Here is an 80,956-nt window from a genome sequence, read left to right as displayed (position 1 = left end):
GTGGGCTTATAATCCCACACCTTTCCTCCAGTCAACACCATCTCTGTAAAAATTCTGACATTTTTATAAGTGACTGATTTTACTAGTGGATTTGTTCACAGCCTCAACTTGTCGGGAAAATCGCCCTCATCGGAGGCCTTTTGCGGATTCATTTTACGAGTCTTCGGAGAATTTGGCCCATGAACGAGATGGTGGGCGAAAGATCGGATTTCAAAACCGGCTGCAGCGCTAAGCCCGCGCCACCAATTGCCAGTTTATAGCCCAGGACCTAATAGAAAGCTGAGCAATGAAGGAGCGGACAATGTTGGTCCTCGACGAAGAGCAGACACGTGCAGCGCTTGCCTGGCCGACGCTAATCGAGGCGATCGCCAAGATGTTTGCCGGCGGCTGCGTCATGCCTGTACGGCATCACCACGATATGGAGGTGCCCGGCGAAAGCAATGCGACGCTGTTGCTGATGCCCGCCTGGCTGCCGGGGCAATATATGGGCGTGAAGATGGTTTCGGTTTTCCCGGGCAATGCCGGGCGCGCGATGCCTGCAATCTTTGGAACCTATCTGCTTTGCTCTGGTAAGACGGGCGAGATGCTGGCGGTGATCGACGGCGGCGAGCTGACGGCGCGGCGCACGGCCGCCACCTCGGCGCTCGCAGCGCGATATCTCGCACCTTCGGACGCGAAGGAACTGCTTGTCTGCGGCACGGGGCGGCTGTCGCTCAACCTGATCCAGGCGCATGCCGAGGGTCGGGCCCTGACGCGGCTCGGCGTATGGGGCCGCGATCGCGACAAGACGAAACGGGTGGCAGACGAAGCGCGGGCGCTTGGTTTAAACGTGCAGGCTATTGACGATCTGGAAACAGCTGCCCGCCGCGCCGACATCATCTCCTGCGGAACGCTGTCGAGCACGCCGCTCATCCAGGGGGAATGGCTGAAGCCCGGGGCGCATCTCGATCTTGTCGGCGGTTTCAAGCCGGATATGCGCGAGACCGATGACGTCTCGATCCGGCGAGCGCAGGTCTTCGTCGATACGCGCGCCGGCGCAATGAAGGAGGCGGGCGATATTGTACAGCCGCTGAAAAGCGGCGTGCTGGCGGAGGACGCCATTCACGCCGAGCTCAGGGAACTGGTGTGCGGGACGCGCCCGGGGCGCGTGAATGACGACGATATAACCCTGTTCAAATCGGTGGGTGCGGCACTCGAGGATCTCGCCGGCGCCATCCTTGCCTATGAACATGCGCAGGGCAAACAGGCGTGACGCTCATGACACCTTCGCTGCCTGAACTGCCGGTCTCGCACGTGCTCGCCGATATCGGCGCAGCACTCGCGGAAGAGCGGCGCGCGGTTCTGTCGGCTCCTCCCGGCGCCGGCAAGACGACGCTGGTGCCGCTCTATCTGCTGGGTCAGAGCTGGCGCGGCGACGGCAAGATCATCCTGCTGGAACCGCGGCGGCTGGCGGCAAGGGCTGCGGCGTCCCGCATGGCCTCGCTGCTCGGCGAGCAGGTCGGCGACACCGTCGGCTACCGCATGCGGCTCGACGTCAGAATCTCTGCAAAGACTCGGATCGAGGTGGTGACCGAAGGCGTGTTTGCGCGGATGATTCTCGACGATCCCGAACTATCGGGCGTTTCCACGGTCATTTTCGACGAATTCCATGAGCGCTCGCTGGATGCGGATTTCGGCCTGGCGCTGGCGCTCGACGTGCAATCGGCACTCCGCGAAGATTTGCGCATCCTCGTGATGTCGGCGACCCTCGATATCGAACGCGTCGCCGCCCTGCTCGAACATCCGCCGGTCATCGAAAGCATGGGCCGGAGCTTTCCGATCGACATCCGCCATCAGGACCGGCCGGCCGGCGAACGGATCGAGGACACGGTGACGCGGGCGATCCTTGACGCCCATGCGACGGAACAGGGCTCGATCCTCGCTTTTCTGCCTGGGCAGGCGGAAATCACCCGCACTGCGGAAAGACTTGCGGGCCGATTGGCGCCGGAAACGGTGATCGCGCCGCTTTACGGCAATCTCGGCCAGAGGGAACAGGACGCCGCGATCCGCCCGGCGCCTAGAGGCACGCGCAAGATCGTGCTGGCGACCTCAATTGCCGAAACGTCGATCACCATCGACGGCGTACGCATCGTCATCGACAGCGGCCTGCAGCGGCTGCCCGTCTTCGAGGCGTCTACCGGCATCACCCGGCTGGAGACGGTTCGGGTATCGCGGGCTTCCGCCGACCAGCGCGCCGGCCGTGCGGGACGAACGGAACCTGGCATCGCAATTCGGCTGTGGCATCCAGGCCAGACCGCGGCGCTGCCTGCCTTCACACCGCCACAGATCCTTTCCAGCGATCTTTCCGGCCTGGCGCTCGATCTCGCCCATTGGGGCGTGCAGGATCCGACAGCCCTTGCTTTCGTCGATCAACCACCGGCGACGACACTTGCCGAGGCGCGGGCGCTGTTGCGGCAGCTGGGGGCGCTGGACGCCGAACACGGGTTGACGGCACGCGGGCGGTTGATGCGCGATCTAGCCTTGCCGCCGCGGCTTTCGGCCATGGTGATCTCGGCGGCAGACTTCGGACAGGCGCGCGAGGCGGCGATGCTCGCCGTGCTGCTGACGGAACAGGGGCTGGGTGGGCAGAGCGTCGATCTGGAAGAGCGCCTCCGGCGGTTCAAGACGGAAAAAGGTGAGAGGGCGGAGGCATCACGCCGGCTGGCCGGGAGGCTGGCGACAGCCGCGGGCGAAAGCAGGACTGCGGCCGCGCCGGTGCTGACCGGCTCGTTGCTACTGCATGCTTTCCCCGACCGCATAGCGTTGCAGCGCGGTGGGCGCGGACGCTTCGTCATGGCAAACGGGCGCGGCGCAGAATTGCCGGAGACGGAGCGCTTGGCCAGCTCGCAGATGCTGGTAATTGCCGATCTGACCGGCCGGGCGGCCCAAGCCCGCATCCTCGCGGCGGCGGAAATTTCCCGGGCGGATGTCGAGGAGCATCTGCCGGGCGAAATTCGCACGGAAGACCAGAGCCTCTTCGACAGGGCCAGCCGGCAGGTGCGGGCGCGGCGCATCACCCGGCTCGGCGCAATCGTCTTCGAAGAAACACCCTTGCCCCGACCATCCGGCGAACAGGCGACGAAAGCGCTGGCTGAAGGCATTCGCGAGCTTGGGATCGGGGTGCTGCCCTTTTCGAAAGAGGCGACGCAATTGCGCGAACGGATCGGCTTCCTGTACCGGACGATCGGAGAGCCATGGCCCGACATGAGCGATAACGCCCTGCTTTCGCGGCTCGAGGAATGGTTCACGCCGTTCCAGAGCGACGCACGCGGCCTTTCCGACATCTCGGCCGGCGGGCTCTCCAATGGGCTGATGTCGTTGGTGCCGCATGAACTGCAGCGCGACCTCAGCCGGATGGCGCCGACGCATTTCGAAGCGCCGACCGGCCAGCGCCATCCGATCCAATATGAGGGCGAGGAACCGCTGCTGACGATTCGCGTTCAGGAACTTTTCGGACTGAAGCAGCATCCGGCCATCGGCGGCGGCCGGTTGCCGCTGGTGCTGGAGCTGACATCGCCGGCGCACCGGCCGATTCAGACGACGCGCGATCTGCCCGGCTTCTGGGCGGGATCGTGGAAAGACGTGCGTGCCGATATGCGCGGACGCTATCCCAGGCATCCCTGGCCGGAGGACCCGGCGGATGCTTTGCCGACGACAAGAACCAAGCCGCGTGGTACCTGAGGATGGCCAGCTTCTTCAGGGGATTGGACAAGATGGCGGATGCGGACGCCAAGCAGCAGGACGATCACCACACCAGCCGGCGGCTCAGGCTGCAGACACTGGTGCGCCTGCGCTGGCTTGCGGTCGGCGGCCAGACGGTGACGGTGATGATCGTCGCCTTCTGGCTGAAATTTCCCATGCCACTTCTGGCCTGTTGCGTGCTGATCGCCTGCCTTGCCTGGATCAATTTCTTCCTGACGCTGCGTTATCCGCCGACGCACCGTCTCGAACCGCCGGCCGCCTTTGCGCTGCTCGGCCTCGATCTTCTGCAGCTCTGCGGGCTGCTTCTGATCACCGGCGGGCTGGCCAATCCTTTTTCGGCGCTGGTCTGCGTGCCGGTCATCATCTCCTTCGCCTCGCAGCCGATCCGTTACAGCATGACGCTGATCGTGCTGGCGATGATCTGCATCACCGGTCTCGCCTTTTCGCCCTTTCCACTACCCTGGTACGGCGGCGTCGAGGTCAACGTCCATAGCGTCATGCAGCTCGGCGTCTGGTGTTCGATCGCCTCCACTATGGCCTTTGCGGCCTTCTATGCCTATCGCGTCTCGATGGAGGCGACGCAGCTCGCCGATGCGTTGTCGGCAACGGAACTGGTGCTGCAGCGGGAAAAGCATCTGTCGCAGCTCGATGGGCTGGCGGCGGCGGCCGCTCACGAACTCGGCACGCCACTGGCGACCATCAGCGTCGTCGCCAAGGAGATGGAGCGTGAACTCAGCCATGACGATCGCTTCCGCGAGGACGTGGCGCTGCTGCGCAGCCAGAGCGAACGTTGCCGCGATATCCTGCGGCGGCTGACGACGCTCTCCTCCGAGGATGAGGCGCATATGCGCCGGCTGACGCTGTCGTCGATGATGGAGGAGATCATCGCCCCGCATCGGGAATTCGGCATCAAGCTGGAGCTGATCGAAAAGAGCCCACGGGCCGGCGAACCGGTGCTGAGCCGCAATGCCGGCATCATGTACGGGCTCGGCAATCTCATCGAAAACGCCGTCGACTATGCGCGCAAGAAGGTAACCGTCACGGTGGAATACGATCCCGATACGCTCACCATCGTGATCGAGGACGACGGTAATGGTTATTCTCCCGAAATCTTGACGCGGATCGGCGAGCCCTATGTCACGACACGACAGCGTGACGACACAGCCGGCGGCCTCGGGCTCGGCCTGTTCATCGCCAAGACCCTGCTGGAGCGATCGGGTGCGGTGCTTTCCTTCGGCAATCGCGATCCGGAAACGCCGGGCGCGCGCGTCCGCATCGAATGGCCGCGCACGTTGATCGATAGTAATTCGACAAAGTGAATTTCACGGCTTAAAACACCGGTCGTTAGAGCAATGATCTTATCCGAAAACTGCGTCACGGTTTTCGGATAAGATCACCATGCTGAGGTCAATAGGACTATGCAGGCGGTCTGCCGCCGGGATTGAACATGATGACGGATAAAGAGCTCACCGACCCTCATGCGGGGGCCAAAGACGTGGCGGACCATATCGGCCCCGATGCGACATTGCTGATCGTCGATGACGACGGACCCTTTCTGCGCCGGCTGGCGCGCGCTATGGAGACGCGCGGCTTTGCCGTCGAGACGGCGGAATCGGTGGCGGAAGGCGTCGCCAAATCCAAGGCTAGTCCACCGAAATATGCGGTTGTCGACCTCCGTTTGGGTGACGGCAACGGTCTCGACGTTATCGAGGCGATCCGGCAACGGCGCGACGATACGCATATCGTCGTGCTGACCGGTTACGGCAATATCGCAACGGCGGTCACAGCCGTGAAGCTCGGCGCCCTCGATTACCTTGCCAAGCCTGCGGATGCCGACGACGTCTACGCGGCGCTGACGCAGCGGCCGGGCGAAAAGGCCGAGGTGCCGGAAAATCCAATGTCGGCGGATCGGGTGCGCTGGGAGCATATCCAGCGCGTCTACGAAATGTGCGAGCGCAACGTTTCCGAGACGGCCCGCCGTCTCAACATGCATCGCCGCACGCTGCAACGCATCCTTGCCAAGCGCGCGCCGAAATAACCATCATTCAGGCGAGAAAGACTTACCCGTCGCCCATTCGGCCAGCAGCAGCCGTTGGGCGGCAGCGCGGGAGAAGTTCAGCGTCACCGACTTACGCGTTGCCGGCGGCAAGCGATGCTCCGGAGCCTCGCGGATCATATGCGCGCCGTAGCCGTCCGAAAGGAAAAGCCCGCACTCTTCCGGGAAAATATCGAGCGGAACATCCTTGTGCGTCGCGAAGAACAGGCGATCGCAATGCAGGCGGTAATCCGGCCATTTGCGGTCGACGCGAAAATCCTCGATCGAGGTTTTGATCTCGATGATCCAGATCTCGCCCTTTTCGGTCAGCGTGATGAGGTCGGCGCGGCGACCGCTTGCGAGCGGCAACTCCGGCAAGACGGCATGGCGCATCTCGTGTAGTAATAGTTGCACGCCCTTGCGTACAAGCATCGCCCGTTCCGACTGCCGGCCGTCTATTAACGGATTGTTATTGTAAACACTCAAAATCGTCATGAATTGCCTCGGGGATGGGGCAAGCGTTGTTGCAAAAAAACCATGTCCCTTTAATTTGCGCAGTGGAGCTATTTTTGTCGCACCGCACCAGCTTGCAAAGCTAAATTTAATAGAAAATAAACCATAGTCAAAGATGGTCGCTACCATCCCATTCCCTGCCACAACTCACCAAGAGACTTCCATGCGCATCCGCAATGCTATGACTGCACTCGGCCTTGTCGCAACGCTTGCCACGGCTGGTTATGCCACCACTGCCGCAGCCACGCCGACCGCTTCCGCCAACTCCGCCGCTGACACCATCAAGACGTTCGATAACGACTATGGCGTCACGAGCGACAACGGCTTCCAACTGCCGGCGATCCCGATCCAGAAGGTGAAGCCGCAGTTCCGCCGCCAGATCGTCGCTTACAAGTCTGACGAGGCTGCGGGAACGATCATCGTCAACACCCGCGAGCGCCATCTCTACTATATTCTGGGCAACAACGAAGCCATGCGCTACGGCATCGGCGTCGGCAAGCAGGGCTTTGCCTGGTCGGGCACAGCCTATGTCGCCTGGAAGCAGGAATGGCCGAACTGGCATCCGCCGAAAGAAATGGCTGTCCGTCGCCCCGAGATTGCCAAGTATGTCGAGAACGGCATGAACCCGGGCCTCGAAAATCCGCTCGGTGCACGCGCCATGTATCTCTACAACGACAAGGGCCAGGACACGCTGTTCCGCCTGCACGGCACGCCGGAATGGGCTTCGATCGGCACGGCCGCTTCCTCGGGCTGCATCCGCCTGATGAACCAGGACGTCATCGACCTCTATAACCGCGTTCTGCCGGGTCACAGCACCAAGGTCGTCGTGATCCAGTAATTGCTGGCATTATTTGGAATCCAAAAGGCCGCCGGATCGATGTCCGGCGGCCTTTTTTTGTTTCCGTGTCATGTAAAAGCAGGCTTATGCGGCCTGCTTCGCCTTGAGCTCAATGCGGCGGCGGTGCAGTACCGGTTCGGTATAGCCGTTCGGCTGCTCTCGGCCCTTAAGCACGAGATCAAGGGCGGCCTGGAAGGCGACGGAGCCTTCGAAATTGCCGGCCATGGCGATATAAAGCGGGTCGCCGGCATTCTGCTGGTCGACCACCGCGGCCATGCGCTTCATGGTTTCGACGATCTGCGCCTCGCTAATGACCTTGTGGTGCAGCCAGTTGGCCATGTGCTGCGCCGAGATGCGGAGCGTCGCGCGATCCTCCATCAGGCCGATATTGTTGATGTCGGGCACCTTGGAGCAACCGACGCCCTGATCGACCCAGCGAACGACATAGCCGAGGATGCCCTGGGAGTTATTGTCGATCTCGCGCTGGATTTCTTCCGGCGTCCAATTTGGACGCGGGACAACCGGTACGGAGAGGATATCGGAGAGCTTGGCGCGGGAGCGGCTCTTCAAGGTTTGCTGGACGCTGGCGACATTGACACGGTGATAGTGGGTCGCATGCAGCGTCGCAGCCGTCGGCGACGGCACCCAGGCGGTATTGGCGCCGGCCTTGGGATGGGCGATCTTCTGCTCCAGCATCGCCGCCATCAGGTCCGGCATAGCCCACATGCCCTTGCCGATCTGCGCATGGCCGGAGAGGCCGCATTCGAGGCCGATATCGACGTTCCAGTTTTCATAAGCCGCGATCCAGGCGGCCTGCTTCATGTCTCCCTTGCGAATCATCGGGCCAGCTTCCATCGAGGTATGGATCTCGTCGCCGGTGCGGTCGAGGAAACCGGTATTGATGAAGACGACGCGCTCACTGGCTGCGCGGATCGCCTCCTTGAGGTTGACCGTTGTGCGGCGCTCCTCGTCCATGATGCCCATCTTGATGGTGTTGCGCGGCATGCCGAGCACGTTTTCGACGCGCGAGAAGATCTCCACGGCAAAAGCCACTTCCTCCGGCCCATGCATCTTCGGCTTGACGACATACATGGAGCCGGCGCGGGAATTCTTGCGGCGGCCGTTCGGCCCGATATCATAGAGCGCGACGAGGCCCGTGATCATGGCATCCATGATGCCCTCCGGCACTTCATGGCCCTCGCGGTCGAGGATCGCAGGATTGGTCATGAGGTGGCCGACATTGCGCACCAGCATCAGCGAGCGGCAATGCAGCTCGAAGCTCGAGCCATCGGGTGCCGTATAGGTCACGTCCGGATTGAGACGTCGGATGAAGGTCTTGCCACCCTTGGAAACTTCCTCCGTCAGATCGCCCTTCATCAGGCCGAGCCAATTGCGATAGACTTCGGCCTTATCCTCAGCATCGACGGCAGCGATCGAATCTTCGCAGTCCATGATGGTGGTGATCGCCGATTCCAGGCGCACGTCCGAGATGTCAGCCGGATCGACCTTGCCGATATCGGTGCCGGCGTCGATGACGATCTCAATGTGAATACCGTTGTTCTTCAGCAGGATATGCGAGGGCGCGCTGGCATCACCGAGATAGCCGGCAAAGTGCTTGCCATCGGCAAGAGCGACCGCGCCCTTCTTCGTTGCAATTGTCAATGCGCCGCCCTTGACGGCGAAGCCGGTGACGTCCTTCCAGCTTGCACCGGCAAACGGCGCGGCGGTATCGAGGAAGTCGCGTACCCAGCCAATGACCTTTTCGCCGCGCTTCGGATTGTAGCCCCTACCCTTCTCGGCGCCATCGGTCTCGGGGATGGCGTCGGTGCCGTAGAGCGCATCGTAGAGCGAGCCCCAGCGGGCATTGGCGGCGTTCAGCGCGTAGCGGGCGTTCATGACGGGGACGACGAGCTGCGGGCCGGCAATAGAGGCGATTTCGGCGTCGACATTGGCGGTCGAGACAGTGAAGGCCGGACCTTCGGGAATGATGTAGCCGATTTGGCGCAGGAAGGCTTCGTAGGCGGCCATGTCCACCGGCGCGCCGTTCTTGCGGTACCAATCGTCCAGAGCAACCTGCATACGATCGCGCTTGGCGAGCAGATCACGGTTCTTCGGAGCCAGGTCGTGCACGATTGCTGAGAAACCGGAAAAGAAGGTGTCCGGGTCGACGCCGGAGCCCGGCAGGGCCTCCTTGACGAGGAAATCATAAAGCACCGGTTCGATCTGAAGCCCGTTCTTGTCAATTCGGCTCATACCCATCACTCCTCACGGCCGTCCTACGGCTCAGTTTTTACATGCTGCCAGTTTGCGGGCGGTTTCGCTTTCCGTCAATTTGGCAATAGTTCTAAAGATTTGTGCATTCTGAGAAATAATCAGCCTGCAGCTATACGCGGACGGCCGCTGGCGGTGGCGATGAAGCGCGCCTCGACCAGCTTGCGATTGCCCTCGATTTCCGGCGCATCGACCTGTTCGTCCAAGGCGATGACGGGATCCGTGGCACCGTTCAATCGCGCCTGTGCCGTCGCCACCTCGATCGCCCGTTCACGCGCTAAGGAAAAGCTCCTCTGCTCGTCGGTAAAACGCAAAGTCTCGCCTGCCCCGTTCAGCACATAAATGCCATCCTCGGGCATGGTGACGAACACCGTGGCACTTGTGCGGACCTGGCCGACGACGGCGCCGATCGCGTTTGCCACATCCGAATCACGGGGAATCGCACTTTCGCTCGCCAGCATCGCGGCGATGGCGGGGTAGTAGACAGGGGCGGAAGCCCCGAGACCGACCAAGGGACGATCGAGCGAAACGGCAAAACGGGCGATGCCCGGCGCACGACGCAAAGCGCGGTCGATCGAAATCGACTTGGCCGGATGGAGATCGGCGACCCCGTCCTCCGCGAGGCAGGCGGCGAGAATGACATCGGCGGATTGGCGGGTCAGGCGATCGACGATCTTTTGCGCCAACTCCTCCACAGACCCGGCAATCGCACGGCCGGAACCGTCCTTCATCCGCATTGCCAGCGCGAGACCCAGCCGAGCGGCTTCCGCATTCCACTGGTCTTGCCGGCCAAGCACATGCATGGCGTCCGATGGTGTCAGGCCGCAAAGGTGCACGAGGCCACGGGCGACCAGGCGGTCCAGAGTCGCTTTCTGCGATGTCGACGTCAGAAGCTGTTCGAGCGGTAGAGGTACCGAGCCGATTTTGTCGAACAGCGCCTGTTCCAACGGCAGCAAGCCGCTTGCCAGATGATCCGGCACGCCGGTACGCACGGCAAAGCGGCCGACGTTGCGGCCGAGATGCGGCGCGCGGAGCTGCTGCTCCAGCACGCCGGTGACGGCCTGACTATGCATATGGGCAACGAGGCTGAGCGGCAGCAGACGTCGCGGCCCGAGCTCGAAGGCGGCGACAAGGCCGCGGTCGTTGATCTTCACCTCGGAATCGCCGCCGAGGCCATAGGTGCGCATGGCGACCGCTTCGACCATGGTGCGATAGCCGCCGACCACGGCGCCGTCCGCGTCGAGCCGTGGCCGGCCGGCCTCCATGACGGCGACATCGGTGGTGGTGCCACCAATATCCGAAACCACGGCCTCATCGAGACCCGTCAGGTAACGCGCACCGACAAGGCTCGCCGCCGGGCCGGACAGAATGGTTTCGATCGGACGGAGCTTGGCTTCGGCGGCCGAGATCAGCGCACCATCCCCGCGCACCACCATCATCGGCGCCGCAATGCCGCGCGCGGCGAGAAATCCTTCGCAGGCGCCGACCAGTCGGTCGATCATCGACACCAGCCGGGCATTCAGAAGGGTCGTCAGCGCCCGGCGCGGACCACCGAGCTTGGAGGAGAGTTCGTGGCTGCAGGTGACCGGCAGATGGGACAGCTCGCGGATGCGGTCACGCACGCGAATTTCATGAGCCGGGTTGCGCACGGCGAAATAACCGGCAATTGCGAAGGACGAAACATTCTTCGAAAGCTCCGGCAGCGCCTCTTCTAGAGCCGTGAGATCGAGCGGGCTCTCGTTGCCGTGAACGTTGTGGCCACCGGGCAGGAACAGCAGGGGATCGGACCCCAGCGCCTCGGCCAGACCATCGCGCTTCAAATCGTCAGGTCCAAAGCCGATCATCACCAACCCGGCGCGGCCACCCTGCCCTTCGACCAGCGCGTTGGTGGCGAGCGTTGTCGACAGCGATACGAGACCGATCGCGGATACCGGAACGGCGGCCCTGGCGATGACCGCATCGACAGCGCCGGCGATACCGACAGCCAAATCATGTCGCGTGGTCAGTGATTTCGCCTTGGCGACAACGCCATCGGTTTCATGGAAGAGAACGGCATCGGTATAGGTTCCACCGGTGTCGATGCCGAGCAGGAAATGAGATGTCACGGAGATGTCTAATCCTTTGAACGAAGGGTGATGCTGTTATCGCACCCTTCCCGCCTGATCCGCTAGCTACAAAGCGGCAAAAACAATCCTATCGCCTGGTCACGCGCATCGGCAGCCCGCCTTGTGGCTGCGTCGTCAGCTTCTGCACCGGCCAGGGATTGGTCTTGTCAGTCAAATCGAAACGGAAGCGGTGCATCATGACGGCAAGGGCGATGACGGCTTCTTGAAGGGCGAAGGTGGCACCGATGCAGACACGGGGGCCGGCGCCGAAGGGCAGGTATTGGAAGCGGTTGATCTTACCGCGATTCTCCGGGAGGAAGCGTTCGGGCATGAAGGCACGCGGTTTGTCCCAATAAAGCGCGTGACGATGCAGTGTCCACGGCATGATCAGCACGGTGATCCCAGCCGGAATCTCGACACGCTCACCGCCAGGGCTTGTCCATACGTCTTCGGCAATCGAGGCGCGGTTGATGGAAGGCGCCGGCGGATAGAGGCGCATCGCCTCCTCAAAAGCGGCACGGACATGCGGCATCAGGTCGAGCCAGGCCACAGGCTGGGCGCCGCTGGCAAGCACCTGGTCGATTTCCGCTTCCATGGCCTCGCGGATGTGCGGGGTATTCGCGACGCAGTAGAGCGTCCAGGCCAGCGCACGGGCCGTCGTCTCATGGCCGGCGCCGATGAAGGTGAGGATATTGTCCTCGATCTCCTCCATGGTCAGGCCGTCGGGGCCGGCCTTTTCCAATAGCAGCGTCAGGAAATCATCGGGAGCGCTCGCGCGATCCCTGCGCATCTTGTCGAGACGAAGGTTCATCGTGTTGCGGACGATGCCACGAAACTTGTCGAGCACCTTCTGGCCACCGATGCGGGTAACGCGCGGCACCCAGGAGGGGGCACGCAGAAGGTCCATCGGATCGACCCGACCCATGCGGTGCAGAAGCTGGTTGACGTCGTCGGCGAAATGGCCGCTTTCGGTAACGATCTCACCGGAAAACAACGTTTCGGCGAGGACGGCAAAAGTCAACTCGGTCATATCGATGGCGATGTCGAAAACCTTGCCGTCGCTGCCGGCGTCCTCGTATTTGCGAACATAGGCTTCGCTCTGGCTCAGCATCTGGCCGGCAAAGCCCTGGGCGTGGCGTGGCGTGAAGACCGGGGCTACCGCCTTGCGCGATCGCTTCCAGACCGGACCTTCCGCCGTCAGCAGGCCGTCGCGCAGGATCGGCCTGAGCACCAGCTGGCGAATATCGGACATGCGGTAATTCGAAGCATTGTCGACCAGCACATGCTTGATCAGGCCGGGATCGTTGACGATCAGCGTGCGCTCACGAAAGAAGCGCGTCATGATCCACGGCAGCGTATAGGAGGGCTCGCCCCAGAGCTCGAGCGGATTGCGCAGGATGGTACGAATGATCGTCAGCCGCGACGGCGGGACGGTACGAGGGGTCGGGGCCGGCGGAGAGAAGACTTCCGAAATCATATCCATGAGATCGAATCTCCTCGAAAACCTTATTTTCCCGACAGTCCCCGAAGTCTAGAGCAGCGACTTCAGATCGTCCAGCTTGTCATTGATCAGCCAGCCATAGTAATTTTCTTCCGGCCAGACCGGCTGCGCGGCCCCCCGATTCTTGGCGGCGAGCGCTGCGGCGCGCTGGCGTGAATTGCCGACATTGTAGAGCGTCGCCGTGATGCCCGGATTGCCGGAGATGTCCATGCCGGCGATCGAACGATAGTCGTCGATCGACTTGCGGATCGAGGCGGCAACGAAGGCCAGCGACAGATCCGGATCCATGATGGCCTTGTAAACGCCGCCGGCATCCTTTTCATCCAGCTTCGCTATGCCCGACGTGCTGCTGACGAGATCGGAAAGCTCCAGCGCCGTCAGCGGGTTGACCTGGCCGAGGCCAAAGGTCTGGCCGGCATAGAAGGGCTGGAAAAACACGGCGCTGAAACGATTGTCCGGGAAGGATTTGCCGCCGACCTTCTTGCCCCGGAAATCGCTCTCCCAGATATCTTCGCGGCAGGTCCAAAGGCTGTACGAATCCCCCTTGCCTTTGCAGGCATCGAATTGCGGCCGGGCGACAAAATCATCAACGCTTTCGCCGTCATAGGCGAAGCGGAAACTCTGGCCGGCATAGGAGGCGGCTTTGACGTAATAGGACTGCAGGCCGTCATAGGCGTCGACATTATAGGTATGTTCGCCGACCAGCGCGCCGATGATATGGATCGGATCGATGCCGTAGGCGCGCGCGGTCGACTTGATCTTCGACATCAGCCTGGTGTCGGTCGCCAGCAGTTCGTGGACTTTCTGGTATTTGCGCTCGAAGGTCGAATTCGTGCCCTTGGTGCGGCGCACGGAGGCGCCGGGGATCGCCGGCTGCTCGGCGTTGCGATTGCCCGGCGGCACCATGGCCGCCGCATCCGCATAGGCCGGTATCCAGGAGAGGCTGACAACCGCCAGAAGAAGGGTGATCAGTATGCGTCGCACGATGGCTGCCCTGTCGAAGTTTCATCCGATGTTTCAATGCGGCTGCCTGACGGACAATCTTGGCCGAATAAAGCCATCCCACGCAAAGAAACGGGCCCCTAACTAAAAAGTTAACGGCCCGCTGTCGAGTGATTAATATTTCAAGATGCCGTCACTAGAGCGCCGTGCGTTCATTCGAACGCACAAAGGCCGCTCTAGCTTTTTGAATCTAGAGCATCTTATCCGCTTTCCGGTGATTCCACCCGAAAGCGGGATGCTCTAGCCGAACTTCTGTTAGAGGATGAAGCGCGACAGGTCGGTGTTGGTTGCGAGATCGCCAACATGTTCACGCACATAGTCGGCATCTATGGTCACCGACACGCCGGCGCGATCCGAGGCATTGTAGGAGATCTCGTCCAACACCCGCTCCATCACCGTCTGCAGGCGGCGAGCGCCGATGTTCTCGACGGTGGAGTTCAGGTGCACGGCGACATCGGCCAAAGCGTCGATGGCGTCATCGGTGAAATCGAGCTTCAGGTCTTCCGTTTCCATCAGCGCCTTGTACTGGCGGATGAGGCTGGCTTCCGGCTCGGTCAGGATGCGGCGGAAATCCTCTTTGCTCAGCGGCCTTAGTTCGACACGGATCGGCAGACGGCCCTGCAATTCCGGCAGGAGATCCGAGGGCTTCGACACATGGAACGCGCCGGAGGCGATGAAGAGAATATGGTCGGTCTTCACCGGACCGTATTTGGTCGAAACCGTCGTGCCTTCGACCAGCGGCAGCAGGTCGCGCTGCACGCCTTCGCGCGAGACGCCGGCACCCATGCCGCCGTCGCGGGCGGCGATCTTGTCGATCTCGTCGAGGAAGACGATGCCGTCATTTTCGGCCGATTGCACCGCTTCGCGCTGGATCGCCTCGTTGTCGATCAGCTTATCGGATTCGTCGCGGATCAGCTCCTTATAGGACTCCTTCACCGTAGTGCGCACCTTCTTGGTGCGGCCGCCCATGGCCTTTCCGAACATTTCGGACAGGTTGAGCACACCGATGTTGGCGCCGGGCATGCCGGGAATTTCGAAGCCGGGCATGCCGGAACCGCTATCGGCAACTTCGATGTCGATTTCCTTGTCGTCCAACTGGCCGTCGCGCAGCTTCTTGCGGAAGCTGTCGCGCGTCGCCGGCGAGGCGGTCGAGCCGACCAGGGCATCGAGCACACGCTCCTCGGCACTCATATGCGCCTTGGCCTGGACTTCGGCGCGCTTCTTTTCGCGCACCAGGCCGATACCGACTTCGACGAGATCGCGGACGATCTGTTCGACGTCGCGGCCGACATAGCCGACTTCGGTGAACTTCGTGGCTTCCACCTTGATGAAGGGGGCGCCGGCGAGTTTGGCGAGACGGCGAGAGATTTCCGTCTTGCCAACACCGGTCGGGCCGATCATCAGGATGTTCTTGGGCATGACTTCGTCGCGCAGGTCGGGCTCCAGCTGTTGCCGTCGCCAGCGGTTGCGCAGTGCAATCGCCACGGCGCGTTTGGCCTCATGCTGGCCGACAATATAACGGTCGAGTTCGGAAACGATCTCGCGGGGGGAAAAAGTGGTCATTCGTGCGTTTCCCGTCAGGGCTAGAAACAATCAAGAGAGGAATTAGGCTTCGGAGTCGAGCGTCTCGACCACCACATTATGGTTGGTGTAGACGCAAATGTCGGCGGCGATGTCGAGCGCGCGGCGGGCGACGTCCTCTGCCGATTTGTCGGTATCCATCAGAGCGCGAGCGGCGGCGAGTGCAAAATTACCGCCGGAGCCGATCGCCATGGCGCCGTGTTCCGGCTCGAGCACATCGCCGTTGCCGGTGACGGCGAGCGTCACGGTCTTATCGGCGACCAGCATCATCGCTTCGAGATTGCGCAGATATTTGTCCGTGCGCCAGTCCTTGGCGAGCTCGACGGCCGCGCGCATCAGCTGACCCGGATATTGTTCGAGCTTCTTTTCAAGCCGCTCAAGCAGCGTAAAGGCATCGGCGGTCGCACCGGCGAAACCGGCGATCACGTCACCCTTGCCGATGCGGCGAACCTTGCGGGCATTGCCCTTCATTACGGTCTGGCCGAGGCTGACCTGGCCATCGCCAGCCATCACAACCTTGCCACCCTTGCGAATAGTCACAATTGTCGTCATGTAAACACCTGTTTGCCCCCATTTTGGCGGGCTTTCTGCCGGGCCGCGTTTCGGCCCCGTCAAGCCCTATGTAAGAGGGCTTTTTGCGATTGCAAATGGCCGCTATTTCGGAATGATGCATGTAAGCCGGCTAGATAAGTCGATACTGACTTAACTTCTGGATATTTGCCGATGTGCCTGATAAGGAACGGCCGTCATCCTGATGGAGCAGCCCATGGCAGAGACCGCAGCGAGCCGCACGGCAAGCGTTTCCCGCAAGACCAACGAGACCTCGGTCTCCGTGTCCGTCAACATCGACGGCAGCGGCAAGTCGACGATTTCGACGGGCGTAGGCTTCTTCGACCATATGCTGGAGCAGCTTTCGCGGCATTCGCTGATCGACATGGAGATCGACACCAAGGGCGACCTGCATGTTGACGATCACCACGCGGTCGAGGACACCGGCATCGCCATCGGCCAGGCCATTGCCAAAGCACTGGGCGATCGGCGCGGCATCACGCGCTATGCCTCGATCGATCTCGCCATGGACGAGACGATGACGAAGGCGGCGGTCGATCTGTCCGGCCGGCCCTTCCTCGTCTGGAACGTCGCCTTCAGTGCCCCGAAGATCGGCACTTTCGATACCGAGCTGGTGCGCGAATTCTTCCAGGCGCTCGCGCAGAATGCCGGCATCACGCTGCATATCCTCAACCATTATGGCGCCAACAATCACCATATAGCCGAGACATGCTTCAAGGCCGTTGCCCGCGCGCTGCGCACGGCAACCGAGATCGATCCGCGGCAGGCAGGCCGCGTGCCCTCGACCAAGGGCACACTCGCCTGAGCCCCATCATGGGGAAAGTGAAGAGATGGCAAGCTATTTGATTTTGACGCCACCCGGAGGGCCGGACAGAAGCCAGATCAAGACGCGCTTCATCCGCGACGGCTTTTCCTGGACAGCCTTTTTGTTTCCGACACTGTGGATGCTTTTTCACCGGCTGTGGCTGCAGGCCATCGCCGCCCTTCTGCTGCAGGGCATCGCCTTGGAATTGATGCGCCAACCGGGTTTTTTCGCCGCCGGTATCACGATCCTGCTCGGTGTGCGCGTCCTCGCGGCGCTCGAAGGCCCCAACGCTTTCTGCCGAAACCTCGTTGCGGGCGGATGGAAGGCGGAAGGTCTGGTTTCAGCGCCTAATCTGGCGACGGCCGAAGAGATCCATTTCTCCGGCATCGAGCCGAAGATGGAAGAGCATATCCGTGCGAATAATTGGGATATTCCTTCCTCTCCAAACAATAGCCCAAGCCGCAGCGGACCGAGTTTCGGCCTTCCCGGCTATGATGGAGGACGCTGAATATGCGCGTCGCAATAATCGACTACGGCTCAGGCAACCTGCGCTCGGCCACCAAGGCCTTCGAACGCGCCGCCCGCGAAGCCGGCATCGATGCCGAAATCGATCTGACTGACGATGCCGAACGCGTCGCCACCGCCGACCGCATCGTGCTTCCGGGCGTCGGCGCCTATGCCGACTGCCGCCGCGGACTCGACGCCGTTTCCGGCATGACGGAAGCGGTGATCGATTTGGTGGAGCATAAGGCTCGCCCATTCCTCGGTATCTGCGTCGGCATGCAGCTCATGTCGTCGCGTGGGCTGGAAAAGACGATTACGCAGGGGTTCGGCTGGATCAAGGGCGACGTCAAGGAGATGACGCCCGACGATCCCGCGCTGAAAATCCCACAGATCGGCTGGAACACACTGGACCTCAGGCACCCGCATGCGCTCTTCGACGGGATTCCGACCGGGCCGGACGGGCTGCATGCCTATTTCGTGCATTCCTACCATCTGGCCGCCGATCACGCGGACGATGTCATCGCCACGACCGGCTATGGCGGCCCGATGACCGCCTTTGTCGGCCGCGACAACATGGCCGGCTCGCAATTCCATCCGGAAAAGAGCCAGAAGCTCGGCCTCGCCCTGATCGCCAATTTCCTGCGCTGGAAGCCTTAGAGTGGGCGTGATCTTTTCCGAAAACCGCTTCACACTTTTCGGGATCATGCCTAAGGCTCGCGCGAACAGAACGGAAAACACACAATGATCCTTTTCCCCGCCATCGACCTCAAGGACGGCGAATGCGTGCGCCTGAAGCTCGGCGATATGCAACAGGCAACAGTCTACAATCCCGATCCGGCCGCCCAGGCCAAAGCCTTCGAAGACCAGGGCTTTGAATGGCTGCACGTGGTCGATCTCAATGGCGCCTTTGCCGGCGAGACCGTCAACAGAGCGGCTGTCGACGCCATCCTCAAGGCGACGAAGAACCCGGTGCAGCTCGGCGGCGGCATCCGAACGCTCGACCATATCGAAAACTGGCTGACGCGCGGGCTTGCCCGCGTCATTCTCGGCACGGTCGCGGTGCGCGATCCGGCCCTTGTCGTCGAAGCCTGCAGAAGATTTCCGGGCCATATTGCCGTCGGCATCGACGCCAAGGGCGGCAAGGTGGCGGTCGAAGGCTGGGCGGAAGCCTCCGAACTCGGTGTCGTCGAGCTGGCCAAGAAATTCGAAGGCGCCGGCGTCGCCGCGATCATCTATACCGACATCGATCGCGACGGCATTCTGACCGGCATCAACTGGGCCTCGACGCTGGAACTTGCCGACGCCGTCTCTATTCCGGTTATCGCCTCCGGCGGGCTCGCTTCGCTTGACGACATCAAACGCATGCTCGAACTGGACGCGCGCAAACTGGAAGGTGCGATTTCCGGCCGCGCGCTTTATGATGGCCGTATCGATCCGAAGGAGGCCCTGGCACTGATCAAGGCAGCGCGGACGAAGGAGATTGCACAATGACCCTGAAAGCCCGCGTCATCCCCTGCCTCGACGTCAAGGACGGCCGCGTCGTCAAGGGCGTCAACTTTCTCAACCTCGTCGATGCCGGCGATCCCGTCGAAGCCGCCAAGGCCTATGATGCCGCGGGTGCGGACGAGCTTTGTTTCCTCGACATCACTGCCTCTTCCGACAACAGGGAGACGATCTTCGATGTCGTGGCCCGCACGGCGGAGCAATGCTTCATGCCGGTGACGGTCGGCGGCGGCATCCGCACCATCGCCGATATCCGCAAGCTGCTGCTCTGCGGCGCCGACAAGGTTTCGATCAACTCGGCCGCCGTCAACAATCCGGATTTCGTCGCCGAAGCGGCCGATAAATTCGGCAATCAATGCATCGTCGTCTCGATCGACGCCAAGCGGCGGCGTACCGAATCCCTCGGCGGCGACAATATGAGCGCCTGGGAGATCTATACCCATGGCGGCCGCAACTCGACCGGCATCGACGCCGTCGATTTTGCCCGCAAAATGGTCGAGCGCGGCGCTGGCGAACTTCTCGTCACCTCGATGGATCGCGACGGCACCAAGGTCGGCTATGATCTGGAGCTGACACGGGCGATCGCGGATGCTGTGCGCGTTCCAGTCATCGCTTCGGGCGGCGTCGGCGATCTCGACGATCTCGTCGCCGGCGTCAAGGAAGGCCACGCGACGGCCGTGCTTGCAGCCTCGATTTTCCACTTCGGCACCTATTCGGTCGGCGAAGCGAAGCACTATATGTCACAGCATGGCATCGCCATGCGGCTCGATTAGGAAGGGATAAGGCGGAATGAGCGGATTTACCCTTTCCGACCTCGAAAAGATCGTCGACGAGCGCTCCAAGGCCTCGCCGGAGGAATCCTGGACGGCGAAGCTTTTTGCCGCCGGCCAACCGAAGGCGGCAAAGAAGCTGGGCGAGGAAGCGATCGAGGCCGTCATGGCGGCGGTGACCGGCGACCGCGACAATCTCACCTATGAGGCGGCCGACGTGCTTTATCACCTTATGGTCGTATTGAAGATAGCGGGCATTCCGTTGCAGAATGTCATGGGTGAGCTCGAACGGCGCACCGCCCAATCGGGCCTTCAGGAGAAGGCCAGCCGGTAGAATGTGATGACAATAGCGACCCAAACCCTGCCTGCGCCCGAGACGCTCGATATCTTTGAGGCGAAAGCCTATTCGCCTTACTATTTCTTTTCTTCGGAAGAATGGTCGAAATTCAGAGCCGATACGCCGCTGACGTTGACCGCCGATGAAGTGACGCGGCTGCGCTCCATGGGCGACCCGATCGATCTCGATGAAGTCCGGCGCATCTACCTCTCGCTATCGCGCCTCTTGTCCTCGCATGTCGAATCCTCGCAGATCCTGTTCGAGCAGCGCAATCGGTTCCTTAGTCTCTCCGATGTGGCCAAGACGCCCTTCGTCATCGGCATCGCCGGTTCCGTCGCCGTCGGCAAATCCACCACGGCCCGTATCCTGAAGGAACTGCTGCGCCGCTGGCCGTCGAGCCCGAAAGTTGATCTGATCACCACGGACGGCTTTCTTTTTCCGAATGCCGAATTGCAGCGCCGCAACCTGATGCAGCGCAAGGGTTTTCCCGAAAGTTACGATACCGCAGCACTCCTGCGCTTCCTCTCGGCGATCAAAGCCGGGCAGCCGGATGTCAAGGCGCCCTGCTATTCGCACCTCGTCTATGACGTACTGCCGAACGAATACAAGACTGTCGACCGGCCGGATATCCTGATCTTCGAGGGCATCAACGTGCTGCAATCGCGGCACTTGCCGGCTGACGGCAAGATCGTGCCGATGGTGTCTGACTTCTTCGATTTCTCCATCTATATCGATGCCGACGAGCATCTGATCCACAATTGGTATGTCGCACGCTTCATGAAGCTGCGTGAAACCGCCTTCCGCGATCCTAACTCCTTCTTCCACCGCTACGCCTCGATCACCGAGGAAGAGGCAATCGCGACCGCCGAAGGATTGTGGAAGAATATCAACCTGAAGAACCTGCGGCAGAACATCCTACCGACCCGCCCTCGCGCCGATCTCATCCTGCAGAAGGGCAGGAATCATCTGATCGAACAGGTGGCATTGAGGAAACTCTAATCCCTGTAATGAGCAGAATTTACGGATTCACCCGCCTGAGCGTCAGGTTTATCCGCCCGCCATTCTTCAACAGCGTCGACGTCGCCGGATAGATGCGGTCGACACCATGAAAACAAAGTCTGCCCTCTCCACCGAGAACGACGATGTCACCGCTGGAAAGCTTGAAAGATAGCGTACGATCTTTACGGTTGAGGCCGCCGACGCGGAAGAGGCAGATATTGCCGAGCGAGATCGACACCACAGGCGCCGCCAGATTCTGTTCGTCGCGATCCTGATGCAGACCCATGCGGGCATCGTCATCGTAGAAATTGACCAGGCAAGCTTCCGGCGGCTTTTCATAGCCTGCTATATTGCTCCAGAGATCGAGCAATTGCGACGGCATCGCTGGCCAAGGCCTGCCGGTGGCCGGATGCGTCTGTTGATAGCGATAGCCGCGCTGCTTGTCCGTCACCCAGCCAAGCGGACCACAATTGGTCATGCGCACGGACATCTCCTTGCCGGTGCCGGGCATGGCCGGCGTATAAAGCGGCGCTTCGGCCACGACGGCGCGGATGGTCTCGACCAGAGCTTCCTGTTTGGGACGGTCGAGATAGCCAGGGAGATGGCGAATTCCGTTGGGAAGTAGCATCGATGTTTTCCATGATTGGTGGTGCCAGCCAGGTGAATGCGCCATTGCCGCACTTTGTGCCTGGCGTGAAGCCGCGGCGACGCCGGACTTGCCTTCAGGCCCATATATAACCCTTGCCAAGCCGCATGGCAGCCCGAAAACCTAGTCGCCGCCCGGCTTGCCGCGCATCTTCTTGACCTCGGAGCGACCGGATTTTTCCTTCAGGCGCCGCTCGATCGAGCCTTTGGTCGGCTTGGTCTTCTTGCGCGGCGGCGGCGGCGGCGCGGCGGCCTCGAGGATCAGCTCCTTCAACCGCTCACGCGCATCTTCGCGATTGCGGTCCTGGCTACGGAAGCGGCTGGCCTCGATCATCAATACGCCGTCCTTGGAGACGCGCCGGCCGGCCAGCCTGACGGTGTTGGCCTTGACGCGATCGTTCAGCGACGGCGAATTCGGAACGTTGAAGAACAGCTGGACAGCGGTCGCGACCTTGTTGACGTTTTGCCCGCCGGGGCCGCCCGCCAGAACGAATTGTTCCGTCAGTTCCCAGCCGGCAATGGTGATCCGGTCGTTGATATAGAGTGCGTCGCTGGCCATGGTTTTCTCCGCGCCCGTCTATCCCACATTGGCGTACGGTTGAAAACAGGCCGACGACAAAATGAACCCGGCGGAAAAATCGCCGGGTTTCACGTGAGTCATCAGCTCAATGTGGCTGTTTATTCGGCCGCAACCCGCATCCCGGGCGCCGCGTCGCGGACATTGCCGTCGACATGATCCTCGAACTTGGCGAAGTTGGAGACGAACATCTGAACCAGTTTGGCCGCCTGTGCGTCATAAGCCTGGCCATCGGCCCAGGTGGAACGCGGATCGAGGATGGCGCTGTCGACGCCCTCGACGGCAACCGGGACAGCGAACCCGAAATTCGGGTCGACGCGGAATTCGGCGTTGTCGAGGTCGCCCTTGAGAGCTGCGGCAAGCAAAGCGCGCGTCGCCTTGATCGGCATGCGCCGGCCCGTCCCGTAGGCGCCGCCGGTCCAACCGGTGTTGACCAGCCAGCAGCCGGCGCCGTGGCGGGCGATCAGCTCCTTCAGCAGGTTGCCGTATTCGGCCGGATGACGCGGCATGAAGGGAGCGCCGAAGCAGGTCGAGAACGTGGCTTCCGGCTCGACGACGCCCTTCTCGGTGCCGGCGACCTTCGCGGTGTAGCCGGAGAGGAAGTGGTACATCGCCTGTTCCGGCGTCAGCTTGGCAATCGGCGGCATGACGCCGAAGGCATCCGCCGTCAGCATGATAATCGTCTCGGGATGGCCGGTCATGCCGGATTCCGAGGCATTCGGGATGAAATGCATGGGATAGGCGCTGCGGGTGTTCTCCGTCAGCGAACCGTCGTCGAGATCCGGCATGCCGTGTTCGTCAAGCACGACATTTTCCAGCACGGTGCCGAAGCGGCGGGTCGTGGCGTAGATTTCCGGCTCGGCCTCGGCCGACAGGCGGATGGTCTTGGCGTAGCAGCCGCCTTCGAAATTGAAGATGCCGTTTTCGCCCCAGCCATGCTCGTCGTCGCCGATCAACGTGCGTGTCGGATCGGCAGACAGTGTCGTCTTGCCGGTGCCCGACAGGCCGAAAAAGATCGCTGCGTCGCCATCGGGTCCTACATTGGCCGAGCAATGCATCGGCATGACGCCACGTTCCGGCAAGAGGTAGTTCAGGAGAGTGAAGACCGATTTCTTCATTTCGCCGGCATAGGACGTGCCGCCGATCAGGACGATGCCGTTGACGAGATCGCAGGCGATCACCGTTTCCGTGCGGCAGCCATGGCGTTCTGGATCGGCCCGGAAGCTCGGCAGGTCGATGATCGTCAACTTCGGTATGAAGCTTTCCAGCGCCGACCGCTCGGGACGAATGAGAAGATTGCGGATGAACAGCGAATGCCAGGCGAATTCGGTGATGACACGAGTCGGAAGGGCGTAATCATGATCGGCGCCGCCGATCAGATCCTGAACGAACAGGTCTTTGCCGTGCACATGCGCCAGCATATCCTTGTGCAGCAGTGCAAAATGCTCCGGCGACATCGGCTTGTTGTTGTCCCACCAGATCTGATCTTCGGTGATGTCGTTGCGGACGACGAACTTGTCCTTCGGCGAACGGCCGGTGTGTTGTCCAGTCAATGCTCTCAGCGCACCGTGAGCGGTCAAATCGGCTTCCCGCCGACGAATCGCTTCCTCGTAGAGGTGAGCCTCCATGAGGTTATAACGCACGCTGGCGGCGGCTCCCAGGCCGATCGATTCGAGTTCGATTGCGGGATTACGGACCCCGAATTGCTCCATCGCTTTATTCCTCTACGTGGCCTCAGCCGTTAAAACTAAATAAAGCGTAGAGGCGTCTTTTTAAAAGCACAAGGGAGTTGAGCTAAAAATATTTAATGATATCATATATTTAATCGATTTAAATAAATTTCGATAATTTTAAATCGTTTGAATGAGCTGCGTCGAGACGTTTCGTCGCACAACCCTTGGTTAACTTTTTCCAAGTCCAGCAATCCACCCCTTTATCTTTGCCACAATTTGTTCCACCTTTATCCCCATAAGCGCGCCGGGTTACCGCCAACCGAGCTGGCAAGCCACCTGGGCTGGATTCCAAATCCGGGAGATGCGCACTGATGACGGAGACGAACACCATGTTGACAATCGCGCTCGTTGACGACGACCGCAATATCCTGACTTCCGTATCGATTGCTCTGGAGGCCGAGGGATATAAGGTGGAAACCTACACCGACGGCGCTTCGGCGCTTGACGGGCTGCTTGCCCGGCCACCGCAGTTGGCGATCTTCGATATCAAGATGCCGCGCATGGACGGCATGGAGCTTTTGCGCCGCCTGCGGCAAAAGTCCGATCTGCCGGTGATCTTCCTGACCTCCAAGGATGAGGAAATCGACGAGCTCTTCGGGCTCAAGATGGGCGCCGACGACTTCATCACCAAACCTTTCTCGCAGCGCCTGCTGGTCGAACGCGTCAAGGCCGTGCTCCGCCGCGCCTCCGCTCGCGAAGCTGCGAACGCGGCCAGTAGCGGCGGCACGGCCGCGAAGCCCGGCGCCGCGCAGCAAGCCCGCTCGCTGGAGCGCGGTCAGCTTGTCATGGACCAGGAACGCCATACCTGCACCTGGAAAGGCGAGCCAGTGACGCTGACCGTCACCGAGTTCCTGATCCTGCATTCGCTGGCGCAACGCCCCGGTGTGGTAAAAAGCCGCGATGCCTTGATGGATGCCGCCTATGACGAGCAAGTCTATGTTGACGACCGCACCATCGACAGCCACATCAAGCGGCTTCGCAAGAAATTCAAGATGGTCGATCTCGATTTTGATATGATTGAAACGCTGTATGGAGTCGGCTACCGCTTCCGCGAAGCGGCGTAACAGTTAACTGGACCATGCGGCGGTCAATGGAATAAGAGCATGCGGACAGGATCGTCGATCCTGTTCTTCGAAAGGGCCGTTGGCTTGGCACAGCTAGTGCAAGATAGAAATATCGACGACACGGAAAGCCCGAGCGACGTTAGAATCGCCCGCCGTCGTTGGACTCACCCTTTCACGTTGATCCGCCGCATCTTCGGTAACGCCGTCTTCTCGAGCCTGACGCGGCGCATCCTGTTCTTCAACCTGGCTGCCCTCGTCGTTCTCGTCGGCGGCATTCTTTATCTCAATCAGTTCCGCGAGGGCCTGATCGACGCCCGCGTCGAGAGCCTGCTGACGCAGGGCGAAATCATCGCCGGTGCCGTCTCGGCATCGGCATCGGTCGATACCAACTCCATCACCATCGACCCGCAGAAGCTCTTGGAACTCCAGGCCGGCCAGAGCATCACGCCCGTTCCGAACGATGAGGACCTGGAGTTCCCGATCGATCCGGAGAAGGTGGCCCCGGTGCTGACGCGGTTGATTTCCCCGACACGCACCCGCGCCCGCATCTTCGACGCCGACGCCAATCTGCTGCTCGACAGCCGCCATCTCTATTCGCGCGGCCAGGTGTTGCGCTACGACCTGCCGCCGGTTGACGACGAGAAGCAGAGCTGGTCGGACTGGTTCAGCGGGTTGCTCAACAAGATGCTGCAGCCGGGCAACCTGCCGGTTTACAAGGAGGCTCCCGGGGGCGATGGCTCGATCTATCCGGAGGTCATGAATGCGCTGACCGGTGTGCGCGGCGCCGTGGTGCGCACCACGGAAAAAGGCGAGCTGATCGTCTCGGTCGCCGTGCCCATCCAGCGTTTCCGCGCCGTGCTCGGCGTGTTGCTGCTGTCGACGCAGGCCGGTGATATCGACAAGATCGTCCATGCCGAGCGCCTGGCGATCATGCGCGTCTTTGGCGTCGCGACGCTGGTCAACGTCGTTCTGTCGCTGCTGTTGTCGTCCACCATCGCCAATCCGCTGCGCCGGCTTTCGGCGGCCGCCATCCGCGTGCGCCGTGGCGGTGCGAAGGAGCGTGAGGAAATTCCTGATTTCTCCGCCCGCCAGGATGAAATCGGCAACCTGTCGATCGCGCTGCGCGAAATGACGACGGCGCTTTACGACCGCATCGATGCGATCGAAAGTTTTGCCGCCGATGTCAGCCACGAATTGAAGAACCCGCTGACATCGCTGCGCAGCGCCGTCGAGACGCTGCCACTCGCCAAAAGCGACGATTCCAAGAAACGGCTGATGGACGTCATTCAGCATGACGTGCGCCGCCTCGACCGGTTGATCAGCGATATTTCCGACGCGTCCCGCCTCGATGCCGAACTTGCCCGCTCCGATGCGAAATCACTCGATCTCGAGGTGCTGCTGCGGGACATGATCGACATTTCCCGGCAGGTCGGGCACACGAAGAAGGCGGTCGAAATAGACTATATCGTCGACCGCAAGCCGGGTGCGAAAACCAAATTCACGATCGACGGCCATGACCTGCGTATCGGCCAGATCGTCACCAACCTCATTGAAAACGCCCGCTCCTTCGTTGCGAAGGACACCGGAAAGATCACGGTAAAGCTGATGCGTACGAGAACGCGTTGCGTGATCTATGTCGAGGATAACGGGCCGGGCATTCAGGCGGAAAATATCGACCGCATCTTCGAGCGCTTCTATACCGACCGGCCGGAGGCGGAAGGTTTCGGTCAGAATTCCGGTTTGGGCCTGTCGATCAGCCGGCAGATCGCCGAGGCGCATGGCGGATCGCTGCGCGCGGAAAACATCGTCGACGGTGACGGCACGGCGCTGCTTGGCGCCCGCTTCATCCTGTCGTTGCCTGCCGAAACACCGGCATGAGCGGCAAAGCGACCAATATCCACGGGACGGCAATCGTCATCGGCAAGACCGGTCTGCTGTTTCTGGGACCATCGGGCAGCGGCAAATCTTCGATTGCCTTCGCCTGCCTCGCCGCCGCCAAGCCGCTCGGCCTTTCCGCAGCATTGGTCGCAGACGATCAGGTTTTCATCACGCAACGCGACGGCGCCATCATCGCCGAATGCCCGCCTTCGATCGCCGGCCTGATGGAGATCCGCTATACCGGCATCGTCCGGCTTCCCCATGTTTTTGAGGCCGAAATGCATTTCGCCATACGTCCGGTCGATCCGGCAACGGCCGAGCGGCTCCCTCCCGAAGACGAACAGATCGATCTCACTGAATCCATTCGCCTACCGTTGATCCGCCTGTCCGCAGCATCGGCGAATCCGCTCGCCATAATTATGGCGAAAATCGTTATCAGTTTGGATTAATCGACCATTCAGGCCCCTGCAGGCGCTCAATTCCCATATTTTAAGCTTGCACTTCGTCTTTTCATGGCCAAGATGTCCCCCCACTGGTGGACGAGATTGCTGCGTTGCGATATGGGCCACCTGTTTGCGTATGCGATGGGAGCAGTAATATCATGATCGGACTTGTGCTTGTCACTCATGGCAAGCTGGCTGAAGAGTTTCGGCATGCGGTCGAGCATGTCGTTGGTCCGCAGAAGTTCATAGAGACGGTATCGATTGGTCCCGAAGACGATATGGATAAGCGGCGGCAGGACATTCTGCACGCGGTTTCCGGCGCCGACGATGGGCACGGGGTCATCATCCTCACCGATATGTTCGGTGGCACTCCCTCCAATCTCGCGATCTCCGTCATGAATAGCGGCCACACGGAGGTTATTGCCGGCGTCAATCTGCCGATGCTCATAAAGCTCGCGGGTGTGCGCGGCGACAACAACATGGAGAAGGCTCTGGTGGAAGCTTCCGAGGCCGGGCGCAAATACATCAACGTGGCCAGCCGTGTGCTTAGCGGCAAATGACGAGATAAGCGTCCCGCCTATGACAGAGCTTTCCCGGGAACTTCTGATCATCAACAAACGTGGCCTGCATGCACGCGCCTCCGCCAAATTCGTACAAACCGTCGAATCCTACGACGCCACCATTACCGTCTCGAGGGATGGAACAACGGTGGGCGGCAATTCGATCATGGGCCTGATGATGCTCGCGGCCAGCCCCGGCTGCAGCGTGCTCGTCACCGCCAGCGGCAACCAGGCCGCCGAGGCATTGGATGCGCTGGACCGTCTGGTCGCCGACAAGTTCGGCGAAGAGATGTGAGCCCTCCTCATCCGGGCGCCAGATAGGATATAAAGACATAAAGACTTCTTTATATCATTATTGATTTCCAGCTTGAAGCCTGCTACACGGCATCATCCCACACGCTGTCAGCGTGCAATTTTGTTGCATTCGGCCGAGGCGTTTGCCTATGGCGCGATATGCATCGTTCAGGCTGGAGACCTTCATGAGCACTGAAAAGGACTACATCGTCGCGGATATCGGCCTTGCAGACTACGGTCGCAAGGAAATCGCTATCGCCGAAACCGAAATGCCGGGCCTGATGGCTTGCCGCGCCGAATTCGGCGAAGCACAGCCGCTGAAGGGCGCGCGCATCACCGGTTCGCTGCACATGACGATCCAGACTGCCGTCCTGATCGAGACGCTGGTCGCTCTCGGCGCTCAGGTGCGCTGGGCATCCTGCAACATCTTCTCGACCCAGGACCATGCCGCTGCCGCGATCGCCGCTTCCGGCGTTCCGGTCTATGCCGTCAAGGGCGAAAGCCTCGAAGACTACTGGATCTACACCGACAAGATCTTCCAGTGGACCGATGGCGGCCTCTCCAACATGATCCTGGACGACGGCGGCGATGCCACCATGTACATCCTGCTCGGCGCTCGCGCTGAAGCCGGCGAAGACGTTCTTTCCAATCCGCACTCGGAAGAAGAGGAAATCCTCTTCGCGCAGATCAAGAAGCGCCTCAAGGCATCGCCGGGCTGGTTCACCAAGCAGCGCGAAGCCATCAAGGGCGTCACCGAAGAAACCACCACGGGCGTCAACCGCCTGTACCAGCTCAGCCAGAAGGGCCTGCTGCCCTTCCCAGCGATCAACGTCAACGACAGCGTCACCAAGTCGAAGTTCGACAACAAGTACGGCTGCAAGGAATCGCTGGTCGACGGTATCCGCCGCGCCACCGACGTGATGATGGCCGGCAAAGTTGCCGTCGTCTGCGGCTACGGCGACGTCGGCAAGGGTTCTGCTGCCTCGCTTTCCGGCGCCGGCGCCCGCGTCAAGGTCACGGAAGTCGATCCGATCTGCGCCCTGCAGGCTGCCATGGACGGTTATGAAGTAGTCCAGCTCGAAGACGTCGTCTCTACTGCCGACATTTTCATCACGACCACCGGCAACAAGGACGTCATCCGCATCGACCATATGCGCGCGATGAAGGACATGGCGATCGTCGGCAACATCGGCCACTTCGACAACGAGATCCAGGTCGCAGCTCTGCGTAACCTCAAGTGGACGAACATCAAGCCGCAGGTCGACATGATCGAGTTCGCCAAGGGCAACCGCATCATCCTGCTGTCGGAAGGCCGCCTCCTGAACCTCGGCAACGCTACCGGCCATCCGTCCTTCGTCATGTCGGCTTCCTTCACCAACCAGACGCTGGCGCAGATCGAGCTCTTCACCAAGCCCGGCCAGTACCAAAACCAGGTCTACGTGCTGCCGAAGCACCTCGACGAGAAGGTTGCTCGCCTGCATCTCAGCAAGCTTGGCGTGAAACTGACGGAGCTTTCCGGAGAACAGGCTGCCTATATCGGCGTCACTCCGCAGGGTCCGTTCAAGTCTGACCACTACAGATACTGATCTTACGATCGATATCCACAATATCTTGTGGCCCTGGCATTGACAAATGCCGGGGCTTATTTTTTGGCCCGCTCCCTTCCCGCCGATTCCCTTAGGCAGTATTGTTTTTAGACTTGATTCGTGACGAACCGGGCATGCCCGGAGCCATGAAAATGGGATGTCTTGTCGAGATGCGGCACATTATAGGACGGAGACAGACCGCTTATGTCTGAAGGGAAAGACAGCCTGCCTGAGCCAGCGATGCCTCCAGCGGGGTTCGCGCGGCAACGGCAGGGCGGCGCATATATGCTTTTACCGCGGGCGAAGCGGCGGACGAATGCGGGCCTATTGGCCTCATTGGCCCGCTTGCTGCGTTTCAGCGTTTTCGGAGGCATTGTTACCGGCTTGGCGGGCCCCGTTCTGGCGCAGACCAGCGTTGGCACGCCGGCAGCAGTCCGTCTCTTCACTTCCTCCGAAATGGCCGTCTTCTCCGTCATCATCGGCGTGATTTCAGCCGCGCTCCTGTCGACCGTGTGGATGATCCGCCAGCGCGGCAATATGGAAAGCGAAAGCCGCGAGATCCGCACGGCGCTATCAGACGCCAACCAGCGCATTTCGCAATATCAGGCGCTGATCGCCGACAAGAACCGCCGGATCATCATCTGGGACGGACAGAACGCGCGGCCGGAGCTGCTTGGCCAACTTCCTGTCGAGACCGGTGCGCCGCAGGACAACGAATTCCTCGCTTTCGGCCGCTGGCTGAAATCCTGGTCGGCCGGCGAGCTGGAAAAAGCGATCGACAAGCTGCGCGGCAGCGGCCAAAGCTTCGACATGGTGGTCGAAACGAACCGCGACGAAATATTGGAAGCGCAGGGCCGTATTTCCGGCGGCCGCGCCTTCGTCCGCTTTATCGCGCTCAACAATCTGCGCGCAGAGCTGGCCGAACTGAAGATCGAGCGCGAGAGGCTCATGACCTCGATCTCCGCCTTTCAGAACTTGCTCGATGCCATAGACCTGCCTGTCTGGCGGCGCGATGCCGAGGGCAAGCTGACCTGGGTCAACCAGGCCTATGGCGAAGCGGTCGAGGCCGTATCGCCGGATGAGGCCATCCGCGAGGGCCGCGAATTCCTGACCACTGTCGCTCGCGAGCGCATCCGTGCCTCCACGACACCGGAATCGCCCTTCCACGACAAGATTTCTACCGTCGTTCACGGCAACCGCACCTTCTTCGATGTCATCGACGTCAAATCGCCGGATGGTTCGGCAGGCATCGCCATCGACGTTTCCGAAGCGGAAGCGGTCCGAGCCGAATTGGCGCGCACGCTGAAGAGCCACGCCGAGACGCTCGATCACTTGGCAACACCGGTCGCGATTTTCGACGGCGACCGGCGGCTGCAATTCTACAATCAGGCCTTCGTCCAGCTTTGGGAACTCGACATCGCCTTCCTCGAGAAGAAGCCTGACAATAGCGAGCTATTGGATCGGCTGCGCGGCGCCAAGAAGCTGCCGGAACAACTGAACTGGAAAACCTGGAAAGACGGCGTTTTGTCCGTCTACCGTGCGCTCGATACGCAGACCGACCTCTGGCACTTGCCTAACGGCCAGATCCTTAGGGTTTTCGCCACTGCTCACCCGCAGGGCGGCGCCACCTGGGTATTCGAGAACCTGACCGAGCAGGTCGATCTCGAAACGCGCTACAACACGCTGGTCAAGGTGCAGGGCGAGACCATCGACCATCTCTCCGAAGGCGTCGCCGTCTTCGGTCCCGACGGCCGCATTCGCCTCTCCAATCCGGCATTCCGCATATTGTGGAACATCACCGAAACCCAGGCCAAACCGGGCACGCATATCCAGGCGCTGGCCGAAGCCTGCTCGCCGTCCTACGATCGGCCGGATGGCTGGAAGCGGTTTGCGGAACAGATCACTAGTTTCGACGACGAACGGCCCTCGTCGCAAGGTACACTGGAACTCTATTCCAACCTCGTCCTCGACTATGCCGTCATTCCGTTGCCGAACGCGCAGACCATGCTGACCTTCGTCAACATGACCGACAGCGTTCGCGCCGAACGCGCCCTTACCGAAAAGAACGAAGCACTGTTGAAGGCCGACGAGCTGAAGAACGATTTCGTCCAACACGTCTCCTACGAGCTGCGTTCACCACTGACCAACATCATCGGCTTCACCGATCTTCTGAAGACGCCGGGCATCGGACCGCTGAACGACCGGCAGGCGGAATATATCGATCATATCTCCACCTCTTCCTCGGTGCTGCTGACACTGGTCAACGACATCCTCGATCTTGCGACTGTCGATGCCGGCATCATGCGGCTGAACTATTCCGAAATCGCGCTCGACGACCTTCTCGACGAAGTCTCGATGTTGATCGCCGACCGTCTGCAGGAAAGCGGCGTGACGCTCGAAATCACTGTGCCCGCCCATCTCGGCACCGTCGTCGCCGACCAGCAGCGGCTGAAGCAGATATTGCTGAAGCTTCTGAACAATGCCGCCAATTTTGCGCCTGAAGGCTCGACCATCGCGCTGAAATGCGCGCGCGACGGCTCGGATTTCGTCTTCACCGTCGCCGACAAGGGACCGGGCATTCCGGAAGAGATCATCCGCACGGTCTTCAACCGCTTCGCCTCCAGCGGCAAGGGCGGCAAGCGCAGCGGCGCCGGCCTCGGTCTCTCCATTGTTGAAAGCTTCGTCAGCCTGCATGACGGCCAGGTGTCGATCGAAAGCCAGCCGGGCAAGGGAACCACGGTCACCTGCCGGATTCCATCCGCCGAATTGCCGCACTCCGTCGCCGCAGAATGACAGCAGCGAACACCAGCATCACCCTTTTCCTGGCAGACGACGCGGCAACCACTCGCCTGGGCGAGGATCTGGCGCTTGTGCTGAAGGTGGGCGATTGCCTGGCGCTATCGGGCGATCTCGGCGCCGGAAAATCCTCGCTTGCCCGTGCCCTCCTGCGCGCCATGGCCGACGATGCCGAACTGGACGTGCCGAGCCCGACCTTCACGCTCGTCCAATCCTACGAGCTTCGCATCCCCGTTTCGCATTTCGATCTCTATCGTTTGGGCGATGCCAGCGAACTGGCCGAGCTCGGGTTCGACGAAGCGCTGCAGACTGGCATCTGCCTGGTGGAATGGCCTGAGATGGCCGAGGGCGAACTGCCGAAAGAGCGCATCGATCTCAAGCTGGAGCACGAAGGTGAAGGCCGTCGTGCGACGATCACAGCGCCTCCCAAGCAATTCGCCCGCATCCAACGCGTTCTGGCGATTCGCGCTTTCCTCGATGCTCATGGTTATGCAGGTGCCGAGCGCCGTTTCCTGACGGGCGATGCGTCGCTACGCGCCTATGAATCCATCCATCCGCATGGCGGCGGAAAGCGCGTGATCCTGATGGATTGGCCGCGACTCCCCGAGGGGCCGGCTGTGCTTGACGGAAAGCCCTATCCCAAGGTCGCGCATCTCGCTTGGGACGCCTATCCCTTCGTGGCACTGGCCAATGTGCTGGGAGAAAATGGCTTTGCAGCGCCGGAAATCTTTGCGGTCGACTATGATCAGGGCATCTTGCTGATCGAGGATCTCGGCACCGACGGCGTGCTCGACGAAGCAGGCAAGCCGATTGCCGAGCGCTATCGGGCCAGCGTTGCCTGCCTGGCGCATCTGCATAGCCTCCGCATCCCGCAGGATATTCCGGTTACGCCGGACCATATCCATCATGTTCCGGATTTCGACCGGACGGCCATGACGATGGAAGCGCGGTTGCTCATCGACTGGCATCTACCGTGGAAGCACGGCGCGCCGGCGAGCGATAAGGAACGGGCGGAATATCTGGCGATCTGGGACGGCCTAATCGATGAGTTAGACGATTCGGAAAAGAATCTGCTGCTGCGTGATTTTCATTCGCCGAACATCATCTGGCGGGCCAAGGAAAAGGGCATCCAGCGGATCGGCCTCATCGATTTCCAAGATGCGATGATCGGGCCGACGGCCTATGACCTCGCCTCCATCGTCCAAGATGCGCGCGTCACTATCGAACGCGATCTGCACGATCAAATGATAGCGGACTATCTATCACTCCGAAGCGCCCAGGGCGGTTTCGACGAAGCAAAGTTCCTGAAAAGCTGGGCGATCATGTCGGCACAGCGCAACTGCAAGCTCGCCGGCCTCTGGGTGCGGCTGCTGCAGCGCGACGGTAAGCCCGGCTATATGAAACATATGCCGCGCACGCTCGCCTATCTCGCCATCGCTTTCGAGCACGAAACACTCGCTCCCCTGCGCGAATGGTGTGCAAGGACTGGAATAGGCGGGGTATAGTTGCCCGAGACCGGGCGACGGTTTTCCTGCGATATGCTAAAGGAAGACAGCCGAGCGAATCACAAGTTCGAGACGAGATGACCATCAAACAAGCCATGGTATTGGCCGCGGGCCTCGGAACCCGCATGCGACCAATCACCGACACCATCCCAAAGCCGCTGGTAAAGATCGCCGGCAAGCCCATGATCGATTATGCGCTGGATGCGCTGGCGGAAGCCGGGGTCGAACGGGCTGTCGTGAACGTCCATCATCATGCCGACCAGATGGAAGCGCATCTGCGCGGTTATCGCGGCCTTGAAATCCTGATCTCCGACGAGCGGGACGCGCTGATGAACAATGGCGGCGGCCTCGTCAAAGGCCTTAGGCTGCTGAGCCGCGATCCAGTTTTCATCATGAATGCCGACTTGTTCTGGATCGGCGAGCAGCCCGGCCATCGGACGAACCTCGACCGATTGACCGGATTCTACGACGAGCAAAGCATGGACATGGCCATGCTCTGCGTCGAGCTGGAAAAGACCACGGGTCACAACGGCAAGAATGACTTCAGCATGGCTGATGACGGCCGGCTTACACGCTATCGCGACGCCCAATACAACGGCGTCGTCTATGCCGGTGCGTTCGTGATGAGCCCGTCCCTTCTTGACGATGCACCGAACGATGCGTTCAACATCAACATCTATTTCGACAAGGCGATCGCCAAAGGCCGGCTTTACGGCACGATGCTCGACGGTCACTGGCTGACCGTCGGCACGCCGGAGGCGATCGGCGAGGCGGAGGAGACGATCCGGACCTTCCGGGCGTTTGCGTGACCGGATGACGGGCGGGCACCGGCAACGCATCCTGACGATCCCGGCGGGCCTGCCTTTCCTGAAGACCCTTGCCAGCGCCCTCTGCGACGGCCGGCTGACTGAGCATTTTCGGCACGATCCCAGTGATCCGCTATCACTCGCCAAGGTTACCATCTTTCTGCCGACCCGGCGCGCCGCACGCGTGCTGCGCTCGGAGTTCGTCGACCTGCTCGGTGGCCGCTCCGCCATCCTGCCGGTGATCCGCCCGCTCGGCGAGACCGATGACGACAACGGTTATTTCGACGAGGCCCTGCCAGCGACCGCGGACCTGGCGCAGCCGCTTGCCAATACGGCGCGACTGCTGGAATTGGCGCGGCTGATCCTCGCCTGGCGCAACAAGCTGCCGCAAATCGTTCGCGACATCCATTCAGATTCGCCGCTCGTTGCTCCGGCGAGCCCCGCGGATGCCATCTGGCTGGCGCGCAATCTTGCGGAACTCATCGATTCCATCGAGACCGAGGATCGCGACTGGGCCGAGCTTAGCAATCTCAGTGCCGAGGACCATGCGCTCTGGTGGCAACTGACGGCTGAATTCCTTCAGATCGCCAGCGCCTTCTGGCCGGCACGGCTGGAGGAACTCGGCAAATCCTCGCCTGCCCGGAACCGCAACGCCATTCTGCGCGCCGAAGCGCAGCGGCTTGCCACCATGCAGCATGCCGGGCCGATTATCATCGCCGGCTCCACCGGTTCCGTGCCGGCTACAGCGGAGTTGATCGCTGCCGTTGCGTCCCTGCCGCAGGGCGTCATCGTGCTGCCGGGGCTCGACCTCACAATGCCGGAAGAGGACTGGCGTTTGGTAGCCCCGGAACTTGGCGCCGGCGAGAAGGTCGATCCGACAACACGCAGTCATCCGCAATATGGCCTGTCGCTGCTGCTGAAGCGGCTGCGTGCGACCCGGAGCGATGTCGAAACCGTTGCCGAAGCGTCCGAGAGCATGCAGATGCGCGCACAGATCCTGTCACGCGCCCTTGCACCCGCGAAGGCGACCAGCGGCTGGGGAGCGTGGCAAAAGACGCTCGCGCCAGGCTCCATTGCGCGAGCCTTTGCCGATGTCGCCCTGATCGAAGCGGCAAACGAGCGGGAAGAGGCAACTGCGATCGCCATCGCTTTGCGGCTTGCGCTGGAAAAACCCGGACGGAACGGTGGCGAGAGCCAAGCGGCGCTGATCACGCCGGACCGCAATCTGGCCCGGCGCGTTACGGCGGAGCTGGCACGTTTCGGCATCATTGCCGACGATTCGGCCGGCACGCCGCTTGCCGCCACGCCGCAGGGTGCGCTGCTGCAATTGCTGCTCGAAGCTACGCTTCGTCCCGGCGATCCTGTCGCCGTCGTTTCGCTGCTCAAGCATCCTCTCGCCCGTTTCAGCCTAGCCCAGGATGCGTTGCAGCTCGGCGTCGATGCGTTGGAAATCCTGGCCTTGAGGGGTGGCACTGCCGATGTCGATATCGGCGCGCTGGAATCCTTGCTCGACCGCCAGCTTGCCGAACAGGCCATGGACCGCCATCCGCCACACTGGCGCAAATCCCTGCCCCCGGACGCCGTGGACCGGGCACGCGCGCTGGCCCAGCGGGTCACAGAGGCTTGCGAACCACTGGCGTCTGTGCTTTTGCCGCAAGCATCCGACAGTCACCCCACCCTGTCCGAATGGGCTGAACGCACAGGCCGCGCCTTGGAGTCCGTCGCCGCAGACGAGCGCGGCAACCTGGCTGCGCTCTGGTCCGGCGAGGCCGGCGATACGCTGGCAAGCCTCCTGAAGGAGGTCATCGATACCGATAGCCAACTTCAAGCGGACGGGCCGCAATGGATCGACATCGTGGCCGCGCTCTCCGCGGGCCAAGCGGTCAAGCCCCGGGCACTGAGCCATCCACGCCTGTTCATCTTCGGCACGCTGGAGGCGCGCCTCCAGAGCGTCGATACGCTGATCCTTGGCGGGCTCAACGAAGGTTCCTGGCCGGGTCAAACCGCCAACAATCCCTTCATCTCCCGTACGATGAAGACCGAAATCGGCCTGGAACCGCCGGAGCGGCGCATCGGTCAGCTTGCTCACGACTTCGAAATGGCAAACGGCACGCACGATCTGATCTATTCACGCGCGCTGCGACAAGGCTCGACCCCGACCGTCGCATCGCGCTGGCTGCAGCGCCTGATGGCGCTGGGCGGCAAGACATTCGCGAATGAATTGAAGGCCCGCGGCGATCAATACCGCCATTGGGCCAGCATGATCGACGAGGGCGAAAACCAGGCACCGGCGGTAAGGCCGTCCCCCAAACCGCCGGCCGAGCTGCAGCCTAAGAGCTATTCCTTCAGCGAGGTCGGCCGTCTGCGGCGCGACCCCTATGCGATCTACGCCCGCCGCGTCCTGCGGCTCGACCCGATCGATCCCTTCAACCGCGACCCCGGCCCAGCCGAGCGCGGCACGCTCTATCACAAGATCATCGACCGTTTCATCCGTGAGGGCCATATTGCCGGAACGCCGGATGCGTCGCGGGCGATGGATCGCATCGTCGCCGAGCTTTTCGACGCCGAACAATTGCCGGTTCATATCGACAGCGTCTGGCGACCGCGCTTTCGCGAAGTGGCGCGTGCCTTTCTCGCCTGGGAAGCGGAACGGCGGCCGGAAATCCGCAGGACAGCAACGGAAGTGCCCGCCGGCGTCGAGATCGAGCCGATCGGCATCCGCCTCACCGGCGTCGCCGACCGTATCGATTTCAAGGGCGATAAGGCCGCCGATATCATCGACTACAAGACCGGCTACAATCCGTCTCCGGCGCAAGCCCGCGCACTGCTTGATCCGCAACTGGCGCTGGAAGCCTACGCGCTCAAGGCCGGCGCTTTCCGCAATGTCGGCCCGCTCCTGCCGGAGAACCTGCTCTATGTCCGGCTTAGACCCGGCGATCGCTTCAAGGTCGATCAGGTCAACAACGAGCTTTCCAGCCGCGGCGGCAAGACGGAAACAAAGTCGGCTATGGACTTGGCTCTGGAGTCGATGGACCAACTCGTCAAATTCGTCGCCCTTCTGCAATCCGGCGAAAAAGGTTTTTCCTCGAGGCTGATCCCCGCCCAGCAATTCGAGTATGGCGGCGACTACGATCACCTTGCCCGCGTCTCGGAATGGTCGACGGCGGAAACCGAGCAGGAGGGCGCGGGCGATGAGTAATCTTTCCGCCAACGAACTGGCTGCCCTGCCCAACAGCGATGATGCCGGCGCGTGGATCGGGTGGACGACGGTCCAGCAATCCATCGCTTCCGATCCAGTACGCTCCGCCTGGGTCTCGGCCAATGCCGGCTCCGGCAAGACGCATGTGCTGACCCAGCGCGTCATTCGCCTGCTTCTCGCCGGCGCACGACCGTCAGCCATTCTTTGCTTGACCTATACCAAGGCCGCTGCTTCGGAGATGTCGAACCGCGTTTTCGACCGGCTGGCCGCATGGGCAACGCTGCCGGACGAGGAGCTGAAGGCACGGATCGCCGAGATCGAAGGCGCGGAACCGGGTCTCCTCAAGCTCGCCGAGGCACGCCGCCTCTTCGCCAAGGCGCTGGAAACGCCGGGGGGGCTGAAGATCCAGACGATCCACGCCTTCTGCGAGGCGCTGCTGCATCAATTCCCGCTGGAAGCCAACGTTGCCGGCCATTTCTCCGTTCTCGACGATCGCGCTGCAGCGACCCTGCTCGATGATGCTCGCCGCTCGCTGCTGACCGCGACGCCGCCGCATCAGAATCCGGAGCTTGCAGAAGCCTTCGCCTATGTGCTCGATCTCGGCGACGAATCCGGCCTGGAGACATTGCTTGGCGACATCGTCGCCAACCGCAACGCCATCCGCCGCTTTACCATGGATGCCGAGGGGAAGGGCGGCTTCGAGGCCGCACTGCTCACCCGGCTCGGTCTTTCTCCCGATGATACGGAGACCGCCATCGCGGAACAATATTGGCCGCTGCCCGGCCTCTCCAGCTCGACGCTGGAGCTTTATCTCACGCTTGCCGATCTCAAAGGTGGCGCGAAGGCGCTGGATATCGCCTATGGCCTGCGCCTTGCTAAACGCGAATCCAACCCGATCGCCCGCGCGGAGATCCTCGAAAAGGTGATGCTGACCGCCAAAGGCGAACCGAAATCGGACAGCCAGTTTTTCGTCAAGGCGATGCTGACGGATGCACCCACGCTGGCCGACGCCGTCGCCGCGGCCCGCGCACATATCGTCGCCTGCCGCGACCGGCTGAAGCTGATGCGGATGTATCGCGCCACCCGCGCAGCGCTCGTCCTCGCCGACCGGCTGAACCGTGACTACGAAGAACTGAAGAAGCGACGCAGCCAGCTCGATTTCGAAGACCTGATCACCCGCACCGCCGATCTCCTGACCAAGAAGGACGTCGGCCCCTGGATCCACTACAAGCTCGACCAAGGCATCGACCACATCCTCGTCGACGAGGCGCAGGACACCAGCCCCATCCAATGGAGCGTCATCCAGTCTCTGGCGGAGGATTTCTTCTCCGGCGAAAGCGCCCGGCCGACCCTCAGGACGATCTTCGCGGTCGGCGATGAGAAACAGTCGATCTATTCCTTCCAGGGTGCGCGGCCAGAACGCTTCTCTGAGGAAAGCGACCGGACGCGGCGGCGGGTGGCGACCAGCGGCCAGCAGTTTTCGTCGATCCGACTGCCGCTCTCCTTCCGCTCGACCGCCGATGTGCTAGCCGCCGTCGATCATGTTTTCACCGCGCCGGAAAATGCCCGAGGGCTCAGCGCAGTCGCCGAACCCGTCGTGCACCGCTCCAGCCGCATCGGCCATTCCGGTGCGGTCGATCTCTGGGACATGATCGCGCCGGAGCCGCTGGCGAAAGAGGAAGACTGGACCGCGCCGTTCGATTCGACGCCGGAAAGTGCGCCGGCGGCGATCCTGGCACGGCGTATGGCGCAGACCATCGGCAACCTCATTGGCCGCGGGACAATCATCGACAAGGGCAAGGCCCGCTTCATCGAAGCCGGCGACATCCTCGTGCTGGTGCGCAAGCGTGATAGCTTCGTCAACGCTCTGACCCGGGCGTTGAAGCGGCGCAACAATATCCCCGTCGCCGGCGCCGACCGCCTGGTACTGACCAGCCACATCGCCATTCAGGATCTCCTGGCGCTTGGCCGCTTTCTGTTGCTGCCGGAAGACGATCTCTCACTCGCCGCTCTTCTGAAGAGCCCCCTATTCGATCTCGGCGAAGACGATGTTTTTGCCGTCGCGGCGTACAGAGGTGACAATGAAAGCGTCTGGAGCCATCTACAGACATTCGCCGATGACGGTCATGAGCGCTTCCGCCATGCGGTCGACAGGCTGAAAACCTTCCTGGCCCTTTCGAAAAGCCTATCCGTGCATGACTTTTATGCTCGTGTGCTCGGCAGCTTCGGCGGCCGGCGGCAATTCCTGGCTCGGCTCGGCACCGAAGTCAGCGATATCCTTGATGAATTCCTAACCTTCACACTGGATCACGAAACCTCCGGGCTGCCGGGTCTGCAATCCTTCATCTCGACGCTGGAGCTGGAGGCGCCGACAGTGAAGCGCGAGCAGGACAAAGGCCGCAACGAGGTACGGATCATGACGGTGCACGCCTCCAAGGGCCTGGAAGCGCCCATCGTCTTCCTCGTCGACGGCGGCGGCAAAGCCTTCACACATGCACATCTACCGAAGTTGCGACTGATCGAGACCGGGAAAAACGAAATCCCGCTGCCGGTCTGGGTGCCGGTCGGTGCACTCGCCAATTCGCTGACCCAGGCTGACACCACCAGGCTTCAAACTCTGGCGGAAGAGGAGTATCGCCGCCTGCTCTATGTCGGCATGACGCGAGCCGCCGATAGGCTGATCATCTGCGGCTATCGCGGCATCCGCGAAAACGGCGATACATGGCATGCTATGATTTCTGCGGCGCTACGCCAGGATGGCGAACGCTGCACTCCTGTCAGTTTCTCCGGACCGGACGGCGAATGGCAGGGGCTGAGCTGGCGTGTCACCCAGGTCGAGCGCACTTTCGAACATATGGAACAGGTGGAAGCGATGCGGGACCGAGGAGCGCTGCCGGGAGGGCTCAGCCGGCCCCTGCCACCGCAACGAAACCTGCCTCGGCCGCTCAGCCCGTCCGGTGCCGGTACCATCATCGACGACGAGGCCGACAACTTACTCGTCGCCTCGCCGCTGTTCAGCGAAAAGACCAAATCGGATCGCTCCCTGGAAAAGGGACGCTTCATCCACCGCATGCTGCAGACATTGCCGGAGATCGCGCCGGCAGATCGCGCCGATGCGGCGCGGCGCTACGCCGAGCGAGCTGCACGTTTCTGGCCGCGGGCGGAGCGCGAAGCGCTGATCAACTCCGTATTGGCGCTGCTGTCACATCCTGAACTTCAGGGCGTTTTCAGCGCCCATGCCCAGGCCGAAGTCTCGATCATGGGCACGCTGACGCTCGGCGATCAGAATTTTGCGGTCTCCGGCCGCATCGATCGACTGACGGTGCTCGATGATCGCCTTGTCATCCTCGACTACAAGACGAATCGGGTGCCACCGCGTGTCGCGGACGAGATTCCTTTCGCCCATCGGGCACAGCTTGCCATCTATCGTGAGATCCTCTCGCCACTCTACCCCGGCAAACGCGTCGATTGCGTGCTCGTCTATACCGAGAATGCCTCGATCCACACGCTGTCCGGAGAGGCACTCGCATTGGCGCTTGCAGAGCTCAAGACAAAGTGAAATACCGGACATTGAAATTCCGGCACCGCACCCTCACATACATTACAACCCGCAAATCCCGGTAAAGGAGCAGCCTATGGCTACCGTAAAAGTCGATACCTCCAACTTCGCTGCCGAAGTTCTTCAGTCCGCAGAGCCCGTCGTCGTTGATTTCTGGGCCGAATGGTGCGGTCCGTGCAAGATGATCGCTCCGGCTCTGGAAGAGCTTGCTGTACAGTTCGAAGGCAAGGTGAAGGTCGCCAAGCTCAACATCGATGAAAACCCGGAACTGGCTGCCCAGTTCGGCGTCCGCTCGATTCCGACGCTTGCCATGTTCAAGGCCGGCGAAGTTGCCGACATCAAGGTTGGCGCCGCTCCCAAGACCGCGCTGCACAACTGGATTTCCAGCGCTGCCTGACCGGTATCGATGAGTTCATTAAAAAGCCCGGCTCGTCCGGGCTTTTTTGTTGGTCCGATTTGTCACTTTGGCGGCGTGCCGTTATCGGCAAGGACATCGCCGACGAGATAAAGCGAGCCGCCGATCAGGATGCGCGGGGCGGGCAAATTGGGCACGGCCAGTTCTTTGATCGCGTCTAGCGCCTGGCCGACGCTCGACATCGGCTCGGCCACCAGGCCGGCGTCATAGGCGGCGCCTGCCAGAACAACAGGATCGATCATCGAGTCGCTGCCACGAATCGGCACGCAATAGACTTTTTCCGCCAGGCCGGTGAATGACTTGAAATAGCCGACCGGATCCTTGGTATTGATCATGCCGATGATCAGGAACAGCGACCGCGGCTGACGCTCCTCGAAATTGGCCATTGCTTCGGCAATGACCTCGCCGGCGCCCGGATTGTGGCCGCCATCGACCCAGATTTCTGCGCCTTCCGGCGCGTGCGGCAACAAATTGCCCTCCGTCAGACGCTGCAGGCGGCCCGGCCATTCGACCGAAATCATCGCCTTCTCCATCATCGCCTCGGTAACCGTAAAGCCCGCCGCCTTGACGGACCGGATGGCGGCCGCGGCATTGGCATATTGATGCCGCCCCGGCAGGCGCGGCAACGGCAGGTCGGCAAGACCGAACTCGTCCTGATAGACCAGCCGGCCGTATTCCTCATGGGCGGAAAAATCCTGGCCGAAGACCGCGGTCGGGCAGCGCAGCCGCTCGGCTGTCGATATCAGCACGTCCAGGGCCGCATCATATTCCTGGTGGCCGATGACGACGGGACGGCCGGCCTTCATGATCCCCGCCTTTTCGGCCGCGATCAGCTCGACGCGGTCGCCGAGATAGGGCTGATGATCGAGCGAGATCGGCATGATCACCGAGACGGCCGGATCGGAAATGACGTTGGTGGCGTCGAAACGGCCACCGAGACCGACTTCGATGATCGCGGCATCGGCCGGATGCTCGGCAAACAACATGAAGGTGGCCGCGGTCAGAATCTCGAACACCGTGATCTTCTGGCCGCCGTTGGCATCGGCAATACGCCGGAGCACATCGGCGAAGACCGCATCGCCGACGAGTGCGCCGCGACCTCCCTTGACACCGATGCGGTAGCGCTCATGCCAATTGACGAGATGCGGCGAGGTATGAACATGCACGCTCAGGCCGCCCGCCTCGAGAAGCGCGCGGCAGAAGGCCGTCACCGAGCCCTTGCCGTTGGTGCCGGCGACATGGATCACCGGCGGCAATTTTTTGTGCGGATTGCCGAGGATGTCGAGCAGCCGGGTAATTCTGTCGAGCGAGAGATCGAAGCCCTTGGGATGCAGCCCCATCAGTTTGTCGATTTCCCGTGCCGCCTCGCTCACTGCGGATTGATCCATGGCTGTCATCCCGCACTCCGCCTTTCGGCCATTCGTTCCAGGTTAGGCGTTCGCCACCATCGGCAGCGCCGCTCCGTTCAGGTCCTTCGCAGACACGTCATTCGCCGGCTTCTTGGTCAGGATCTTCAGAAGCGTAGCCAGGGTATCGGGGATATCGTGGCGTTTGACGACCATGTCGACCATGCCGTGCTCAAGCAAATATTCGGAGGTCTGGAAGCCTTCCGGCAGCTTTTCGCGGATCGTCTGTTCGATGACGCGCTTGCCGGCAAAACAAATTTCCGCACCCGGCTCCGCAAGATGGATATCGCCAAGCATAGCGTAGGAAGCGGTGACGCCACCCGTCGTCGGGTTGGTCAACACGACGATATAGGGCTGGCCGGCTTCCTTCAGCATGTCGACGGCAACGGTCGTGCGCGGCAACTGCATCAGCGACAGAATGCCTTCCTGCATGCGCGCGCCGCCCGACGCAGGGAACATCACCAGCGGGCACTTTTCGGCGATGGCGCGTTCGAACGCCTTGACGATCGCCTCGCCGGCGGCAATGCCGAGCGAGCCGCCCATGAAATTGAACTCATGCACGACAGCAACCAGCTTCAGGCCTCGAACCTTGCCGACGCCAGCCAGAATCGTGTCTTCCTGCTCGGTCTTGACGCGGCTGTCCTTCAGGCGGTCGGTATATTTCTTCGAGTCGCGAAACTTCAGCGGGTCCTGCGCGACCTTCGGCTGCGGCAGCGATTCGTAATCGCCATTATCGAAGAGATCGGCGAGGCGGGCCTTGGCCGGCATCTTCATATGGAAACCGGAGGCTGGAATCACCCACTTGTTGTCTTCCAGATCCTTATGGAAGACCATTTCGCCGGTCTCCGGGCACTTGATCCAGAGATTTTCCGGCACTTCGCGACGGCCCAGCATGGAATTGATCCGCGGGCGGACGTAATTCGTGATCCAGTTCAATTCGAAAACTCCTGATCGACTGAATTAACCGATATCGTAGTCGACACCTAATGCGCATAGGCCATTTCTTCAATCGACTCTGATTGAAGACCTCTGCCTATGTGGGAAAACTATTCGGCAGCAACAAGGCGCGCCGAACGCGTTCCCGTCGACAGGCCGCGCACCAGCGTCGCGACGGCCTGGATGGTGTCAGAGGTCGCCTTGCCGTCCTTGGTCAGGCTGGTGGCGATCTGGTTGACAATTGCCGTACCGACGACAACGCCATCCGCGGAGCCGCCGATGACTTTCGCATGCTCGGCCGTCTTGACGCCAAAGCCGACGCAGACCGGCAGGTCGGTATGCTGCTTGATGCGCTTGACGGCGCCCGAGACAAGCGACGGGTCCGGCAAGGCAGAACCGGTGATGCCGTTCATCGAGACATAATAGACGAAGCCGGAGGTGTTGTTGAGAACGGTCGGCAGGCGCTTGTCGTCGGTGGTCGGTGTCGCAAGGCGGATGAAATTGATGCCCTTGCGGATTGCCGGGATGCAGAGCTCATCATCCATTTCCGGCGGCAGGTCGACGACGATCAGGCCGTCAATCCCGGCGGCAAGCGCATCATCGAGGAATTTTTCGACGCCGTAGATGTAGATCGGATTGTAGTAACCCATCATCACGATCGGCGTATCGCCATCTGTCTTCCGGAAATCGGTCGCAAGCTGCAGCGTCTTCTTGAGCGTCTGGCCGGCCTTCAGCGCGCGCTGGCCGGCGAGTTGGATCGCCGGGCCGTCGGCCATGGGATCGGAGAAAGGCATGCCCAGTTCGATCACGTCGGCGCCGGCTTCCGGCAGTGCCTTCATGATGCCGAGCGAGGTGTCGTAATCGGGATCGCCACCCATGAAATAGGTGACGAGAGCCGGGCGGCCTTCGACTTTCAGAGCGGCAAAACGTTTGTCCATACGTTCGGTCATGGTGTCTAACTCACATTCCCAGAATCTTGCCGACAGTGAAGATGTCCTTGTCGCCGCGGCCGGACAGATTCATCAGGATGATCTCGTCCTTACCCATCTTCGGCGCGCGCTTGATGACTTCGGCAAGCGCGTGGCTCGGCTCGAGCGCCGGAATGATGCCTTCGAGGCGCGTCAGCGTCTGGAAGGCTTCCAGGGCCTCATGGTCCATGATCGGCACATATTCCGCGCGGCCGATATCGTTCAGCCAAGAGTGCTCCGGGCCGATGCCGGGGTAGTCGAGGCCAGCCGAAATCGAATGACCTTCCTTGATCTGGCCGTCGCCATCCTGCAGCAGATAGGTGCGGTTGCCGTGCAGCACCCCGGGCGAGCCGGCGGTGATGGAGGCGCAATGCTCGTCACCCTGCAAGCCCTTGCCGCCAGCTTCGACGCCGACGATCTTGACGCCCTCGTCGTCGAGGAACGGATGGAAGATGCCAATCGCGTTGGAACCGCCGCCAACGGCAGCGATGACGAGATCCGGCAGACGGCCCTCGGCCTCCAATATCTGCTGCTTGGCTTCGGTACCGATCACCGACTGGAAGTCACGAACCATTTCCGGGTAAGGATGCGGGCCGGCGGCCGTGCCGATCAGGTAGTAGGTATCGTCGACATTGGTGACCCAATCGCGAAGGGCCTCGTTCATCGCGTCCTTCAGCGTGCCGCTGCCGGCGGTAACAGGGATGACCTCGGCGCCGAGAAGCTTCATGCGGAAAACGTTCGGCGCCTGGCGCTCGACGTCTGTCGCGCCCATGTAGACGACGCAAGGCAGGCCAAAGCGGGCAGCAACCGTCGCCGACGCCACGCCATGCTGGCCGGCTCCGGTTTCAGCGATGATACGGGTCTTGCCCATGCGCTTCGCCAGCAGGATTTGGCCGATGCAATTGTTGATCTTGTGCGAGCCGGTGTGGTTCAGCTCTTCGCGCTTGAAATAGATCTTCGCGCCGCCGAGTTCGGCCGTCAGGCGCTCGGCAAAGTAAAGCGGGCTCGGGCGGCCGATATAATGCGTGCCGAGAGACTTCAATTCCGCCTGGAAGGCCGGATCGTCCTTCGCCTTGTTCCATTCATCCTGCAGGTCCAGGATCAGCGGCATCAACGTTTCGGCGACGAAACGGCCGCCGTAAATGCCGAAACGACCGTCCTCATCGGGGCCGGCGCGGAAGGAATTCGGTTTTGGCGTCTGGTTCACTCTTAACTCCCTGCTGCCGGTTCCGGCAGGCATGCTTCTGCAACAGCGTCGAAAAACTGATCGATCTTCTTCAGATCCTTCACACCCGGCGCACTCTCAACGCCGGAAGAAGTATCGATGCCGGTGGCCTTGGTGGAGGTAAGCGCCAGCGCGACATTGTCCTTGTTCAAGCCTCCGGACAGCATGTAGTCGACGCGATCGTCGAGCCAGCTCATCAGGCTCCAGTCGAAGGACACACCGTTTCCGCCGGGCAGCTCTGCGCCGGCCGGCGGCTTAGCGTCGAACAGGAAGCGGTCGGCAATGCCGATATAGGCTTCGACCCGCTTCAGATCGTCGGCGTCACGCACCGGCATGGCCTTCATGACCGGCACATTATAGACCGCCTTGATCGTCAAGACACGTTCAGGGCTTTCATTACCATGGAGCTGCAGCAGATCCGGTCGCACCAGCGACATGATCTCGTCGAGATCGTCATTGGTCGGATTGACCGTTACGGCGACGATCTGCGCCTTGCCGCGGGCACGCTCTGCGAGCTGGCCGGCAAGGTCAGGTTCAATATAGCGCGGGCTCTTTTCGAAGAAGTTGAAGCCGATGTGGGTGGCGCCACGCTCAAGCGCGCGATCCACGGTTTCCGGCGTCTTCAGACCGCAAATTTTGATATCCGGGTTCATGGCAGCGGAGTGACACGAAATTTCAAAAGAGTCGAGCCTAAACGCGACGTGTGCTGGAATTTTACGCGCCTGGTAGGAAGCCAAACAGGGCTCAATCGAAGTCTATCGCATGCAACTGGCTGCCGTGACGCTTCAGCCAGGCCTTGGCCTCGTCCATATCGGGGCAGAGCTTGCGGCAGAGCGCCCAGAAGCGCGGGCCGTGGTTCATTTCGCGCAGATGCGCGACCTCGTGGGCGGCGAGATAGTCGATCACCAACGGCGGCGCCATGACGATGCGCCAGGAAAAGCTCAGGTTTCCCTCCGAGGAACAGGAACCCCAACGGCTGCGGGTATCCTTCATGCTGATGGAGGACACCGTCGCCCGGATTGCCCTTGCATGCACCGCGACCAGCTTTTCCAGATCGGCACGAGCCTCCTTCTTGAGGAAGGCCGCGATGCGCCGGCCGGCATGTTCCGGCAGGCCGCTGACGCGCAGAACCAGCACGCCATCGGCGGTGACCACCTCGGTCAGGCCGCGCAGGCTGCCGGTGTGCTCGATGCGATGGCGGACACCACGCAAAAGGATTTCACCGCCGCTCTGAAGACTGCCTCCGGTGGTGAATTTCGCAAGCTTGGTCAGTAGCCAGCCCTGATGCCGGTCGAGGAAGGCATTGACCTCACGGGCCGCCAGGCCGCGCGGAATAGTCATCTTCAGCGCTCGTCCGCCGGGCTCGATCCTGAGTGTGATCCGTGTCGCCCGCTCGTGCTGGCGGATGGTCAGAGGCATCAGCCGGCCCGCCACGTCCAACGTGCGCGTTTCCGGCGCGGGCGGCTTGGGAACAGGTCGACGGGATCTGGACGGAAGCGGAAACATGAAATGCAGTTTTATACGATTCGCGCGGGTTTCTGGCAAAGAAAAACCGGCATCGCCGGATGCCGGTTTTGACTGGATAAGCTGTCGCGACTACGGCGTCTGGAATTCGGAAGCCGGGCCGTTATCATCGTTGCGCTTCACGTTGTTACGGTCGCGCATGAAACGGTCGAACTCTTCCTGATCCTTGGCGCGGCGAAGTTCGCGGACATAGGTGTCGAACTCGGCGCGCATTTCATCGAGTTTGCGGCGCTCTTCTTCGAGGCGCTCCAGCTCTGCCCGGCGCCAATCGTCGAAGGCGACATTGCCGGTGGAGAAATGCTGGCGATAACGGCCGCGATGGCGGCCGCAGCCGGCAAACATGCCGTCGGCCTTCTGGTTCACATCCCGTTTGAAATCTCTCAGGCGTTCGCCGAAGAGAATATAGGCAAGCATGGCGAGACCCAGAGGCCAGAAGACCACGAAGCCAAGTATCATCAGGGCAATGGTAGCCGGAGTCCAATCCGGGCGAAGCAATGCTGACTGGTTCATCGTGAGGTATCCTCGCAGTAAGGCGGCCCGGCCACATGCCGAACCGCTGGAATCGAGATGGTAACCTCTTCGTGAGCCTTCAATGCCATTTGCCGGGAAAATCGGACAAGCCCTTGAATCCGGCCCAATAATTCAACAAAAGCTAATTCTTTGCAATTTCAGGCGGATTTGCCGCCTTTGATCACACGCTTGACGACCGGCCTGCCGGTGCGGGCATGTTCGCGGGTGAAAGCGACAATACGTGGCGCGATTTCGCGGCGGAAGCGCGAACCGTTGAAGACGCCATAGTGGCCGACATCGGGCTGCAGATAGTGCATCCGCATATCGTCGGGAATGTTGGTGCAGATGGTCTGTGCCGCCTTGGTCTGACCGACGCCGGAAATGTCGTCGTTTTCGCCTTCGACCGTCAGCAGCGCGACATTACGGATCGCGGTGGGATCGACGAGTTGGCCGCGATGCGTCAGCTCGCCCTTTGGCAGCGCATGCTTCATGAACACCTGATCGACGGTCTGCAGGTAGAATTCCGCCGTCAGATCCATGACCGCCAGATATTCGTCGTAGAAGTCGCGGTGCTTCTCCGGCTCGCCATCATTCTTGACGAGGTGCATGAAGAAGTCCTTGTGCGCGATCATATGCCGGTCGAGGTTCATCGACATGAAGCCGGAAAGCTGCAGGAAGCCGGGATAGACCGGGCGCATGAAGCCGGGCTGCGGCCAGGGCACGCTCATGATGACATTGTCGGCGAACCACTCCAGCGGCCTGTCCTTGGCGAGCTGGTTAACCGCTGTCGGATTGATGCGGGTGTCGATCGGGCCGCCCATCAGCGTCATCGACGAGGGCGACAGCCGATCGCCAGCCGCTTCCATCACCGCGGCTGCGGCCAGAACCGGCACGGAGGGCTGACAGACGGCAATGACATGGGTGTCCGGCCCGAGATGGTGCAGCATCTCGATGACGTAATCGATGTAATCTTCCAGATCGAAGGTACCTTCGGTCATCGGCACCATGCGAGCATCGATCCAGTCGGTGATGTAGATGTCGGCGCTCGGCAACAGGGCTTCCACGGTGCCGCGCAGCAGGGTCGCATAGTGGCCAGACATCGGCGCGACGATGAGGATGCGTGGATCGCTGCCATGGCCGGCAGGCAGGCTGCGCTCGAAGTGGATCAGATTGCAGAAAGGCTTCTTCCAGACGATCTTTTCATAGACAGAAACCGGCTTGCCGTCGATCGAGGTCTCATGCAGCCCGAATTCCGGCTTGCCGTAGCGCCGGGTGGTGCGCTCGAAAACTTCGAGACTAGCCGTCATCGTGCGGCCAAGCATCGTATGGGAAAGGGGATTGAGGGGATTGGCATAGGCGAGACGCATCATGTCGGCGGCGGCGCGGAAGGGTGCGAGGGCGGCATGATTGAGTTCATAGAGCTGATAAAACATAAGAAGCATTACCTTTCGAGGTGATCAGACGAAGAACGCTCCCCACATGCGCGACCTCATCCTTTAAGCTCTTACTATCGAGACTAACAGTTTTTGTTGCACGGCAATATAACCCCGCGCAGTTCTTACGTGTGAAAATGCCGGAGAATCGCTCTCCGGCATCAAAAATGGTCTCAAAACGTTAAAGTTCCTGACCGTGCACGTTCATCAAGCGTCAGCGTGGAAGGTTTGGCGCTGCGTGCCGAGGCCTTCCATACCGAGTTCGACGACATCGCCGGGCTTCAAATATTGCGGCGGCTTCATGCCCATGCCGACGCCCGGAGGCGTGCCGGTGGAGATGACATCGCCGGGGTGCAGCGACATGAACTGGCTGAGATAGGAGACGAGGTAAGCAACGCCGTAGACCATGGTCTTGGTGGAGCCGTTCTGCATCATCTTGCCGTTGACCTTCAGCCACATGCCGAGATTCTGCGGATCGGCGACTTCATCCTTGGTGACAAGCCACGGACCGATCGGCCCAAAGGTGTCGCAGGACTTGCCCTTGGTCCACTGTCCCGAACGCTCGGTCTGGAAGGCGCGTTCCGAGACGTCATGCGAGACGCAATAGCCAGCGACGTAATCCAGCGCATCGGCTTCGCTGACATACTTTGCCGTCTTGCCGATGACGACGCCGAGCTCGACTTCCCAGTCGGTCTTTTCCGAGCCGCGCGGGATCAGCACGTTGTCGTTCGGGCCGACGATGGCCGAGGTGGCCTTCATAAAGATGATGGGTTCCGGCGGCACGGTGGCGCCGGTCTCGGCGGCGTGGTCGGAGAAATTCAGGCCGATGCAGATGAATTTGCCGGTGCCGGCGACACAAGCACCGATGCGGCCCTCGGCCAATTCCGGCAGGCTCTTCGGATCGAGCGCGGCGATCTTCGCCAGACTGGCAGGCGAAATTGCTTCACCGCCGATATCAGCGACATGAGCCGAGAGATCGCGGATCTTGCCGTCGCTATCCAGAAGCGCCGGCTTTTCCTTGCCGGCATCGCCAACACGCAACAATTTCATAGGTCTTCCTTCCCTGCATTTTCAAAGACGAGATTGGTTTCACCATATATGAACGAATTATTCACCAGTGTCACCCATCGATTTGGCAGCATAACACGTCTTGTTTACCCGCGTTGGAACAACAGCTTTTCCTATGCGGACGGCAAAGATCGTGCAATTTCAACGATCGTGGCGAAGGCCATATCGACATCTTCCGCCGTCGTCTCGAATTGCCCGGCCTGAAAGCGAATGACCAATCGGCCACGCACCCTCGTCTGGGTCAGATAGAGGCGGCCGTCGTTGTTGATGGCGGCAATCAGGCGCTGAGTGTGACTTTCCTGATCAGCGCCGGCAGACGCTTTGTGATCGAAGGAGAAGAGCGACAGGAATGGCTGAGTGACGATCTCGAAATCCGGTTCGGCTGCCAGACGCTTTGCCAGCGTCTGCGACCAAGCGACGTGGTTGCGTATCATTGTCCGCAAGCCTTCGAGCCCGTGATAGCGCAGCAGAAACCAGAGCTTCAGCGCGCGGAAGCGACGGCCGAGCGGCACCGACCATTCGGAATAATTGATGATGCCGTCGTGGCCATGGGTACGCAGATATTCGGGATGGATGGCCAGCGTGCGCACCAGGGATTCTGGCTCGCGGACGAACTGGACCGAGCAATCGAACTGGGCGCCAAGCCATTTGTGCGGATTGAAGACGACGGAATCGGCCTTCTCGACACCCTGCCATAGCTCCCGGAATTCCGGGCAGATCATCGCCGAGCCGGCCCAGGCGGCGTCGACATGCACGTAAAGTCCATAACGGTGCGCCATCTCGACGACCGCTGCGATATCGTCGCAGGCGCCGGTGCTGGTGCCGCCGACACAGGCGATCACGCCAGCTGGCAGCAGGCCCGCTGCGCGATCTCGCTCGATCGCAGCCGCTAGTGCTTGCGTGTCCATGGCGCTGTCCGGGCCGCCGGAGGGAATGCGGACCAGGTTCTCCGCACCGATGCCGGAAATCCAGATGGCACGATCGATCGAGGTGTGAACCTGGTCGGTGGAATAGATTCGCACCGCCTTGTTCGCCGCGAGGCCCTGGCTGTTGCCTTGCCAGTCGAGCACCCTTTCGCGCATGACCAGAACGGCGGCGAGCGTCGCCGTCGACGCGGAATCCTGAATGACGCCGGTGAAACTGTCGGGAAGGCCAAGGCCTTGGCGCAGCCAGTCGACCACCTTGGTTTCCAGCTCGGTGGCAGAGGGCGAGGTCTGCCAGAGCATGCATTGGGCGGCGATCACGCTGACCAGATATTCGGCGATGACCGAGACCGGGGCGGCATTGGCGGGGAAATAGGCAAAGAAGCGCGGATGCTGCCAATGCGTCATGCCGGGAACGAGGATATCCTCAAAATCCTTGAAGATATCCTCCATCGCTTCGCCGGATTCAGGGGGTGAATCAGCAATATGTGCAGCGATTTCGCCTGGCGCCGTCTGCGCCCGCACAGGCCGGTCGCGCAGCGACGCGCGATAGTCCGCACCCCAATCTGCTGCCTTTTCCGACCAGCGTCGAAACTCCTCCCAATCCATGACCACCCTCCTCATTCTATCAAAGCGAGGCGGACCTTAGACGGGTTTTCGGAGACGGTCGAGTATCAGAAAAGCTCGTCCAGCGCCGGGCCGACCGGCACGATTCCCGTCGGGTTAAGGGCTGCGATGGAATAGTAGCCGCGCTTGATATGGTCGAAGCTGACGGTCTCGGCGACACCTGGCCAGTCAAGCATGCGGCGGCAGAAGGCTTGGAGATTGGCATAGTCCGACAGGCGCCGGAGATTGCATTTGAACAGGCCATGATAAGCAAGATCGAAGCGGACGAGCGTGACGAAAAGCCTGATGTCGCTTTCGGTCGGATGCTTGGCAAAGAGAAAGTCTCTGCCTTCCAGCTCGCTTTCAACCCAATCCAGGCAATCGAAAACATCGCGGAAAGCCTCTTCATAGGCGATCTGTGTCGTTGCGAAACCGGCGCGGTAAACGCCGTTGTTGAGGGCGGGATAGATACGGGCGTTGAAAGCATCGATGTCTTCGCGCTTGCCTGCCGGATAAAGATCGATCGTATGGCTGGCGAGATCACCAAAACCGTCGTTCAGCATACGCAGGATATCGGCGGATTCATTGTTGACGATCGTGCCCTTCCGCTTGTCCCAGAGTACCGGCACAGTGGCTCGACCGGAGAAGAGCGGATCGGCCCTGGTATAGATTTCATGCATATAGGTGGCGCCGTTGATCGGATCGTCGGTTGCGCCGGGATAGTCGCCGAACCGCCAGCCTTGCTTGGTCAAGGCCGGCTCGACCACCGATACGGAAATGACATCCTCCAAACCCTTCAGCTTGCGGCCGATCAGAGTGCGCGAGGCCCAGGGACAGGTGAGAGCGACATAAAGATGATAACGGCCGGTTTGGGCAGCAAAACCACCCTCACCCGTCGAGCCCGGTTGCCCATCCGGCGTCACCCAATTGCGGAAGCTCGACGTCTGGCGAACGAAGCCGCCTTTCGCATCCTTGGCCTGGACCGGCTGCCAGTCTTCCATCCACTTTCCGTTCACCAGCAAGGTTGTCTCCAATTCGCGCGCGTTATCCTATTAGGGGATCATAGCGAAATCGCGTTTCACCGAAATAACGCAATGTTGAAACAGACTGTCTACCTCGCAAGGCCAGATACGATTATACGGAAAACTTGTCCGTTATATTCCAGTTATTGGAGCGCCACATGCCAACATCCGTTTCGACCGTAAAAACAGACCATGCCAGCCGCTATCTTCAGCAGCTCTGCAAGCACTGGAGCCACAGATTCGCGGTGGAATTCAATGAGGCCGCCGGAAAGGTGCCATTCAGCCCCGAAACCTCCGTCGAGTTCGTGGCCGACGCTTCCACTTTGCTGATGACCTTGCACGTCGAAAATCCACAGGACCTCGAACGCATGCAGAATGTGGTGGTCGACCACCTGAAGCGATTCGCCTTCCGCGAAGAGCTCGACGTGGACTGGACTGTAGATACAAGCAGGGTATAGGTTTGCTTCGCATCCCCCCAAAGGCCAGTCGCCCGGTCCGCTCCCAACGACCGGCTGCGACCACCTTCCTTCAAATGGAAAGAACCCCATGACATCAAGCAATTCCCGCGAATCGCAATATCCGATCGACAAGCTTTTCCTCGACCGTTGGTCGCCACGCGCTTACGCCAACGAAACCATGCCGGAAGCCGACCTGCTGACCATGCTGGAAGCCGCGCATTGGGCTCCGTCCTCCTCCAACTTGCAACCATGGCGCTTCGTCTACGCGCTGCGCGGCTCGGAAAATTGGGACAAGTTCCTGAGCCTGTTGGTGGAATTCAACCAGGGCTGGGTCAAGTCCGCCGCTGCCCTTCTTTTTGTCGTTTCGCGCACCCATAACGGCGAGCTCGGTTCTGCGGAGCAGAAGCCGAACTACAGCCATTCCTTCGATGCCGGCACGGCTTGGGGCTTTCTGGCGATGCAGGCGCATCTGGCCGGCTACGAAGCGCATGGCATGACCGGTTTCCATGTAGACAAAGCCTATGAGGTTCTCGGCATTCCCGATGGCTTCCGCGTCGAAGCCGCCGTTGCGATCGGCAAAATCGGTGACAAGAACCAGCTTCCGGAAAAGCTTAGGGAACGCGAAGTGCCGAGCCAGCGCAAGCCGCTTTCCGAGCTCGCCTTTAACGGCACCTTCATCGCCAAGTAGTTGATATCAAAATGAAAAGGCCCGCCTGAAGATCAGGCGGGCCTTTTTTATTTCCGAAATTGGTAACTAAATATCGAGGTTCGCGACGCTTAGCGCGTTGTCCTGGATGAATTCGCGCCGGGGTTCGACTTCATCACCCATGAGCCGCGCAAACAAACCGTCAGCGTCGGTGGCATCATTAACCCTGACCTGCAGCAGCGAGCGGACGTTCGGATCGAGCGTCGTTTCCCAAAGCTGTTCGGCATTCATCTCGCCGAGGCCCTTGTAGCGCTGCATGGTGAGACCCTTGCGCCCGCTGGCGAAGATCGTCTCCAGCAGCATACGCGGGCCGGAAATTTCGGTCTCGCCGTCACGGCGCCCGAGCTTCGGGGGCAGATCGTAGATATCCTTGAGGCGCGAGCCGATCTGATCGATATGGCGCGCATCCTGCGAGCCGATCAGCGCCATGTCGAGAACGACGACTTCCTTGACGCCGCGCACCATGCGCTCGAAACGCAAGCCGCCTTCGCTGGTAAGCACACCCTCCCAGCCGCGCTCGGTCTCTTCGGCAATGATATCGAGCCGTTTGGCGACGTTTTTCACCAATTCCTCGGCACGAGCCGGGTCGCTGATGAGCTCCGCATTGAGAGCGCCGGCAATCGCCGCTTGTTCGACCACCGCGCGGTTATAGCGAGAATGCAGATTTTCAAGCAGCGTGCGCAGACGCAGAGCATCGAAAATGACCTCTCGCAGATCCTGGCCGGCGCGAACTTCGCCGGTGCCGAGCTGCAAGCTGACATCCTCGAGGCCCTGGCCGATCAGGTATTCTTCCAGCGCCTTCTCATCCTTCACATATTGCACCGACTTGCCGCGCGTCACCTTATAGAGCGGCGGCTGCGCGATATAGATGTGGCCGCGCTCGATGAGCTCCGGCATCTGCCGGAAAAAGAAGGTGAGCAGCAACGTGCGAATATGGGCGCCGTCGACATCGGCGTCCGTCATGATGATGATCTTGTGATAGCGCAGCTTGTCGGCGTTGAACTCGTCCTTGCCGATGCCGGTACCGAGCGCGGTGATCAGCGTGCCGATTTCCTGGCTCGACAGCATCTTGTCGAAACGTGCGCGTTCGACATTGAGGATCTTGCCGCGCAGGGGCAGGATCGCCTGGTTTTCGCGCGAACGGCCCTGTTTGGCAGAACCGCCCGCTGAATCACCCTCGACCAGGAAGACTTCGGACTTGGCAGGATCGCGTTCAGAGCAATCGGCAAGCTTGCCGGGCAGCGAGGCGATATCGAGCGCGCCCTTGCGCCGGGTCAACTCACGCGCCTTGCGGGCGGCTTCGCGGGCGGCGGCGGCTTCAACCACCTTGCCGACTAGGATCTTCGCATCGGACGGATGCTCCTCCAGCCAGGTGCTCAGTGCCTCGTTGACAAGGCTTTCGACCACCGGTCGGACTTCCGACGAGACCAGCTTATCCTTGGTCTGCGAGGAGAATTTCGGATCCGGAACTTTTACCGAAAGCACAGCCGTCAGGCCTTCGCGGCAGTCGTCACCGGTCAGCGTCACCTTCTCCCTCTTGGTGATCCCAGACGTATCAGCATAGGAGGTGATCTGGCGCGTCAGCGCGCCACGGAAACCGGCCATATGAGTGCCGCCATCGCGCTGCGGGATGTTGTTAGTGAAGCAGAGCACGTTTTCGTGGTAGCTGTCGTTCCACCACATCGCCACCTCGACCGTGATGCCATCCTTTTCGCCACGGATGGAAACCGGCTTTTCGACCAGCGGCTTCTTGGCGCGGTCGAGATAGGCAACGAAGGCCTCAAGGCCGCCGTCATAGAGCATCTCTTCCTGCCTGATGTCGGAATGGCGCTTGTCGGTGAGGAGAATGCGAACGCCGGAGTTCAGGAAGGCGAGTTCGCGCAGGCGATGCTCCAGCGTGCCATAGTCGAATTCCGTCATGGTGAACGTCAATGTGCTCGGCATGAAGCTGACTTCGGTGCCGGTCTCGGTGGCATCGCCCGTCTCGCGCAGCGGCGCATCGGCGACGCCATGCGTAAAGCTCATTTCGTGGATCTTGCCCTGGCGGCGGATTTTCAGTTTCAGCCAGACGGACAGCGCGTTGACGACGGAGACCCCGACGCCATGCAGGCCGCCGGAGACCTTATAGGAGTTCTGGTCGAACTTACCGCCGGCATGTAGCTGGGTCATGATGACTTCGGCTGCGGAAATGCCTTCACCGGTATGGATATCCGTCGGGATGCCGCGGCCGTTGTCGGTGACGGTCACCGAGCCATCGGGATTGAGTGTCACCGTGACGATGTCGGCATGGCCGGCCAACGCCTCGTCGATGGCGTTGTCGACGACCTCATAAACCATGTGATGCAGGCCAGAGCCGTCATCCGTGTCGCCGATGTACATGCCGGGACGCTTACGCACCGCATCAAGGCCCTTAAGAACCTTGATGGAATCTGCGCCATACTCGGCATTACCGCCGTTTTCGGTTACGGATGTGTCGGTCATTTATTGAAGTCTTTCCAGTGTTTTAGAGAACACCGCCGATCTCTACCGAATCAGCAGTTCTTCTTTCCCTGAATATAGGATGTTTCACCCCGAACTTCCAAACGGAAGGCCCCCATATCAGGCATAAAGCAGGGGATTAAGGCGGTTTTCAGCCGCTTTTACCGGCATTTTCGAGAACCAGGGACAGTTCCCTAATTGTCGCCGCATCGAGACTGCGAATCCGGCCTGCCAAGCGATTGACCAGGGCCGTATATTCGGGCGCTAGGCCCGAGGTATCGATGACGACACGCGGGTCGGAAAAGCGCGCCAGCAGGAACAATTCTTCTGCCTCGTCCCAGATGATGTTGAAGTATCCGGCTATGCGCTGCAGCAGATCGAAGGTCGGTGTGCCGCGCTTTCCATGTTCTAAGGCAGATAAATAAGCCGGAGTCACGTTCAGGGCCGCGGCCATTTCCTTCTGCGAGACACCTTTTCGCGCCCTGAGTTTTCTCACCGCTTCGCCGAACGGGGTCACAGCCTGTCCCCTTTCAGTCGCGACAGGCGGATATAGAGGGCGCCGTCGCCGCCATGGTGCTGCGCCGCGGTCTCGTAAGAGGAGATCAGGAAGCGGAATTCGGGCTTCGAAAACCACATCGGTACGGCGCGCTTCAAGGCGCCCTCGCTGCCCATGGAACTGCCCTTGCCGGTGATGACGAGCACGTGGCGAAGACCGCGTTGATGTGCCCGGAGGAGGAAATCCAGAAGCATGGCATGCGCTTCGCTCTGGATCAGCCCGTGGAGGTCGATCCGCGCTTCCAGCGCCAGCCGGCCCTTGGCGATCTTGCGCTTGACCGGCCGCTCCAGCGGCTGGTGTGTGCCGGAAGGCTGTTTTGCCGGTGGCGGCGAAATTTGCGGATCGGTGGACGCTGCCGTGACTCTCGCCTTTTCGGCGCGTGCGGTTTCCTCAGCCTGCGCCTCCGCCGCCAGAACCTCGTCGAAAGCCTCTATATCGGCAAGTCGCTCCGGCAATGGCCGGGTGCTTTTCGCGACTTTGCCCCAGAGGATGCGTTCGTCCGTGCTGAGCTTTCGTTCCTTGGTTTGTCGATCTGAAGCCATCAGCCGAACCTCTGAGCTGCCGCCTTCGGAACCAATATATAAAAATCCGCGTCGTTGCGCACGGTACCGGCAAGCTCTCCGGCATCGTAGCCGGAACCGGTAAAGATATCTCCGCGCGCCGGGCCGACGATCGCCGAGCCGGTGTCGAGCGCCAGCATCAGCCGCCCAAAAGGCTTGCCGCCATCGAGATGCGTCAGGCTTTCCGACTGGATGAAGAAAGGGAAGCCGAAGGTGTGGATCAGGCGATCGACCGCCAGCGAGCGGCCGGCGACCAACGGCACCTTCGCCGCTGCGATCGGACCAAGCGCCGGATCGCTGACATCGGCCTCGCGGAAGAAAATATAGGACCTGTTATGCCACAGGACCTGATCGACCTCCTGCGGATGAGCATAGAGCCAATCGCGGATCGTCTGCATCGAAATCGTCGCGCGGTCGAGTACACCGCGCTCGATCAGCAGACGGCCGACAGCCGAGAACGGATGGCCGGCCTTGGCGGCATAGGTAATGCGGCCCATGCGCCCATCGGGATAGCGCAGCCTCGCGGCGCCCTGCACATGCACGAAGAAGACATCCACCTTGGACTTCGCCCAGGCAATCTCCAGGCCCCTGCCCTCGAGACAACCGCGATCGATCTCACCACGGTCGGGATAGGCGGAGACGGTGCCGTTGTCCAAGCGACCAAACATATAGGACGAATCGAGCTCCGCGGGTCTGCTCCCATCATCCAGATCGATCAGATCGTCCGGGCGGCGATAGAAGGGATAGCAATAGATCTCGTCCGGCGTCGCGGAAACTGCGATCTCCGGCTCGTAGAAGGCGGTCACGAAACCCCTGACGCCGTCGCCGCGGCGAATGAAGAAGGGCCGGCAGCGTTGCTCGAAAAACGCTCGGGCTTCGGCCGCGTCCTTCGGCTCGCAATCCTTTGCATCATCGAGCAAGGTGAGGAGATCACTTGCGGTCAAACCGGTAGCACCGGTGCGGTAAGGCTTCACGTCCCTGATATAAGCCCGACAGTCCTTCATGGCACGAAAAAGGCCGGAGGGATCGTCGTCCTTCCAGCCCTTCAGATCGGCGAAGGTTGCCGGCTCAAGCCTGAAATCCTGCGATGGAGTCGTCATTGTTCGGATTCGGTCGCCACGAGTTTCCAGTTCGGATCGCGCGAACGGCTGTCGCGGGCAAAGGTCCAGAGATCGCTGATCTCGGCCACGGCTTCGGCATCACCATCGATAAGCGTGTCGGTCTTGTCGTAGGTCGCCGAAATCATCTGGCTGACGATACGCATCGTCACGAAAGCTTCCGTCCCCTTCATCTCAGCGCTGACGATGTCGGCCTTGTCGATGCCGACAAAAGTTGACTTCACCTTTTCACCTTTGGTCTCGCGCTCGGTAATGGCAGCGTCGAAACCCTCATAGACCTCTCGCGACAACAGACCCTTCAGCGCCTTGCGGTCGCCATCGGCAAACGCCATGACGATCATCTCGTAGGCCATGCGCGCCCCGTTGACGAATTCCTTCGGATTGAAGGTGGGGTCGGCCTTGCTGAGTTCGCGCAACGAATCATTGAGCGCCGTACCGGCTGCCGCAAAGGCGTCGATGGCGGCAAAGCGGTCTTCATCCTCCGCCGCATCGCGGCGCGGCAGGGTCACCACCTTGCCGGCATCGGGCACAGTCGGACCGGTAGCCGAATCGGGAGAACCATAGAGATCGCGCGGCGGCTTCTCATTCCCCGTGCGGCGGCCAAGGACGCTACGCAGCTGAAAGAAGATCAGCACCGCCGCCACCAGGAAAAAGATCGTCACAAAGTCGTTTGCACCCATCTCGTGTCGGAACCACCGTTAAAATTGAGAGTTTCAATCCCCATATAGTCCGCATCCATCTATCATTCAAATAGCGGACTGGTATCTTTATTATGCGCGATGGACTAACGCTAAGCATATAAGCCCGCTTCCAGGACACGTTAACATGCGCCTATCCCTTGTTCCTATCTTCGTCTTTCTGATGCCGCTTGCCGAAATCGCCGGTTTCATCATCGTCGGCAAGATGGTCGGCGTCTGGGCAACATTGGCGCTGGTCATCCTCAGCGCCCTATTGGGCGCTGCCCTTCTCAGAATCCAGGGCATCGGCATCCTGCAGCGCATTTCGGCCGAGAGCCGCAACGGTGGCGACCCCGGACGCGAGATGGTGCATGGCGCCATGATCGTCGTTGCCGCATTCCTCTTGATGCTGCCCGGCTTCATTTCTGATATTATCGGATTGCTGCTCTTCATTCCGGCGGTGCGTGAACTCGCCTGGAAGGTCCTGCGGAAACGCATCGTCGTTCTGGGCGGCTCGCGCGCCTTCAGACATGGAACTGGGCAAGGCCCGAACCAAGGTCCCAGCCCCAAAACCCGGCCGCGCGGAGCGGGAGGCGTTGTCGATCTCGATGAGACCGATTTTCATCGCGAGCCCAATCGCAACTCGCCTTGGTCTGATCAAAAACGCCTTGAAGAATAGGCCAAAGCGGCCGAAAATGGCCGGAGCCTCAAGGGTTGTAAGCCCTTATTCGAAATGCTAGATGGCGACACCCATTGACGTCAGAGGAAACCCCCATGGCCAACGAGAACAGCGGCAACGGTGCAGCCAGCCCGAGCCTTTCCATCCTTGCTCAATACACCAAGGATCTTTCCTTCGAAAATCCTGGTGCTCCGCGCTCGCTGCAGGCCCGGGAAAACGCCCCCGATATAAACATCAATGTTAACGTCAACGCCAACCCGCTGTCTGAATCGGATTTCGACGTCGTGTTGACGCTGAATGCCGAGGCGAAGGACGGTGAACGGGTTCTCTTCCACACCGAGCTGGTCTATGGCGGCGTTTTCCGCGTCACCGGTTTCCCGCAGGAACACATGCTGCCGCTGCTCTTCATCGAGTGCCCACGCCTGCTGTTCCCCTTCGCCCGTCAGATCATCGCCGACGTCACCCGCAATGGCGGCTTCCCGCCACTGATGATCGATCCTATTGATTTCGCGCAGATGTTCACACAGCGTGTCGCCGAAGAACAGGCCCGCGCCCAGGTCGAAGCGGTTCCGAACTAAGCTTCTGTCTATTCCATCGATGGAAATAAAAATGCCCGGATTGCGATTCGGGCATTTTCTTTTGGCGGCTTGAAATATTCTTCAGTTCAAAGCGCGGTATTTCGACCAGATGCCTTTTTCGCCAAGCTTGGCAATCAGCGCGGCGTGATCTTCCAACTCGGTCTGGCTCAATCTGCCTGCCAGAGGCTTCGGCCGCACGAGGATATCCGCAACGATCTCTCCCGCATCGTCGGCCTGCCGGGACCGTGCGGATGAACCGTTGATGCTGCCGAGGCCAAGAGCCGTCTGCCGTCCGCCGATCATCTCGATATAGACTTCCGCCAGCAGCTCGGAATCGAGAAGCGCGCCGTGTTTGGTGCGGTGGGAATTATCGATGCCATAGCGCCGGCAGAGTGCATCCAGTGAGTTCGGCCCCATCGGATGTTTGCGCCGCGCCATGGCCAGCGTATCGATCACCGTGTCGGGCAGGATCGGCGGCCGGCCGAGCCGCGCGAATTCGGCATTCACGAAGCCCATGTCGAAAGTCGCATTATGGGCGATCCACTTCGCTTCGCCGAAAAACATGAGGATCTCCTCAACAACATCGGCAAAGGGCGGCTTGTCCTTCAAGAATTCGTCGGTGATTCCGTGCACGGCAAGCGCATCCGGGTGAACCTTGCGGTCGCCGGGATTGATATAGAGATGGATGGTCTTGCCGGTGGGAAAATGATTGAAAAGCTCGATGCCGCCGATTTCGATGACGCGGTCGGCTCTGTTGTCCAGGCCGGTCGTTTCCGTATCGAAAATGATTTCGCGCATATCAGGGCTCTCCGCCAGTAGGTTCGTTATCCGCCGACTGCTGCCGCAGGTCCGCTATGATGTCTCTGACCTGCTTCCGCGCCGCGTCCATGCTGTGGCCGGTGTCGATGATGTAATCGGCCCGTGCCCGCTTCTCCGCATCCGGCGTCTGGCGGGAGAGAATCATATTGAATTTTTCCTCAGTCATGCCCGGTCGGGCAAGCACTCTTTGCCTTTGAATCTGTGGATCGCAGCTGACGACGACGATTTTGTTGACCCTTTCATCGGCGCCGGTCTCGAACAGGAGCGGAATATCGAGCACGACGATATCCGCCCCGGCGGCACGTTGATGGTCCAGAAACGTCCGCTCGCGCTGTCGGACCAGCGGATGGACGATGGCTTCCAGTCGTTTGAAACCGGAGGGGTCGGCAGCAAGTTTGCGGCCAAGCTCCTGTCGATCGACAGCCCCATCCTTCGTCGTTCCTGGAAAAGCGGCTTCCACCAGAGGGACGGCCTCGCCGTTGTAGAGATCATGCACCACTGCGTCGGCGTCATTTACGGGGATACCGGCTTCGGCGAAGAGCTTCCCCGACGTCGATTTTCCCATGCCGATCGATCCGGTGAGGCCAACGCGGATCATCAGTGCTTTTCCATATCGGCGATGATTAACGCCCGCAGCGCCTCATCGACAACGGGACGCTTGCCGAACCATTTTTCGAATCCTGACACAGCCTGATGCAACAACATGCCGAGACCGTCGACAATGGCAAAGCCCTGTTCTTCGGCCTGGGCAAGCAACGGGGTTTTCAACGGCACATAGACGATGTCGGTGACAACAGCATTTTCAGCCAGCGGCGAAAAATCGATCCGCGGTGCCGTCTCGCCGTCCATGCCGAGCGAAGTGGTATTGACGAAGAGGCCGGCCCCCCGCATCACCTCATCCAGTGCTGCCATCGGATGGGCTTGGACGCGTTCACCGAATCGATCCGCCAGATCCTGTGCCCGTTCGACAGTACGGTTGACAACGTGAATTTCTTTGATGCCACGATCCCGGACCGCCTGGATGACGGCGCGGCTGGCGCCGCCCGCGCCCAGGATCACCACCCGGCCGGTATGATCCCAACCGGGATGTCGCTCGTCCAGATTGGCCGTGAAACCGCGGCCGTCGGTGTTGGTCGCATGCAGCAAGCCGTCCTGAAGCCAGAGCGTGTTCGAAGCACCGAGCTCCGCGGACAATTCATCCGGTCGATCCGCCAGCCTGAATGCCGTCTCCTTGTGCGGGATCGTCACATTGCCGCCGACGAAGCCGCTCGAGCCGTCCTTCAAGGAGGCGATGAAGGCCGGAAAATCATCCGGCGAGACTTCATGCGCGCGATAACTGCCCACGAGATCGAGTGTTCGCAGCCAATGGCCATGGATCAGCGGTGAGCGCGAATGCTTGATGGGATAGCCCGTGACAAAAGCATTAGGGCCCAATGTTTCACGTGAATCACCCATCGATCACTCCGAGTTCGCGAAGCTGCTGAAGGAGCGGCAGCATCGGCAGTCCGACGATGGTAAAATAATCGCCGTCGATTTTCGAGAAAAGCTGTATCCCTTCAGCCTCTAGCTGGTAGGCACCGACACTCGACAGCGCCTTGTCGCCAACCCGGCTCAGGTGGCGATGGATAAAATCGAACGAGAGTTTGCGCATGGTCAATTCGGCGTGGGACACATGTTCCCAGATAATATCGCCGTTGCGCGCCAGCGCGATGGCGCTGTTCAGACGATGTGTCTTGCCGGATAAAGTGTGCAGATGGTTTTCAGCATCTGCCATCGTCTTGGGCTTGTGGAAGACCTGATCGCCGAGCGACATCGTTTGATCGGAGCCGATGACGAGCGAACCGGCGAAACGATCACTCACCTCTTTCGCCTTGGCCTTGGCGAGCACCAGCGCCACGGCATCCGGTCCAGCGCCATCCCGCTCCAGCGGTGCCTCGATCGCGCGTTCATCGATGTCAGCCGCAACTGCTTGGAAATGCAGGCCGGCATTTTTCATCAACATCTGCCGGAATGGGCTGGAAGAAGCGAGGATGAGCGGCGCTGTCATTCGGATGAACCTCGGGAATCATGATATCCAGCGCTTAGCGCAGCTTCGGGCGCAGAGCAACAATGGCAGCCGCGGTCTCTTCGATCGAGCGGCGGGTGACGTCGATGATAGGCCAATTGTGCCGGGCGCAGAGCGAGCGGGCATATTTAAGCTCCTCGGAGATTGTCGCGCGGTCGATATAATCACCGCGATCGAAACCGGCTGTTGCTCCGAGAATGCGATTTTCGCGAACCTGCGATATCCGGTCGGTGGTCGCCACCAGCCCGACGATCAGCGGTTTGGTCGCCTGGATCAAGTTCTCGGGCAAGGGCACACCATGCACGATCGGGATATTGGCGGTCTTGATGCCTCTGTTGGCCAGGTAGATGCTGGTCGGCGTCTTCGATGTCCGGCTGATGCCGATAATGACGACATCAGCATCGTTATAGTCATCCGGCATCTGCCCATCATCATGATCCATGGTGAAGTTCAGCGCTTCGATGCGGGCAAAATAATCGGCGTTCATCACATGCTGGGCGCCGACCCGGCGGCGCGAGGCCGTACCGAGATAGGTCTGGAAGACATTCATCACCGGCTCGAGGACATTGACGCAGGGCACGCCCATCTCTCGACAACGCTCATCGATAAAATCGGCAAGCTCACGGTCGACGATCGTATAGAGGACAATTCCAGGACTATGATCGATCGCTTCGAGTACCGGCAGAAGCTGCTTGCGGTTCCTGATCAGCGGATAGACATGCTCGATCGGCTGGCTGGCATGGAATTGCACCGATGCGGCGCGGCCTGCGGAGATTAGAGTCTCGCCCGTTGAGTCAGAAATCAGATGCAGATGAAAGAAGCTTGTCCGGTTTTCCACGCTACTTTCCATCACCTGTTGATATCTCGGGAGAAAAGAGAGGTACGGGAACCGCCCGGTCGGGGGCAAGTGGAAAACCGCCGACTTTTCCACATTTCGGTTTTTCGCGAAGGGTCTTCATCGGCGCTTGTGGGCAACGTGGATAATCTGTTTTCCGCTGCCCGGCTCCCCAGCTTATCCCCAGGACGGTTCAAAGCAGAGGACGAGCCAAGTTGCTAAAAAGATTGATCTAATTATTCCGCTTTCCACATATCCCATAAATGCCCCGATGGCTTTGCGGAAGTGCGCATGGGTACGCGACAAATTGGACAAGGCGTGGATGAATTTTAATCCTTGATAGTCACCGACTCTAAGAAATAGAAACCTTAGATATATCTTTAGTTTTTATATGGGATAATGTCTTGAGCGATGAACGCCGGAAGATCATGAGGGTGCTCAACGGAGAAACGTTGACGCCTCCCCCTCTCTGGCTGATGCGCCAAGCCGGTCGCTATCTCCCGGAATACAGGGAGACACGGGCGAAGGCAGGGAGCTTCCTCGAACTCTGTTACAGTCCAGAGCATGCGGTCGAAGTGACGTTGCAGCCGATCCGGCGGTATGGCTTCGATGCTGCAATCCTGTTTTCCGACATCCTGGTGATTCCCGATGCATTGAAACGCAATGTCCGGTTTACCGAGGGGCATGGGCCAGAGATGGATCCCATCGATGAAGCGGGCATTCGAGCGCTGAAGGTCGACGGCGTGCTTAGGCACCTCGCTCCGGTGATGGAGACGGTACGGCGGCTGCGGAGCGAGCTGCCCGAGGAGACGACGCTGCTAGGCTTCTGCGGGGCGCCTTGGACCGTTGCGACCTATATGATCGCCGGCCACGGGACGCCCGATCAGGCCCCTGCCCGGCTCTTCGCCTATCGGCATCCAAACGCGTTCGAGCATCTGCTGCTGCTGCTGGCCGATATTTCCGCCGACTATCTGGTGGCCCAGATCGATGCCGGCGCCGACGCTGTGCAGATCTTCGATTCCTGGGCGGGTGTGCTTGGCGAGACGGAGTTCGAGGCTTTCGCCGTCAAGCCGGTTGCCAGGATGATCGCTTCCGTGAAGTCGCGGCGGCCGCAGGCCCGGATCATCGCCTTTGCCAAGGGCGCGGGATATTTGCTGAAGACCTATCGGCAGAAGACAGGCGCGGATGCGATCGGTCTTGACTGGTCGGTGCCGCTTGCCTTTGCCAGGGAGCTGCAACAGGACGGGCCGGTGCAAGGCAACCTCGATCCAATGCGCGTGGTTGCCGGCGGTAAGGCGCTCACGGACGGGATCGACGAGATCCTGCAGCATCTGGGTCACGGCCCGCTGATCTTCAACCTCGGCCATGGCATCACGCCGCAGGCCGATCCATCGGACGTTGCCGCCTTGGTCGAGCGCGTGCGCGGATGGAGGGGCTGAATAGATGGGTGAGCAATCGAGGGAAAAGCAGATAGATCCTCGCCCGGGCGCCTATGCCAGCCGGCGCGCATATTTCATGATCCTGCTGTTCGTGGCGTTGGCGATCGGCCTGTTCGCCTGGCATCCGGACAATCTCTACCTCTGGATCAAGGCTTTCCACATCATCGCGGTGATCTCCTGGATGGCCGGGCTATTCTACATGCCGAGGCTTTTCATCTATCACACCGATGCAGAGCCAGGCTCTCAGCAATCGGAAACATTCAAGGTGATGGAGCGGCGGCTTTTGCGGGTGATCATGACGCCGGCTATGATGCTGACATGGGTTTTCGGACTTTATCTCGCCTGGTCGGTCTATGATTTTCAAGGCGGTTGGCTGCATGCCAAGATCGGTCTCGTCGTGCTGCTCACCGGCGTGCATATGTTTTTCAGCCGCGCCGTTGGGGCTTTCGCCCGCGATGAAAATCGGCATTCCGCCCGCTATTGGCGGTTTATGAACGAGGCGCCCACGGTGCTGATGATCCTGATCGTGATCCTTGTGGTGGTGAAGCCATTTGGCTGAAATAAACAGTAGAACTTAGCGTCGAAGTTAAATTTCCTTCATTTTGCTGGCCCCCCTTGCGGGGCACAAAGTGAATCGCTATTTTCCCGCCATCTCTTCTTCGTGGCATGTATCAGTTCTGTCGCCCGCGAATGCCCTCATCGCGGTTCTGAATACGACCAACATTGCCTTTCCCCTTCTAAAAACAGAGTAAATCCCTTCATGGCTGAAATGAAGCTTCAAGAACTTAAGAACAAATCCCCGACCGATCTCCTGGCTTTTGCCGAATCGCTCGAGGTCGAAAATGCCAGCACGATGCGCAAACAGGAACTAATGTTTGCCATTCTAAAGGTGCTTGCTAGCCAGGACGTGGAAATTATCGGCGAAGGCGTTGTCGAGGTCCTGCAGGACGGATTCGGCTTTCTTCGCTCCGCCAATGCCAACTATCTGCCGGGTCCGGACGATATCTATATCTCCCCGTCGCAGATCCGCCGCTTCTCGCTAAAGACCGGCGATACGGTTGAGGGACCGATCCGCGGACCGAAGGAAGGCGAGCGCTATTTCGCGCTGTTGAAGGTCAACACCATCAATTTCGACGATCCGGAAAAGATCCGTCACAAGGTCCACTTCGACAATCTGACGCCGCTTTATCCGAACGAGCGATTCCGCATGGAGCTCGACGTTCCGACCACGAAGGATTTGTCGCCACGCGTCATCGATCTCGTGGCGCCGCTCGGCAAGGGACAGCGCGGTCTGATCGTGGCACCGCCGCGCACCGGTAAGACGGTGCTGCTGCAGAATATCGCCCATTCGATCACCGCCAATCATCCGGACTGCTATCTGATCGTTCTTCTGATTGACGAACGTCCCGAGGAAGTGACGGACATGCAGCGCTCGGTGCGCGGCGAGGTCATCTCGTCGACCTTCGACGAACCAGCTGTCCGCCATGTGCAGGTCGCGGAAATGGTCATCGAGAAGGCCAAGCGCCTTGTCGAACATGGCCGTGACGTTGTCATCCTGCTCGATTCGATCACGCGTCTCGGCCGTGCCTACAACACCGTCGTCCCCTCCTCCGGCAAGGTTCTGACCGGTGGTGTCGACGCCAATGCGTTGCAGCGCCCGAAGCGCTTCTTTGGTGCAGCGCGTAATATCGAAGAAGGTGGGTCGCTGACGATTATTGCGACCGCGCTGATCGATACCGGTAGTCGCATGGACGAAGTAATCTTCGAAGAATTCAAGGGCACCGGTAACTCGGAAATCGTTCTCGACCGCAAGGTCGCTGACAAGCGCATCTTCCCGGCGATGGACATTCTTAAATCCGGCACCCGTAAGGAAGACCTGCTGGTGCCGCGTCAGGATCTGCAGAAGATCTTCGTTCTTCGCCGTATCCTTGCGCCGATGGGCACCACGGATGCGATCGAATTCCTGATCGACAAGCTGAAGCAGACGAAGAATAATCCGGACTTCTTCGACTCGATGAACACGTAATACTTAGCCGGATTCACCATCGCTCTTGAGCGGTGTAAGCTGAAGCGAAATTGTCGGGTCGCATCGTGCGGCCCGATTTTGTTTGTATAACCGTGAGATGAGTCTTCGATCGCCTCAGGGCGAATCGATTCGGATGCGGATCAATTCTATGCACGATTTCAACGATACGATCTTTGCGCTCTCCAGCGGCGGTCTGCCGGCCGGTCTCGCAGTCGTACGAATCAGCGGGCCGGAGGCCCTATCTGCGACGAGAATATTGGCTGGGTCGCTGCCGGAGCCTCGGCAGGCGGCACTCAAAACGATTCGCACACGAAATGGTCTTATTGTCGACCAGGGTCTGGTTCTGATTTTCCCTGGTCCGGCGTCCTTCACTGGCGAGGATTGCGCGGAAATTCACGTTCACGGCGGCAAAGCCGTTGTCGCGACGCTTCTCGGAGAGCTTGCGTCCTTCGAAAAGTGCCGGTTGGCTGAACATGGCGAGTTTTCACGCCGGGCCCTTGAGAACGGCAAGATGGACCTTGTCGAAGTCGAAGGCCTGGCCGATCTCATTGCGGCTGAGACGGAAATGCAGCGTCGATTGGCAGTGGAGCATGCTGCAGGGGGCCTTTCCAGGCTTTATGAGGGATGGGCGGATCGTCTGACGCGAGCGCGAGCGCTGATCGAAGCGGAGTTGGATTTTGCCGATGAGGATGATGTTCCCGGTTCTGTGTCCGATCTGATTTGGGCGGATATGGCAGAGCTGCAGTCCGAACTATCTGCGCATCTGGCCGGCGCCGATTTCGGCGAAATTGTCAGGGATGGGTTGAAGGTCGTAATTGCCGGTGCTCCGAATGCCGGGAAGTCAAGCTTGATGAATGTACTGGCGCGGCGAGAGGTGGCGATCGTGACCGATATTGCCGGGACGACGCGCGACGTCTTGCATATCGATCTCAATATCGAAGGATATGCGGTGAAGCTGTATGACACCGCCGGTTTGCGTGAAACAAAGGAAGTCATTGAACGTGAGGGAATCAAGCGGGCCCTGAAGACGGCGGCCGAAGCGGATATCATCCTGTCCCTGGCTGAGATCGGGACCGAGGCCCAAGCGGATTTTCCAGGTTTCGATGGTAGGGTCTTTCGTATAGGCACCAAGTCGGATATCCATCCTGTCGACGGTGAAAAATACGATCTCTGCATTTCCTCCGCGACCGGTGCCGGTCTGACGGCGTTGCATCAACTGTTGGTTAATGATTTGCAAACGCGATCCGCGGCTCTGTCGCTGGCACTGCCCAGCCGCTTAAGGCATCGGACGCTATTGACGGATAGCCTGGAGACGTTGACGCGGGCGGTGAATTCGGTTTCTGCTGGGTTGGATATACGCGCGGAATTCCTGCGGCAATCTGCGCATAGTTTGGGCCGGATCACAGGGAGGGTCGATGTCGAGGATCTTCTTGACGTTATATTCTCCGAATTCTGCATTGGTAAGTGATTCACGTGAAACACGGTTTCGGACAGGCCGCCGAGAACGTTTCACGTGAAACCTTCTTGACTCCTGAATTTGGTGTGCCAAACAGGCGGCAATACCGAGGGCTTTGAAATGCTCGACAAAATATTTGATGTGATTGTTGTAGGTGGTGGACATGCGGGCAGTGAGGCTGCAGCCGCAGCCGCACGTTTGGGCGCGCGCACGGCGCTCGTCACGCATAAGCGCGACACGATCGGGGTGATGTCGTGCAACCCGGCGATTGGCGGTTTGGGCAAAGGCCATTTGGTTCGGGAGATCGATGCGCTGGATGGCTTGATGGGTCGCGTTGCGGATGCAGCGGGTATTCAATTCCGCATGCTGAATCGGAAAAAGGGTCCCGCCGTTCGTGGCCCGCGCACCCAGGCTGATCGCAAGCTTTATCGGCTTGCCATGCAGGCTGAGATTACGGCAATCGATAACCTGGATGTGATTGAGGGAGACGCTTTTGATCTGACCATCGATGATGGCCGGGTTTCAGCGGTGGTTTTGAAGGATGGGCGGGTCTTCCGGTGTGGCGCTGTCGTTCTAACGACCGGCACCTTCCTTCGTGGTCTGATCCATATTGGCGACAGGAAGATTCCGGCTGGGCGTGTCGGCGAGGAGCCGTCTGTGGGGCTATCGGCCACCTTGCAGCGCTATGATCTAACGCTTGGCCGCCTAAAGACAGGAACGCCGGCGCGCTTGGATGGCAATACCATTGATTGGAATTCCGTAGGTCGCCAGGGTGCCGATGACGAGCCGGTGCCGTTTTCATTCATGACGGATAGCATCGTGAATCCGCAGATCGAATGCGGGGTGACGCGGACGACGCCGGCGACACATAAGATCATTGCCGACAACCTCATGCGTTCGGCAATGTATTCCGGTCAGATCGAAGGCGTCGGGCCGCGCTATTGCCCGTCGATCGAAGATAAGATCGTTAAATTTGGCGAGCGAGACGGCCATCAGATTTTTCTGGAGCCCGAAGGATTGGACGATACGACCATTTATCCGAATGGGATATCTACCTCGCTTCCCGAAGAAGTGCAGGATGCCTTTATCCGAACCATTCCGGGTCTGGAACGAGTTCGAATGCTGCAGTGCGGCTACGCCATTGAATATGATCATGTCGATCCGCGCGAATTGAAGCCTTCGCTTGAAGTGATGAAGATTCACGGCTTGTTTTTGGCGGGACAGATCAATGGGACGACCGGTTATGAGGAGGCGGGGGCGCAGGGATTGATTGCTGGTCTGAACGCTGCGCGTTTAGCCTCAGGCGGCGAGGCAATCCGGCTCAGCCGCACGGAATCCTATATTGGCGTGATGATTGACGACCTTACGTCACGCGGAGTGGCTGAACCGTATCGAATGTTTACCTCTCGTGCGGAATACCGTCTGTCGCTGCGTGCTGATAATGCCGATGTTCGCCTGACGCCGCTTGGCTTGTCCATTGGCTGTGTCGACGTGAATCGCGCATTGCGCTTTAGCGAATACATGGAAAAGCTCGAGCGAGCGCGTTTCCAATTGAAGGGATTGACGGTCACACCCAGCGAGGCGGAAAAGGCCGGACTGCATCTCAACAAGGATGGTCAACGCCGATCGGCATATGACCTCTTGTCCTATCCGGAGCAGTCCGTCGAATCACTGTCCGGTCTGTGGCCGGAATTGCGCTTGATGGATCGTCGCGTTGTGGATGCTGTCGAGATCGAGGCTGCCTATGCCGTCTATATGGACCGGCAAGCTTCGGATATCGTGCAGGTGCGGCGCGAGGAAGAGCGTGTGATACCCGCGGGTTTCGATTTCTCCGCTCTATCCGGCTTGTCGAATGAGTTGAAGCAAAAGCTGACGGCGGCGCGACCGAAGAATATTGCGCAGGCGTCGCGAATTGAAGGAATGACGCCGGCAGCGATATCGCTCTTGCTTGCCTATCTGCGCAAGCTGGACGGAACCGCGGAGCGGAAGCTGGTTTCCTGACATTGCAAGGTGTGAGAGTCCTGCCATGGAATTAAACGGTGTGCGTGTTTCACGTGAAACACAAGGACGGTTGCAGCACTTTGCTGAGCTCTTCCAAAAATGGGCGAAGACCATCAATCTGGTCGCGCCGTCAACTGTCGATGACCTCTGGCGGCGTCATATAGCGGATAGCGCACAGATTTTTCAACTTCACCCGAAACCGTCGCATTGGGTCGACCTCGGAAGCGGCGGCGGTTTTCCCGGCATCATTACCGCGATTCTCCTCTCAGAGCAGGCGGACGGGCACGTCGATCTGGTCGAAAGCAATCAGAAAAAGGCGGCGTTTCTGCGGGTTTGCCTTAGGGAATGTGAGGCCCGCGGTGCGGTTCATGCCATCCGCATCGAAGAAGCGCCAAAGGTCATTCCTAACTGCGATGTGATCTCGGCACGAGCCCTTGCCGAGCTGGATGTGCTGCTCGACTACGCGGCGCCGTGGATGGAGCGGAATGAAAATATACGTTTGTTGCTGCATAAAGGCCGGGATTACGAGCGCGAGGTCCAGAAAGCCCGTGGTCGTTGGGAATTCGATCTGGTAAAACACAGCAGTGTTGTCGAGCGAGATTCTGTTGTTTTGGAGTTAAATCGCCCTCGACGTCGAACTTAACCATAATTGGATATGCGGCAATGATCGGCGAGCGAAACCGGATTATTACTATCGCAAATCAAAAGGGTGGCGTCGGCAAGACAACCACCGCGATTAACCTGGCCACGGCGCTGGCCGCCATTGGCGAACGTGTTTTGATTGTCGACCTTGATCCGCAGGGCAATGCGAGCACGGGTCTGGGTATCGAGCGACGGGACCGCAAGATATCGTCCTATGATCTTCTGGTTGGCACGCATACAATTCTGGACACGGTTCAGGAGACCGCGGTTCCCAATCTCTACATCGTCCCCTCGACGATGGATCTGCTTGGCATCGAGATGGAGATTGCTCAACAGCCTGACCGCGTCTTTCGGCTGCGCCGGGCTCTGAACGGCGCAGGCGCCACCGCTTTCTCCTACATACTGGTCGATTGCCCGCCTTCTTTCAATCTGTTGACAATGAATGCCATGGCGGCCGCTCACTCGGTTCTGGTGCCGCTGCAATGCGAATTCTTCGCCTTGGAGGGTCTCAGCCAATTGCTGGAGACCGTCGATCAGGTGCGGCGCACCGTCAATCCCCTCCTCGATATTCAGGGGATTGTGTTGACGATGTTTGATTCCCGCAACAATCTCGCCCAGCAGGTCGTCAACGATGTGCGCACGCATTTAGGCGAGAAGGTCTACCATACGTTGATTCCCCGCAACGTTCGCGTGTCCGAAGCGCCCTCTTATGGCAAACCTGCGATCCTTTACGATCTGAAATGCGCTGGCAGCCAAGCCTATCTGCAACTGGCGTCGGAAGTGATCCAGCGGGAGCGGCAGCGTAAGGCGGCGGCCTGATCTATTGTTTGTTCTGGAGTGAGTAATTGCGATGAATGATGATCTTTCGAAACGGCGCCTTGGGCGCGGCTTGGCAGCTCTCATCGGAGAGATGGATCAGCCGACGCCTGTGGAAGCTGGCAGGCCGGGGGTCAATCCGGATCGCATGGTGCCGATCGAATTCATCAGCCGCAATCCAAAGAATCCTCGTCGCTATTTCGACGAAACCGAACTGCACGATCTTGCCAGTTCCATCCGGCAACATGGTATCGTACAGCCGGTCGTCGTGCGTACCGTCTCGATCGATCGCTATGAAATCATAGCCGGCGAGAGACGCTGGCGCGCGGCGCAGCTGGCCGGCCTAATTGAAATTCCGGTTATCGTCCGCGATGTCGATGACAAGACGGCTCTGGAAATCGCCATTGTCGAAAACGTTCAGCGCGCCGATCTCAATCCCTTGGAAGAAGCGCTGGGCTATGAACAGTTGATTGCCGAACACGGCTATACGCAAAACGATCTTGGCGAGATCATCGGCAAAAGCCGCAGCCATGTCGCCAATTCGCTGCGGTTGCTGAAGTTGCCGGAGCCGGTTCGCGACATGCTCGCCGGTGGTAGCCTTTCCGCGGGTCACGCCCGCGCGCTGGTTTCCACGTCCGATCCGGCCGCGCTCGCCCGCACGATCGTTTCCAGGGGCATGTCCGTGCGCGATGCCGAGCGACTGGCGCAGAATGATATTAAGGCTCAAAACGATCCGCGGCCTGCCGGTGCCCGCAAGGATGAGAAGGATTCCGATACGCTGGCGCTGGAAAGGACATTGTCCGACACCCTTGGACTGGATGTCACGATCAACCATCGCGGCAGCGGCGGCCAAGTGAAGATTTCCTACAAGACCCTGGAGCAACTCGAGGAAATCTGCAGGTTGCTGGAGCGGCGCTGAGCTGTTTTGGGTGAATCAGCCCTTGCGGGCTGATTGCAGCGTGGTCGCCAGCAGCGTCTGCGTGGCGATTGTGTCTTCCAGGCTGGCGCGTTGCCTGGTCTGAAGGACAGCGGCCTGCAGCCGATTCATTTCACGGGCAATTGCCGGGGCAGTCCAGCTTTTCAGAGCCTGCTCGATGATCGGTTTGCGGCGAAAGTGCAGATGCCGGCCGAGAGTCTGCATGACTTGCGCCGGCTGGACGCGCTTTTCATCCATTTCCGTGCGCATCATGTCCAGCAACTGAAATTGCCTCAGGCAACCCTGCAGCACCAGAAACATCGGTGTCTTGGAGGAAGCGATCTTCTGCATCGCATGCAGAAAAGCTTCCGAATCGCCTTTGAGAATGGCATCCACCGCGTCGTCCGCTGATATGGCGCTGGCGTCGCCGATGATATCGGTAACGTGTTCCTCTTCGATCGTCCCCTGCCCGCGGCAATAAAGCGCCAGTTTTCGTACCTCATTGCGCGAAGCGATGCGGTCACCACCCAACAATTCCAGCAGGATCTGGCGCGCCGCCGGCGTGATGCGCAGATTTTCATTTGCCAGCTCAGTGTCGATGAGGCTATTAAGCGCGCGAACATCGTCGGCATAACAAGGAATGGTTGCGACCGTCCGAGAAGCCTCGGCTACTTTGCGAAGGCCGGAGCCTTTTTTTAGATCACCGGCCTCGATGATGACAAAACTGGCATCGGGCGGATTGTCGGCAATGATCTGCAGTGAATCGACCAGGGCTTTCTCGTTTGCGGCACCGCGAATCCACACCAGTTTTTCGCCACCGAACAGGCCGATGGCGTTGACTTCGTCGAGCAGGCGGCCGGCATCGTTCTGAAGATCGCCGACATCAAGTTTGATCAGGGAAAAGGGGTCGCTAAGATCGACGCTGGTCTTGCCGGCTATTTGCCCCGCCCGCTCCGATACGAGACCGCGATCCGGGCCATAGATGACAAAGAGGCGATAGTTGCGCGCGGCGTTTTGAAGAAATCCATCAAACTCGTGGGATTTGATCTCAGCCATGCCGCGCGCTCATATCAGCGGCTAAGCGCTGCAGCGATGTCGGCGCCCACCAGCTCGGCGACTTCGCGCGCGGCGCGGTCTTCCGAATCGCGAATAGCCCGTGCCTTGGCAAATTCCTGGGTCGGGAAGTCCACTAGCGATGTGACTGCGCGACTGCCGGATTTCAGAACCTTGCCGTCGCTGGCGTTCTTCAGCGTGAACGATGCAGTCACCGTCGTGCGGCCGGCGGCTGACGTATCGGAGGAAGGCAGGTAGAGAACACCGGTGGTGCCGGAGCTGACGCTCAGATCGACCGTGTATTTCGGGGTCTTGGTTTCGCCAGCACCGCGGCCGGCGATGAAGATCAATTGATTGCGAACTGCCTGACCGACGCGTGTACCGGCGTCGGAAAAGGCAACGTCGGCGAGCTTCTGCGTGACGCCGGTGCTCTCGGCATAAAGCGGCCGAACCTGGCAGGAGGATAAAAGACCGGCAGCGGCAATCACAGACGCAACGCCTGCAGCGCGAGCGAGCTTGAAAAGATTATCAGACGACAATGTTCACGATCCTCTGTGGAACGACGATGATCTTCTTTGGCGCCTGACCATTCAATGCGCTTCCGACGGCATCCAGGGCGAGTACAGCCTCTTGCACGGCATTCTGATCTGCATCGCGCGCAATTGTCAATTCGGCGCGCTTCTTGCCGTTGATCTGTACCGGATACACGATCTCGTTCTCGATGACGAGCACTTCGTCGTATGTCGGCCAAGTGCTCATGGCGATTAGATGCGTGTTGTCGAGTGCTGCCGAGCATTCCTCCGCCAGATGCGGCGTAATGGGCGCGACCAATGCGATCAGGATCTCGACCGCTTCACGGACAGCGGAGCGGTAGGCGGCATCCGTCTCGCCAGCAGCAACCTTGGCCAGTGGAGCAGCCAGTGCGTTGACGAATTCGTAGATGCGCGCGACTGCCTTGTTGAAGGCAAGCTTGTCGTAGTCGCCCTGAACCGCCTTCAACGTGCGGTGGGCGATCTGTGAAATCGCCAGCGCTTCGCCTTCCTTAGCCGGAGTCGAAACGACCGCGTTCAGCGCGTCAGCCGCCTCCGACACCAGGCGCCACATGCGTTGCGTGAAACGATGCGCGCCCTCGACGCCCGCTTCCGACCAGATGACGTCGCGGTCAGGCGGCGAATCGGACAGCACGAAGAAACGAGCCGTATCGGCACCGTAGGAGGCGATGATATCGTCCGGGTCGACGACGTTTTTCTTCGACTTCGACATCTTCTCGATCGCGCCGATGGCGATCTCCTCACCGGTCGACAGCAAAGTCGCGCGCCTCTGGCCGTCGGCTTCCTCGATACGGATGTCGGCCGGCGACACCCATTCGCGCGTTAGCCCATGGCCGCGGCTGTAGGTCTCGTGAACCACCATGCCCTGCGTGAACAAGCCCTTGAAGGGTTCCTTGGCTTCGACATGGCCGGTCTCGCGCATGGCACGGGTGAAGAAGCGGGAATAGAGCAGATGCAGGATCGCATGCTCGATGCCGCCGATATATTGATCGACCGGCAGCCAGCGATCGGCCGCAGCCTTGTCCGTTGGTTCGTGTTCCCACGGTGCGGTGAAGCGGGTGTAATACCAGCTCGAATCGACGAAGGTATCCATGGTGTCGGTTTCGCGACGGGCATCCTTGCCGCATTGCGGGCAGGCGACATGGCGCCATGTCGGATGGCGGTCGAGCGGATTGCCCGGCTGGTCGAAGGTGACGTCATCAGGCAGCTTGACCGGCAGATCCTGCTTCGGCACCGGCAAGATGCCGCAATCCTCACAATGGATGACCGGGATCGGGCAACCCCAATAGCGCTGGCGCGAGATGCCCCAGTCGCGCAGGCGGAAATTCACCTTGCGTTCGGCCTGCGGCGCATTGCCGAGGCTTTCGGCCGACAATTTCGCCGCCACCGTTTCAAAAGCTTCCTCCGTGCTCATGCCGTCGAGGAAGCGCGAGTTGATCATGACGCCGTCGCCGTCATAGGCGATATCGCCGATGGTGAAGCTTGCGGCGTCACCATCCTTCGGCATCACGACGGGCACGACCGGCAGGTGGTACTTGCGCGCGAAATCCAGGTCGCGCTGGTCGCCCGACGGGCAGCCGAAGATCGCGCCCGTGCCATAATCCATCAGCACGAAATTGGCGATGTAGACCGGCAGCTCCCAGGAGGGGTCGAGCGGATGGCGGACGCGGATGCCCGTATCCATGCCCTTCTTCTCGGCGGTCTCCAATGCGGCAAGCGATGTGCCGGCACGGCGGCACTCTTCGCAGAAGGCATCGATAGCCGGATTCATGGCCGCTGCTTCCTTGGCGAGCGGGTGGTCGGCCGAAATCGCCAGGAAAGAGGCGCCGAACATCGTGTCGGGACGCGTGGTATAGACACTGATTTCGCGTTCGGCGTTCGGCGAGGTCTCCGGCACGATCTCCCAGCGGATCGTCAGGCCCTCAGAACGCCCGATCCAGTTCTTCTGCATCAGCCGCACTTTTTCGGGCCAGTGGTCGAGCGTATCCAGCGCGTCCAGCAGCTCCTGGCTGAATTCGGTGATCTTGAAGAACCATTGCGTCAGTTCGCGCTGCTCGACGAGCGCGCCGGAGCGCCAGCCGCGGCCGTCGATGACCTGCTCGTTGGCGAGCACGGTGTTATCGACCGGGTCCCAATTGACCTTGGACTTCTTACGGTAGACCAAGCCCTTCTGCATCATGTCGATGAAGAGCATCTGCTGGCGATGGTAATAGTCGACATCGCAGGTGGCGAACTCGCGGCTCCAGTCCAGCGACAGGCCCATGGCCTTCAACTGCGCCTTCATCGAGGCGATGTTCTGGTAGGTCCATTCCTTCGGATGCACCTTGTTGTCGCGGGCGGCGTTTTCCGCCGGCATGCCGAAAGCGTCCCAGCCCATCGGATGCAGGACATTGTAGCCGCGGGCGCGCTTGTAACGGGCGACGACGTCGCCCATGGCGTAGTTGCGCACATGGCCCATATGGATGCGGCCCGACGGATAGGGGAACATCTCGAGGACGTAATATTTCTCGCGCGGATCGGCGTTGTCGGTGAGGAAGACCTTCTCGTCGTTCCATTTCTGCTGCCAGCGAGGCTCGGCATCGCGCGGATTATAACGTTCGGTAGCCATTTGATCTTGTATTCCGGAAAATCATGGGGAGTTGGCCGTGACCTTCATCACGAAACCAACCAAGCGTCAAGTTTGGCGGGTGCGGCAAGTGCCTTATCTTGCAAAGCAAAGCCGGATTCTGCGGCATCGGCCCTTGGCAAAGGCCGCCTGCCTCATTACTGCAAAGTCGTAGGATTAGGCTTAAATATCGAGGCAAAAAGATGGAACTTCAAGAGCGGTTGGATGCGGTTCGTGCCCATATTGCCGCGGCGGAGCGTCAGGCCGGGCGGCCGGCGGGCGCCGTGCAACTTGTCGCGGTTTCCAAGACCTTCGATGCCGAAGCGATCCGCCCGGCAATCTCGGCCGGCCAGCGGGTGTTCGGCGAAAACCGCGTGCAGGAAAGCCAGGGCAAGTGGCCGGTGCTGAAGGCCGAAACATCCGGGATCGAGCTGCATCTGATCGGGCCGCTGCAATCGAACAAGGCGGCGGATGCCGTGGCGCTATTCGACGTCATCGAAACGGTCGACCGGGAAAAGATCGCCCGCACCTTGGCCGACGAGATGAAACGCCAGGGCAAGGCGCTGAAGCTCTATGTGCAGGTCAATACCGGCCTGGAGCCGCAAAAAGCCGGGATCGCGCCTGACGATACGATCGCTTTCGTCGATTTCTGCCGAAAGGAGCTTGGACTTTCGATCGAGGGGCTGATGTGTATCCCGCCAGCGGATGATAATCCGGGGCCGCATTTCGCGTTGCTGGCCAAGCTCGCGACTAAAGCCGGTGTCGAAAAGCTCTCCATGGGCATGTCGAGCGACTACGAGATTGCCGTTGCCTTTGGCGCTACGAGCGTCCGCGTGGGCTCTGCGATTTTCGGGGCAAGATAAGTTCCAGCCGCCACAAAAAAATAAAGCCCCGGTCGAAAAACCAGGGCTTCGAATCAGAGGACCGATCGCGTCTCAATACCGATCGTCGTCATCGTCCGGTGTGGTGGATTTCAGCGACTTCAGCTTGGCGAAGACGGCGTCGGCGTCGATTTCCTTTTCCTTCTCGTCCTCGCGGTCATAGCTGAAGCCGAGCTTCTCGGTCTCCTGCGCTGGCTGCAGCGTCGCGCCGAGTTCGGCGGCAGTCGGCAGCGGGCGGCCCTTGGCGGCCTTTTCCACTTCCATGTCGAGGTCGATCTGGCTGCAGAGGCCGAGCGTCACCGGATCCATCGGCGTCAAGTTCGTCGAATTCCAGTGCGTACGGTCGCGGATCTGTTCGATGGTCGACTTTGTGGTGCCGACGAGGCGGGAAATCTGCGCATCCTTCAGTTCCGGGTGGTTGCGCACCAGCCAGAGAATGGCGTTCGGCCGATCCTGGCGCTTGGAGACCGGCGTATAACGCGGGCCGCGACGCTTGGATTCCGGCACGCGAACCTTCGGTTCGGAAATCTTCAGCTTGTGGTTCGGATTGGCTTCGGCGCGCGCGATTTCGTCGCGCGAAAGCTGGCCGGTGGCGATTGGGTCAAGGCCCTTAATGCCCTGGGCTGCTTCACCATCGGCAATGGCCTTGACTTCGAGCGGATGCAGCTTGCAGAACTGCGCAATCTGGTCGAACGACAAGGCTGTATTGTCGACAAGCCAGATGGCAGTTGCCTTCGGCATGAGCAATTGTTGAGCCATGGATATAGTCCTTCTGTCAGTCCGCGCCGGTGTCGCGGTCCGGGGTGTAACACCACATTGTCCGGGAAATATGGCCCTATATAACCGCAGCGTTGCGGAATTGCAATTCTTTGCGGATGAAATGCGCTTTGTCCAATTGCTGTCGTAACTTGAGCTGCTATTGATTGCATGGAATGAGCACCCATAATCTCGAAAGAGGGTGCCAAGATCGAGGAGGAAACCATGTCGGAAAAGATTCATCCGGTGACGAAGCCGGTTAAAGCGCGCGCTTTGATCGACGCGGCGAAATATCAGAAATGGTACAGGCAGAGCGTCGAGGATCCCGACAAGTTCTGGGGCAAGCACGGCCAGCGGATCGACTGGTTCAAGCCCTATACAAAGGTCAAGAACACGTCCTTCACCGGCAAAGTCTCGATCAAATGGTTCGAAGACGGTCTGACCAACGTTTCCTACAATTGCATCGACCGCCACCTGAAGAAGAACGGCGATAACGTGGCCTTCATCTGGGAGGGCGACAACCCCTATA

The 80,956-nt window shown here is 60.2% G+C and carries 73 protein-coding genes; 38 read left to right on the top strand and 35 right to left on the bottom strand.

Annotated elements, in window-relative coordinates:
- Positions 1-301: 301 nt before the first annotated feature.
- The 4 genes from FHT86_RS36940 to FHT86_RS36925 all read left to right on the top strand — a co-directional run bounded on the left by FHT86_RS36940 (position 302) and on the right by FHT86_RS36925 (position 5,779).
- The gene (locus FHT86_RS36940; RefSeq protein ID WP_133708647.1) at positions 302-1,252 is read left to right on the top strand and encodes an ornithine cyclodeaminase family protein; all 951 of its coding nucleotides are present in this window, start codon (positions 302-304) and stop codon (positions 1,250-1,252) included.
- 5 nt (positions 1,253-1,257) lie between these two features.
- On the top strand, positions 1,258-3,720 hold the full coding sequence (hrpB, locus tag FHT86_RS36935) for an ATP-dependent helicase HrpB (RefSeq protein ID WP_133708648.1): 2,463 nt from the start codon (positions 1,258-1,260) through the stop codon (positions 3,718-3,720).
- A gap of 2 nt (positions 3,721-3,722) precedes the next feature.
- Positions 3,723-5,060 carry an ActS/PrrB/RegB family redox-sensitive histidine kinase gene (locus FHT86_RS36930; RefSeq protein WP_133708649.1) on the top strand — a complete coding sequence of 446 codons (1,338 nt, stop codon included), beginning with the start codon at positions 3,723-3,725 and terminating at the stop codon, positions 5,058-5,060.
- Positions 5,061-5,191: 131 nt separating this feature from the next.
- On the top strand, positions 5,192-5,779 hold the full coding sequence (locus FHT86_RS36925; RefSeq protein ID WP_133708650.1) for an ActR/PrrA/RegA family redox response regulator transcription factor: 588 nt from the start codon (positions 5,192-5,194) through the stop codon (positions 5,777-5,779).
- Positions 5,780-5,782: 3 nt separating this feature from the next.
- Here the strand turns inward: FHT86_RS36925 and FHT86_RS36920 are convergent, their stop codons facing one another.
- Positions 5,783-6,271: an MmcB family DNA repair protein gene (locus FHT86_RS36920; protein WP_133709253.1), complete on the bottom strand. Its 489-nt coding sequence runs from the start codon at positions 6,269-6,271 to the stop codon at positions 5,783-5,785.
- 181 nt (positions 6,272-6,452) lie between these two features.
- On the opposite strand from FHT86_RS36920, the gene FHT86_RS36915 reads away from it, so the two are divergent.
- Positions 6,453-7,127, top strand: coding sequence for a L,D-transpeptidase (locus tag FHT86_RS36915; RefSeq protein WP_133708651.1), 675 nt, complete (start codon positions 6,453-6,455; stop codon positions 7,125-7,127).
- An 84-nt stretch (positions 7,128-7,211) separates the two neighbouring features.
- On the opposite strand, the gene FHT86_RS36910 is transcribed toward FHT86_RS36915, so the two are convergent.
- From FHT86_RS36910 to hslV, 6 genes are all read right to left on the bottom strand, one after another.
- Complete coding sequence (locus FHT86_RS36910; RefSeq protein WP_133708652.1) at positions 7,212-9,380, bottom strand: malate synthase G; 2,169 nt, start codon at positions 9,378-9,380, stop codon at positions 7,212-7,214.
- Between the two features lie 119 nt (positions 9,381-9,499).
- A complete protein-coding gene (locus FHT86_RS36905) occupies positions 9,500-11,503 on the bottom strand; it encodes a hydantoinase/oxoprolinase N-terminal domain-containing protein (RefSeq protein ID WP_133708653.1) in 2,004 nt (667 codons plus the stop codon).
- A gap of 88 nt (positions 11,504-11,591) precedes the next feature.
- Positions 11,592-12,986: a cytochrome P450 gene (locus tag FHT86_RS36900; protein WP_133708654.1), complete on the bottom strand. Its 1,395-nt coding sequence runs from the start codon at positions 12,984-12,986 to the stop codon at positions 11,592-11,594.
- Between the two features lie 48 nt (positions 12,987-13,034).
- The gene (locus FHT86_RS36895; RefSeq protein ID WP_133708655.1) at positions 13,035-13,988 is read right to left on the bottom strand and encodes a DUF1402 family protein; all 954 of its coding nucleotides are present in this window, start codon (positions 13,986-13,988) and stop codon (positions 13,035-13,037) included.
- 273 nt (positions 13,989-14,261) lie between these two features.
- Positions 14,262-15,569, bottom strand: coding sequence for an ATP-dependent protease ATPase subunit HslU (gene hslU, locus FHT86_RS36890; protein WP_133708656.1), 1,308 nt, complete (start codon positions 15,567-15,569; stop codon positions 14,262-14,264).
- Between the two features lie 42 nt (positions 15,570-15,611).
- The gene (gene hslV, locus FHT86_RS36885) at positions 15,612-16,139 is read right to left on the bottom strand and encodes an ATP-dependent protease subunit HslV (protein WP_133708657.1); all 528 of its coding nucleotides are present in this window, start codon (positions 16,137-16,139) and stop codon (positions 15,612-15,614) included.
- A gap of 214 nt (positions 16,140-16,353) precedes the next feature.
- Here hslV and hisB point away from each other — a divergent pair, with 214 nt between their 5' ends.
- The 7 genes from hisB to coaA all read left to right on the top strand — a co-directional run bounded on the left by hisB (position 16,354) and on the right by coaA (position 21,075).
- Positions 16,354-16,962 (top strand): imidazoleglycerol-phosphate dehydratase HisB, encoded by a 609-nt coding sequence (gene hisB, locus FHT86_RS36880; protein ID WP_104821478.1) that lies wholly within the window; start codon positions 16,354-16,356, stop codon positions 16,960-16,962.
- A gap of 25 nt (positions 16,963-16,987) precedes the next feature.
- Positions 16,988-17,470 carry a DUF2628 domain-containing protein gene (locus FHT86_RS36875; RefSeq protein ID WP_133708658.1) on the top strand — a complete coding sequence of 161 codons (483 nt, stop codon included), beginning with the start codon at positions 16,988-16,990 and terminating at the stop codon, positions 17,468-17,470.
- Positions 17,471-17,472: 2 nt separating this feature from the next.
- Positions 17,473-18,123 (top strand): imidazole glycerol phosphate synthase subunit HisH, encoded by a 651-nt coding sequence (gene hisH / locus FHT86_RS36870; RefSeq protein ID WP_133708659.1) that lies wholly within the window; start codon positions 17,473-17,475, stop codon positions 18,121-18,123.
- Positions 18,124-18,207: 84 nt separating this feature from the next.
- Positions 18,208-18,957 carry a 1-(5-phosphoribosyl)-5-[(5-phosphoribosylamino)methylideneamino]imidazole-4-carboxamide isomerase gene (gene hisA, locus FHT86_RS36865; protein ID WP_133708660.1) on the top strand — a complete coding sequence of 250 codons (750 nt, stop codon included), beginning with the start codon at positions 18,208-18,210 and terminating at the stop codon, positions 18,955-18,957.
- Positions 18,954-19,742 carry an imidazole glycerol phosphate synthase subunit HisF gene (hisF, locus tag FHT86_RS36860; protein WP_133708661.1) on the top strand — a complete coding sequence of 263 codons (789 nt, stop codon included), beginning with the start codon at positions 18,954-18,956 and terminating at the stop codon, positions 19,740-19,742. Before hisA ends, hisF begins: the two co-directional genes overlap by 4 nt.
- Before the next feature lie 16 nt (positions 19,743-19,758).
- Positions 19,759-20,073 carry a phosphoribosyl-ATP diphosphatase gene (locus tag FHT86_RS36855; protein ID WP_133708662.1) on the top strand — a complete coding sequence of 105 codons (315 nt, stop codon included), beginning with the start codon at positions 19,759-19,761 and terminating at the stop codon, positions 20,071-20,073.
- Positions 20,074-20,079: 6 nt separating this feature from the next.
- A complete protein-coding gene (gene coaA / locus FHT86_RS36850; RefSeq protein WP_133708663.1) occupies positions 20,080-21,075 on the top strand; it encodes a type I pantothenate kinase in 996 nt (331 codons plus the stop codon).
- 19 nt (positions 21,076-21,094) lie between these two features.
- On the opposite strand, the gene FHT86_RS36845 is transcribed toward coaA, so the two are convergent.
- From FHT86_RS36845 to FHT86_RS36835, 3 genes are all read right to left on the bottom strand, one after another.
- Positions 21,095-21,703: an alpha-ketoglutarate-dependent dioxygenase AlkB gene (locus tag FHT86_RS36845; RefSeq protein WP_133708664.1), complete on the bottom strand. Its 609-nt coding sequence runs from the start codon at positions 21,701-21,703 to the stop codon at positions 21,095-21,097.
- 141 nt (positions 21,704-21,844) lie between these two features.
- Entirely contained in the window at positions 21,845-22,279 is a 435-nt protein-coding gene (gene arfB / locus FHT86_RS36840) for an alternative ribosome rescue aminoacyl-tRNA hydrolase ArfB (RefSeq protein WP_133708665.1), read from the bottom strand.
- Between the two features lie 119 nt (positions 22,280-22,398).
- Positions 22,399-24,009 (bottom strand): phosphoenolpyruvate carboxykinase, encoded by a 1,611-nt coding sequence (locus FHT86_RS36835; RefSeq protein ID WP_133708666.1) that lies wholly within the window; start codon positions 24,007-24,009, stop codon positions 22,399-22,401.
- Positions 24,010-24,359: 350 nt separating this feature from the next.
- On the opposite strand from FHT86_RS36835, the gene FHT86_RS36830 reads away from it, so the two are divergent.
- The 12 genes from FHT86_RS36830 to trxA all read left to right on the top strand — a co-directional run bounded on the left by FHT86_RS36830 (position 24,360) and on the right by trxA (position 42,117).
- Positions 24,360-25,094, top strand: coding sequence for a response regulator transcription factor (locus tag FHT86_RS36830; protein ID WP_208116674.1), 735 nt, complete (start codon positions 24,360-24,362; stop codon positions 25,092-25,094).
- 84 nt (positions 25,095-25,178) lie between these two features.
- The gene (locus FHT86_RS36825) at positions 25,179-26,972 is read left to right on the top strand and encodes a sensor histidine kinase (protein ID WP_183869062.1); all 1,794 of its coding nucleotides are present in this window, start codon (positions 25,179-25,181) and stop codon (positions 26,970-26,972) included.
- A complete protein-coding gene (locus FHT86_RS36820) occupies positions 26,969-27,421 on the top strand; it encodes an HPr kinase/phosphorylase (RefSeq protein WP_133708669.1) in 453 nt (150 codons plus the stop codon). The genes FHT86_RS36825 and FHT86_RS36820 overlap by 4 nt, the downstream gene beginning before the upstream one ends.
- 152 nt (positions 27,422-27,573) lie before the next feature.
- Positions 27,574-27,975 (top strand): PTS sugar transporter subunit IIA, encoded by a 402-nt coding sequence (locus tag FHT86_RS36815; RefSeq protein ID WP_120702529.1) that lies wholly within the window; start codon positions 27,574-27,576, stop codon positions 27,973-27,975.
- Between the two features lie 19 nt (positions 27,976-27,994).
- Entirely contained in the window at positions 27,995-28,270 is a 276-nt protein-coding gene (locus tag FHT86_RS36810) for an HPr family phosphocarrier protein (protein ID WP_133708670.1), read from the top strand.
- A gap of 184 nt (positions 28,271-28,454) precedes the next feature.
- Positions 28,455-29,855 (top strand): adenosylhomocysteinase, encoded by a 1,401-nt coding sequence (ahcY, locus tag FHT86_RS36805; RefSeq protein WP_133708671.1) that lies wholly within the window; start codon positions 28,455-28,457, stop codon positions 29,853-29,855.
- A 285-nt stretch (positions 29,856-30,140) separates the two neighbouring features.
- Positions 30,141-32,648 carry an ATP-binding protein gene (locus tag FHT86_RS36800; protein WP_409527652.1) on the top strand — a complete coding sequence of 836 codons (2,508 nt, stop codon included), beginning with the start codon at positions 30,141-30,143 and terminating at the stop codon, positions 32,646-32,648.
- On the top strand, positions 32,645-34,156 hold the full coding sequence (tsaE, locus tag FHT86_RS36795) for a tRNA (adenosine(37)-N6)-threonylcarbamoyltransferase complex ATPase subunit type 1 TsaE (RefSeq protein ID WP_133708673.1): 1,512 nt from the start codon (positions 32,645-32,647) through the stop codon (positions 34,154-34,156). The genes FHT86_RS36800 and tsaE overlap by 4 nt, the downstream gene beginning before the upstream one ends.
- Before the next feature lie 77 nt (positions 34,157-34,233).
- The gene (locus FHT86_RS36790; RefSeq protein ID WP_133708674.1) at positions 34,234-34,965 is read left to right on the top strand and encodes a nucleotidyltransferase family protein; all 732 of its coding nucleotides are present in this window, start codon (positions 34,234-34,236) and stop codon (positions 34,963-34,965) included.
- 4 nt (positions 34,966-34,969) lie between these two features.
- Positions 34,970-38,161, top strand: a complete 3,192-nt coding sequence (gene addB, locus FHT86_RS36785; protein WP_133708675.1) for a double-strand break repair protein AddB — start codon at positions 34,970-34,972, stop codon at positions 38,159-38,161.
- On the top strand, positions 38,154-41,720 hold the full coding sequence (gene addA, locus FHT86_RS36780; protein ID WP_133708676.1) for a double-strand break repair helicase AddA: 3,567 nt from the start codon (positions 38,154-38,156) through the stop codon (positions 41,718-41,720). Before addB ends, addA begins: the two co-directional genes overlap by 8 nt.
- Positions 41,721-41,796: 76 nt before the next feature.
- A complete protein-coding gene (gene trxA, locus FHT86_RS36775; RefSeq protein WP_133708677.1) occupies positions 41,797-42,117 on the top strand; it encodes a thioredoxin in 321 nt (106 codons plus the stop codon).
- Between the two features lie 62 nt (positions 42,118-42,179).
- Here the strand turns inward: trxA and FHT86_RS36770 are convergent, their stop codons facing one another.
- The 11 genes from FHT86_RS36770 to FHT86_RS36720 all read right to left on the bottom strand — a co-directional run bounded on the left by FHT86_RS36770 (position 42,180) and on the right by FHT86_RS36720 (position 53,756).
- On the bottom strand, positions 42,180-43,532 hold the full coding sequence (locus FHT86_RS36770; RefSeq protein ID WP_183869058.1) for a bifunctional folylpolyglutamate synthase/dihydrofolate synthase: 1,353 nt from the start codon (positions 43,530-43,532) through the stop codon (positions 42,180-42,182).
- Between the two features lie 33 nt (positions 43,533-43,565).
- Positions 43,566-44,477 (bottom strand): acetyl-CoA carboxylase, carboxyltransferase subunit beta, encoded by a 912-nt coding sequence (accD, locus tag FHT86_RS36765; protein WP_133708678.1) that lies wholly within the window; start codon positions 44,475-44,477, stop codon positions 43,566-43,568.
- A gap of 110 nt (positions 44,478-44,587) precedes the next feature.
- Positions 44,588-45,427 carry a tryptophan synthase subunit alpha gene (trpA, locus tag FHT86_RS36760; protein ID WP_133708679.1) on the bottom strand — a complete coding sequence of 280 codons (840 nt, stop codon included), beginning with the start codon at positions 45,425-45,427 and terminating at the stop codon, positions 44,588-44,590.
- 10 nt (positions 45,428-45,437) lie between these two features.
- Positions 45,438-46,652: a tryptophan synthase subunit beta gene (gene trpB / locus FHT86_RS36755; protein ID WP_133708680.1), complete on the bottom strand. Its 1,215-nt coding sequence runs from the start codon at positions 46,650-46,652 to the stop codon at positions 45,438-45,440.
- Positions 46,653-46,654: 2 nt separating this feature from the next.
- The gene (locus FHT86_RS36750; protein WP_133708681.1) at positions 46,655-47,323 is read right to left on the bottom strand and encodes a phosphoribosylanthranilate isomerase; all 669 of its coding nucleotides are present in this window, start codon (positions 47,321-47,323) and stop codon (positions 46,655-46,657) included.
- Between the two features lie 91 nt (positions 47,324-47,414).
- Entirely contained in the window at positions 47,415-48,176 is a 762-nt protein-coding gene (locus tag FHT86_RS36745) for a M48 family metallopeptidase (RefSeq protein WP_133708682.1), read from the bottom strand.
- Positions 48,177-48,266: 90 nt separating this feature from the next.
- A complete protein-coding gene (locus FHT86_RS36740; protein WP_133708683.1) occupies positions 48,267-48,704 on the bottom strand; it encodes a DUF2852 domain-containing protein in 438 nt (145 codons plus the stop codon).
- Between the two features lie 158 nt (positions 48,705-48,862).
- On the bottom strand, positions 48,863-50,137 hold the full coding sequence (phaZ, locus tag FHT86_RS36735; protein ID WP_133709255.1) for a polyhydroxyalkanoate depolymerase: 1,275 nt from the start codon (positions 50,135-50,137) through the stop codon (positions 48,863-48,865).
- A gap of 207 nt (positions 50,138-50,344) precedes the next feature.
- A complete protein-coding gene (locus FHT86_RS36730) occupies positions 50,345-51,187 on the bottom strand; it encodes a fumarylacetoacetate hydrolase family protein (RefSeq protein ID WP_133708684.1) in 843 nt (280 codons plus the stop codon).
- Positions 51,188-51,318: 131 nt separating this feature from the next.
- Complete coding sequence (locus FHT86_RS36725; RefSeq protein ID WP_133708685.1) at positions 51,319-52,737, bottom strand: pyridoxal-dependent decarboxylase; 1,419 nt, start codon at positions 52,735-52,737, stop codon at positions 51,319-51,321.
- A 65-nt stretch (positions 52,738-52,802) separates the two neighbouring features.
- Positions 52,803-53,756: a glutathione S-transferase family protein gene (locus FHT86_RS36720; RefSeq protein WP_133708686.1), complete on the bottom strand. Its 954-nt coding sequence runs from the start codon at positions 53,754-53,756 to the stop codon at positions 52,803-52,805.
- Between the two features lie 158 nt (positions 53,757-53,914).
- Between FHT86_RS36720 and FHT86_RS36715 the strand changes: the two genes are divergently transcribed.
- Both FHT86_RS36715 and FHT86_RS36710 read left to right on the top strand, forming a co-directional pair.
- A complete protein-coding gene (locus tag FHT86_RS36715; protein WP_133708687.1) occupies positions 53,915-54,214 on the top strand; it encodes a DUF2218 domain-containing protein in 300 nt (99 codons plus the stop codon).
- A gap of 88 nt (positions 54,215-54,302) precedes the next feature.
- Positions 54,303-54,902 (top strand): nitroreductase family protein, encoded by a 600-nt coding sequence (locus FHT86_RS36710; protein ID WP_133708688.1) that lies wholly within the window; start codon positions 54,303-54,305, stop codon positions 54,900-54,902.
- Positions 54,903-54,968: 66 nt separating this feature from the next.
- Here the strand turns inward: FHT86_RS36710 and gyrB are convergent, their stop codons facing one another.
- The 5 genes from gyrB to FHT86_RS36685 all read right to left on the bottom strand — a co-directional run bounded on the left by gyrB (position 54,969) and on the right by FHT86_RS36685 (position 60,312).
- Positions 54,969-57,401, bottom strand: a complete 2,433-nt coding sequence (gyrB, locus tag FHT86_RS36705; RefSeq protein WP_133708689.1) for a DNA topoisomerase (ATP-hydrolyzing) subunit B — start codon at positions 57,399-57,401, stop codon at positions 54,969-54,971.
- Between the two features lie 148 nt (positions 57,402-57,549).
- On the bottom strand, positions 57,550-57,915 hold the full coding sequence (locus FHT86_RS36700) for a helix-turn-helix domain-containing protein (protein ID WP_133708690.1): 366 nt from the start codon (positions 57,913-57,915) through the stop codon (positions 57,550-57,552).
- Positions 57,912-58,496, bottom strand: a complete 585-nt coding sequence (locus FHT86_RS36695; protein WP_133708691.1) for a Smr/MutS family protein — start codon at positions 58,494-58,496, stop codon at positions 57,912-57,914. The genes FHT86_RS36700 and FHT86_RS36695 overlap by 4 nt, the downstream gene beginning before the upstream one ends.
- Positions 58,496-59,614, bottom strand: coding sequence for a murein transglycosylase A (locus FHT86_RS36690; RefSeq protein ID WP_133708692.1), 1,119 nt, complete (start codon positions 59,612-59,614; stop codon positions 58,496-58,498). The genes FHT86_RS36695 and FHT86_RS36690 overlap by 1 nt, the downstream gene beginning before the upstream one ends.
- The gene (locus FHT86_RS36685) at positions 59,611-60,312 is read right to left on the bottom strand and encodes a Tim44/TimA family putative adaptor protein (protein ID WP_133708693.1); all 702 of its coding nucleotides are present in this window, start codon (positions 60,310-60,312) and stop codon (positions 59,611-59,613) included. The genes FHT86_RS36690 and FHT86_RS36685 overlap by 4 nt, the downstream gene beginning before the upstream one ends.
- Positions 60,313-60,457: 145 nt before the next feature.
- Here FHT86_RS36685 and FHT86_RS36680 point away from each other — a divergent pair, with 145 nt between their 5' ends.
- Positions 60,458-60,988: an FxsA family protein gene (locus FHT86_RS36680; RefSeq protein WP_133708694.1), complete on the top strand. Its 531-nt coding sequence runs from the start codon at positions 60,458-60,460 to the stop codon at positions 60,986-60,988.
- 95 nt (positions 60,989-61,083) lie between these two features.
- Complete coding sequence (gene secB, locus FHT86_RS36675) at positions 61,084-61,566, top strand: protein-export chaperone SecB (protein ID WP_104821435.1); 483 nt, start codon at positions 61,084-61,086, stop codon at positions 61,564-61,566.
- Between the two features lie 81 nt (positions 61,567-61,647).
- Here the strand turns inward: secB and dnaQ are convergent, their stop codons facing one another.
- The 5 genes from dnaQ to FHT86_RS36650 are packed head-to-tail and all read right to left on the bottom strand — an operon-like array spanning position 61,648 to position 65,288.
- On the bottom strand, positions 61,648-62,364 hold the full coding sequence (gene dnaQ / locus FHT86_RS36670) for a DNA polymerase III subunit epsilon (RefSeq protein WP_133708695.1): 717 nt from the start codon (positions 62,362-62,364) through the stop codon (positions 61,648-61,650).
- A 1-nt stretch (position 62,365) separates the two neighbouring features.
- Positions 62,366-62,983 carry a dephospho-CoA kinase gene (gene coaE, locus FHT86_RS36665; protein ID WP_133708696.1) on the bottom strand — a complete coding sequence of 206 codons (618 nt, stop codon included), beginning with the start codon at positions 62,981-62,983 and terminating at the stop codon, positions 62,366-62,368.
- Positions 62,983-63,840, bottom strand: coding sequence for a shikimate dehydrogenase (locus tag FHT86_RS36660; RefSeq protein WP_133708697.1), 858 nt, complete (start codon positions 63,838-63,840; stop codon positions 62,983-62,985). The genes coaE and FHT86_RS36660 overlap by 1 nt, the downstream gene beginning before the upstream one ends.
- A complete protein-coding gene (locus tag FHT86_RS36655; protein ID WP_133708698.1) occupies positions 63,833-64,432 on the bottom strand; it encodes a Maf-like protein in 600 nt (199 codons plus the stop codon). The genes FHT86_RS36660 and FHT86_RS36655 overlap by 8 nt, the downstream gene beginning before the upstream one ends.
- A 34-nt stretch (positions 64,433-64,466) precedes the next feature.
- Positions 64,467-65,288: a pyruvate, water dikinase regulatory protein gene (locus FHT86_RS36650; RefSeq protein ID WP_133708699.1), complete on the bottom strand. Its 822-nt coding sequence runs from the start codon at positions 65,286-65,288 to the stop codon at positions 64,467-64,469.
- Positions 65,289-65,689: 401 nt separating this feature from the next.
- On the opposite strand from FHT86_RS36650, the gene hemE reads away from it, so the two are divergent.
- From hemE to FHT86_RS36610, 8 genes are all read left to right on the top strand, one after another.
- A complete protein-coding gene (hemE, locus tag FHT86_RS36645) occupies positions 65,690-66,724 on the top strand; it encodes a uroporphyrinogen decarboxylase (RefSeq protein WP_133708700.1) in 1,035 nt (344 codons plus the stop codon).
- Between the two features lie 4 nt (positions 66,725-66,728).
- Complete coding sequence (hemJ, locus tag FHT86_RS36640; protein ID WP_133708701.1) at positions 66,729-67,283, top strand: protoporphyrinogen oxidase HemJ; 555 nt, start codon at positions 66,729-66,731, stop codon at positions 67,281-67,283.
- 201 nt (positions 67,284-67,484) lie between these two features.
- Positions 67,485-68,750, top strand: a complete 1,266-nt coding sequence (gene rho, locus FHT86_RS36635; RefSeq protein ID WP_133708702.1) for a transcription termination factor Rho — start codon at positions 67,485-67,487, stop codon at positions 68,748-68,750.
- Positions 68,751-68,898: 148 nt separating this feature from the next.
- Positions 68,899-70,218, top strand: a complete 1,320-nt coding sequence (gene mnmE / locus FHT86_RS36630; RefSeq protein ID WP_246779839.1) for a tRNA uridine-5-carboxymethylaminomethyl(34) synthesis GTPase MnmE — start codon at positions 68,899-68,901, stop codon at positions 70,216-70,218.
- Between the two features lie 108 nt (positions 70,219-70,326).
- Positions 70,327-72,207 carry a tRNA uridine-5-carboxymethylaminomethyl(34) synthesis enzyme MnmG gene (mnmG, locus tag FHT86_RS36625; protein WP_133708704.1) on the top strand — a complete coding sequence of 627 codons (1,881 nt, stop codon included), beginning with the start codon at positions 70,327-70,329 and terminating at the stop codon, positions 72,205-72,207.
- Between the two features lie 25 nt (positions 72,208-72,232).
- Positions 72,233-72,850: a 16S rRNA (guanine(527)-N(7))-methyltransferase RsmG gene (gene rsmG / locus FHT86_RS36620; protein WP_133708705.1), complete on the top strand. Its 618-nt coding sequence runs from the start codon at positions 72,233-72,235 to the stop codon at positions 72,848-72,850.
- A 20-nt stretch (positions 72,851-72,870) separates the two neighbouring features.
- Complete coding sequence (locus FHT86_RS36615; RefSeq protein ID WP_133708706.1) at positions 72,871-73,668, top strand: ParA family protein; 798 nt, start codon at positions 72,871-72,873, stop codon at positions 73,666-73,668.
- A gap of 31 nt (positions 73,669-73,699) precedes the next feature.
- On the top strand, positions 73,700-74,584 hold the full coding sequence (locus FHT86_RS36610) for a ParB/RepB/Spo0J family partition protein (RefSeq protein ID WP_133708707.1): 885 nt from the start codon (positions 73,700-73,702) through the stop codon (positions 74,582-74,584).
- A 15-nt stretch (positions 74,585-74,599) separates the two neighbouring features.
- Here FHT86_RS36610 and holA read toward each other — a convergent pair whose 3' ends face one another.
- From holA to leuS, 3 genes are read right to left on the bottom strand one after another with little or no spacing between them, the layout of a single operon-like run.
- The gene (holA, locus tag FHT86_RS36605) at positions 74,600-75,637 is read right to left on the bottom strand and encodes a DNA polymerase III subunit delta (RefSeq protein ID WP_133708708.1); all 1,038 of its coding nucleotides are present in this window, start codon (positions 75,635-75,637) and stop codon (positions 74,600-74,602) included.
- Positions 75,638-75,651: 14 nt separating this feature from the next.
- Positions 75,652-76,173, bottom strand: coding sequence for an LPS assembly lipoprotein LptE (gene lptE / locus FHT86_RS36600; protein WP_133708709.1), 522 nt, complete (start codon positions 76,171-76,173; stop codon positions 75,652-75,654).
- Positions 76,163-78,793, bottom strand: coding sequence for a leucine--tRNA ligase (gene leuS / locus FHT86_RS36595; RefSeq protein ID WP_133708710.1), 2,631 nt, complete (start codon positions 78,791-78,793; stop codon positions 76,163-76,165). The genes lptE and leuS overlap by 11 nt, the downstream gene beginning before the upstream one ends.
- A 200-nt stretch (positions 78,794-78,993) precedes the next feature.
- On the opposite strand from leuS, the gene FHT86_RS36590 reads away from it, so the two are divergent.
- Positions 78,994-79,653, top strand: a complete 660-nt coding sequence (locus tag FHT86_RS36590; protein ID WP_133708711.1) for a YggS family pyridoxal phosphate-dependent enzyme — start codon at positions 78,994-78,996, stop codon at positions 79,651-79,653.
- 72 nt (positions 79,654-79,725) lie between these two features.
- Here FHT86_RS36590 and FHT86_RS36585 read toward each other — a convergent pair whose 3' ends face one another.
- Positions 79,726-80,430, bottom strand: a complete 705-nt coding sequence (locus tag FHT86_RS36585) for a DUF1013 domain-containing protein (RefSeq protein WP_133708712.1) — start codon at positions 80,428-80,430, stop codon at positions 79,726-79,728.
- 222 nt (positions 80,431-80,652) lie between these two features.
- On the opposite strand from FHT86_RS36585, the gene FHT86_RS36580 reads away from it, so the two are divergent.
- On the top strand, positions 80,653-80,956 hold a 304-nt coding region (locus FHT86_RS36580; RefSeq protein WP_281413766.1), incomplete at its 3' end, for an acetyl-coenzyme A synthetase N-terminal domain-containing protein.

Origin of the sequence: Rhizobium sp. BK313 (assembly GCF_014193655.1) — a bacterium.
GTDB lineage: Bacteria > Pseudomonadota > Alphaproteobacteria > Rhizobiales > Rhizobiaceae > Rhizobium.
The sequence above is the reverse complement of the archived record's forward strand: the minus strand, read 5'-3'. Positions and strand labels throughout refer to the sequence as shown.

Bases quoted from the DNA above. Each gene is read 5' to 3' on its own strand.
- arfB (WP_133708665.1), bottom strand. From the start codon at position 22,279: ATGGCCAGCGACGCACTCTATATCAACGACCGGATCACCATTGCCGGC.
- FHT86_RS36875 (WP_133708658.1), top strand. From the start codon at position 16,988: ATGGCAAGCTATTTGATTTTGACGCCACCCGGAGGGCCGGACAGAAGC.
- FHT86_RS36810 (WP_133708670.1), top strand. From the start codon at position 27,995: ATGACAGAGCTTTCCCGGGAACTTCTGATCATCAACAAACGTGGCCTG.
- hisB (WP_104821478.1), top strand. From the start codon at position 16,354: ATGGCAGAGACCGCAGCGAGCCGCACGGCAAGCGTTTCCCGCAAGACC.
- hisH (WP_133708659.1), top strand. From the start codon at position 17,473: ATGCGCGTCGCAATAATCGACTACGGCTCAGGCAACCTGCGCTCGGCC.
- holA (WP_133708708.1), bottom strand. From the start codon at position 75,637: ATGGCTGAGATCAAATCCCACGAGTTTGATGGATTTCTTCAAAACGCC.
- FHT86_RS36930 (WP_133708649.1), top strand. From the start codon at position 3,723: ATGGCCAGCTTCTTCAGGGGATTGGACAAGATGGCGGATGCGGACGCC.
- hisF (WP_133708661.1), top strand. From the start codon at position 18,954: ATGACCCTGAAAGCCCGCGTCATCCCCTGCCTCGACGTCAAGGACGGC.
- hslV (WP_133708657.1), bottom strand. From the start codon at position 16,139: ATGACGACAATTGTGACTATTCGCAAGGGTGGCAAGGTTGTGATGGCT.
- FHT86_RS36770 (WP_183869058.1), bottom strand. From the start codon at position 43,532: ATGACAGCCATGGATCAATCCGCAGTGAGCGAGGCGGCACGGGAAATC.
- gyrB (WP_133708689.1), bottom strand. From the start codon at position 57,401: ATGACCGACACATCCGTAACCGAAAACGGCGGTAATGCCGAGTATGGC.
- FHT86_RS36740 (WP_133708683.1), bottom strand. From the start codon at position 48,704: ATGAACCAGTCAGCATTGCTTCGCCCGGATTGGACTCCGGCTACCATT.
- FHT86_RS36680 (WP_133708694.1), top strand. From the start codon at position 60,458: ATGCGCCTATCCCTTGTTCCTATCTTCGTCTTTCTGATGCCGCTTGCC.
- rho (WP_133708702.1), top strand. From the start codon at position 67,485: ATGGCTGAAATGAAGCTTCAAGAACTTAAGAACAAATCCCCGACCGAT.
- FHT86_RS36710 (WP_133708688.1), top strand. From the start codon at position 54,303: ATGACATCAAGCAATTCCCGCGAATCGCAATATCCGATCGACAAGCTT.
- FHT86_RS36745 (WP_133708682.1), bottom strand. From the start codon at position 48,176: ATGTTTCCGCTTCCGTCCAGATCCCGTCGACCTGTTCCCAAGCCGCCC.
- FHT86_RS36800 (WP_409527652.1), top strand. From the start codon at position 30,141: ATGCTTTTACCGCGGGCGAAGCGGCGGACGAATGCGGGCCTATTGGCC.
- FHT86_RS36830 (WP_208116674.1), top strand. From the start codon at position 24,360: ATGTTGACAATCGCGCTCGTTGACGACGACCGCAATATCCTGACTTCC.
- FHT86_RS36585 (WP_133708712.1), bottom strand. From the start codon at position 80,430: ATGGCTCAACAATTGCTCATGCCGAAGGCAACTGCCATCTGGCTTGTC.
- FHT86_RS36685 (WP_133708693.1), bottom strand. From the start codon at position 60,312: ATGGGTGCAAACGACTTTGTGACGATCTTTTTCCTGGTGGCGGCGGTG.
- FHT86_RS36750 (WP_133708681.1), bottom strand. From the start codon at position 47,323: ATGAACCCGGATATCAAAATTTGCGGTCTGAAGACGCCGGAAACCGTG.
- FHT86_RS36725 (WP_133708685.1), bottom strand. From the start codon at position 52,737: ATGGATTGGGAGGAGTTTCGACGCTGGTCGGAAAAGGCAGCAGATTGG.
- hrpB (WP_133708648.1), top strand. From the start codon at position 1,258: ATGACACCTTCGCTGCCTGAACTGCCGGTCTCGCACGTGCTCGCCGAT.
- trpA (WP_133708679.1), bottom strand. From the start codon at position 45,427: ATGACCGAACGTATGGACAAACGTTTTGCCGCTCTGAAAGTCGAAGGC.
- FHT86_RS36835 (WP_133708666.1), bottom strand. From the start codon at position 24,009: ATGGAGCAATTCGGGGTCCGTAATCCCGCAATCGAACTCGAATCGATC.
- FHT86_RS36610 (WP_133708707.1), top strand. From the start codon at position 73,700: ATGAATGATGATCTTTCGAAACGGCGCCTTGGGCGCGGCTTGGCAGCT.
- FHT86_RS36690 (WP_133708692.1), bottom strand. From the start codon at position 59,614: ATGACGACTCCATCGCAGGATTTCAGGCTTGAGCCGGCAACCTTCGCC.
- hisA (WP_133708660.1), top strand. From the start codon at position 18,208: ATGATCCTTTTCCCCGCCATCGACCTCAAGGACGGCGAATGCGTGCGC.
- FHT86_RS36695 (WP_133708691.1), bottom strand. From the start codon at position 58,496: ATGGCTTCAGATCGACAAACCAAGGAACGAAAGCTCAGCACGGACGAA.
- FHT86_RS36915 (WP_133708651.1), top strand. From the start codon at position 6,453: ATGCGCATCCGCAATGCTATGACTGCACTCGGCCTTGTCGCAACGCTT.
- tsaE (WP_133708673.1), top strand. From the start codon at position 32,645: ATGACAGCAGCGAACACCAGCATCACCCTTTTCCTGGCAGACGACGCG.
- rsmG (WP_133708705.1), top strand. From the start codon at position 72,233: ATGGAATTAAACGGTGTGCGTGTTTCACGTGAAACACAAGGACGGTTG.
- coaA (WP_133708663.1), top strand. From the start codon at position 20,080: ATGACAATAGCGACCCAAACCCTGCCTGCGCCCGAGACGCTCGATATC.
- ahcY (WP_133708671.1), top strand. From the start codon at position 28,455: ATGAGCACTGAAAAGGACTACATCGTCGCGGATATCGGCCTTGCAGAC.
- hslU (WP_133708656.1), bottom strand. From the start codon at position 15,569: ATGACCACTTTTTCCCCCCGCGAGATCGTTTCCGAACTCGACCGTTAT.
- trxA (WP_133708677.1), top strand. From the start codon at position 41,797: ATGGCTACCGTAAAAGTCGATACCTCCAACTTCGCTGCCGAAGTTCTT.
- FHT86_RS36590 (WP_133708711.1), top strand. From the start codon at position 78,994: ATGGAACTTCAAGAGCGGTTGGATGCGGTTCGTGCCCATATTGCCGCG.
- FHT86_RS36790 (WP_133708674.1), top strand. From the start codon at position 34,234: ATGACCATCAAACAAGCCATGGTATTGGCCGCGGGCCTCGGAACCCGC.
- mnmG (WP_133708704.1), top strand. From the start codon at position 70,327: ATGCTCGACAAAATATTTGATGTGATTGTTGTAGGTGGTGGACATGCG.
- phaZ (WP_133709255.1), bottom strand. From the start codon at position 50,137: ATGTTTTATCAGCTCTATGAACTCAATCATGCCGCCCTCGCACCCTTC.
- FHT86_RS36615 (WP_133708706.1), top strand. From the start codon at position 72,871: ATGATCGGCGAGCGAAACCGGATTATTACTATCGCAAATCAAAAGGGT.
- FHT86_RS36925 (WP_133708650.1), top strand. From the start codon at position 5,192: ATGACGGATAAAGAGCTCACCGACCCTCATGCGGGGGCCAAAGACGTG.
- FHT86_RS36660 (WP_133708697.1), bottom strand. From the start codon at position 63,840: ATGGGTGATTCACGTGAAACATTGGGCCCTAATGCTTTTGTCACGGGC.
- FHT86_RS36910 (WP_133708652.1), bottom strand. From the start codon at position 9,380: ATGAGCCGAATTGACAAGAACGGGCTTCAGATCGAACCGGTGCTTTAT.
- FHT86_RS36715 (WP_133708687.1), top strand. From the start codon at position 53,915: ATGCCAACATCCGTTTCGACCGTAAAAACAGACCATGCCAGCCGCTAT.
- secB (WP_104821435.1), top strand. From the start codon at position 61,084: ATGGCCAACGAGAACAGCGGCAACGGTGCAGCCAGCCCGAGCCTTTCC.
- FHT86_RS36855 (WP_133708662.1), top strand. From the start codon at position 19,759: ATGAGCGGATTTACCCTTTCCGACCTCGAAAAGATCGTCGACGAGCGC.
- FHT86_RS36820 (WP_133708669.1), top strand. From the start codon at position 26,969: ATGAGCGGCAAAGCGACCAATATCCACGGGACGGCAATCGTCATCGGC.
- addA (WP_133708676.1), top strand. From the start codon at position 38,154: ATGAGTAATCTTTCCGCCAACGAACTGGCTGCCCTGCCCAACAGCGAT.
- addB (WP_133708675.1), top strand. From the start codon at position 34,970: ATGACGGGCGGGCACCGGCAACGCATCCTGACGATCCCGGCGGGCCTG.
- dnaQ (WP_133708695.1), bottom strand. From the start codon at position 62,364: ATGCGCGAAATCATTTTCGATACGGAAACGACCGGCCTGGACAACAGA.
- FHT86_RS36940 (WP_133708647.1), top strand. From the start codon at position 302: ATGTTGGTCCTCGACGAAGAGCAGACACGTGCAGCGCTTGCCTGGCCG.
- FHT86_RS36815 (WP_120702529.1), top strand. From the start codon at position 27,574: ATGATCGGACTTGTGCTTGTCACTCATGGCAAGCTGGCTGAAGAGTTT.
- leuS (WP_133708710.1), bottom strand. From the start codon at position 78,793: ATGGCTACCGAACGTTATAATCCGCGCGATGCCGAGCCTCGCTGGCAG.
- FHT86_RS36920 (WP_133709253.1), bottom strand. From the start codon at position 6,271: ATGACGATTTTGAGTGTTTACAATAACAATCCGTTAATAGACGGCCGG.
- FHT86_RS36655 (WP_133708698.1), bottom strand. From the start codon at position 64,432: ATGACAGCGCCGCTCATCCTCGCTTCTTCCAGCCCATTCCGGCAGATG.
- FHT86_RS36900 (WP_133708654.1), bottom strand. From the start codon at position 12,986: ATGGATATGATTTCGGAAGTCTTCTCTCCGCCGGCCCCGACCCCTCGT.
- FHT86_RS36730 (WP_133708684.1), bottom strand. From the start codon at position 51,187: ATGAAATTGTTGCGTGTTGGCGATGCCGGCAAGGAAAAGCCGGCGCTT.
- FHT86_RS36845 (WP_133708664.1), bottom strand. From the start codon at position 21,703: ATGCTACTTCCCAACGGAATTCGCCATCTCCCTGGCTATCTCGACCGT.
- hemJ (WP_133708701.1), top strand. From the start codon at position 66,729: ATGGGTGAGCAATCGAGGGAAAAGCAGATAGATCCTCGCCCGGGCGCC.
- mnmE (WP_246779839.1), top strand. From the start codon at position 68,899: ATGCACGATTTCAACGATACGATCTTTGCGCTCTCCAGCGGCGGTCTG.
- coaE (WP_133708696.1), bottom strand. From the start codon at position 62,983: ATGATCCGCGTTGGCCTCACCGGATCGATCGGCATGGGAAAATCGACG.